The 111,730-nt window shown below is 62.8% G+C and carries 105 protein-coding genes (1 of these 105 cut by a window edge); 59 read left to right on the top strand and 46 right to left on the bottom strand.

Annotation, left to right across the window (positions count from 1 at the left end; all coding sequences use genetic code 11):
• Window positions 1-377, bottom strand: the start of a protein-coding gene (locus B8115_RS21885; RefSeq protein WP_010630008.1) for an MBL fold metallo-hydrolase. The gene continues 634 nt to the left of window position 1, outside the view; only the first 377 of its 1,011 coding nucleotides appear in the window; the start codon lies at window positions 375-377; the stop codon falls past the left edge of the window.
• A gap of 103 nt (window positions 378-480) precedes the next feature.
• On the opposite strand from B8115_RS21885, the gene B8115_RS21880 reads away from it, so the two are divergent.
• Both B8115_RS21880 and B8115_RS21875 read left to right on the top strand, forming a co-directional pair.
• Window positions 481-1,455 carry a LysR family transcriptional regulator gene (locus tag B8115_RS21880; RefSeq protein WP_026038309.1) on the top strand — a complete coding sequence of 325 codons (975 nt, stop codon included), beginning with the start codon at window positions 481-483 and terminating at the stop codon, window positions 1,453-1,455.
• A gap of 134 nt (window positions 1,456-1,589) precedes the next feature.
• On the top strand, window positions 1,590-2,003 hold the full coding sequence (locus tag B8115_RS21875) for a hypothetical protein (protein WP_010630006.1): 414 nt from the start codon (window positions 1,590-1,592) through the stop codon (window positions 2,001-2,003).
• Window positions 2,004-2,118: 115 nt separating this feature from the next.
• On the opposite strand, the gene B8115_RS21870 is transcribed toward B8115_RS21875, so the two are convergent.
• The 3 genes from B8115_RS21870 to B8115_RS21860 are packed head-to-tail and all read right to left on the bottom strand — an operon-like array spanning window position 2,119 to window position 6,342.
• A complete protein-coding gene (locus B8115_RS21870; protein WP_010630005.1) occupies window positions 2,119-3,663 on the bottom strand; it encodes an NTP transferase domain-containing protein in 1,545 nt (514 codons plus the stop codon).
• A 9-nt stretch (window positions 3,664-3,672) separates the two neighbouring features.
• Window positions 3,673-5,835: a molybdopterin cofactor-binding domain-containing protein gene (locus B8115_RS21865; protein WP_010630004.1), complete on the bottom strand. Its 2,163-nt coding sequence runs from the start codon at window positions 5,833-5,835 to the stop codon at window positions 3,673-3,675.
• A gap of 57 nt (window positions 5,836-5,892) precedes the next feature.
• Window positions 5,893-6,342 (bottom strand): (2Fe-2S)-binding protein, encoded by a 450-nt coding sequence (locus tag B8115_RS21860; protein ID WP_026038308.1) that lies wholly within the window; start codon window positions 6,340-6,342, stop codon window positions 5,893-5,895.
• 452 nt (window positions 6,343-6,794) lie between these two features.
• On the opposite strand from B8115_RS21860, the gene B8115_RS21855 reads away from it, so the two are divergent.
• On the top strand, window positions 6,795-7,514 hold the full coding sequence (locus B8115_RS21855) for a response regulator (RefSeq protein WP_010630002.1): 720 nt from the start codon (window positions 6,795-6,797) through the stop codon (window positions 7,512-7,514).
• On the top strand, window positions 7,511-9,019 hold the full coding sequence (locus B8115_RS21850) for an ATP-binding protein (RefSeq protein ID WP_010630001.1): 1,509 nt from the start codon (window positions 7,511-7,513) through the stop codon (window positions 9,017-9,019). The genes B8115_RS21855 and B8115_RS21850 overlap by 4 nt, the downstream gene beginning before the upstream one ends.
• Window positions 9,020-9,028: 9 nt before the next feature.
• On the opposite strand, the gene B8115_RS21845 is transcribed toward B8115_RS21850, so the two are convergent.
• Window positions 9,029-9,976, bottom strand: a complete 948-nt coding sequence (locus tag B8115_RS21845; RefSeq protein WP_010630000.1) for a zinc-binding alcohol dehydrogenase family protein — start codon at window positions 9,974-9,976, stop codon at window positions 9,029-9,031.
• Window positions 9,977-10,103: 127 nt separating this feature from the next.
• Between B8115_RS21845 and B8115_RS21840 the strand changes: the two genes are divergently transcribed.
• Complete coding sequence (locus B8115_RS21840) at window positions 10,104-10,997, top strand: AraC family transcriptional regulator (protein ID WP_010629999.1); 894 nt, start codon at window positions 10,104-10,106, stop codon at window positions 10,995-10,997.
• Between the two features lie 47 nt (window positions 10,998-11,044).
• Here the strand turns inward: B8115_RS21840 and B8115_RS21835 are convergent, their stop codons facing one another.
• Window positions 11,045-12,151, bottom strand: a complete 1,107-nt coding sequence (locus tag B8115_RS21835) for an MBL fold metallo-hydrolase (protein ID WP_010629998.1) — start codon at window positions 12,149-12,151, stop codon at window positions 11,045-11,047.
• Window positions 12,152-12,322: 171 nt separating this feature from the next.
• Between B8115_RS21835 and B8115_RS21830 the strand changes: the two genes are divergently transcribed.
• Window positions 12,323-12,904: a TetR family transcriptional regulator gene (locus B8115_RS21830; RefSeq protein ID WP_010629997.1), complete on the top strand. Its 582-nt coding sequence runs from the start codon at window positions 12,323-12,325 to the stop codon at window positions 12,902-12,904.
• 216 nt (window positions 12,905-13,120) lie between these two features.
• On the opposite strand, the gene B8115_RS21825 is transcribed toward B8115_RS21830, so the two are convergent.
• The 5 genes from B8115_RS21825 to B8115_RS21805 all read right to left on the bottom strand — a co-directional run bounded on the left by B8115_RS21825 (window position 13,121) and on the right by B8115_RS21805 (window position 16,398).
• The gene (locus B8115_RS21825; RefSeq protein WP_010629996.1) at window positions 13,121-13,954 is read right to left on the bottom strand and encodes a DUF6683 family protein; all 834 of its coding nucleotides are present in this window, start codon (window positions 13,952-13,954) and stop codon (window positions 13,121-13,123) included.
• Window positions 13,955-13,983: 29 nt separating this feature from the next.
• Window positions 13,984-14,742: a DUF6683 family protein gene (locus B8115_RS21820; protein WP_010629995.1), complete on the bottom strand. Its 759-nt coding sequence runs from the start codon at window positions 14,740-14,742 to the stop codon at window positions 13,984-13,986.
• 68 nt (window positions 14,743-14,810) lie between these two features.
• Window positions 14,811-15,383, bottom strand: a complete 573-nt coding sequence (locus B8115_RS21815; RefSeq protein WP_010629994.1) for a tetratricopeptide repeat protein — start codon at window positions 15,381-15,383, stop codon at window positions 14,811-14,813.
• Window positions 15,380-15,913 (bottom strand): hypothetical protein, encoded by a 534-nt coding sequence (locus B8115_RS21810; RefSeq protein WP_010629993.1) that lies wholly within the window; start codon window positions 15,911-15,913, stop codon window positions 15,380-15,382. Before B8115_RS21810 ends, B8115_RS21815 begins: the two co-directional genes overlap by 4 nt.
• Complete coding sequence (locus B8115_RS21805; protein WP_083861916.1) at window positions 15,910-16,398, bottom strand: PAAR domain-containing protein; 489 nt, start codon at window positions 16,396-16,398, stop codon at window positions 15,910-15,912. Before B8115_RS21805 ends, B8115_RS21810 begins: the two co-directional genes overlap by 4 nt.
• Window positions 16,399-16,605: 207 nt before the next feature.
• Here B8115_RS21805 and B8115_RS21800 point away from each other — a divergent pair, with 207 nt between their 5' ends.
• Window positions 16,606-17,382, top strand: a complete 777-nt coding sequence (locus B8115_RS21800) for a S9 family peptidase (RefSeq protein ID WP_035591920.1) — start codon at window positions 16,606-16,608, stop codon at window positions 17,380-17,382.
• 101 nt (window positions 17,383-17,483) lie between these two features.
• Here B8115_RS21800 and B8115_RS21795 read toward each other — a convergent pair whose 3' ends face one another.
• The gene (locus B8115_RS21795; RefSeq protein ID WP_010629990.1) at window positions 17,484-18,248 is read right to left on the bottom strand and encodes an SDR family NAD(P)-dependent oxidoreductase; all 765 of its coding nucleotides are present in this window, start codon (window positions 18,246-18,248) and stop codon (window positions 17,484-17,486) included.
• 155 nt (window positions 18,249-18,403) lie between these two features.
• On the opposite strand from B8115_RS21795, the gene B8115_RS21790 reads away from it, so the two are divergent.
• The 3 genes from B8115_RS21790 (at window position 18,404) to B8115_RS21780 (ending at window position 21,255) form a co-directional block, all read left to right on the top strand.
• The gene (locus tag B8115_RS21790; protein ID WP_010629989.1) at window positions 18,404-19,312 is read left to right on the top strand and encodes a helix-turn-helix domain-containing protein; all 909 of its coding nucleotides are present in this window, start codon (window positions 18,404-18,406) and stop codon (window positions 19,310-19,312) included.
• Window positions 19,313-19,424: 112 nt separating this feature from the next.
• The gene (locus B8115_RS21785; protein ID WP_010629988.1) at window positions 19,425-20,024 is read left to right on the top strand and encodes a TetR/AcrR family transcriptional regulator; all 600 of its coding nucleotides are present in this window, start codon (window positions 19,425-19,427) and stop codon (window positions 20,022-20,024) included.
• Window positions 20,025-20,028: 4 nt separating this feature from the next.
• Complete coding sequence (locus B8115_RS21780; protein WP_010629987.1) at window positions 20,029-21,255, top strand: MFS transporter; 1,227 nt, start codon at window positions 20,029-20,031, stop codon at window positions 21,253-21,255.
• 63 nt (window positions 21,256-21,318) lie between these two features.
• Here B8115_RS21780 and B8115_RS21775 read toward each other — a convergent pair whose 3' ends face one another.
• A complete protein-coding gene (locus B8115_RS21775) occupies window positions 21,319-22,275 on the bottom strand; it encodes an AraC family transcriptional regulator (protein WP_010629986.1) in 957 nt (318 codons plus the stop codon).
• Between the two features lie 166 nt (window positions 22,276-22,441).
• Here B8115_RS21775 and B8115_RS21770 point away from each other — a divergent pair, with 166 nt between their 5' ends.
• On the top strand, window positions 22,442-23,476 hold the full coding sequence (locus B8115_RS21770; protein WP_010629985.1) for an aldo/keto reductase: 1,035 nt from the start codon (window positions 22,442-22,444) through the stop codon (window positions 23,474-23,476).
• A 28-nt stretch (window positions 23,477-23,504) separates the two neighbouring features.
• Here the strand turns inward: B8115_RS21770 and B8115_RS21765 are convergent, their stop codons facing one another.
• Together B8115_RS21765 and B8115_RS21760 are read right to left on the bottom strand one after the other, a co-directional pair.
• Window positions 23,505-26,585, bottom strand: a complete 3,081-nt coding sequence (locus tag B8115_RS21765; protein WP_010629984.1) for an efflux RND transporter permease subunit — start codon at window positions 26,583-26,585, stop codon at window positions 23,505-23,507.
• On the bottom strand, window positions 26,582-27,676 hold the full coding sequence (locus B8115_RS21760; protein WP_274517429.1) for an efflux RND transporter periplasmic adaptor subunit: 1,095 nt from the start codon (window positions 27,674-27,676) through the stop codon (window positions 26,582-26,584). Before B8115_RS21760 ends, B8115_RS21765 begins: the two co-directional genes overlap by 4 nt.
• 329 nt (window positions 27,677-28,005) lie before the next feature.
• On the opposite strand from B8115_RS21760, the gene B8115_RS21755 reads away from it, so the two are divergent.
• From B8115_RS21755 to B8115_RS21735, 5 genes are all read left to right on the top strand, one after another.
• Complete coding sequence (locus tag B8115_RS21755; RefSeq protein WP_010629982.1) at window positions 28,006-28,827, top strand: MipA/OmpV family protein; 822 nt, start codon at window positions 28,006-28,008, stop codon at window positions 28,825-28,827.
• On the top strand, window positions 28,827-29,513 hold the full coding sequence (locus tag B8115_RS21750) for a response regulator transcription factor (RefSeq protein WP_010629981.1): 687 nt from the start codon (window positions 28,827-28,829) through the stop codon (window positions 29,511-29,513). Before B8115_RS21755 ends, B8115_RS21750 begins: the two co-directional genes overlap by 1 nt.
• A gap of 49 nt (window positions 29,514-29,562) precedes the next feature.
• Complete coding sequence (locus B8115_RS21745) at window positions 29,563-30,846, top strand: HAMP domain-containing sensor histidine kinase (RefSeq protein WP_238539249.1); 1,284 nt, start codon at window positions 29,563-29,565, stop codon at window positions 30,844-30,846.
• Window positions 30,847-30,916: 70 nt separating this feature from the next.
• Window positions 30,917-31,555, top strand: coding sequence for a LysE family translocator (locus tag B8115_RS21740; protein WP_010629979.1), 639 nt, complete (start codon window positions 30,917-30,919; stop codon window positions 31,553-31,555).
• A gap of 81 nt (window positions 31,556-31,636) precedes the next feature.
• Complete coding sequence (locus B8115_RS21735) at window positions 31,637-32,065, top strand: hypothetical protein (protein WP_010629978.1); 429 nt, start codon at window positions 31,637-31,639, stop codon at window positions 32,063-32,065.
• Here the strand turns inward: B8115_RS21735 and B8115_RS21730 are convergent.
• Window positions 32,062-32,433 (bottom strand): helix-turn-helix domain-containing protein, encoded by a 372-nt coding sequence (locus tag B8115_RS21730; protein ID WP_010629977.1) that lies wholly within the window; start codon window positions 32,431-32,433, stop codon window positions 32,062-32,064. The two genes, B8115_RS21735 and B8115_RS21730, sit on opposite strands and share 4 nt — an antisense overlap.
• Before the next feature lie 149 nt (window positions 32,434-32,582).
• Here B8115_RS21730 and B8115_RS21725 point away from each other — a divergent pair, with 149 nt between their 5' ends.
• Entirely contained in the window at window positions 32,583-33,194 is a 612-nt protein-coding gene (locus tag B8115_RS21725) for an NAD(P)-dependent oxidoreductase (RefSeq protein ID WP_010629976.1), read from the top strand.
• 72 nt (window positions 33,195-33,266) lie between these two features.
• Here the strand turns inward: B8115_RS21725 and fhuE are convergent, their stop codons facing one another.
• Together fhuE and B8115_RS21715 are read right to left on the bottom strand one after the other, a co-directional pair.
• Window positions 33,267-35,402: a ferric-rhodotorulic acid/ferric-coprogen receptor FhuE gene (gene fhuE / locus B8115_RS21720; protein ID WP_010629975.1), complete on the bottom strand. Its 2,136-nt coding sequence runs from the start codon at window positions 35,400-35,402 to the stop codon at window positions 33,267-33,269.
• Between the two features lie 279 nt (window positions 35,403-35,681).
• Entirely contained in the window at window positions 35,682-35,888 is a 207-nt protein-coding gene (locus tag B8115_RS21715; protein WP_010629974.1) for a cold-shock protein, read from the bottom strand.
• A gap of 285 nt (window positions 35,889-36,173) precedes the next feature.
• On the opposite strand from B8115_RS21715, the gene B8115_RS21710 reads away from it, so the two are divergent.
• The 4 genes from B8115_RS21710 (at window position 36,174) to B8115_RS21695 (ending at window position 41,246) form a co-directional block, all read left to right on the top strand.
• Window positions 36,174-37,268, top strand: a complete 1,095-nt coding sequence (locus B8115_RS21710; RefSeq protein WP_010629973.1) for a GTP-binding protein — start codon at window positions 36,174-36,176, stop codon at window positions 37,266-37,268.
• A 173-nt stretch (window positions 37,269-37,441) separates the two neighbouring features.
• A complete protein-coding gene (locus B8115_RS21705; protein ID WP_141638686.1) occupies window positions 37,442-37,891 on the top strand; it encodes an Rrf2 family transcriptional regulator in 450 nt (149 codons plus the stop codon).
• An 83-nt stretch (window positions 37,892-37,974) separates the two neighbouring features.
• Window positions 37,975-38,874, top strand: coding sequence for an NAD(P)/FAD-dependent oxidoreductase (locus B8115_RS21700; protein WP_010629971.1), 900 nt, complete (start codon window positions 37,975-37,977; stop codon window positions 38,872-38,874).
• 278 nt (window positions 38,875-39,152) lie between these two features.
• Window positions 39,153-41,246, top strand: coding sequence for a TonB-dependent siderophore receptor (locus B8115_RS21695; RefSeq protein WP_010629970.1), 2,094 nt, complete (start codon window positions 39,153-39,155; stop codon window positions 41,244-41,246).
• 66 nt (window positions 41,247-41,312) lie between these two features.
• On the opposite strand, the gene aztD is transcribed toward B8115_RS21695, so the two are convergent.
• Together aztD and B8115_RS21685 are read right to left on the bottom strand one after the other, a co-directional pair.
• Window positions 41,313-42,539 carry a zinc metallochaperone AztD gene (gene aztD / locus B8115_RS21690; protein WP_010629969.1) on the bottom strand — a complete coding sequence of 409 codons (1,227 nt, stop codon included), beginning with the start codon at window positions 42,537-42,539 and terminating at the stop codon, window positions 41,313-41,315.
• A 44-nt stretch (window positions 42,540-42,583) separates the two neighbouring features.
• A complete protein-coding gene (locus B8115_RS21685) occupies window positions 42,584-43,783 on the bottom strand; it encodes a nickel/cobalt transporter (RefSeq protein ID WP_010629968.1) in 1,200 nt (399 codons plus the stop codon).
• Window positions 43,784-43,862: 79 nt separating this feature from the next.
• Between B8115_RS21685 and folE2 the strand changes: the two genes are divergently transcribed.
• The 6 genes from folE2 (at window position 43,863) to B8115_RS21655 (ending at window position 51,617) form a co-directional block, all read left to right on the top strand.
• Window positions 43,863-44,762, top strand: a complete 900-nt coding sequence (gene folE2 / locus B8115_RS21680) for a GTP cyclohydrolase FolE2 (protein WP_010629967.1) — start codon at window positions 43,863-43,865, stop codon at window positions 44,760-44,762.
• Window positions 44,763-44,829: 67 nt separating this feature from the next.
• Window positions 44,830-46,017, top strand: coding sequence for an NAD(P)/FAD-dependent oxidoreductase (locus B8115_RS21675; protein ID WP_010629966.1), 1,188 nt, complete (start codon window positions 44,830-44,832; stop codon window positions 46,015-46,017).
• Window positions 46,011-47,015, top strand: coding sequence for an arsenic resistance protein (locus B8115_RS21670; protein WP_010629965.1), 1,005 nt, complete (start codon window positions 46,011-46,013; stop codon window positions 47,013-47,015). The genes B8115_RS21675 and B8115_RS21670 overlap by 7 nt, the downstream gene beginning before the upstream one ends.
• A 21-nt stretch (window positions 47,016-47,036) precedes the next feature.
• Entirely contained in the window at window positions 47,037-49,055 is a 2,019-nt protein-coding gene (gene thrS, locus B8115_RS21665; protein WP_010629964.1) for a threonine--tRNA ligase, read from the top strand.
• A 90-nt stretch (window positions 49,056-49,145) separates the two neighbouring features.
• On the top strand, window positions 49,146-49,670 hold the full coding sequence (gene luxS, locus B8115_RS21660) for an S-ribosylhomocysteine lyase (RefSeq protein WP_010629963.1): 525 nt from the start codon (window positions 49,146-49,148) through the stop codon (window positions 49,668-49,670).
• A gap of 162 nt (window positions 49,671-49,832) precedes the next feature.
• Entirely contained in the window at window positions 49,833-51,617 is a 1,785-nt protein-coding gene (locus tag B8115_RS21655; protein ID WP_010629962.1) for a mechanosensitive ion channel family protein, read from the top strand.
• 72 nt (window positions 51,618-51,689) lie between these two features.
• Here B8115_RS21655 and B8115_RS21650 read toward each other — a convergent pair whose 3' ends face one another.
• The 4 genes from B8115_RS21650 to B8115_RS21635 all read right to left on the bottom strand — a co-directional run bounded on the left by B8115_RS21650 (window position 51,690) and on the right by B8115_RS21635 (window position 54,865).
• Window positions 51,690-52,319 carry a hypothetical protein gene (locus B8115_RS21650; protein WP_010629961.1) on the bottom strand — a complete coding sequence of 210 codons (630 nt, stop codon included), beginning with the start codon at window positions 52,317-52,319 and terminating at the stop codon, window positions 51,690-51,692.
• A 32-nt stretch (window positions 52,320-52,351) separates the two neighbouring features.
• Window positions 52,352-53,572: a hypothetical protein gene (locus B8115_RS21645; RefSeq protein ID WP_010629960.1), complete on the bottom strand. Its 1,221-nt coding sequence runs from the start codon at window positions 53,570-53,572 to the stop codon at window positions 52,352-52,354.
• Between the two features lie 66 nt (window positions 53,573-53,638).
• Window positions 53,639-53,983, bottom strand: coding sequence for a diguanylate cyclase domain-containing protein (locus B8115_RS21640; protein ID WP_010629959.1), 345 nt, complete (start codon window positions 53,981-53,983; stop codon window positions 53,639-53,641).
• A gap of 219 nt (window positions 53,984-54,202) precedes the next feature.
• The gene (locus tag B8115_RS21635; RefSeq protein WP_010629958.1) at window positions 54,203-54,865 is read right to left on the bottom strand and encodes a GntR family transcriptional regulator; all 663 of its coding nucleotides are present in this window, start codon (window positions 54,863-54,865) and stop codon (window positions 54,203-54,205) included.
• A gap of 589 nt (window positions 54,866-55,454) precedes the next feature.
• Between B8115_RS21635 and B8115_RS21630 the strand changes: the two genes are divergently transcribed.
• The 6 genes from B8115_RS21630 (at window position 55,455) to otnC (ending at window position 61,895) form a co-directional block, all read left to right on the top strand.
• The gene (locus B8115_RS21630) at window positions 55,455-56,615 is read left to right on the top strand and encodes a hypothetical protein (RefSeq protein WP_010629957.1); all 1,161 of its coding nucleotides are present in this window, start codon (window positions 55,455-55,457) and stop codon (window positions 56,613-56,615) included.
• A gap of 54 nt (window positions 56,616-56,669) precedes the next feature.
• On the top strand, window positions 56,670-57,638 hold the full coding sequence (locus B8115_RS21625) for a tripartite tricarboxylate transporter substrate binding protein (protein WP_010629956.1): 969 nt from the start codon (window positions 56,670-56,672) through the stop codon (window positions 57,636-57,638).
• A gap of 248 nt (window positions 57,639-57,886) precedes the next feature.
• A complete protein-coding gene (locus tag B8115_RS21620; protein ID WP_010629955.1) occupies window positions 57,887-58,417 on the top strand; it encodes a tripartite tricarboxylate transporter TctB family protein in 531 nt (176 codons plus the stop codon).
• A 45-nt stretch (window positions 58,418-58,462) separates the two neighbouring features.
• A complete protein-coding gene (locus B8115_RS21615; protein ID WP_010629954.1) occupies window positions 58,463-59,977 on the top strand; it encodes a tripartite tricarboxylate transporter permease in 1,515 nt (504 codons plus the stop codon).
• The gene (otnK, locus tag B8115_RS21610; RefSeq protein ID WP_010629953.1) at window positions 59,974-61,254 is read left to right on the top strand and encodes a 3-oxo-tetronate kinase; all 1,281 of its coding nucleotides are present in this window, start codon (window positions 59,974-59,976) and stop codon (window positions 61,252-61,254) included. Before B8115_RS21615 ends, otnK begins: the two co-directional genes overlap by 4 nt.
• The gene (gene otnC, locus B8115_RS21605; RefSeq protein WP_010629952.1) at window positions 61,251-61,895 is read left to right on the top strand and encodes a 3-oxo-tetronate 4-phosphate decarboxylase; all 645 of its coding nucleotides are present in this window, start codon (window positions 61,251-61,253) and stop codon (window positions 61,893-61,895) included. The genes otnK and otnC overlap by 4 nt, the downstream gene beginning before the upstream one ends.
• Before the next feature lie 76 nt (window positions 61,896-61,971).
• On the opposite strand, the gene B8115_RS21600 is transcribed toward otnC, so the two are convergent.
• The 5 genes from B8115_RS21600 to B8115_RS21580 form a co-directional block, all read right to left on the bottom strand.
• Window positions 61,972-62,988: a proline racemase family protein gene (locus tag B8115_RS21600; RefSeq protein WP_010629951.1), complete on the bottom strand. Its 1,017-nt coding sequence runs from the start codon at window positions 62,986-62,988 to the stop codon at window positions 61,972-61,974.
• A 49-nt stretch (window positions 62,989-63,037) separates the two neighbouring features.
• Entirely contained in the window at window positions 63,038-64,318 is a 1,281-nt protein-coding gene (locus B8115_RS21595; RefSeq protein ID WP_010629950.1) for a TRAP transporter large permease, read from the bottom strand.
• Complete coding sequence (locus B8115_RS21590; protein WP_010629949.1) at window positions 64,318-64,812, bottom strand: TRAP transporter small permease; 495 nt, start codon at window positions 64,810-64,812, stop codon at window positions 64,318-64,320. Before B8115_RS21590 ends, B8115_RS21595 begins: the two co-directional genes overlap by 1 nt.
• Before the next feature lie 58 nt (window positions 64,813-64,870).
• Window positions 64,871-65,854, bottom strand: a complete 984-nt coding sequence (locus B8115_RS21585) for a TRAP transporter substrate-binding protein (protein WP_010629948.1) — start codon at window positions 65,852-65,854, stop codon at window positions 64,871-64,873.
• Between the two features lie 151 nt (window positions 65,855-66,005).
• Window positions 66,006-66,854, bottom strand: a complete 849-nt coding sequence (locus tag B8115_RS21580) for a GlxA family transcriptional regulator (protein WP_010629947.1) — start codon at window positions 66,852-66,854, stop codon at window positions 66,006-66,008.
• A gap of 313 nt (window positions 66,855-67,167) precedes the next feature.
• Here B8115_RS21580 and B8115_RS21575 point away from each other — a divergent pair, with 313 nt between their 5' ends.
• From B8115_RS21575 to B8115_RS21555, 5 genes are read left to right on the top strand one after another with little or no spacing between them, the layout of a single operon-like run.
• On the top strand, window positions 67,168-67,944 hold the full coding sequence (locus tag B8115_RS21575; RefSeq protein ID WP_010629946.1) for an RsiV family protein: 777 nt from the start codon (window positions 67,168-67,170) through the stop codon (window positions 67,942-67,944).
• 37 nt (window positions 67,945-67,981) lie between these two features.
• Entirely contained in the window at window positions 67,982-68,962 is a 981-nt protein-coding gene (locus tag B8115_RS21570; RefSeq protein ID WP_010629945.1) for a DUF2157 domain-containing protein, read from the top strand.
• Complete coding sequence (locus B8115_RS21565) at window positions 68,959-70,050, top strand: DUF4401 domain-containing protein (RefSeq protein WP_010629944.1); 1,092 nt, start codon at window positions 68,959-68,961, stop codon at window positions 70,048-70,050. Before B8115_RS21570 ends, B8115_RS21565 begins: the two co-directional genes overlap by 4 nt.
• Window positions 70,047-70,583 (top strand): GDYXXLXY domain-containing protein, encoded by a 537-nt coding sequence (locus tag B8115_RS21560; protein WP_010629943.1) that lies wholly within the window; start codon window positions 70,047-70,049, stop codon window positions 70,581-70,583. Before B8115_RS21565 ends, B8115_RS21560 begins: the two co-directional genes overlap by 4 nt.
• 54 nt (window positions 70,584-70,637) lie before the next feature.
• Window positions 70,638-71,282, top strand: a complete 645-nt coding sequence (locus tag B8115_RS21555; protein WP_010629942.1) for a Vat family streptogramin A O-acetyltransferase — start codon at window positions 70,638-70,640, stop codon at window positions 71,280-71,282.
• Between the two features lie 143 nt (window positions 71,283-71,425).
• Here B8115_RS21555 and B8115_RS21550 read toward each other — a convergent pair whose 3' ends face one another.
• On the bottom strand, window positions 71,426-73,222 hold the full coding sequence (locus B8115_RS21550; protein WP_010629941.1) for an NAD(P)/FAD-dependent oxidoreductase: 1,797 nt from the start codon (window positions 73,220-73,222) through the stop codon (window positions 71,426-71,428).
• 332 nt (window positions 73,223-73,554) lie between these two features.
• Here B8115_RS21550 and B8115_RS21545 point away from each other — a divergent pair, with 332 nt between their 5' ends.
• From B8115_RS21545 to B8115_RS21530, 4 genes are all read left to right on the top strand, one after another.
• Window positions 73,555-75,528 carry a sigma-54-dependent Fis family transcriptional regulator gene (locus tag B8115_RS21545; RefSeq protein WP_010629940.1) on the top strand — a complete coding sequence of 658 codons (1,974 nt, stop codon included), beginning with the start codon at window positions 73,555-73,557 and terminating at the stop codon, window positions 75,526-75,528.
• 62 nt (window positions 75,529-75,590) lie between these two features.
• Complete coding sequence (gene yghU, locus B8115_RS21540) at window positions 75,591-76,454, top strand: glutathione-dependent disulfide-bond oxidoreductase (protein WP_010629939.1); 864 nt, start codon at window positions 75,591-75,593, stop codon at window positions 76,452-76,454.
• A 27-nt stretch (window positions 76,455-76,481) separates the two neighbouring features.
• Complete coding sequence (locus tag B8115_RS21535; protein WP_010629938.1) at window positions 76,482-76,931, top strand: GNAT family N-acetyltransferase; 450 nt, start codon at window positions 76,482-76,484, stop codon at window positions 76,929-76,931.
• A gap of 142 nt (window positions 76,932-77,073) precedes the next feature.
• Window positions 77,074-77,412 carry a zinc ribbon domain-containing protein YjdM gene (locus B8115_RS21530; RefSeq protein ID WP_010629937.1) on the top strand — a complete coding sequence of 113 codons (339 nt, stop codon included), beginning with the start codon at window positions 77,074-77,076 and terminating at the stop codon, window positions 77,410-77,412.
• Window positions 77,413-77,528: 116 nt separating this feature from the next.
• Here B8115_RS21530 and B8115_RS21525 read toward each other — a convergent pair whose 3' ends face one another.
• From B8115_RS21525 to B8115_RS21515, 3 genes are all read right to left on the bottom strand, one after another.
• Window positions 77,529-77,768: a hypothetical protein gene (locus B8115_RS21525; protein WP_010629936.1), complete on the bottom strand. Its 240-nt coding sequence runs from the start codon at window positions 77,766-77,768 to the stop codon at window positions 77,529-77,531.
• 167 nt (window positions 77,769-77,935) lie between these two features.
• Window positions 77,936-78,316 (bottom strand): septal ring lytic transglycosylase RlpA family protein, encoded by a 381-nt coding sequence (locus B8115_RS21520; RefSeq protein WP_026038304.1) that lies wholly within the window; start codon window positions 78,314-78,316, stop codon window positions 77,936-77,938.
• Between the two features lie 198 nt (window positions 78,317-78,514).
• Complete coding sequence (locus B8115_RS21515; protein ID WP_158409670.1) at window positions 78,515-79,405, bottom strand: diguanylate cyclase; 891 nt, start codon at window positions 79,403-79,405, stop codon at window positions 78,515-78,517.
• Between the two features lie 638 nt (window positions 79,406-80,043).
• On the opposite strand from B8115_RS21515, the gene B8115_RS21510 reads away from it, so the two are divergent.
• Together B8115_RS21510 and B8115_RS21505 are read left to right on the top strand one after the other, a co-directional pair.
• Complete coding sequence (locus B8115_RS21510; RefSeq protein ID WP_010629933.1) at window positions 80,044-80,436, top strand: HIT family protein; 393 nt, start codon at window positions 80,044-80,046, stop codon at window positions 80,434-80,436.
• A gap of 166 nt (window positions 80,437-80,602) precedes the next feature.
• Window positions 80,603-80,986, top strand: a complete 384-nt coding sequence (locus B8115_RS21505) for a nuclear transport factor 2 family protein (RefSeq protein WP_158409669.1) — start codon at window positions 80,603-80,605, stop codon at window positions 80,984-80,986.
• A 53-nt stretch (window positions 80,987-81,039) separates the two neighbouring features.
• Here the strand turns inward: B8115_RS21505 and B8115_RS21500 are convergent, their stop codons facing one another.
• The 6 genes from B8115_RS21500 to B8115_RS21475 all read right to left on the bottom strand — a co-directional run bounded on the left by B8115_RS21500 (window position 81,040) and on the right by B8115_RS21475 (window position 87,189).
• Window positions 81,040-82,353: a glycerophosphodiester phosphodiesterase family protein gene (locus tag B8115_RS21500; protein ID WP_010629931.1), complete on the bottom strand. Its 1,314-nt coding sequence runs from the start codon at window positions 82,351-82,353 to the stop codon at window positions 81,040-81,042.
• Window positions 82,354-82,439: 86 nt separating this feature from the next.
• The gene (locus B8115_RS21495) at window positions 82,440-83,048 is read right to left on the bottom strand and encodes a LysE family translocator (protein WP_010629930.1); all 609 of its coding nucleotides are present in this window, start codon (window positions 83,046-83,048) and stop codon (window positions 82,440-82,442) included.
• Window positions 83,049-83,122: 74 nt separating this feature from the next.
• Window positions 83,123-83,914 carry an AraC family transcriptional regulator gene (locus B8115_RS21490; protein ID WP_026038303.1) on the bottom strand — a complete coding sequence of 264 codons (792 nt, stop codon included), beginning with the start codon at window positions 83,912-83,914 and terminating at the stop codon, window positions 83,123-83,125.
• Between the two features lie 98 nt (window positions 83,915-84,012).
• Window positions 84,013-85,704 carry a methyl-accepting chemotaxis protein gene (locus B8115_RS21485; RefSeq protein ID WP_010629928.1) on the bottom strand — a complete coding sequence of 564 codons (1,692 nt, stop codon included), beginning with the start codon at window positions 85,702-85,704 and terminating at the stop codon, window positions 84,013-84,015.
• A 534-nt stretch (window positions 85,705-86,238) separates the two neighbouring features.
• On the bottom strand, window positions 86,239-86,550 hold the full coding sequence (locus B8115_RS21480; RefSeq protein WP_010629927.1) for a hypothetical protein: 312 nt from the start codon (window positions 86,548-86,550) through the stop codon (window positions 86,239-86,241).
• 324 nt (window positions 86,551-86,874) lie between these two features.
• Window positions 86,875-87,189, bottom strand: a complete 315-nt coding sequence (locus tag B8115_RS21475) for a hypothetical protein (RefSeq protein WP_010629926.1) — start codon at window positions 87,187-87,189, stop codon at window positions 86,875-86,877.
• 232 nt (window positions 87,190-87,421) lie between these two features.
• Here B8115_RS21475 and B8115_RS21470 point away from each other — a divergent pair, with 232 nt between their 5' ends.
• Window positions 87,422-90,706 carry an AsmA family protein gene (locus B8115_RS21470; RefSeq protein ID WP_158409668.1) on the top strand — a complete coding sequence of 1,095 codons (3,285 nt, stop codon included), beginning with the start codon at window positions 87,422-87,424 and terminating at the stop codon, window positions 90,704-90,706.
• Between the two features lie 10 nt (window positions 90,707-90,716).
• Here the strand turns inward: B8115_RS21470 and B8115_RS21465 are convergent, their stop codons facing one another.
• The 3 genes from B8115_RS21465 to B8115_RS21455 all read right to left on the bottom strand — a co-directional run bounded on the left by B8115_RS21465 (window position 90,717) and on the right by B8115_RS21455 (window position 92,888).
• A complete protein-coding gene (locus B8115_RS21465; protein WP_010629924.1) occupies window positions 90,717-91,058 on the bottom strand; it encodes a hypothetical protein in 342 nt (113 codons plus the stop codon).
• A gap of 98 nt (window positions 91,059-91,156) precedes the next feature.
• Window positions 91,157-92,620, bottom strand: a complete 1,464-nt coding sequence (locus B8115_RS21460) for a dihydrolipoyl dehydrogenase (RefSeq protein WP_010629923.1) — start codon at window positions 92,618-92,620, stop codon at window positions 91,157-91,159.
• A 79-nt stretch (window positions 92,621-92,699) separates the two neighbouring features.
• Complete coding sequence (locus tag B8115_RS21455) at window positions 92,700-92,888, bottom strand: DUF3008 family protein (RefSeq protein WP_010629922.1); 189 nt, start codon at window positions 92,886-92,888, stop codon at window positions 92,700-92,702.
• A gap of 380 nt (window positions 92,889-93,268) precedes the next feature.
• On the opposite strand from B8115_RS21455, the gene B8115_RS21450 reads away from it, so the two are divergent.
• The 7 genes from B8115_RS21450 (at window position 93,269) to B8115_RS21420 (ending at window position 98,805) form a co-directional block, all read left to right on the top strand.
• Window positions 93,269-94,576, top strand: coding sequence for a bifunctional diguanylate cyclase/phosphodiesterase (locus B8115_RS21450; protein ID WP_010629921.1), 1,308 nt, complete (start codon window positions 93,269-93,271; stop codon window positions 94,574-94,576).
• Window positions 94,577-94,684: 108 nt separating this feature from the next.
• A complete protein-coding gene (locus tag B8115_RS21445; RefSeq protein ID WP_010629920.1) occupies window positions 94,685-94,882 on the top strand; it encodes a 4-oxalocrotonate tautomerase family protein in 198 nt (65 codons plus the stop codon).
• Window positions 94,883-94,898: 16 nt separating this feature from the next.
• Window positions 94,899-95,645: a creatininase family protein gene (locus tag B8115_RS21440; RefSeq protein WP_010629919.1), complete on the top strand. Its 747-nt coding sequence runs from the start codon at window positions 94,899-94,901 to the stop codon at window positions 95,643-95,645.
• 8 nt (window positions 95,646-95,653) lie between these two features.
• A complete protein-coding gene (locus B8115_RS21435; protein ID WP_010629918.1) occupies window positions 95,654-96,487 on the top strand; it encodes an alpha/beta hydrolase in 834 nt (277 codons plus the stop codon).
• 273 nt (window positions 96,488-96,760) lie between these two features.
• Window positions 96,761-97,234 (top strand): hypothetical protein, encoded by a 474-nt coding sequence (locus B8115_RS21430; RefSeq protein WP_010629917.1) that lies wholly within the window; start codon window positions 96,761-96,763, stop codon window positions 97,232-97,234.
• Between the two features lie 51 nt (window positions 97,235-97,285).
• Window positions 97,286-97,741, top strand: a complete 456-nt coding sequence (locus B8115_RS21425) for a phage holin family protein (RefSeq protein ID WP_010629916.1) — start codon at window positions 97,286-97,288, stop codon at window positions 97,739-97,741.
• Window positions 97,738-98,805, top strand: a complete 1,068-nt coding sequence (locus B8115_RS21420; RefSeq protein ID WP_010629915.1) for a DUF3618 domain-containing protein — start codon at window positions 97,738-97,740, stop codon at window positions 98,803-98,805. Before B8115_RS21425 ends, B8115_RS21420 begins: the two co-directional genes overlap by 4 nt.
• 86 nt (window positions 98,806-98,891) lie before the next feature.
• Here B8115_RS21420 and B8115_RS21415 read toward each other — a convergent pair whose 3' ends face one another.
• Entirely contained in the window at window positions 98,892-99,614 is a 723-nt protein-coding gene (locus tag B8115_RS21415; RefSeq protein WP_010629914.1) for a YebC/PmpR family DNA-binding transcriptional regulator, read from the bottom strand.
• 144 nt (window positions 99,615-99,758) lie between these two features.
• Here B8115_RS21415 and B8115_RS21410 point away from each other — a divergent pair, with 144 nt between their 5' ends.
• Together B8115_RS21410 and B8115_RS21405 are read left to right on the top strand one after the other, a co-directional pair.
• Complete coding sequence (locus B8115_RS21410) at window positions 99,759-100,949, top strand: Xaa-Pro peptidase family protein (protein WP_010629913.1); 1,191 nt, start codon at window positions 99,759-99,761, stop codon at window positions 100,947-100,949.
• A gap of 103 nt (window positions 100,950-101,052) precedes the next feature.
• The gene (locus B8115_RS21405) at window positions 101,053-101,274 is read left to right on the top strand and encodes a hypothetical protein (RefSeq protein ID WP_010629912.1); all 222 of its coding nucleotides are present in this window, start codon (window positions 101,053-101,055) and stop codon (window positions 101,272-101,274) included.
• A 52-nt stretch (window positions 101,275-101,326) separates the two neighbouring features.
• On the opposite strand, the gene B8115_RS21400 is transcribed toward B8115_RS21405, so the two are convergent.
• Window positions 101,327-101,950 carry a glutathione S-transferase family protein gene (locus tag B8115_RS21400; RefSeq protein ID WP_010629911.1) on the bottom strand — a complete coding sequence of 208 codons (624 nt, stop codon included), beginning with the start codon at window positions 101,948-101,950 and terminating at the stop codon, window positions 101,327-101,329.
• Window positions 101,951-102,024: 74 nt separating this feature from the next.
• Complete coding sequence (gene soxR / locus B8115_RS21395) at window positions 102,025-102,537, bottom strand: redox-sensitive transcriptional activator SoxR (RefSeq protein ID WP_010629910.1); 513 nt, start codon at window positions 102,535-102,537, stop codon at window positions 102,025-102,027.
• Between the two features lie 255 nt (window positions 102,538-102,792).
• Between soxR and B8115_RS21390 the strand changes: the two genes are divergently transcribed.
• Both B8115_RS21390 and B8115_RS21385 read left to right on the top strand, forming a co-directional pair.
• Window positions 102,793-104,676, top strand: coding sequence for an ABC transporter ATP-binding protein (locus tag B8115_RS21390; RefSeq protein ID WP_010629909.1), 1,884 nt, complete (start codon window positions 102,793-102,795; stop codon window positions 104,674-104,676).
• A gap of 37 nt (window positions 104,677-104,713) precedes the next feature.
• Window positions 104,714-105,130 (top strand): RidA family protein, encoded by a 417-nt coding sequence (locus tag B8115_RS21385; RefSeq protein ID WP_010629908.1) that lies wholly within the window; start codon window positions 104,714-104,716, stop codon window positions 105,128-105,130.
• Window positions 105,131-105,160: 30 nt separating this feature from the next.
• Here the strand turns inward: B8115_RS21385 and B8115_RS21380 are convergent, their stop codons facing one another.
• Entirely contained in the window at window positions 105,161-106,135 is a 975-nt protein-coding gene (locus B8115_RS21380; RefSeq protein WP_010629907.1) for a LysR family transcriptional regulator, read from the bottom strand.
• Window positions 106,136-106,463: 328 nt separating this feature from the next.
• On the opposite strand from B8115_RS21380, the gene B8115_RS21375 reads away from it, so the two are divergent.
• The 3 genes from B8115_RS21375 to B8115_RS21365 form a co-directional block, all read left to right on the top strand.
• Entirely contained in the window at window positions 106,464-107,672 is a 1,209-nt protein-coding gene (locus B8115_RS21375; RefSeq protein ID WP_010629906.1) for an efflux RND transporter periplasmic adaptor subunit, read from the top strand.
• Between the two features lie 90 nt (window positions 107,673-107,762).
• Window positions 107,763-110,936, top strand: a complete 3,174-nt coding sequence (locus tag B8115_RS21370; protein WP_010629905.1) for an efflux RND transporter permease subunit — start codon at window positions 107,763-107,765, stop codon at window positions 110,934-110,936.
• Window positions 110,929-111,730: TolC family protein (locus B8115_RS21365; protein WP_010629904.1), on the top strand; the 802-nt coding region annotated here is incomplete at its 3' end. The genes B8115_RS21370 and B8115_RS21365, both read left to right, overlap by 8 nt.

Genomic DNA, 111,730 nt, shown 5'->3' with positions numbered 1-111,730 from the left:
GTCTGTCCGGCTCCGGCTTCGAGGAGGATTCGTCGGCCATGCGTTTCGATAAGCAGGGTGTTGAGATTCAGGGTCATATGGTCGGTCGGCAAGAAGGCTTGTCTCAACACCTCCTCCAGTTCTGCCTCCGGCGCGTCGCTGGCGTAAATCCGCGGAGGGCCGCCTATCAGCCCGTCGCTCAGCACGGTGGCAGAAATGTCCCCGACACGAAGGTGGTAGTAGCCGACATTTGCACTCGCAGTGCCACCCTGGGCCGTGGACGTCGCGGCGGAAGCCGCCTGCGCAAGGGCCATGCCGCCGGGCGGCAAGATTAACCCAGCGGCTGCCGACGCCGCTGTCAGGATGATCTTCCTACGATTCAATGTAATTCCGCTCATATCTGCTGTCCTTCCGAATATCTGATGGCAGGGGCGTAATTTGTTATCAGCGTCGGAAAGGCTGCGATCATTCAAAACCGAAGCCTTACGACATTCTTTTAGGATGACCCAGATCAAGCGTGCGGATAAGCTAACGAAAACGGATCAGCTTATTAAGCAGGGCTTTGCAATGCGACCATTACGCCTGGACAGCTTGGAGATCTTTGAGGATGTCGTGCGCTGCGGTGGCTTTAGAGCCGCCGCGCTTGGTAGAGGCGTATCATCGTCAGCTATCAGTCAATCGATCAGCGCGCTCGAGGAAGCGTTGGGTATCCGGTTGCTGAATCGAACCACACGCAGCGTCGCGCCTACTGAAGCAGGCGAGCAGCTACTCGAGCGACTTGGGCCCGCCCTTCACGACATCAGAACGGCAATCGACGATCTCAACCAGCTTCGGGAGCGCCCGTCCGGTACCGTGCGTATCAATGCGCCAGCGCCGGCCGTCGACCACATGCTGTGCCCTCTGACCTTTGAATTCATGAAGATTTATCCCGCCGTCAACGTCGAGATCGTCAGTGATGCGGCGATCATCGATATCGTTGAGCAGGGCTTCGACGCTGGCGTGCGCTTCGGGAATCAACTCGCCCAAGACATGATCGCCATGCCCCTGGGTCCCGCCTTGCGATATGCCATCGTGGCTTCACCCGATTATCTTCACAAGCGCGGTCGGCCCGACTCGCCAGGCGATCTTCTGCAGCATGACTGCATTCGCCGCCGCTTCCCCGGCGGCACCATGGAGACATGGGCCTTCGAGAAGGATGGCGACGAACTGGAAATCACGCCGCAAGGACGGCTGACGCTGAGTTCAGCGCATCACGAGCTTCAGGCCGCCATTGCGGGGGCGGGCATCGCGCATCTTTTCGAGGATTACGTCCGCGATGATCTCGAAAAGGGCAGGGTGGTTGAAGTGCTCGTCGACTGGAAGAAGCAGTTGCCGAGTTGGTATCTGTACTATCCGAGCCGGCGTCATACCAGTGCGGCCATGCGGGCCTTTCTCGAGTACATCCGCCATCGTGAATGGCCACCAGTCAGCAACTAATTCATGCACCACAGAGTTGCGACACTCTAATACAAGGTCAATATATTGGTAAGACAAAGTCAGTGTAGATTTCGACTGGTTCGCATCGAACACATCGAAATTTTTACCAAAGACTTGCATCAAGGAGAGGCATCATGAAACGCGCAACCCCAGTTTGGGCAGCCCTCATGACAACAGTGCTGGCACTGGGCATGACCAGCCAGGCTTCTGCCATGTCGAACAATGGCCCCTTTAACTTGGAAGAAGGCAATACTCCGTCTCGGCTGTTCTCCGGTGTCGATCATTACCGACTTCAGGTGAGCGATACAGCCAATGTCACTATCAATAGCCGTGGCTGGAATACCGGAGGTGGAAGCCATGGCGGCCTGACGGCCGTGCTACGTGATGACAGCGGTAATGTCGTTACCCAGACCCGGAGAAACGGTGGGGACTTTACCATCAGCCGACAACTGAGCCCGGGAGACTATACGCTCGAAGTCCATGCCAATAGATTTGGAGGGCGGGCCGACACGACCGACTATTACACCCTGACGACACAGATTAATTGATTGTCGATTAATTGACTGTCGATTTAGTTCACTATCGCCAGCCTTAGGCTGGCGATAGCTGTTTTGATTGATTTTTTATAGGGGTGGGGCTTGGTGAAGTGAATAAATCATTAGCCTAGGGGGAATGCCAACATGTCGAATAATCTTTAAAGGATAGAGCCTGGGCAAGATCGTCACGCGTGTCGATGTCGAGCGCCCAATCGGCGGGAATTGGCACGGTTGCAGTACGCTCCAATGACTGAAATACCCGGCCGGCCCCTGCATCGCCGGCCAGTCCGAGCAATCTATCGAAGACAGCCCGATCGAAGATGGCGGGTGGTGAATGTGTCGTTTCTGACACCGACATGACCGCAGTGCGCTCGGGCGTCAGGGCATGACGAAGATCGATGAGGTGAGCATCCGGAACGTTCGGCATGTCGGCGAGCAGGACCAGGGCCGCTTCGACGTGCTGACACTGCTCTGCCTGTTGAATACCGGCGGCAAGGGAGGTCGACAGGCCCTGGGCCGCCTGCGCATTGACCACCACGGTCCAGCCAGCGGCGCGCAGCTCCACTGCTCTTGCGGCCTGGTCGGGGCCGATAACGGCGATACGGGCGGCAAGGTCATGCCCCTGGAGTGCTGTTGCGGCACGCTGGATGAGGCGCTGCCCCCGGAAACGGGCCAGGAGCTTGTCGCCCTCTTCGAAGCGGCTGGACTGCCCCGCGGCCAGCAGCACGAGCGCCGTCGAGCGAAAGGGGAATCGAACCTTGCGTTGATAGGCGTCGACGATCTCCGCGAGGGCGGACACGGCAAGCGCCGACGCTTCGCGCATCGAGGGAAGCAGGCCAACAGGACCGCGGATACGACTGATCTGTCTCTCGGCGATACCGACGGCACGAAGCCGTTCACAGCGCCGGGCATGGGTCGTCTTGCTGCCAACAGCGCCGATATAGAAGGCTGGGCCGGTGAGAGCCTGAGCAAGAAGCGACTCCTCCCAATCGACATCATGGAAAGCGAGGAGAAAGGCTGTATAGGGATCATCGTTCAGCGCTGGAAGCGTCGATGGAAGCGTAAGCTCCGTGATTGGCTCGATTCCCAGCCGACGGGCGGCCTGGACGTCGGCGCCATCGCGGAGCTGCAGCTCCGTTTGAATACCACCGGCCGCCGCTAGCCGGGCGAGCGCTAGACTGTCTGCCCCGCGTCCGGCGATGCGCAGGCGCAGCTTGGGCATATAACGGAAGGACAACGCGCTTGCCACTGTCGGGTGCCCCAACCGAAGCTCGCCCGATGCCGAGAGATTGAGCGTTACTGGCTGGCGTGCGGCGAGCCGATCATGGCACGCACGCAGGACACTGGCCTGGGGATCGGGGAGTACCCACACCTCGATCGCACCACCGCAGGGTAAGGGCAGATCGATGAACGGAGAGCCATTGCCATATCTCAGGCGTTCGATTCTACCCGAGCGAAGCGCCTCCAGTGCATGCATTGCCACATCCGCATCGATGCAGCCACCCGAGATATAGCCGCATCGTTCGCCCGTTACGGACACGGCCATCAGAGCGCCAGGCAGGCGCACAGCGCCGCCCTCCGTCGCCGTCACGATGACGAGTGCAACCCCGTCCGTCCTGCGCCAGGCAAGCCATTGGCCAAGGACATCCTGCGTATGTTCCAGATAGGTCATGGGCCTGCGCTAACTCGGAAAGTGATCGGAGAGCGGCAGGTGACGGACCCGTTGCTGCGTGGCGGCAAACAGCGCATTGGCCAGCGCCGGGGCGAGTGGGGGAATGCCCGGCTCACCGACGCCCCCCAGGGGAGAACCGATTTCGACGATGCCCACCGCCACCGATGGTTCCTCCCCCATGCGCAGCAGCGAATAGTCGTAGAAGTTGGACTGTTCAGCGCGGCCGTCGCGGATCGTGACCTTCTGCCTCAATGCCGCACCGAGCGCATCGACGACAGAGCCCTGCATTTGCGCCTCCACCTGGCCCGGGTTGATGGCGTGTCCGCAGTCGATAGCCACATAAACCTGGTCTACCTGGACACTCTCGCCGTTAGCCCGTGCCTCGACCACTTGTGCAACGTAGGAGCCATAGCTTTCGACCACGGCCAGGCCGCGTGAGAGGCCCTCTGGCGCCGGTTCGTTCCAGCGTGACATCTCGGCGACCCGGTCGAGCACGGCAAGCATTCTTGCCTGTCCGGTACAGTGGTTTCTGCGGTACTCCAGCGGGTCGAGGCCCGCTGCCGCAGCGCATTCGTCCATGAAGCTTTCGAAGAAGAAGCCGTTGAAGGTGTGGGCGATCGCCCGCCAGGGACAGAGCGGTATCGGCAGATCGACCACGGCGTGCTCGACGACGAAATTCGGAATGACGTAGCGCATGTCCGACAGCCCGCCGAGCGAGAAGGGATCGAAGTTGGCGAGGTTACCCGTCGCCTGCGCCATTTGCTCCGGATCGAAGCCGTATGCACGGCCCATCTGTGGCCCGGCGAGCCGGATGTGCATGCCGGTGATATTGCCGTCATCGTCCAGGACTGCGCGGAAGCGACACATCATCGTTTGACGATACTGCCCCTGCTGAACGTCGTCCTCGCGTGACCACAACACCTTGACCGGACGACCGCCGACGGCGCGGCTGGCGAGCGCGGCCTGAAGAGCGATCTCGCCATGCGTCTTGCGACCGAAGCCGCCGCCCAGATAGGTGGTATTGATGAAGAGCTGCTCAGCCTGCACCTGCATAGCGCTCTCGAGCGTCATGCGAATGACGTCCTGGCCCTGTGTGCCGATCCACAGTTCCGTGCGCTCCTCGGTAGACTCGGCCGTGCAGTTGATCGGTTCCATGCACATATGGGTGAGAAGTGGCACCGAGTATTCGGCCTCGACGACTTGACCGTCGGTCGATAGTGCCGCCTCGGCTTCGCCACGCAGCGTCGTGACCGGCACATCGGTTCGATCCAGTCCCTCGCGGAGCAACTCATTGATCTCATCGGTGGAAAGTGTGTCTGCCGGTGTCTGGGTGAAGGTGATGTCCAGCGCGTCGGCAGCCTGCTTGGCCTGCCACCAGGAATCGGCGACCACCACTGCGCCGCGCGGCACACGGACCACAGCGACCACGCCCGGCATACCGGAGACGCTGCTCTCGTCGAACGACTCGATGTCGGCGGAAAAGACAGGGGCGAGCCGGACGGCGCCATGCAGCATGCCTTCGCGCTCAACGTCCACCGCGTATACCGCCTTTCCCGTTACCTTCAGCGGTGTATCGAGGCGCGGCACCGAGCGCCCGGTCAGCGTTCGTTCCTGGTCGGGGCGCAGGGTAGGCTCCTCCGGCACAGGCAGTGCCGCAGCGTCTCCCACCAAATCACCGAAGGGAAGGCTACGCCCGGATGCGGCGTGTACGATGAAGCCATCCTCTGCTTGCAGCGTTGCGGGCTCCACACCGAGCCGTGTGGCAGCAGCCTGGGTCAGCATTTCCCGCGCCTGGGCGGCGGCGCGGCGCAACGGGTCATGCCATAAGCGGATGCCGAACGAGCCCACGGAGCGCATCTGGCCGGACGGAATGCGGTAGGCGGGCGCCGGCTGATTCGGCATCTCGACAGCGATGCTCGACCAGTCGGCCCCGAGCTCTTCGGCAAGTATCTGGGCCTGACCCGTGTGGATCCCCTGACCCATTTCGCTGGTGGGCAACACGAAAGTCACCTGGCCGTTCGTATCAATGCGGATGAAGGCCTGCGATATGCCCGTATCCTCGCTCTGCTGCGCCCACGCAGGCAGCCGAAGGGGAACGACGAGGGCGGCACCGGCCGCGACGGCACCGGCTAGAAAGGATCGACGGGTAAGATGGATGTTTTGCGGTTTCATCGTTCTACCTTCGCCTGGGTAAGCAAAATAGGAATGTATCGGGGGAGGCGGGCCTCATCAGGCCTCGGTGGCATGGTGAATGGCCTCCCGAATACGCAAATAGGTGCCGCAGCGGCATAAATTGCCGCGCATCGCCTCATCGATCTGCGCCTCGGTGGGGCTCGGATTGCGCGCCAGAAGCGCGGCCGCGCTCATGATTTGTCCACTCTGGCAGTAGCCGCACTGCGGTACTTCCAGCTCCATCCAGGCCTGCTGGACGGGATGCGAGCCGTCATCAGACAACCCCTCGATCGTCGTGACAGACCGACCTTCAGCGCCAGCCAACGAGAAGACACAGGCACGCACCGGCTCGCCATCGACATGCACCGTGCACGCACCGCATTGCGCTACGCCGCAACCGAATTTAGTACCGGTTAGTTTCAACTCATCCCGGATCACCCAGAGAAGTGGGGTATCCGGTGTGGCGGTGACCACTACCGCGCGTCCGTTGATTGTGAATGCTGTCATGGTGCTCTCCTCGGCTAGCCATAATTGCGTGACGGAATGCGCTTTGAGCATTTAATTTTTAACCATTCGTAGTGCGGGGGCTTGCCACTTGCTGTGAAAAACTTGCCCCATCCTGCCGGGCACAGGCGAGAGCGGAACCGAATGGGCTCGCCATCGCTTATCTTGGGCATATAGCGAATAGCGGCACCAGCTCTTTTGTCCCGTCTCATGCGAACTGGTCCAACCTTATTCCGAGTTTGTCTTATTGATGTGCCATGCCTGTATTAAATTGTCGCAACATTGTGTCGTGCTATGGATGGCTCAGGTTACAAGTATCTTGACGCCGGAGATCGCGAAGACCACTCTATTGGAAGCTCCCGCGGAGGCTTCGTGACTCTGCGATGAGATAGCCGCAAGGATGGGGCAGAGTATCGAATAGAGAGTGTTTTAGCTTTCCGGCGGAGGGTGGGGTAATGCAAGACGCTACACATGTAGTCGTCGTTGACGACCATGACGATATCCGGGATCTGGTTCGGGAGTATCTCGAGCACCATGGTTACAAGGTCAGCGTAGCGGAAAGTGGGGCGGCCCTACGGCAAATTCTTGAGCGAAAGACTGTCGACCTGATCATCCTCGATGTCATGATGCCCGGCGAAGACGGCATCTCGTTGTGCAAGGAGATTCGGGCTACCGAAGACACCCCCATTATATTTTTGACAGCGATGGCCGAAGATGCCGATCGTATCATCGGTCTTGAGCTCGGCGCAGATGATTATTTGGTGAAGCCATTCAACCCGCGTGAGCTTCTTGCCCGGATCAGAGCCGTGCTCCGTCGTGCCATCAACTCCACTCAAGCACGCACCATTCTCAATCGCAGGATAGTCCGCATCGATCATTGGAAGCTCGACTTGGGTCGTCAGGAAATCTTCGGTGATGATGGCGTTGGTATCCCGCTAAGCACAGCGGAATTTCGCCTGCTTAAGGTCTTCATCGAGCGGCCAGGTTTGATACTTAGTCGGGAACAGCTCCTTGATCTGACGGCTGGGAGGACAGCTGACATCTTCGACCGCAGCATTGACAACCAAGTCAGCCGTCTCCGGAAGAAAATCGAGGACAATCCTAAGAGCCCAACGATCATCAAAACTCATTGGGGCGGTGGCTACAGCCTGTGCGCCGAGGTCGCGCCCGAATGACTCGTCTTTGGCGGAGGAGCCTCGCTACACAAATCATCGGGCTTACGCTCGTGGCGTTAATCGTCTCGCAGGCACTCACTTTCCTCATCTCTTTGGATGAGTACACAAAGAAGTTCGATGCTGGTGCGAAAGCTGAGTTTGTCAGCCGAGTATCATCCACTACCCGTTTGATGGAATCGTTACCACCTGAATTTAGGGAGCAAGCTCTACACGCAAGTGAAGGCAGCTATTTGAGATACTGGTTGTCCGACAGTGAGCCTATGGATCCGAATGACTGGAGGTTGCAGGCCCTCGCCCGACTTTCCCAGCCACTGGACAGCTCCGTCGATCCAAGCGGAACATTAGGATGGGCTGGATCTACTTCCCCGAAGTTGCCGAGTGTCAATAAAGTGTCAACTGCAAACGTGGCTGACCCATGGATGACGCCAGCGTCTTATTTGTGGTTGATGCCGCAGCCAGCAAAGATGCTCAAGTTTTCAGGCAGCAAAGGGTATGGGCTCAGTACGCGTCTTGAAGACGGGCATTGGTTGAATGCGGCATTTTATCAGCACGAAAAAGGAGGCTTGTGGACCTCCAGGTCACTGATGTCACTTGGGCTTACCGCGCTCATGCTCGCCTTGATCAGCATTTTTATCGCGAGCCGCATCGCACGACCACTACGGAATCTGGCAACAGCCGCTGAAGCTTTAGGTCGAGGACAGAACCTGCCGCCGTTATTGGAAGACGGGCCAGAAGAGATCAAGCGGACGGCTCAATCCTTCAATGAAATGCAAAGCCGTCTACATCGTTTCGTAGAGGATCGGACGAGGATGCTAGCAGCGATTAGTCATGATTTGCGAACGCCAATAACCTCGCTTCGGCTAAGAGCAGAGCTCGTTCAAGATGAAGATGCCCAGCGAAAGATGATAGCGGCAATTGACGAATTGCAGTCGATGACAGAAGCCGCGATTTCGTTTGCACGTGGAGAATCGATTAAAGAGGAGACTCGTGCCATAGATCTGGAAGCGCTAGTTGGGAGTATTTGTGATGACCAATCTAACTTGGGACATCCGGTCACGCATGTCGAGGGCGTGAGGATGAAATATCACTGCCGCCCCGACAGCCTCCGCCGCGCGATCAGAAACCTGGTTGAGAACGCGGTGCGTTATGGGGGAGAGGCGAAGGTGTTTCTTCGGGACACCACCTCAAGTATTGATATCGTCGTCGAGGACCGTGGCCCTGGAATACCGAACGACATGGTAGAGAAGGTCTTCGCGCCCTTTGTCCGGCTTGAAACCTCCCGAAGCAGACAGACAGGAGGCAGCGGACTAGGTCTTTCGATAGTGCGAGCTGTCGTGCGGCAGCATGGGGGGGATATCTCGTTTTCCAACACCGAAACCGGTATGCAAGCCATCATCTCACTCCCAAGAGAAGGCTGTGTAAACGCAACGCCAGTGCCCAAAGAGCGCGCTTGGTGGCTCAAAAAGACTTCACTTTCGGCGCAACGCGCTCATTTACCGAAATAGCTGGTGTGCTTACCGAACCGGCGTGAGGATGTAGCGGACACCCCGATCACATATCCAGGCATCTGCCACGGAGGTCAGCGGCAGGCTGGTAAACGGCGCATCAAAGCTGGCCATAGGCGCAGCGGCGAGTAACTCGCGAGCACCTGTCAGGAGCTCCTTTACGGACACGCTACCAATGCCGCTTCCGATCAGTTCCAGTCCCGTGCTGCGCAGCATGTCGCCGCGAACAGCAATCTCGTCGCCGGCCACGGTGCCCAGTTGAACATAGCGCAAGCGTGGCTCGCCGGTCCTGGAGCCGCGATCTTGGGTTGCCGCCCGCAAGACCCGAGTAGCGGGCTCGCCCCACGCGAAATCGAGCACGACATCGACACCTTCATCGAACTGCGCACGCAGCGCTCCGTCTGCATCGTCATTCAGGGCGATCTTCACATCAGCCTCCAGGCGCTCGAGCTTTGCCGCATCGCGGCCGACAGCGATCACCCTGCTCGCCCCCAAGTGCCGCGCGGTTTGAAGCGCCATGCCGCCTGCCGAGCCAGTCGCACCGAGTACCATCACCGTCTCGCCGCGCTGCAGCTTGGCCCGTCGCGTAAGCGCGATCCACGACGCAAGTCCAGCCGTGGCGATGGCCGCCGCGCGCTCGTCAGACAGCCCCTCGGGCACCGGCACCATCATCTCGCTGGCGACCAATGATTTCTCTGCCATGGAGCCGAACGGCGTCTTGGGGAACAGAAAATAGACCCGCTGCCCCTCTGCGTCGATACCCACGCCATCGACACCCGGTATGAATCCGGCGGTCGTGCCGCTGGCATAGTGCCTACCTGACGCCAAGCCCTTAACGATGGGGCTGAGCGCAGTGGCATGCACTGTGACGACGGTTTCGCCGTCGCTGGCCACCGGCTCACGAAAATCCCGAAACGACGGCGGAACGCCGAATGTATTTACCACGGCTGCTTTCATGCTGCTCACTCCTGAAAGTGTTCCAATAACTCGGACGGATACTTAGCACGTCTGCAGAGTAGGCAGATCCATTCGAACGATCTATGCTTTAAAATCCGTTTTTTGTTCGTGTTCGTCCAGGTAGTGTATGGATCCCCTTTCAGAAGTGCTCTCGCTGCTGAAGCCTCGCAGCTATATCACTGCCGGCTTCGACGCAGGCGGGGCCTGGGCGCTCACGCTCGATGACCTAGCAGGCCGCATCAAGTGTTATGCCGTCATCAAGGGCACCTGCTGGCTGTCGATGCAAGGTAGCGAGCCAGTGCAGCTCCAGGCCGGCGACTGTTTCGTCCTGCCCAGCGGCCGAACCGTGCGCATCGGCAGCGACCTGGGCGTTGAGCCAAAACGGGCCAGCGAAGTGCTCGACCCCAACCGTAGCGGCGAAGTCGTCACCTACAACGGCGGAGGCGACGTCTTTCTGGTTGGCAGCCGTTTCGAAGTGAATGGCCACCACGCCGAGGTACTGTTGCAGACCCTGCCACCTCTCATGCAGGTCGAGACCTCAGGCGACCGCGCCAGACTGAGAGGATCGATCGAGTTGATGATGGAGGAGTTGCGCGAAGCCCGGCCCGGCTCATCGCTAGTGGCGCAGCAGCTCGCGCATATGATGCTGGTGCAAGCACTGCGCCTATACTTGGCGGAGCAAGCCCACAGCGACATCGGCTGGTTCGCCGCCCTCGCCGACCCTCAGTTGAGTGGTCCCCTCAACGCGATACATGCCAATCCGGCGCATCCCTGGACAGTGCAGAAGCTAGCCACGCTGGCCGGTATGTCACGTTCGACCTTTGCCGAGCGCTTTCGCCAAAGGACCGGGGAGACACCGATCGCCTACCTGACGCGTTGGAGAATGATGCTTGCGTGCGAAAAGCTCATGAATGGTCGTGACACGCTGGCACGTATCGCGACGTCGGTCGGCTATGAATCCGAGCATGCGTTCAATACGGCTTTCAAGCGAGTCATGGGCGTATCGCCAAGGCGATATTAGCCATCGAGAGCGCGCTGGACGCAACCACGCTGCTTCGCTTCCAGCATTTACCGGAAAAGCATGCTCTGACCTAGCGAACCTCCGAGGTGATCAACGGGCACCTCCCAGGCATCGCCGGGCAGCAACGCGCGAAACCGCTCTTGCGATATCGCTGCTCGAGAAAGGGCAGCATGCAGATCCTGGCGGGGTTGCTCGACGGCTTCATCCGTCAATTGAAAACTGCCCCAATGGTGCCCGATAGCGTTACGCGCGCCGCACAGCATCATGCCCTGAACGGCTTCTTCCGGATTTTGATGCTGGGACTGCATGAACCAGCGCGGCTCGTAGGCGCCGATGGGGAGATTGGCGAGGCGGAAGCCGCCATGCTTTTCGCGCGCGGCGCGGTAGTTGATGCCCGAATGAAAGCCTGTGTCGCCGACATGGTAGATGTTGCCAGCCGGTGTCTCGACCACAAATGAGGCCCATAGCGCCATCCGACGATCCCATAAGCTGCGGGCCGACCAGTGATGTGCCGGCTCGCAATGGATCGCAACTGGACCCCATTCAGTTACGTCGCCCCAATCCTGCGCATGGACACGCATTGCCGGGATGGCATTCAGGATAATTGTGTCATTGCCGAGCGGCGTAATGACGAGAGGATCGTGAATTGCGTGCAAACGCTCCAGCGTCGCCAGATCGAGATGGTCATAATGACTGTGGGTGACGAGAACGAGGTCGATCGGTGGCAAGTCCTCGAACCGGATGCCTGGCTCATTGACGCGCTGTGGCCCGGCAAAGGAAACAGGTGAGGTGCGACGAGAGTAAACGGGGTCGGTGAGGATGTTCACCCCTGCAACCTGAATGAGAATGGTCGCGTGACCAACCATTGTCGCGCGGAGATCGTCGCCGGATACGCGTTCGATGGGAAGGGTGCTCGTGGTTTTCTGCGGCCAGGCCTCCGGCCATGGACTAGCGCTACTGGTAACCTGCCAGCGCGCAAGGTCAAGCACCCCAGGTGGCTCGGCACCGCCTGGGTTGAAGAAGCGCAGCCCGTCGAAGTGATCGCTCACAGGCCCCTGGTAATAAGGGTTGCTCCTCATCGCGTAAGCGGTTCCGAATCCACCGGCCGCGACGGATGTAACGCCCATCGCCTTGAGAAAGCTGCGTCTGTTCATGAGCCCTCTGCCTTCAAGCGCATAGGAACGTCGGGAGAGGTTGCTTCCGCCCACCCTGAGACCTTGCGAGCCACGCTCAATATCATCAGTCCAATCTCCAACTGCAACGTTGGAGTTGATGGTAGGTCGAATTTCGTGCTATCACAACCCCTTTATAGATGGTATGCGATCATGGCGTGGGATGTAGAAGGGACGAAGAGGAAGATTCTAGAGGCGGCCGTCGCCGAATTTGCGCAGTTCGGCCCTGACGCGGCAACGGTAGAGCGCATCGCAAAATCCGCAGGCGTCAACAAGGAGCGCATCTATAACTACTTCGGCGACAAGCGCAACCTGTTTGCTGCGGTCCTGCGGAGCGAACTCGCTAAGGTCGCGTTGGCTGCACAGTCATCCGCCGACGAAGACATTGGAGACTATGCCGGTCGAGCCTTCGACTACCACTGTGAACATCCCGAGCTCAGCCGCTTGTTGCGTTGGGAAGGGCTGGTCTTCACGAGTGATGTCCCCGACGAAGAGCTACGACGCGAATACTACGGCTCTAAGACGAAGTTCGTCGAAGACGGACAGCGACGTGGTGCTGTCACGACGGTGTTCGGCGCCGATCATCTGACATTCCTCGTGCTGGCACTTGCCGGTTGTTGGTCCAACATGCCACAGATCGCGCGCATGCTGACCGGAGATGACGATGACCAGGATCGGGCACGGCGCCGTGCATCCGTAGTCGAGGCCGCACGTCGCTTGGCCAAGGCCCCCTGACGCTGCTCAACACCGGTGCGTGCCCTTTGGCCTGCAAGCACTACAACGGCGGGGTGGCGAAGCGTTCTGCCTCGGCTTGCCTCACACCGCTCTCGGCCACCTCCCCACCGATGGGGCCACCCGAACGTACGCGCCTTCATCGATGCCGCCAGGCAGCATTTGCAGGAGGTGTCGCTGTAATGATTTTCAGGGTAATCGGGGCAGCTCAGCCCTTGCCTATGGGCGCGGCTCGAAGCCTTGGTGGGTCAAGTCGAGCGCGGTGAGGTCCCAGCCGACGTGCTGCATGCTCTCCTGCACGGCGGACTGCAGTTGGGTCTTGGCGGCGCGGTCGCCCTCCTGGTCGAACTTCGTGTAGGCCGCGATGGCGTACAGGCTCAACGCGGCGATACGCTCGTACTCGACCGCACGCTGCTCGGGGCTCAGAGCCTGCAGCTCAGGAGTGGAGCGAAACATCGGTCCGATCTGGTCGGATACCGCCCTGAGCCTTGCCGGGTCGGACTGTCCGTCGAGCTGGTCGTTGGCGACCAGCCACATGACCACCGTGTAGGCCGTCAGCCCATCGGCGAGGTCGGTCGGGTCCATCTGGTTGTAACGCAGCAGCTCATCGAACTCCGCGGCCACCACACCTGAACGCAGCCCCTGGAGGATCTGTACGCGTGTGGCCTCGTCGGCGGCCATCGTCGCTGCCAGCTCTTCTTGGATCGATTCGAGCGGGCCGGATGGGGTGCGCCGTATCGTGAGGGGAGCGCTGCTTTGCGCCGAGAAGCTCGCAGAATGATCTTCAGCAGAATGGTCTTCAGCAGAGCGGTCACTAGAGGCCTGCTCATCGAGCACTCCCGTCATCAACGCCTGGTTCATCGGCGGGATGTGAGTGCCCAGCATCATATTGTTGATCGCGGTATCGGCCATGTTGCCGAAGGCGTGAGCGGTTGATGGCAGTGCGACTAGGCAGGCAAGCAGGCCGGCACCGCAGGCGAGGGCGCGTATGGCGCTCCATGGCCGTCGGCCTGTCTTGGTCAGTGTCGGAGCCTGATAGGCGATGTTGCTCATTCGATATCCTCTGTTCTCGTCTTACGCCGTCAGCCTCTCGGTCGCAGGCCGGTGGATGTCAGTTCCAGCGTGCGCAGGTCGAGTCCGCCACTGCTGCGCATCCCTTCGTTGATGGCGTCCTGCAGTTGGCGCAGTGATTCCCGGTCGTTCTCGTTGCGCTGATGCATGTAGGCGGCGATGCCGAGTACGCTGAACGAGGCCAAGCGCTCGAATTCCGCCGCGCGCTGGCCTGGGTCGAGCTGCTGCAATGCCGGGTCGGCGCGGAACAAGGGGCTGAACTGGTCACGCGCCGCGTGAATGGCCGTGGGGTCGGTGGGACCGTCGAGTTGTTCGTTGACGATCAACCACATGACCACCGTGTAGGCGGTCAGCGCATTGGCAAGATCGGTCGGGTCCATCTGGTTGTAACGCAGTATCTCATCGAACTGCGCGGCCATTTCTCCGGAGCGCAGTGCCTGAAGGAGCGGTGCACGTGTCGACTCGTCAGGAGCCATCGCCGTTGCCAGCTCCAGATGCAACGATTCGAGCGAGCTGGATTCGAGGCGGCGGATCGTCAGCGGCGCCGTCGACTCGCTTGGCGCTTGTGGCTCGCTCCACCCTTGGGCGCTGGGTGCGTCTTCATCGTCATCGTCCGAACTTGGATAGCGGCCGCCAGAGTGGGAGAGAGCGATGTCGCCGAAGAAGCTCGGTTGCACGAAGCCGAACTGCTGGGCTGTCGCCAGCGGTGCGGTCAGCAGCGCTGCAAGGGCGAGCAGCGTGACGGATAAGCGGAGGTTGTTGTTCTTCATTGAGCGTTATCCTCGCCATGCATCCCGTGGATGCTTTATACAATCGCCGCGGTCCTGAGGTGTGTCGCTCAGGGCAGTAGTTGCCGAACCAGCTGCTCCCGCTCCATCTCCAGCATCTCCGCCAGCATCGGTTCCTGCGCGGCGTTGCCGCTGGACTGCCACTCCAGCAAGAGCACCTCGAACTCGGGTGAGTCGGCCAGGCGGGCTGCCAGCATGTGGTTGGCGTCCGGCTGTGGGTCGGGCTCGCCGGCCGTGACGTAGGCGGCTTCCACCTCCGCATAACAGGCCATGGTATCGTCCGTGACTCCTGCCAAGCGCTCGAGCAACATACAGCGCAGCAGCAGCCCTTCCTTGTGCAAGCCCTTTTCGTGCAGCACGTCCAGGTCGCGCTTGGCTTCTTCGTAGCGGCCCATGCCGGCGAGCAGGTTGGCTCGGCTGTTGCGAAGCTCGGTGTCTTCGGGGTGTCGTTCCAGCCCCTCGTCGTAGATCGCCAGCGCGGCTTCGAGCTGCTCCGCATCCCCTTGGGCTTCCATGACCGCTGCGCCGGCACGCTCCTGGTAGTACGCCGGTGGCTCGCCGCTGGCCGGCGAGCAGGCGGCAAGCAGCAAGGCGGTGAGCAAGGCGAGTGCAATTTTGATCACTTGGGTTCTACCTCGATATCGAAGGTGACTTCCGTGGTGCCGGGTGCCAGCTGTCCCGAGCCGCTCGAGTAGAAGTAACCGGCGGTAAGTACCAGCCTGAGTGGCCTGGGGGGCATGGGCAAGGTGAGAGTGGTGTGGCCGATGGGGTCGAAGTGATCCTTGGGCCAGAGGGAGTCACCTTCATTACCCAGGTTTTGCGCGGCGATATCGAGAATGCCGTCATACAGCCGGGCAGTCGCGAACCAGCTCACGGTGCCAAGGCGGCTGGCGGCGGTGGCGCCCATGGCGCTCACGATCAGGCTGTTACCGCGCAGCACGACATGGCCGCGCAACTGGTAGGTGGCGTGTATGCCGACGCCTTCCGCCAGCAGGTAAGCGGGGCGGGGCTGATTGAAGGGCTCCGAGAACTCGCGATACTTCAGCTCGGGAACCACGAGGTCCTTTGGCACGGTGTCGGTATTCAGCGTGGAGAGAAAGTCGCCTAACAGGGTGAAGCCATCGATTTCCGGACGCGTGGGTGCTTCGCTCATGCCGGCTGCCCTCCCTTGATGTAGACCTTCAGCGTTTCGGGATTGTCGTGCTCGGGCACCAGGCGGGTGAGGCCCTGGGGGTCGCTCACGCCACGAATCTGTTCGCCGCTAGGTCGCACGATGAGGTATTCCATGCCGGCCACGGGCTCGCCGGCGGCGGTGACGAGCCGAAAGCGCTCGTTGTAGCGCTTGGGCAGCTCGGTGAGCAGGCTGGCAGCGGATGCGCGCGGTGAGCCAACCTCGGTGCTGCAGCCGGTAATGACCTGTCCGCCGCAGGAGGTGGCGCTGCCATGTATGGCCGCGGGAGAGCCATCGACGTGGTACCAGGACACCCCCGCTGTGATGGTGGCGCCGCAGGAACTCTTGTCGCCGACCCGGGCGATGGGAATGCCGTCCACCCTGGAGGTGGGGGCTCCCGAAACGATGTGATGCGGCCCGCCCCGGCAGGAGCAGGATACCTTGTCGCCTATTTTCGCAAGATCCATGGTCTATCCCTTTCCCCATGCCCATGGTGCGAAAGATGATTATTACCCGCTTTGCGGCGCTGGCTACGGGTGGGTGAAAGGTTGAGATATGGCTTACATGAGTTTCAGCCAAGGCTTACAAGGTGGGAGGAGGGCGAGCGCCATGCCATGACTCGTTTCGTGCAAAGTAGAAGCGACATCACGAGAGGCTGAGGAAAAGGAGAGCCTATGCCATTGCAGATTGTCCGCCGCTTGCTGCCAGAGTGGGGTACTACCTACGGTCCACCCGGGGCGGGGCCTTTCCCCGCCGTCATGGTGTTGCATGGTTCGGAAGGAGCTTTGTCGGGCTGGAGTCATCGCAACGCCGCGATTCTGGCGGCCCACGGTTTCCTGGCCTTTCCGTTCGGTTACTCCAGCGGCGGCAATGCTTGGAACGCAGGACATATCGTCGACTGCCCGCTGGATCGCACCGCCCAGGCGCTGGCCGCACTGCGCGACTTTCCCTTCGTCGGGCCGCGAGTGGGTCTCTACGGTGTCTCACGCGGCGCCGAGCATGCCTTGTTGCTCACTTCTTTGATGGTCAGGGACGAGATGCCCGGTATTCCCGAGGCCGTGGCGGCGCACAGCCCGCCGGACGTGGTGTGCGGTGGCTTCGATGCGCGCAGCTTTCGCGATTCCGGCGACCCCGGCTGGCAGTCATGGGACGTGGGCAAGCGCGCCTGGACGTGGAAGGGCAGTGCAGAAGGGCTGCTGCCCACGACGCCTATCGAGGTCGAGCGCTACGCCGGGCCGCTGTTCCTGTCCCACGGGGTGCAGGACAGGTTGTGGTCGGTGGAGATGACGAAGCGACTCGAACAGCGGCTTGGTCGGCATGGGCGACAGCCGGAAGTCCATTACTACGAGGGCGAGGATCACCTGCCGGGAAGTGAGGGAGAGAATCGTCACCATGAGCTATTGATCGATTTCTTTAAGCGTCACCTTGGGCCAAGCGATACGACAAGCTGATATTCCGCCGGTGGGCGAGCAAGGAACGAGCCGGCCGCCACCGAGCCTTCGCTCGGTGGCGGCGAGGTTTCTTTGGTGTTGATGATGGGCAATTCCCTGGCTCAGCCTGCAGCGACGGTCATGCCGCCGTCGGCCATGACGACGGAGCCGACCATGAAGCTCGCCCGTTCCGAGGCCAGGAAGGCGACCACCTCAGCGATCTCTTCCGGTTGCGCCGCGCGACCAATGGGTGCGCCCTCACCGTGCTGGGCTAGAAAGCCAGGGCCATCTTCCATGACATCGTTAAGGATATTGGTCACGACATCACCTACCCCGACGGCGTTTACGCGGATCCCATGCTCGATGACCTCGAGCGCCAGCGTGCGGGTCAACTGGGCCAGGGCGCCCTTCGATGCGGTGTATGCCGCAATGGTCGGGAAGGCAAAGTAGGAGGCATATGAGGCGATATTGACGATCGCGCCGGATCTGTTCGGCTTCATCGCTTTTACGGCCTCGCGGCAATGCAGGAATGCCGCCGTTGCGTTCACGGCCTGAATGCGCTCCCAGTCCTCACGCGACATGTCCTCGACCAGCTTGTTGATGATGATGCCGGCATTGTTCACCAGGATATCGAGTCGGCCGAACTCCTCGACCGCCCGGGCAACCGCATGTTCGGCGGCGCCGTCCTGGGTGATGTCGGCCACTAGAGGCACCAGGCCCGGCCGGGCCAGTTCCTCGACGGCGGGATTGCGGTCTTCTGCGACGACCTTTGCACCCCGGGCGTGCAGCAGTAGCGCAATGGCTTTACCGATGCCGCTGGCAGCGCCCGTGACCAGCGCGATCTTGCCTTCAACTTCGTGAGAAGCAGTGGCTATGATGTCAGTCATGTCTACCTCCAGAGTCGGGGCCAGGCGAGGCATTCGCCGGCCGGCACCCAGCGGGTGCGGTGGTTGATGACGGTTTCACTATCGTGCAGGAAGGCGGGAGCGGCTTTTGCAGGCTTGCGCTGGCTATCGCGATTTTGCGCTGAGGAGTAGCGCTGATGGACAACTTGCGAGTCCCAGCCGAGTCCATGTTGCGGAGCATGCCGAGCGAGCACCTGGCGCTGCCGCAATGCGCTGGGCTGCAAGATGTGGTACTGCAGCTATACACGCATCGCAGCATCGCGGAACCCATACGGGTTCCGGCCGTGGCCGAACCGCTGCTGGTCATGGTGCTGGCCGGATCGGCTAGGGTCGAGGAGCGCGCGCTGGGCGGCGAGTGGAAATCAGCGCAGGTGCAGGAGGGGGACTTCTTTCTGACCAGCGCTGAGCTGCCCTACGAGATGCGCTGGCAGACCCAAGGGGGCGATACCTTCGAGGTGATGCACCTCTACCTCACTCATGCGCTGGTCGATCGAGCAGTCCACGACCTGCTGGGCAGCCAGGCCGGCCCGATCCGCTTCCTCGACGTTTCCGGCGAACGGGACGACCTGGTGCGGATGCTGCTCGAGCAGATTCGGCTGGAGCTGATCAAGCGGCACGAGCCCAGCTCGCTGTTCGTCCATGGTCTGGCCCAGGCACTGGCCATTCATCTCGTTCGGACTTACCGCGACCCGGAGGCCGCAGGCAGGCGCAGCAATGCGCTGCAAGCCTACAAGCTGCGGCGAGTCATCGACTTGATGGAACAGCGCCTTGCCGAATCCTTCTCCCTCGCGGACTTGGCTGAAGCGGCGCAATTGAGCGAGTACCACTTCAGCCGGCTGTTCAAGCGGGCGACGGGGCTTTCACCATCGCAATACTTCATCCGTCTGCGCATGGACCGCGCCCGTCAGCTATTGCTGGATACCGACCGCAGCATCATCGATATTGGGATGGAGGTTGGCTATTCGAGCCCGAGCCACTTCTCGCAGGTGTTCCGCCGCCAAGTCGGCATCACCCCAAGCGCCTATCGCAACCCAGCGCACGGCTAGAGGTCTGCGGCTTGGGCTTTCTCCGATCCCGGCACGCGCCCGGCAAGTCCCCTTGACGTATCGGAGGCTGGTGTCCATCGTATAGACAGACTTGTCTGTTCGGTGCTTTGTCATGATGACTACATCGCCGGTTTCCCGGCCTCGTGAACGTATTATCGAGACAGCCAGCCGGCTGTTTTTCCGCCAGGGCTATTGTTCGACGGGCATCAACCAGATCATCAGCGAGTCCGGCGTCGCCAAGGCCAGTTTTTATGCCCATTTCCCGAGCAAGGAGGATCTCGCCATTGCTTGGCTGAGGCAGCGCGAAGAGAACTGGATGCAGCAGCTGAGTGAGTGTGTGGGCCAGCACCAATCGGCCGATAAACGTATCGCGGCCATGTACACCATGTGGTACGACCAGATCCGCGAGGAAGGCTACCGTGGTTGCGGATTCATCAATATGGCCGGGGAGTTCAGCAGTGAGGAGAGCCCAGTCAGGGCCTGCGTGCGCGACCATAAGAATCGTGTAAGGCAATTCGTTGCCGACCATGTTCTGGATCAGTACCGGGATACGATGACACCTGACGGATTCGATGAGCTGGTCGATGTGGTCTACTCGCTTTTCGATGGCGCCATCGTTCAAGCGCAGAACTTCATGCAGGAATGGCCTGTCGAGGTTGCCTTGAAGGCTTCGATCCACATGCTCCCTCAAGAACGTGGCGAAGCTTCATAGGCCTATGAATAGGTGCCTACCCGTCCTGCTGCAGCGCAACTCACCTTTCAATGTGGTCGGCGCCGGCCTCTTGATAGTGGCTGCTACTTATGGGCTGTCGCGCTATACCTATGGCTTGTTCGTTCCTGCCATCAGGCAGGACTTCACCTTGGATCAGGCGACAGTGGGTGCCATTGGTAGCGCTTCCTATCTGGGGTATCTGCTGGCAACGCTTGTCAGTCCCTTTCTGGTGCGCCGCTTCGGTGCCCGCCTGCCGATCTTATTGGGTGGGGCGACGGCAACGCTGGGTATGTCATTGATCGGACTGGCCAATAACCCGATATGGCTGGCACTGGGAGTTACGCTTGCCGGTTGTAGCCCGGGGCTGGCTTATCCACCGCTTTCCGATGCCATCAAGCAGCTGTGCAGCGCGGAAAAGCAGAGTCGCTACTATGCCATCATCAATTCGGGCACCAGTTTTGGTGTCATGGTATCTGGCCCCCTGGCGCTGTTTGCGGGGCCCCGTTGGCAATTGGCTTGGCTGTGCTTTGCATTTATCGCGTTGATTGCCACGCTTTGGAATCTTTTCATCATGCCGGGCCATGCGAGCGAAGCCGATGATCAGGAACGTGCTGGCAAAGAGCGTACGGATGATACTCGCACTGGTCATGAGCCCATGCGGGTATTGCTGAGGCGCAAGTTGAAAGACAGGGCGGTGTGCCGTTTACTGCTGGGCGCGTTGTTGTTCGGGCTGGTGACGTCCGTTTACTGGACGTTTTCCGTTGATTTGATAGCGGGAGAGGATGACCTGCCTGATGCAGGGCGCGTGATGTTCTGGATGGTGGTCGGCATCGCTGGTGTGGCGGGTGGATTGGCCGGCGAGCTGGTGACTCGCTTCGGGCTGGCCAAGGTATTGCAGTGGGCGTCGCTGGCCATTGCGGCCGCGATCGCCATACTTACCATAGCGAGTGGAGATATGTTGGTGCTCGCCCTGTCGGCAGTGGTATTCGGCGCCATGTTCATTCTCATCACCGCGTTATACGGTATATGGAGTGTCACTTGTTTCCCTGAGGCACCTTCTGCAGGTTTCGGTCTGACCTTCTTTCTCATTTCCGCTGGACAACTGATATCGCCCACCCTCGCTGGGGTTGGGGCGAAGCTCTGGGACATGGCCGGCGTTTTCCAGGTAACCGCCGTACTCTGTCTGGGGCTCCTGCTGTTGTTGCCTGCCCAGGATATTCGGAGCATGTGAGAAACCCCGGGCAGCCATACTTGGTTGCACGGCTATTCTAATGGCTTACCTAAGAGCATCGGCTCAAGCGGTGGCCCCGGCCTCCGCTAACGGGTTGGCTTCGGCCGGTAGCGCTCCGTCGTACTCAGTGTCCCGGGCATAGCGGGCGGGTGGCACACCCACATGGCGGGCGAAGGCGACACTGAACGTGCTTGCGGAGCTGTAGCCAACTCGCTCTGCGACGTCAGCGATACTGGCTTTCTCTCTGCGCAGCAAATCCTTGGCTAATGCCATGCGCCAGGCAAGCAGGTATTCCATTGGTGCCATGCCCACAGCGCGACCAAAACGCTCATAAAACGCGGAGCGGGAGAGTGTCGCTTCATTGGCTAGCTGCGCCACCGTCCAAGGTCGGTTGGGGCTCTCATGCATCCGGCGGATTGCTGTCGCGAGGCGCTCGTCGGCAAGGCCGCGAAGCAGCCCGGGCGAGGTGTCCGTTATTCCGCCAGAACGGAGGGCTTCGATGAGCAGGACTTCCAGCAGGCGTTCCAGCACGACATCGCGCGCCGGCCGCTGTGCACGCGATTCATCGCTTACCAGCTGCATCAGAGTGGCCAGCCGGTTGACCCCCCGAACGTGTACCAGTTTTGGCAGCAGCGACGCGAGCAGAGTCGCATCCGGGGAGCGAAAAATACAGTAACCCAGCAGCAGGCGAACGTCGGGAGGGTCGTCCACGCTGCCAAGCCTGTGTTCGCCATTGGGCAGCAACACGGGAGTCGAAACGATGTCCTTGGCGCTCGCTGGCAGAAGGCTGGTCATCGTGAAGTTCTGCGCCGAGGGGATCAACAAAAAATCTCCCTCCATGAGAACGATTTCGTCATGCCCTTCTGCTTCGAGACGGCATCCCCCCTCGAGAATCGCGCAATAGAAAGGCCCCCCGACTTGCGAACGGCGGACGATCCAACGGCCTGCGCCGCTGCCCCGTTTCGAGAACGGGGCGGCGGGCTGAAGTAGCGTAACGACTTGGGCGAACGGATCCAGCAATTCAGGACACCTGCAAATAAAATACGGACGTTTTACTGTAGATCATCCGGCATTGGCTCACCATACTCGATTTCAATACCTGAGAGGCCACTGCCGCGGTGATTGCCCCGCGGTCTTTGGAAGTGTGACTCACTTGGCATCGTTGCCACCATCCGAGGGAATCACCATGCAATATCGTCATCTTGGCCGTACCGGCATTCAGGTCAGCCCCTACTGCCTGGGCACCATGATGTTCGGTGCAATTGCCAATGCCGATCACGATGAGTGCGTCGGCATGATCCACAAGGCGCTGGATTTCGGTATCAACTTCATCGATACCGCCGACGCTTATAGCCAGGGCGAGTCCGAAGAGATCGTCGGTAAGGCGCTGAAGGGGCGACGGGACGATGTCGTGCTTGCCAGCAAGGCGGCCATGCCGATGGGAGAAGATATCAACAGACGTGGTGGATCGCGGCGCTGGCTGACCCGTGCCATCGAGGACTCACTGCGTCGCCTTCAGACCGACTATATCGACCTCTATCAGATTCATCGGCTGGACCCGGAGACTGACATCGAGGAAACGCTCTCCGTTCTCACTGACTTGATGCGTGAAGGCAAGGTGCGCGCCATCGGCGCGTCGACCGTTCCCGCTTCCGACATCGTGGAAGCGCAGTGGGTCGCCGAGCGGCGCGGGCTGGCACGCTTTCGTACGGAGCAGCCGCCCTATTCCATTCTCAACCGCTCGATCGAGCGGGAAGTGCTGCCCGCTTGCCAGCGTTATGGCATGGGCGTGATGACGTGGAGCCCGCTGGCCAAAGGGATGTTGAGCGGCAAGTACCGCAAGAGGGGAGAGCTGCCGGACTCGCTGCGCGTGAAATATTTCCCCAAGGCGATGACCGACGAGGGTAGCCTTGACGCGGTCGAACGGCTCATCCCTCTGGCTGAGGATTCCGGCTTGTCGTTGGTTCACATGGCATTGGCCTTTGTGATGGCGCATCCGGCCATTACCTCCGCCATTATCGGGCCCCGCACCCCCGAGCAACTCGACCATCTGCTCGCCGGCGCTGAGGTGAAGTTGAGCGACGAGATTCTCGACCGAATCGACGACATCGTCCCGCCGGGCGTCGATGTGGCACCGCTGGAGAGGGCAGCCTATATACCGCCGGCGATCGCGCAGTCGGCCCTGCGGCGACGTACGCCCACGCAGCGGGCGGCCGTGTAGCCTTGGTGGGTAGGGACGAACAGAAGGCTCAAGGGGCATCGTGGCTGGCCGCCGGGCGTTCGCCTCTGAGACGCCTGGCGGTCCACTGCGCTAGCCATTGCACGGCGTCGTCCACGCAGCTGTACACGACTGGAATGACCAGCAGGCTCAGCAGCGTCGAGGTGATCAAACCGCCAATCACGACGAAGGCCATGGGGGCCCGAAAGCTGGGATCGCCCGCCCACCCGAGGGCGATCGGCATCATGCCGGCCCCCATGGCCAGGGTGGTCATGACGATCGGTCGAACACGCTTGCGGCAGGCGTCGAGGATAGCTGTCCGGCGTTCGAGCTCATGCTCCTGGAGGGCAATGATGATGTAGTCCACCAGCAGGATCGAGTTTTTCGTGGCGATGCCCATCAGCATGATCAAGCCGATCATGGCGGGAAGCGACAGCGCTGACTGGGTGATGAACAGCGCAAGGAAAGCCCCGGGAACGGAGAGCACCAGCGCCACGAGAATCGTGACCGGCTGCATGAAACTCCCGAACAGCAGCACCAGCACCATGTAGATGCACAGCACGCCGGTCAGCATGGCGATACCGAAATCCACTGCCATCTCGGCCATTTCCTCTGCATCGCCTGCCGCCGCCTGGTGAACGCCGGGTGGCAGCTGGCGCACGCTGGGCAGCGCCTGAACGATCTGCTCGATCTCCCCCAGGGGACGCCCCTGCAGCACTACCTCGAAATTGACGTTGCGCAGACGGTCGTACCGAGTGATCTCCGCTGGCCCGCTGCTCCATTCGAGAGTTGCCACGTTTTCGAGCGGTACCATCCCCCTCGCACTGGGGACGGGCAGGCGCCTGAGGGTCGTAATGTCCTGTCGAGCAGCATCCGACAGGCGCACCATGATCGGCACCTGACGCTCGCTGAGGTTCAGCTTCGGCAAGTCTTCGTCGTTGTCGCCCACCGTGGCGATGCGCAGCGTGTCGGCGATGGCCGAGGCCGATACGCCAAGGTCGGCGGCGCTTGCAAAGTCGGGGCGTACGATGAGTTCGGGTCTGACCAGGCTGGTCGTCGAGCTCACGGCGCCGAGACCGGACACGGCACGCAGCTCCCGCTCTACCTCGCGGGCATGCTGCTCGAGCACCCGACTGTCCTCGCCGACCAGCGCCAGCTCATAGATGTCTCCTGAATCGCCGCTTCCCACCTGGGTACGCACCCCGGGAAGCGTGGCGAGCGCATCACGTAGTTGCTGCTCGATCGCTTGCAGCTTGATGCCCGCACGGCTGGTGCGATCCGCCAGGCCCACGGTGAGCACCAGGCGGGTCACTTCGGCATCGCCACCGCTCGAAGCGTCCCCGACGGCGGCGAAAACGCGCATGACATAAGGGTTCTCCTCCAGGCGTGCGCGCGCCTGCTCGGCAAGCAGCATCGCTTCCGGCAGGGTGCTTCCGGGTGGCAAGGTCAGTGTCGCCTGGGTCTGGGAGGTGTCGTCGGGCGGTATGAAGGCGCCCGGCAGGGTCGATGCCAACCATAGGCCACCGGCGAAGCAGGCTGCCGCCGCGAAGAGGGTCGTCTTGCGGTGGCGCAGGCACCAGTTGGCGACGACTAGATAGTAGGCAATCCACTTTGGCTCGTGCTGGCCTCGGCTGGGTTTGCGCAGCAGGTAGGCGGCCATCATCGGTGTGAGAAGGCGTGCCACTATCAATGAGAACAGTACTGCCACCGAGGCCGTCCAGCCGAACTGGAAGAAGAATCGTCCCACCGTGCCGCTCATGAAGGCCGTGGGCAGGAAAACGGCAATCAGCGTGAAGGTGGTGGCGACCACCGCCAGGCCGATTTCCGCCGCGGCATCCATCGCGGCGCGACGCGGGGGCTTGCCCATCAGCAGATGGCGTTCGATGTTTTCGATCTCGACGATGGCATCGTCCACCAGCACTCCGATCACCAGCGAGATCGCCAGCAGCGTCACGACGTTGAGCGAGAAGCCCATCAGGTGCATGAGGCCGAAGGTGGGAATGATCGACAGCGGCAGTGTCACGGCGGCGATCAGCGTCGCCCGCCAGTCGCGCAGGAAGAGGAATACCACCAGCACGGCCAGCAGCATGCCTTCGAACAGCAGGCGCATGGAGCCCTGGTAGTTCTCCCTTACCGGCTCGACGAAGTCGAAGGCTTGGTGGATCTCGATATGGGGATATTGCGCCTGCAAGGCGGCGAGAGCGGACTTCACGCCTTCGGCCACGTCTACCTCGCCGTATCCTCGGGCTCGCGTCATCTCGAAGCCGACGACGGGCACCCCATCGAGAAGTGCCGCCGTACGCCGCTCGGCCACGCTATCGGTGACGCTTGCGACCTGGTCGAGGCGGATGCGACGGCCATCGACGAGCGCCAGCTCCATCGCCGCCAATTCCGCCGCCGAGGCGACGTTGGCGACGATGCGCACGGCCTGTTCGGCGCCGCCGAGGTTCGTGCGCCCACCGGGTGCTTCCAGTTGTGCCTGGCGCAACTGGCGTGAGATGTCGAGTGCCGTCGTGTTCAGTGCCAGCAGGAGATCCGGGTGCAGCTCCACGCGGACTTCGCGATCGGCGCCGCCGATTCGCCGTACCTCGCCCACACCGGGCACGGTCAACACCGCCTTGGTGATCCTGTCATCGACGAGCCAGGACAGCGCCTCCTCGTCCAACTGGGCGGAGGTCACCGCGTAGAGCAGGAGCGGGTCGTCGGAGAACCCCCGTTTCTGGATCACCGGGTCACGCAGCTCGGCAGGCAGGTCCGAGCGGATGCGCGAGACGGCGTCGCGCACGTCGTCGAGCGCTTCCTGCATGGATTTTTCCAGCCGGAATATGACGCCGATTTCGGCGTGGCCATCGGTCAGCGTGGTGATGATGTGCTTGACGCCGGACACCCCGCCAATGGCGTTCTCGATCTTGCGGGCGACTTCGTTCTCCATCAAGGCGGGGCTAGCCCCCGGCAACGAGGCGGAGACGACCACCCGGGGTATGTCCACATCCGGCAAGTCCTGGATGGGCATGCCCCTGAATGACATCAGCCCCAATGAGGTCAACAGCACGAAGAGCAGCACGACCGGGATGGGGTTTCGAATCGCCCAGGAGGAGGTATTGAGTGTCATGGCTGCCCCCTCGTTAGCGATGTCGTCAGCCCTGGCGCGCCCTCGGCGATGATTCCCTCGCCAAGTCCCTCGATCTCCACTACCCGATCGCCGTGGCCCAGGAAGGCGCCACCCGACGCAACGACGCGGGCATCAGGCTCGAGCCCGGAGAGAATTTCGACCCTATCCCCCATGTGCTGACCCAGGCCGACCTTCGACTCCGTCACCCGGCCGTCTTCATCGACACGGTGCACGTAGCCGAAGCCGTCGCGGAGCTGCACCGCCGATCGCGGTAGGGTCAGAGCCTGGCGTGTTCCCAGCTCGAACTCGCCGCGCGCAAACATGCCCGCCCGAGCGACGTCGCTCATCGGTAGATCGACGTAGACCAGGCCGTTGCGGGTGGACACGTCTACCAGTGGGGCAATCGTGCGCACGCGTCCTTCCAATTCGTGGCCTCCCGGAAGGGTGACCCTGGCACTCTGGCCGGGCTGCAGCCGCTCCAGCTCGGAAGCGGCAACCTCGGCCCGCCACTCCAGCCGACCGAGACGGATCAGGCGGAACAGCTCCTGACCCGCAGGAAGCACCGCACCGACCGTGGCACTGCGCGCCGAGATCACGCCATCGTCGGGGGCGAGCACCTGGGCTTGGGCCAAGCGAAGCTGCTGCGTGTTCTCGATGGCTCGCGCCGCCTCCAGCCGAGCCCGCGCGGTACGCTCCGTGGTGATGTGCTGGAAAATCAGTTGAGCCGACATCGCCCCCGACGCCTCTAGCTGGCGGGCGCGCTGGGCGTTGCCCTCGGCTTCGGCGAGTGCCGCCTCGGCCTCGGCGACGGCGGCGCGGCTCTGCGCCAGTTCAGCGCTCACCGTATCGGAGGCGAACGTGGCGAGTGTCTGGCCACGTTGCACGACATCGCCCACGTTGGCCTCGACGCTGGCCAGACGCAGGCCGTTCGCCTCGGTACCGATGCTGGCTTCCTGCCATGGCATGACGTTCCCGTTTGCAGCTATTCGGATAGGCAGCATGGCGGGGCGCGGCGAGGTCACGGTGACGGTCAGAGCGGCTTGCTCGACCGCTATGGCTGCTACGGGCGGAGCGTTACTGGAGGCATGCATGAGCCATACGACCGTCACGCCGAGGGTCAGTGCACCGGTTGCGGCGGCTGTGAATGAGCGCGTATTTAGCATCATGCCTCTCCGCAAGACAGCGACGGCTTATGGCCAGCCGTACGGTGGCGGAACAGGAAGGAAATGAGAATGACATCGATGAGTGGGAGCATTCTGTGTCCTCGTCTCTGCTGAGACGAGACTCTCCACTTCTACGCCTTTCAGAACACTTACCGAAGTAGCGGAACGAAGAGAGTCTCCCGGTAAGTTTTCAGTAAGGGAACGGCGGCGAGAGTTAAAGTAACTGGCGTTCCTTCCACATTGCGTGAGAAACCCACATGCCTTCATCGAATCCGCTTGTCTCGATCATTCATGGTTCTGCCGTGCGGGTGGCGGCCGTTGCGTTGCTTGCCGTTGGCCTGGGGGTTCCGGTAGCGGCGCTGGCCCAAGCGCCGGGTGATGCCGAGTCGTCAACGACCTGGGCGCTGGGGCTCGGCGTCATGAGCGCGCAGGAGCCTTATGCCGGTATCGGACGAGACAATACGGCGCTACCGCTGCTCCAGTTCGAGAACCAGTACGTGAATCTGTTCGGCCCCCGGATCGAGTTCAAGCTGCCGAGTCTCGATATCGGCGATTCCCAACAGCTCAACTTCGGTATCGTCGGCGAGTACGACGGAAGCGGTTACGAAGAGGGCGACGCCCCGATCCTCAATGGCATGGAAAAGCGCAGAGGCGGCTTCTGGGCGGGGGGCGTAGTGGAGTGGAGCAGCAGTTTCGTCGATGTCAGTGCCGAATGGCTGGCCGACGTTTCAGGTAACAGCAACGGCCAGATCGTCAGTCTCGGCCTGGCGAGAACCTGGCGGGTGGGCAATCGTGTACTGCTCACCCCGCACGTTGGGGCAAGCTGGCAGGGCGAGAAAACGGTCGACTACTATTTTGGGGTGCGTGAAAGCGAAGCCCGTCCCGACCGCCCTGCCTATGCGGGGGAGTCGGCTATCAACATCGAGGCGGGGGTGCGCGGTGTATACATGTTCGACAAGCACCACTCCGTGCTCTTAGGGGCCGGGGTGATGAGCCTGGCGGATGAGATCAAGGACAGTCCGCTGGTGGATCGCTCGACTACCAACAGCGTTTACCTAGGCTACATGTACCGCTTCTGATGAGCCGCATACTCCTGGTCGAGGACCACGACCGCCTGGCCCGGCTGATGTGCCAGGGGCTGGAGGCCGCTGGCATTGCCGTGGACGTGGCCGGCCGCATCGACAGCGCCTGGACGGCGATTCAGCAGATCTCCTACCAGGCCCTGGTTCTCGATCGGGGGTTGCCGGATGGCGATGGCCTCAGCTTGCTGCATAGGCTGCGCAAGGCCGGCCTCGGCGTGCCTTGCCTCGTATTGACGGCACGCGATGCCCTGCATGACCGAGTACAGGGGCTCGATGCCGGGGCCGACGACTACCTGCCCAAACCGTTCGCCATGGACGAGATGGTGGCTCGCGTCCGGGCACTGCTGCGTCGGCCCGTGGCGTTCCACTCGCTCGACCCCAGCCATGGCGATCTGACCCTGCGGCCCGAGGCCTGCATGCTGTGCTGTGGCGACGCAAGTGTCACCCTCTCCTCGACGGAGCTGCACATCATGCAGCTGTTGTTGCACAAGCCCAGGGAGGTGGTGCGCCGCAGCGCGCTGGAAGCGGCGGCTTGGGGGCTGAGCGAGGCGGTGACGCCGAACGCCCTGGACGTGGCCCTGCATCGTTTGCGCCGCAAGCTGCTCGCCATCGGTTCGCGTCAGCGCATCGTCAACGTCAGGGGGCTGGGCTATGCGCTTCGTGAAGACGCCGTCGCTGAATAGCCTGAGCCTCAAGATCCTGCTGGCTTACGTAGCTGGCATGGCGCTCAGTATGGTGCTGCTGGTGGTCGCAGCAGTGGTGGTGACCCAGACCAACCTCCTGGCCCGGATGGATCTGGTCAATGCCGTGGAGGCGCTGAAGGACAACGTCGTCTTCGACCGCGATGGCAGGCCCATCGGCTTCGACTCGCGGCTGGACGACCGTGCCTGGCTGTATGAGGGACCGCAGCGCGAAACGGCCTATCGGATCCTGGACGACGCCGGCAACGTGGCGGCTTTCTCGAGCGCCGGCGAGGCGTTCTGGCCACCCGGCGATGATCTTCTCCGTATGACGAGCAGACACTTTACCTTCGAGCATGAGGGCAACATCTTCTACGGCGCCACGCAGCCCCTGCAGCATGAGGGGCGCCAGTGGTTTCTGCAGTTCGCCGCCAGTGCACGGTTCATGAGCATCCTCGACAAGGTTGCCTTGCCGCGAATGATCGTTGGCATCACGGTATTTGGCATCGTCCTTTTCATGGCCTTCGGCCTGTGTGCCTTCATCACCTTGCGCTACACCCTCAAGCCGCTGCGCGACGTTTCGGAATCCGCTGCCGCCATTTCCCCGCGCTCCCTCAACTCCAGGTTGAAGACCGAGGCGGTGCCGGCGGAGATTGCGCCTCTCGTGGATAGCTTCAACCGAGCTCTGGAACGTCTCGAGCGGGGCTATCGCGTGCAGCAGGAGTTTCTGGGCAATGCGGCACACGAGCTCAAGACGCCACTGGCCCTGATCCGCGCTCAAATAGAGTTGAGAGAGGATGGCAAGAACGACAGCGACTCGCTATTGAGCGACGTCGAGTACATGACGCGCCAAGTGCAGCAACTTCTGCTCTTGGCGGAAGCCAGCGAGGCGCACAATTACCACTTCACCACCGTCCGGCCTCAGGAGATCGCCCATGAAGTCGCCTCCTACTTGCAGCGCATGTCGGAAGCAGCCGACGTGCACGTGACAATACTCGCAGGGGAAGACAATGTGGCATGGCAGGCCGATCGTGCCGCCTTCTTCACCCTGCTGAAGAACTTGTTGGAAAACGCCATTCAGCATTCACCTGCCAAGGCGACCGTCTGTGTGGAGATCAATGGTGATACGCTGAGCGTGCGCGACACAGGGCTCGGCGTTGAGCTAGAGCACCTGCCGCTGCTGTTCGAACGCTTCTGGCGCGCTGCGCATCGGCGCGACCATGGAGCAGGCTTAGGCCTGGCCATTTGTCAGGAGATCGCCATGACGCATGGCTGGCAACTCACGGCGGAGCCGGCCGAGCCGGGGCTGCGATTTCGTCTTTTGAATCGTCCTTGAGCCAATCGATAGGATAAGCTGATATCCCGCCGGCACGGCGATCAATGAATGAGCCAAGGAGGCTTTCGTGATGGAGTGGTGGACCTGGATAACCTACGTGGGCGTGATCACGGCCCTGATCATCTTTCCAGGACCGGTGGCGCTGTTGTGCACCACCCATGGCCTCCGCTTCGGCCGCCACCGAGCCTTTGCCACCGTGCTCGGTGGCGGCGTGGCTTCGCTGGTGTTGATGACGCTCTCCGCGCTGGGCCTCGGGGCGGTGCTGGCCACCTCAGAAACGGCCTTCTTCGTGCTGAAGCTGCTAGGCGGGGCTTACCTCATCTATCTGGGACTTCAGGCCTGGCTGAGCGCGCCCAGCTCACCGGTTGCCACGGCCAGCGAGCCGGCGCTGGCCAGCGTGCGCTCTACCAGTGGCTTGTTCCGTCAGGGGTTTCTGGTGGGTATCGGCAACCCAAAGGACTTGCTGTTCTTTGCGGCGCTGTTTCCCAACTTCATCACCGTTGGCGAGCCGCAGATGCTGCAGTTCGCCATTCTGGCGCTGACCTGGCTGGTCATCGATACCACGCTGATGACACTCTATGCCACCGCCGGTGCGGGGCTGGGGCGCTGGTTCGACAGCCCCGGCAGGCTGCGGGCGTTTCATCGCACCACAGGTGGGCTCTTTCTGGGCGCCGGAGGCACGCTGATTGCTACCAGTGCGAGCAAGTGAAGCAGTGCGAGCAAATGAGACGGTGGTGCCGAGCTCGGGGCCAGCACGCAGCGTCTTGCTGAGCTGTCGGTTGGAGGCTTTATGAACCGGGACCGCCTGCAGCGTGGCCTCGTGGTGGCCGAGATGCTCCTGCTGGCGCTACCGGTCAGTGCGTTCTGCCTCGTGTTCGGCCTGGGTCTGCTGCTCACGGTGGGCTTTCCCTGGGGCATGCAGGAGGTGGCGATCATCCTCTTCGTGTTCGTCGGTACCCTGGGCATCGCTGGCTTGTGGTGCGTGGCGGTCGCATTCCTGCTTAGGCGCGAGCGCTCCCTGTGGTGGTGGCGGGCGGCCTGCGCCGGAGCGGGGTTGACGCTCGTCTCGCTGGTGCTGGTCGGGCTGCTGACGCTGGGCTGGGAGCCGGCGGAGTGGGTGATCATTGTTGCCTTGGGCATCTTCGCCAGCCCGCTGCTCATCCCCTTTCTTCACCTTCGCTATCTGTGCCATCCGCAGCGCGCGGCGCCGCTTACTTAATTCCCACCCCGATAGCGCTCTCTCGCCTCGGCGATGGTGCGGTGGTTCTGGTCGGCCCAGGCGACCAGCGCGCGCATCGGCTCGAGGAAGGAGTGGCCGAGTTCGGTGAGGCTGTACTCCACCCGCGGGGGCACTTCGGGGTAGACGGTGCGGGTGATGAAGCCGTCCTGCTCCAGACGCTTGAGGGTACGCGAGAGCATTTGCTTGGAGATGTCGCCGATCTCGCGCATCAGCTCGTTGAAGCGGTGGGTACCGGGCCGCAGGGTAAGCAGCACGAGCACGCTCCATTGATCGCCGATGCGGTCGAGCACGTCGCGAATGGGGCAGGGGGCCTCGAGCTCGAAATTTTTCAGCTTTTGGAGTGGCATGGAAGCTCCTGTCAGTGCTCAAGGGTCATCACGGTGTGACCGGGTCGCACGGCGGTGACTTCTTGCGGATGGTTGAGAAGTACCATAGCTTGCCGCTTAGGTCTACTAGGTAGACCAGGTGCATAAAGCAAACCAAAGGAATCTTAGCTATGGCCAACGTCGCTCTCATCGGTGCTTCCGGCAACGCCGGCTCCCGTATCCTCAAGGAACTCTCCGATCGCAACCATCTGGTGACGGCCATCGCCCGCCACCCCGAACGCATCGAGCGCCTTCCGGGCGTCATGGCTCACCCGGGAGACGTGCATGACCGAGCCGGGCTGGCCGATACGCTGCGCGGGCACGATGCCGTGATCAGCTCGGTGCATTTCGCCACCAGCGATGTCGAGACCCTGGTCGGTGCGGTGCGTGACGCCGGCGTGAAGCGCTATCTGGTGGTGGGCGGGGCCGGCAGCCTGGAGGTCGCGCCGGGTCAGCGCTTGATCGATCAGCCCAGCTTTCCGGCCGAGTACTTCGAGGAGGCAAGCGCCGGCGTGGCTTTCCTGGAGTATCTGAAAGGCGTCGAGGATCTCGACTGGACCTTCATTTCACCTTCGGCACTGTTCGTGCCGGGGGAGCGTACCGGCGAATTCCGCCTGGGCAAGGATGCGCTGCTGGCCAATGAAAACGGCTCCAGCATCTCGTTCGAGGATTACGCCATTGCCCTGGTCGATGAGCTCGAGCGCCCCGCCCATGTGTGCCAGCGCTTCACGGTGGGCTACTGAGCGACTAAGTACGACAAGGCCCGTCGAGGCGGGCCTTGTCGTTCGAACCGTGACGTTCTGCTGTGAGTGCACTCAGAAGGAGTAGGACAAGGTGGCGGTTACGCTACGCGGCTCGCCATACACACCGTAGCCGTCGAAGTAGCTGAAATAGGTGTCGTCGAACAGGTTGTCGACGTTGACCTGCAGGGCCAGTTCCGGTGTGAACTGGTAGCGACCGAACAGGCTGGCCAAGGTATAGCTACCCTGTTCGAATCGCTGGGGGCCGATCGGGCCGGCGGCGCCTTCAACGAAGGTGCGGCTCTGCCAGTTGAGGCCGCCGCCCAGCGTCAAAGGTTGCCACTGCGGAACACGGTAGCTGGTGAACAGCTTTATCTGGGTTCGCGGCTGATCGGTGCTGTAGGGGCCATCGGTATCGGTTGCCGTGTAGTGCGTTGCGCCGAAAGCCAGGTCGAGATTTTCGCTCATGGCACCACTCAGCTCGACATCCACGCCTCTGCTGACCACGCCTCGCGCTGCGTGGTAGGTGGTCTGCGTGGCGCCTGGTACGAGCGGATCGGCCTGGGCGACGTTGTCTTGCTCGATGCGAAATACCGAGAAGGAGGCGTTGAGCATGCCGTCGAACCAGACCGCCTTCAGACCCGTCTCGTAGTTCTTGCCGATGACGGGGTCGAGGAAGCGGCCCTCGGCATCGCGATAGTCCTGCGGCTGAAAGATCTCGGTATAGCTGGCGAAGGCCGACCAGGTGTCGTCGATGTCGTAGACCAGTCCGCCATAGGGGGTGATCTCGGTTTGCCCCTGGGAGTCATTGCCTCCCGCAGCGGTCCAACTGCTACCACTCCAGTCGCTGTAACGTGCTCCTAGGATCAGTGTCAGCGGGTCGGCCAGCGAGAAGCGCACGGCACTGTAGAGAGCTTTCTGGCGAACGCTGGTGCCTTCCGACGGGGCGAAGTCCGGCCACGCTTGGTCGGGCGCGGTGCCGTTCCAGTCGTTGAAGTTACCTGCGTCGAAGCCCGCCGTGAAGGTGTTTTCGTAGTCGTTGGTCTGCTCGCTGTAGCTACTGCCGATCACCAATTCGTGCTGACGACCCATGAGGGCGAAAGGTCCGCTGGCGTAGGCATCGACGGCATCCACCTTGCGCTCGCCGCGATTCCAGCCGGTGAAGAAATAGACGCCCTCGCCGGTGGTCCGATCAGGGAAGCCGTAGGGGTAGGCGAGCCGGGAATCCAGGTTCGTCACGGCGTGGGTTGCCAAGCCGCGAAGCTGCCAGCCGCTGTCGAAGCGGTGCTCGACATCGGCAAAGAGCTTTTCCGACTCCCTATCGTTATAGGCCCAATCGGGTGCCACGCTGAAGGAACGACGATAATTCGCTTCACCACCGTCGCTGTACCACAGCGGCAGGCCGCCCCAGGTCGGTGACGAGTGGCGCCCTTGGTGATAGTCGTAGCCGACCGAGAGCGTGGTGTTTTCTGTCACGTCGGCATCGATCACGGCATAGCCGAACCGATTGCGCTCGCTGAAGCGGTCGAGGAACGCATCGCCTTCCTCGTAGCCGCCGATAAAGCGTGCACGCACGTTGCCGGATGGCGTGATCGGCACGGTGACATCGGCTACCGTACCGCGCTCGTTCCAGCGACCCAGCGAGCCCGATAGCGAACCGGTGAGCTCGCGACTATCGGCACGCTTGCGCACGAAATTCACTGAGGCCCCGGGGTTGCCGGTACCGGTCATCAGGCCGTTGGCGCCGCGCACGATCTCCACACGGTCGTAGATAGCCGTGTTCAGCCCACCTTCGCCGAAGTCCCAGCGGTTATCGGCGTTGAGGGTGGGCAGGCCATCATACTGGTAGCTGTTGATACGAAAACCACGCGAGAAAAAGCTGACTCGGCTGCTGTCGATCTGGCGTACGGAAATGCCGGGAGTGTTGGTGAGTACGTCTTCTATGGTGCGCAGGTTCTGATCCTGAATGCGCTGTTCGGTGATGATGCTGAGCGCCTGTGGAATTTCTTTCAGGCTCAGATCGAACCGGGTGCCTGCGTCGGTACTGCGCCGCGTATAGCCAATATTCTCGTAGAGGTTCTCACCGGTGACAGTGAGGGTGTCGAGCGACTCGGATTCGCTAGCGTGGGGCTGTGCCAGAGCGCTGCCCGAAGCGAGCAGGGCGGCGGCCGTGAGAATGGCAGCGATAGAGGCTTCCCGCGGCCGGAGCATGCTCGATGCTTGACGCGATGACGTATTCATTGGACCCCTTGAGCCGCGCCTAGGTGGGCGCTTATTCGATTTGGTAGTTAATAATGAGAAGCAAAATGATCTGCAAGTTTAGGCCATCTGTCAATGAGGATGATAATATTTATCGATTGTGGCGTGAGATCGGTCCTGAAGGTGGGCTCTGCGGTATGTTGCGATATGAAAGGGGAGGGGCGAAAACGACAAGGCCCGCTTTCGCGGGCCTCGATGTTCGAACCTTGCGGCTCTCTCGCGTGAGCTTACTCAGGCGAGCTGTTTGATGTTGGAGGCCTGAAGGCCCTTCTTGCCTTGGGTCACCTCGAATTCGACGGTTTGACCCTCCTGCAGGGATTTGAAACCTTCAGCCTGAATCTCGGAGAAGTGGGCGAAAACGTCGTCTCCACCGTCGCTCGGCGAAATGAAGCCAAAGCCTTTGGAGTCGTTAAACCACTTCACTGTACCTGTCGTCATAATCTCGAACCTTCCGCGCCATCGCGCTTTGCCATATTTCCGGTGTTACCCAGATGTGTCAGCAGCCTTGCGGTCAGGTGTCGGTTGGTCGATGCCTGCCGCTTGTCATCTGCTGGTCTTACCGTGGCATGCCTGAGGGGTGGGGTCAAAGCGCAGCCCTATTGTATTTCCCTATCGAAGCAAACCGCCTGTTTTCGCTGCAAATCCTCGAGCGCTCGCAAGTGGGCTGGGCACTGCCGAAATATGTTATGATGTAACAAAATGGTGTGCGCTATGGGGCCTTACATGAACTTCGAGAACCAGGATCCGATACCGGTTACCGTGCTGACCGGCTTTCTCGGCAGTGGCAAGACGACGCTACTCAATCATCTGGTGCGCCAGCCGGCGATGAGCAATGCGCTGGTGGTGATCAACGAGTTCGGCGATATCGGCCTGGACCATCGCCTGGTCACCCAGAGCGACGAGAACAGCGTGGTGGAGATGAGCAGCGGTTGTTTGTGCTGCACCATCCGCGGCGACTTGAGCCGCACCATACAGAAGACCTTCGATGCCATCGAGCGGGCGGGCGGCGAGCCCTTCTCGCGGGTGATCATCGAGACGACCGGGCTTGCCGACCCTGCGCCCATTCTGCACACCCTGATGACCGACTACTGGCTGGCCCATCGCCTCGCGCTGGATGGTGTGATCTGCCTGGTGGATGCCGCCAGCGGTGTGTCGACGCTGAACGCCCACCGAGAGTCGCAGCGTCAGGCCGCCGTCGCCGACCGCCTGCTGATCACCAAGGGGGATCTGGTCGACGAGGAGCGGCTGGCCCGGCTTGGTGAGCATCTCGCCCGGATCAACCCCGCCGCCGAGCAACTGCAGGTACGCCATGGTGAGGTAGCGGCCGAGCAGCTCACGGGGGGCAGCCTGTCCGCTCGCCAACGTGGGGCGGAGCAGTGGCTGAGCGCCGCTTCCTATGCGCAGGTAATGCCTGCCGGTGGCGCGGCGCCGATGAATGCCGGCAGCCTGGTCTCGATGGTAGCGTCAGCATCCAATCCCTCGCTGACCCGCCACGGCGAGCAGATCCGCTCCTTCTGCTTCACCGTCGAGCAGCCCATCGCCGCGGAACGGCTGGAAGACTGGCTCGATCTGCTGATGTCGCTGCTGGGCGAGAAGATCCTGCGGGTGAAGGCCATCGTAAACGTGGCCGGGCGCGAGCAGCCGCTGGCACTGCATGGTGTGCAGCACATCTTTCACCCGCCTGAGCCGCTGCCGGTAGAAGCCTGCCAAGATGGTATCTCGCGCTTCGTGTTCATCACCAATGGCGTCGAGCCCGAAGCCGTCACCCGGCTGTTCGACTACTTCCATTCTGACAGGCGATTTGAGGTCGATGCCTAAAATGCAGTGATGTAAAGCAAGCCGTAGATCGCCAGGCATGATGTGACGCGGTTTTCATTGGAATCCCTTGTTACGCTTCGTGGGCGCTTGTTTACAGTCCCGCTCGGTCTCTTATGTGTCGAGCTTGGCATGCTAGTCTACTCCTCCCATTGATCCTCAAAGGCAAGCCCACCTTGCGAACCGATAGTCGCCTTTCCCGAATGCTTCATGTACTGCTGCATATGGCGCGTCAGGATAGGCCACTCACCTCCGAACAGATCGGGGCGATGCTCGGCACCAACTCCGCGGTGGTGCGACGCACCATGGCGGGCTTGCGCAAGGCGGGCTACGTGTGCGCCGAGAAAGGCCGCAACGGTGGCTGGCGGATTGGCTGCGACCTCAACCGCGTGACCCTGCTGGACGTGCACCATGCTGTCGGCGGGCCGCGCATCTTTGCCATTGGCACCGACCGCGAGAACCCCGATTGTGTGGTCGAGCAGGTCGTCAACGAGGCGATCTTCGACGCCATGCGTGAAGCGGAAGCGTTGCTGATCGAGCGCCTGGGATCGGTAACACTGGCCGAGCTGGCGAGCCAGTTCGACGAGATCGCCACTCGGCAAGGCTATCGCTTCCCCGCGCACTGAGGAATCCTTGTCATAGGCCTATTGACGCCTGTGTCTTTAAATGTATCAATTAAAGATACATTAAATTTGGCGAGGAATGGGGTATGACATTCGATGCGGTGATTGTCGGTGGTAGCTATGCGGGGATGGCGGCGGGGCTGCAGCTGGCACGGGCGAGGCGGCAGGTGCTGGTAGTGGATGCAGGCGAGCCGCGCAATCGGTTTGCCTCACACTCACACGGTTTCTTGTCCCAGGATGGCACGCCTCCCGCTGAGATCGCGGCCGACGCTCGCGGGCAACTGATGGAGTACCTGACGGTGGAGTGGCGCTCGGGCAGGGTAACGTCGATTGGCGGCGAGGCGGAGCGCTTCACGGTCGGCCTGGCCGATGGAGACACCTTCCAGGCGCGTCGCATCATTCTGGCAGCGGGTGTGAGCGATGAGCTGCCGGCGATTCCCGGGTTGGCCGAACAGTGGGGGAAGCGTGTCTTTCACTGCCCCTACTGCCACGGCTATGAGCTCGGTCAGACGGCTATCGGTGTGCTGGCATCCTCCGAGCTGGCGATGCATCACGCCTTGATGCTGCCGGACTGGGGCACCACGACGCTGTTCTTGAACGCTGCCTTCGAGCCAACGGCGGAGCAGTTGGCCCAGTTGGATGCGCGCGGTACCCGCATCGAGCGCGGTCTGGTGACGCACCTTCAGGCTGGCCGAGACGAGAGGGTGGAGGTGGTGCTGAACGATGCACGCCGGATCCCCCTTGCTGGCTTGTTCGTGGCGCCGCGGCTGCATCTGAGCCCGCTGGTGGAGGACGTGGGCTGCGAGCTGGAAGAGACTCCGATGGGTAGTGTCATCAAGACCGATGCGATGCAGGCAACCTCGATCCCCGGCATCTTCGCCTGCGGTGATATCGCCCGCGCGGCAGGCTCGGTGACCTTCGCCGTCGCCGATGGCGCCATGGCAGGGCTTGCTACGCATCGCTCGCTGATGTTTGGCCTGTCATAGCGAACCTCAGCGGCTTGTGGCATTCCGGTTATTCTCCGCCTACTGCGCACACGGTGGGATGGACCAGACAGGAAGTGGCGTGGCGAGAGGCTTGATTCCTCTAGTACATAATGTAATGTTATTACGTTGCAAAATTATAAAGCATGTTGAGAGTCCATTGGCTGTGGCATGGCGCCTCACTTCCTTCGCAAGGATCTCCGGTGAACAAGAACATCCTTACTCTTCGTTCCAGGGCCGTTGCCGCGGGCATTGCCCCATGGTGCCTGCGTGCATCGCTCATGCTCGCTGTCGGTTTCGCTGCGGCGAGCTTCGCCCAGGAGCCGGCGGGCAGCTCCAACTATGAGCTGGATGACATTACCGTGATGGGTACGCGCGAGCGCGCCTATCGCAACGTGGTGGCGCCCACGGCCAACAAGAGCGATACCCTGGTCAAGGAAACGCCTTTCTCCATCCAGACGGTGACCCGGGAGCTGATCGAGGATCGTGGCGTCACCACTTTCGGTGAGGCAGTGCGTACCGTACCCGGTGTGACGCCACAGGTCGGCTGGGGTGGCAGTAACGATCGCTTCCGCCTGCGCGGTTTCGCCACTACGGCGAACCTGAAGAACGGTTTTCGTCGCAGTGTGTTTGCGCCGGTGGATGAACTGGTCAATATCGAGCAGATCGAGGTGCTCAAGGGACCGGCCTCGGCCCTGTACGGCCGCTTCGAGCCGGGTGGAGTCGTCAACCTGGTCACCAGGAAGCCCCTGGACGAAGCACAGACGCGCTTCGACCTTACCGGCGGGCGTTATGACTTCTACCGCGGCACCTTCGATACCACGGGTCCGTTGAGCGATACCGTCAGCTATCGGGTCACCGGAGCGTGGCAGGATAACGGCAGCTTCCGTGACTTCGTAGAAGCCGAAAGCCAGTTCATCTCGCCGGTGGTGCAGTGGCGGCCTTCGCCGCAGACCACGCTCACCGCCGAGCTGGAGCTGGGGCGTCGCGACTCGGCGTTCGACCGCGGCTTCGGCAACAGCCCACTGTTCCTCGAAGTGCCGATTCACAACAACTATGCCGAGCCCGATACTCGTCTGGAGAACGAGAGCGTGCTGGCTTCCGTGGTGCTGGAGCATGGCTTCGAGAGCGGCTGGGAGCTGCGCAGCGGCGCTCAGGCGTCGTGGGCGCGTACCGATGCGTTGTGGTATCCCTACGGTTTCAATCCGATCAGCGGGGCCGATACCGACAACCCTCAAGTCAACCGCCGCCGGCAGCGCAGCGTCGACAAGCAGACCGACGCTTCTGTGATGGCGGAGGTGTCGCGCCGCTTCGATACGGGGGCGGTGGGGCACCGCGTGCTGCTGGGTGCCGACTACAACTACGACGAATGGGACTTCGAGGCCTACGCCTTTCTCGGCCCGGGAGGCTTTCCGGTCAACCTACCAATCGACCTGTACGACCCGGTGCATGGCCAGGCCCCCAGTGGCCCGCTGGAGCCCTACGACGCCTCGCACTTCGACAGCCACAACATAGGGTTGTACCTGCAGGACGAGCTGCAGCTCGGCAGTCAGTGGCGGTTGTTGCTGGGTGGACGCTTCGACCGTTCGCGTAGCGGTGCCCGGGCCGAATACCTGCCGGCGGATGGGCGTCTGACGCGCACCGACGAGGCGTTCTCGCCACGCGCCGGCCTGACCTGGACGCCCAACGAGGAGGTTTCGCTTTATGCCAGTTGGGCGCAATCCTTCCTTACCGAGCCCTTCAACGGCATGTTGCGTGATGGGAACTTGCCTTCTCCTTCGCGGGGTCGGCAAGCCGAGGTGGGCGCCAAGTTCAGCTTGTTGGACGGACGTCTGGAGCCCACGCTGGCGCTGTTCGACATCCGACGGCGCAATGGCGTGGTATCGGACCCGGACGACTTCAACTATGTGATCCAGGTCGGCGAGCAGCGCAGCCGCGGCTGGGAAGTGGACGTGCCCTACGCGGTGACGCCGCAGTGGCGGCTGCTGGCCAGCTATACGGAGCTCAAGGCCGAGATCAGCGAGGACAGCGACCCCGAGCTGGTCGGCAATCTGGTGGCCAATGCACCGCGCAGCTCCGCCAGCTTCTGGTCTACCTACGATTTTGCCGGCCAGGCTTCGGGGCTAAGCGTCGGCCTCGGGGCCATCTACGTGGGGGCGCGCCAGGCCAATACTGCCAACAGCTTTGAGTTGCCCTCCTACACGCGCTGGGATGCCAATGCGAGCTATCGCTTCGGCGAGCAGCAGCGCTACCGAGTGCAGCTGATGGTTCAGAACCTGGGCGACAAGCGTTACTACGACTCCGGCGGCTCCTTCGTGCCTACCTTCCCCGGTGCGCCGCGCAGTGTGTTCGCCACCTTCGGCATGACGTTCTGATCTCGACGAAGTCAGAAAAGGGCAAGCCGACGCGTGTCGGCTTGCCCAGAGCAACCATCAATGGCGTTAGTCGTGGCTGTGTACCATACCGGTGCCGCCCACGGCGACGATGCCGAAGGGCGTGCCTTCTACCACCACTTCACCGCTTTTCTCGAAGCTTGCTGCTGCTACCTGGTGCAGCTTGCCCTCGAGCGGATCGGTCACGAAAACGTATTCTCCGGCCACCGTTACACGAGGGCGCGGATCGCGCCAGTGGCCATCCATGGAGTAGGGGTCGGTGAGCCGCAGCGAGCGGGTGATCTCGCCTGCGAGCACGTCGAGCTGGTGGAGCTGGCCATCCTCGGTGAACACGTAGGCGTAGCGTGCGCGAATCGGGTCCACGGCGAAGTGCACGCGACGAGTAGGCAATTCGACCAGGCGGAATGCCTCCTCTTCGCTCGGGTCGATCAGCACCACGGCGCTGTGGCCCTGGTCGTTGAGAAAGTTACCCATGAAGTATTGCAATCCGCGGCCGCCGAGCAGTGTGGTGGCCTTGCCCTCGGGAAGGGTGTCGGCATAGGGCAGGTGCTCGATAGAAGGCCCACCCACCTCCGAGCGTACGATCAGCAGGCCCGTGGCGCAGGCGAAGGCCATCAGGTTGCCCGTGGCGGCCTCGCCGTGCAGGTCGGGGCATTCGGCCAGCTCGCCTATCTGGTTGCCGTCACGATCCTGCACTCGAATACCGATGGGCAGGTTGGAAGGGCCCTCGGGGTGCGGCTCGGAAACCAGGTCGTAGTTGCCGTAGGGAACGACCACGCCGTGATGGGGGGCGCCGGCGTTCACTTCGCGAAGCTCGACGCTGCCCATCAGGGCGTCGCGCTCGCGGAAGATTCGGGCGACGCCTTCCTTGTCGAAGAACGCCGCCCAGTGGCCCTGATGCTCCACGAAGTGAACCGGGTACTCGCCTTCGATCTCTGTTCCGCTCAGGCTCGGGGCCTCGACCTCGATATCGGCGTGGTCGCCGTGGTCGTGAAAAGCGATGCCCGTGTTGATGGTGGTGACGACATCTGCCGAGCCCTGCACCGCATAGACGGTTTCGCCGCTGTGGCTGCGATAGAGCGACGCCGGCCCGTGGATGGCGAACGACTCCAGCGATTCACCGTTCAGTGCGTCGATGGCATGTACCACCGGCTCGCTATGGTCGGCAATGAACAGACGCCAGGCGGTGACCTCGTCATCGTGGGCGTGAGCACTGCCGGCCGCGAGTCCGGCGGCAAGCAGTGAAATGGACAGACTTGAGGTTGATCTTTTCATCTGTGTTTTGCCTGCCTTTGAGTGGTGAGCCTTTGAGGGGTGAGTCATGAGAACAGGCTCGGGCCGGCGGCTGGCATCGTGGTGGCGTACCAGGCCAGCGACAGACCCAGCCATACCAGAGCGAAGCCACCGGCCATGGCCAGCCAACCGCCAAGGCGGCTCACCTGTGCCAGACGGCTAGTGCCGTGCTTGAGTTCGGACTTGAGATAGAGCCGCGTCATCCAGTCCCGTGCCAATACGCTGGCCAGCGCCAGAGCGGAAACGGTAATGGCGGTACCCAGCGCCATGGTCATGACGGCGGCCGCACCCAGCGCCATATGGCCGAGCAGGCTTGCCGCCCCCATGATCAATACGGCGCCGCTGCAGGGGCGCATGCCGATGGTCGCCACGGTGGCCAGCGCCGTGCGCCAGTCGCCGGCTTCATCCGGGGCCACGTGATGGCGCGCGCCGCAGCTGCAGCCATGACCGGCCGGGTCGTGGCCGTGATGCTGCACATTGTCGTGGGCGGGGGCGACGTAAAACGCGTGGAATGGCTGGCCTGTGTGAGCCGTTGCCGCAGGGCTGAAGGTGGGGGCCATCAATGGAGAGGCGGGATTGGCATGCTCGATGGAATGGTCGTGAGGGGCGTTGATGGCGGGTAAGCCGGAATCGCCACCAGCCGTCTGCTTCAGCAAGCGCCTGGCACGTAGGCATAGCCAGACTCCCAGAATGGCAACCATCAGAAAGCTGGCCAGCTCCAGCCCGGCCACGCTGCCCATGGCCTGGCGGGTCAACCACCCCAGCCCCTTGACCAGCACCAGCACCAGGGCGATGGCTGTCAGGCCTTGCAGCATGGCGGCGCTGAACGAAAGACCGAGGGCACGCTTCACTCCACCGCCCTGGGAGAGCAGGTAGGTGGAGAGCACTGCCTTGCCGTGGCCGGGTCCGGCGGCATGAAAGATGCCGTAGCCGAAGCTGAGCGCCATCAGCCACCAGCCGCTTGCCCAGGAGGGGGCGGCCGACCATTCGGTGATCGCCAGGGTCAGGGCGCGATGGAGATCGCGTTGCCAGGCCAGCAACTGCAGGGTCAGGTCTTGCCATAGGTACTGTTGAACGAGCAGCAGGATGCCGCCGGTGGCGAGCAGCGCCACTGCCACTGCCCAGCGGCGTCGATGCAGAGCCTGGCGTGGCTTCGCTGCCGATTCGGGTGTGCCAGAGGCTGAAGTGTCAAACGAAGGTTGCGGCGTGTTGAAGTGCTGTGTCATGCCGGCTCCTGCGGGTCGGAAAGCTCAAAATGTTATGTTATAACATATTCGCACTGACAAGCGTAAAGGTCTCGACTCGATGAACAGGTTACCGCTGGAAGATATCGCCGCTGCCCCCGCCACCCGCCTGGGCACCCTGAGCTGGGTAGGCATGGAGGGTATCGCCCTGCCGTTTCAGGTCGCCGGCCAAGGGGTGACTGGCCAGGCCTCGGCCGGTGTCAGCCTGGATGACCCCACGGCACGCGGCATTCACATGTCGCGCCTCTACCTGGCGCTGGCCGAGCTCGAGGAGCGTGAGCTTTCGCTGGCGCGCGTGGCGGCGGTGCTTGAGGGCTTTCTCGACACTCACCAAGGCCTCTCGCATAGCGCCTTTCTCGATCTCGGCGGCGAGGCGATGCTCAAGCGCCCGGCGCTGATCAGCCCGCTAGCGGGATGGAAGCGCTATCCCTTTACCCTGCGCTGCCGGCGCGACAGCCAGGGCTTTCACGCCACCCTGGAGCTCACCGTGGGTTACTCCTCCACCTGCCCGTGTTCGGCGGCGCTGTCTCGCCAGCTGATCCAGCAGGCCTTCGACGAGGACTTCACCGACATGCCGGTCAGCCGCGAGGCGGTGCGGGCCTGGCTCGGCAGCGAGCAGGGCATTCTGGCCACGCCCCACAGCCAGCGCAGCCAGGCGCATCTCACGGTGCGTCTGGCCGGCGCACCGGACGAGCTGCCGCTGGTCAGCCTGGTGAATCGCGCCGAACGTGCCCTGGGCACGGCGCTGCAAACGGCGGTGAAGCGGATCGACGAGCAGGCCTTCGCCCTGGCCAACGGCCAGAATCTGATGTTCTGCGAGGATGCCGCGCGCCGCCTGCACCATGCCTTGCGCGAGCAGCCCGGCATCAGCGGTTTTCAGCTGCGTGTAGTGCATGCAGAAAGCCTGCACGCCCACGATGCCGTGGCGCGCAGCGAGTGGAACTGGACTCCCACTTCGTGATGTTCGGAGTGCCCCACCGCGACACGCCACAAGGAACCGACTGGCAGGTGGCCAAGGAGGCCTAGCAATGCACGATCTTGAGCAAGAGACCAAGGCGGATGTGCCATGGGTGGATGCGGTCATCGTCGGTGCCGGACCGGCGGGAATCGGTATGGCGCTGGCGCTGGAGAAGCTCGTCGACATCGAATACGTGGTGCTCGAGGCCGAGGAAATCGGCGCTTCCTTCCGCCGCTGGCCGGTACAGACGCGCTTCATCACGCCCTCCTTCCACAGCAACCCCTTCGGCCTGGCGGATCTGAACGCGATCAACGAGATCAGCTCGCCGGCGATTCTGGCGGGGGCCGAACACCTCAGCGGCGAGCAGTATGCCCACTACCTGAACTTCATTGCCCAGGCCCATGAGCTGCCCATTTCGGAAGGCTGCAAGGTGTATCGAGCCGAGGCCCTGGAGCAAGGCGGCTTTTGGCTGGATACCGGCCAGGGTGAGCTACGGACACGCTATCTGATCTGGGCCACCGGGGAGTACCAATTCCCCGACCTGACGCCGTTTCCCGGCGCCCAGTGGTGCGTTCACTACGCACGGGTAAGCGACTGGGCCGAGCTCAGCGACCGGCAGGAGTGCACAGCCTCGGTCGATCCCTCTTGCCCTTTTACCGTCATCGGCGGTTATGAAAGCGGCGTAGACGCCGCCATCAACCTGGTGCGCCTGGGGCATCACGTGCGACTACTGGCGCGCAAGTCCAGCTGGCTGCGAGAAGGACCCTATGATCCCAGCCTGTCGCTGTCGCCCTACAGCCGCGAGCGACTGGTCGAGGCCCTCAAGAGTGAGCGGCTGGATATCGTCTTCGGTATCGACGTGGTGGAAGTCGCGCGTGACGACAAGGGTGGCTTTCGTATCCATGCAGCGGATGGCAGCCACTGGGATACGGCACAGCCGCCGGTGCTGGGTACCGGCTTCCACAAGGGCGGCGGTGCGCGACAAGTCGCCGAGCTGTGGCACTGGACCGAGGAAGGGCACGTGGCCCTGACGGAAGGCGATGAGTCCACCCGCACCCCAGGTCTTTTCCTGGTCGGGCCGCAGGTGCGCCATGACCAGCGCATCTACTGCTTCATCTACAAGTTTCGCCAGCGCTTCGGGCTGGTGGCCGAGCAGATTGCCGAACGCATGGAACTGGACGCCAGTGCCCTGCAGAGCGGCGCCGGCGCGTGGGGGCCCTTCGGCAACAGCGACTGCTGCGAGGACTGCGAATGTTGAGGGCAGTGCAGTATCTTGCCGCCTGCGGCACCACTGGGTTGCTGCTGGGGGGCATGGCATCGGGCGCTGCCCTCGGCCACTTCTTCCCGGCGGGCGGCCAGCGGCTGGGCGAGTGGCTGGACGCCACGCTGCTGCTGCTGATCGTCCTGCTGCTGGTCGGGGTGCGTTTCGGCTCCTTGCTCAATGCGCTGCGGCACGTGCGCTTCATCGGCGTGGTGCTGCTGGTCAACTTCGTGCTGATTCCCGCGATCGGCTATGTCATCGCCTCGCTCTTTCTCGGTGCCCACCCGTTGCTCATGGTGGGGCTGGCGATCTACTTCATGTCGCCCTGTACCGACTGGTTCCTCGGCTTTACCCGCCTGGCCGAAGGCAACGTGGCTTTGGGCACGGCGCTGATACCCATCAACCTGGTGGTGCAATTGCTGCTCTACCCGCTCTATCTTTTTCTCTTCACCCGCAATGCGGTGGAGGTCGACGGCATGCTGATCGGCACCACACTGCTGCAGTGGTTCCTGTTGCCGCTGGCGGTGGCGGTCGTGGCACAGTACGGGCTTCGCCTCGTGGTGGGCGGTGAGCGCTGTGGCAACCTGCTGGCATGGGTCGATCGCGGCACGCCGCTGGTGGTGGCCCTGCTGGTGGCGCAGATCTTCGCCGACAACATTGCCGTCATCCTCGAACATGGCCAGGTGTTCGGCTGGCTGCTGCTGGCCGCCTTTACGTTCTTCCTGGTGACCTATCTGCTGGGAGAGGCGGCTAGCCGCCTGGCAAGGCTCTCCTATCCCGAGCATGCCCTGCTGACCATCACCACTGCCGCGCGCAATGCGCCGCTGATGCTGGCGGTGACCATGGTGGCTCTGCCCGGCCAGCCGCTGATCTATGCTGCCATCGTCATCGGCATGTTGCTCGAATTTCCCCATCTGACGCTGCTGCGACACTTGCTTCTACGCTCCAGGCGAGCTTCGAGCAGGGTGGTATCGGCGTCAGGCGGCATTACTTGACCCCCCTGTACGAGTCCAAGCATGACAAACGCAAACCAGACCCCCAAGACCCTCACCATCACGCTTCCGGATGAGCGCGAGCTCACGCTGGCGTCCCCCACCAACGTGGCCGAGGTCGCCGAGGCCATCGGCCCCGGCCTGGCCCGCCAGGCATTGGCCGGCAGGGTCGATGGCAAGCTGGTGGACGCCTGTGATCCCATCGAGCGCGATGCCCGCGTACAGGTCATCACTCCCGCTGACCCTGAAGGGCTCGAGATCATTCGCCACTCCTGCGCGCACCTGCTGGGTCATGCGGTCAAGCAGCTCTTTCCGAGCGCTGAGATGGTCATCGGTCCGGTCATCGAGGATGGCTTTTACTACGATATCGCCTTCGAACGCCCCTTCACGCCGGAAGACATGGCCGCCATCGAGGCACGCATGCAGGCGCTGATCGCTCAGGACTACGATGTCATCAAGCGCCGGGTGCCGCGCGACGAAGCGATTCGCGTGTTCCGCGAGCGGGGCGAGAGCTACAAGCTTCGCCTGATCGAAGAGATGCCCGACGAGGCCACACTGGGGCTCTATTTCCATCAGGAATACGTGGACATGTGTCGCGGCCCCCACGTGCCCAATACCCGTTTTCTCAAGCACTTCCGCCTGACCAAGCTGTCCGGCGCCTATTGGCGCGGTGATGCCCGCAACGCTCAGCTGCAGCGTGTCTACGGTACGGCCTGGGCCGACCGCAAGGCGCTCAAGGCCTATCTGCAGCGCCTGGAGGAAGCCGAGAAGCGCGACCATCGTCGCCTGGGTCGGCAGCTCGGACTCTTTCACTTCCAGGAGGAGGCGCCCGGCGCGGTGTTCTGGCACCCCCGTGGCTGGACGGTGCTGCAGACCCTGATCGCTTACATGCGTCGTCGCCAGGAGGCTGGCGGCTACGTGGAGGTGAATACGCCGGACATGATGGACCGTGGCCTATGGGAAACCTCCGGCCACTGGCAGAACTACCAGGAACATATGTTCACCACCCAGACCGAGGACGGCCGCTCTCTGGCGCTCAAGCCGATGAACTGCCCCGGCAGCGTGCTGCTTTATCGTCATGGCCTGAAGAGTTACCGCGACCTGCCCATTCGCATGGGCGAATTCGGCAAGGTGCACCGCTACGAGCCCTCCGGCGCGCTGCATGGCCTGCTGCGGGTGCGCCACTTCACTCAGGACGACGCGCATATCTATTGCACCCCGGAACAGATGAATGAAGAGTGTCGGCGGGTCGTTGAGCTGGTGCTGGATATCTACCGCCAGTTCGGTTTCGAGAATGTGCGCCTGAAACTCTCCACTCGGCCGGAGAACCGCATGGGCAGCGAGGCCGTATGGGACCGCCTCGAGGGGGCTTTGACCACCGCCCTGGAATCGATGGGGCTGGACTACGAACTCAATCCCGGCGAGGGCGCCTTCTATGGGCCCAAACTCGAGTTCGTGCTACGTGACGCCATCGGACGCGACTGGCAGTGCGGTACGCTGCAGGTGGACATGAACCTGCCCGAGCGTTTCGGGCTCGAGTACGTCGGCGAGCAGGGCCTGCGCCAACGTCCGGTGCTGCTGCATCGTGCGCTGTTCGGCTCGCTGGAGCGCTTCCTCGGTATCCTGATCGAGCACCACGCCGGCAAGCTGCCCGCCTGGCTGGCGCCACAGCAGGTGGTGGTGATGTCCATCACCGAGGCCCAGGCCGACTACGCCCGCGCCTTGAGCGAAGTACTCTGCGGTGCCGGGCTGCGTGCCGAGGCCGATGTGCGTAACGAGAAGATCGGCTACAAGATCCGCGAGCAGACCCTGCAGCGCATTCCTTATTTGCTGATCGTCGGCGCCCGGGAGGCGGCCGAGGGCAAGGTCACCCTGCGCCACCGCGACGGCAACGATCTCGGCACGCTCAGCGTGGACGAAGCCTTGGCCTTGCTCGAAGAGCAAAGCCGCGCCCCCGATATCGATGCCTGCCTGCGCGAGCAGGCGGACCGCTTGCAGCGCCTGCGCGAGGGGGCGGCTGCCGCAGAGGCAGGGTATGCATGACGGCAGGCGGTCAACGTCGGTTCCGGGCCGGCGGGAATCCCATGCTACTATGGGGGTTTCGGCGAACCTGACCGGCAAGAAGGATTGAGCATGCCTTTACTCGATAGCTTTACCGTTGACCACACGATCATGGCCGCCCCGGCCGTGCGCGTCGCCAAGACCATGCAGTCGCCTTCCGGCGATACCATTACGGTGTTCGATCTGCGCTTCAACAAGCCGAACGAAGACATGATGGGTGAGAAGGGCATCCACACCCTGGAGCACCTGTTTGCCGGCTTCATGCGCAATCACCTGAACGGCAAGGACGTCGAGATCATCGACATCTCCCCGATGGGCTGTCGCACCGGCTTCTACATGAGCCTGCTCGGCAGCCCCAGCGAGGAACGCGTCAGTGAGGCTTGGCTGGCGGCGATGCAGGACGTTATCGACGTCAAGCGGATGGAAGATATCCCGGAGCTGAACGAGTACCAGTGCGGTACCTTCGTGATGCATTCCCTGGAAGAGGCCCAGGAGATCGCGCGGAGCATCATCGAGCGCGGCGTTGGGGTCAACAAGAACGCCGATCTCGCGTTGAGCGCCGAGCGACTGAAAGCGCTGGGCAACCCCGACGCCTGATCGGGCCGATGGAGTCGGCCCATCGCCTGGACGAAGCGGCGACCGGTGAGCTGTACTGCAAGCAGCCATCGGTCCGGTGGGCCTCCTGCCTCAGGCTGGACCGATTCGAACAGCGCTGTCTGAAGGAGGGACAGCGGATCCGCTTCGATCAGGAACACGCGTATGAAAGGAATCGACGCATGGCGGCTGCCGGCCCTGGTGGCCTTGTTGACCCTGGCGTTTTTCGTTGCCGCACCCAGTGCGGCGCAGCTGCCCGAGGGTGTGGGTGAGAACGGCAACGAGAGCGAGGATGACGAGAGCGAGGAGCGGGAGTGGTTTCCCCTCGACTCGCTGAACGCCGGCCTCGGCGAGCCGCCCGACGAAGTCGAGCGGCTGACCCCTCAAGGTGCGCTCCGCAGTTTCGTGGAACTCACCGAGAATGATGAGTACGCCGCCGCGGCACATCTGCTCAACCTTTCCGAGCTGGACGAGGCGGAACAGCAGCAACAGGGGCCCGAGCTGGCCCGACAGCTGGCCTCGGTGCTCAGGCGCGGTGAATGGTTCAACGTTTCCAACCTGCCCAGCCGCCAGGATGCCGCCATCGAAGACCCTTCCGGCCAACACCCGCTGGTAGGCGAGCCGCGCCGAAGCCTCGAGCTGGCCACTATGACGGTGGATGGCGAAGACTACGAGGTACGCCTGGACCGCTACCGCGTGGACGACGAGCAGCCGGTATGGCTGATCTCTGCGGAAAGCGTTTCCGTCATTCCGCGGCTCTACGAAGAGTTTGGGCCGTCGCTGATCGAGGCCTACATACCGGAGCGCTTCAAGACGAGCTTCGGGATGCTCCAGGTCTGGGAATGGATCGCCATTCCGCTTTTCCTGCTGCTGACCGGCCTGGTGGGGTGGGGCGTCTACGCCCTGGTCGGCCTGCTGGCGCACTGGTTTCCCCATGGTGTGCCTAGCATCTTCGCCGGCCGGATCGGTGTGCCAATGGCGCTGCTGGTCATGGCCTTCGTCGCGCAGATGCTGCTCGACTATGTGGTCTCCTTCACTGCCGTGGCCACCACCTTCATCCGTACCCTGCTGATCATCCTGATTGCCTGGGGCGTAGGCACGATAGCGCTGCGCCTGGTGGATACCGTTCTGCTCAAGGTGACGCGGCGCTTCGTGGGGGAGATCGACGACACCAAGCCCAAGGACGAGCGCCAACTGCTGACGACGCTCTATGCGCTGCGCCGGGTCATCATCCTGGTTGCGGTCATCGCCGTATCCGTCTACGTGCTGAGCCAGATCGAACTGTTCGAGACGCTGGGCCTGTCGCTGCTGGCCTCGGCCAGCGTGCTGGCAGTGCTGGTGGGCATTGCCGGTCAGGCGGTGCTGGGCAATATTCTCTCTTCGTTCCAGGTCTCGCTGGCCAAGCCCATCCGCATCGGTGACCTGGTGATGTTCGAAGGGCAGTGGTGCTATGTGGAAGGCATCTTCTACACCTTCATCCGTTTGCGGGTGTGGGACGAGCGACGCTTGATCGTGCCGGTGACCTACTTCGTCTCCCAGCCGTTCGAGAACCTCTCGATCAAGAACGCCAAGATGTATCGCAAGCTGGAGCTGATATTGCACCTGAGTGCCGATGTCGAGCTCATCCGTCATAAATTTTTCGAGTTCGCCGAAGAGGAGGAGAACGTCGTCGAGCATCACAAGCTGTGCTGCTATGTGACAGGGCAAACCGAGAAGTCGCAGACCATTACCTGCTACCTGATGGCGACCGATCCCTTCGCCGGCTGGGTGGCGGAGATGCAGATCCGCGAGCGGCTGATGAACTTCATCCGCACTTATCATCCCGAATGGTGGCCGCGGGATATCGTGGTGCTCAGTCAGCACGATATCGCAACGGAAGAAAAGCATGAGAAGCCACGCGTCCGGGTGTCGGCCGAGGGTGAGAGTGGGGGTGAAAAGGCTGCGGAGTAAAGCGGCTGAGCAAAGGAGTAGGGGAAGAGATAAGAGATGCGTGACGGCGCGTCGCCGTCACGCTGTATCGCCTTACCTCGGTCGGCGTACGATCCTCAGCTTACCGCTGGCGCCACCGCCGCAGAAGAAGCGATCCGCGCCATCCGATTCGAGCCCCGAAACGCCCGTTCCCTGAGGCATCTCTAGCAGCTGCAGCACCTCACCCGTGCCAGGATCGATTTGCCTCAGGTCGCTGCCGTCATCCTCCCAGGTGCCATGCCACAGTTCGCCGTCGACCCAGGTGACACCGGTGACGAAGCGGTTGGATTCGATGGTGCGCAGGATCACCCCGCTGTCGGGATCGAGCTGGTGGATCTTGCGGTCCCGGTACTGCCCTAGCCACAGCGAGCCCTCTGCCCAGGCCAGCCCTGAGTTGCTTCCGGGCGGAGCGGGGATGGTGGCAAGAATATTGCCGCTGGCGGGCTCGATCTTGTGGATTCGGTCCTCGGCGAGCTGGAACAGGTGTTGGCCGTCGAAGGCCGTGCCGGCATCGGCCTCGGTTTCTATCGAGCGCTGCGGTTCGCCGGTTTCGGGGTCGAAGGCACCGAGCGTTCTGCCGGTGGCGAGCCAGACATGGCGGCCGTCATAAGTGACGCCGTGCACGTGCTCCACGCCGGGGAAGGGGCCGAATTCGTTGAGTACTTCTGCTGCTGAACGGTTCATGTTGCTGACCTCGTTTTGGGTACATGCTCAGCCTATCCACTGGGCAGTGGGCCCGGGAGTAACAAGGTTGTCGTGAAACCTGGGACCGAAGGGGCAATCCAGCGTCGTGCTCTCCCGCGTCCGAAGGATTGCACCCTGTTCGTGCTGGAAAGGGTTTCGAGCGCTCGCTGTATGCTTCGCTGGCTGGCGCCGAGGGCCATGGCCAGGGCCGAACTCGACCACGGCTCGCCGTCGCTGAGCAGGGCCAGCACATCGGCATGTTTGCCTTCGATGGGGCGGGCCAGCACTGCAATTTCCGAGCTGGAGCGTGGCTCCAGCACGTAGCCTCGAGGTGTCGCGTGCACTCGCACCAGGGTGCCGAGCGCGGTGCGCAGCCGGCCGAGCTCGACGCGCAGCCGGATGCGGTGCGTGTCATCGGCGAAGCGCGTGCGAAACGCTGCGGCAATGAGCGCATCCCGAGGCACGTCTGCTGGCCAGGCTTCGCCCAGCAGGCGGACCAAGGTGAACAGCAGTGGGCGAGTAGCGAGCGAGACCACGACGTTACCGTCGCGAACGACGTGACGACAGGCATCGACGACGATCGTTGCTGATTTCAGCAGCGCTTCGACCTCATACAGCTGCAGCAGGCGCTCCCGGCCATGGGCCACCAGGCGAGCGGCGGGGGCGCTCAGGGCAAGATGAGCGTTCTCGACTTCCGCCAGCAGCGCGGCAATGCCGGAGCGGTGTGCGTTCTGTTCGGCGCGCTCGAGTGCGGTGCGCGCTGCCGCGGTGTGAAGCCGGCGCAGGGCGATGCCTGCCGCAATCAGTGCGTGGACGGCCCCCAGGGCAGGTGGAAGGGTGGCGGGGTCGAGCTGGGTCAGGGTACGCTCGGCCTCGTCCAGGCGCCCGAGCAACAGCAGGCGGCGGGCCTCGAGACAGCGAGCGTGGGCGGCATTCGTCAGGTCGCCGTGGGCCTCGAGCGTGGCCCGTGCCGAGTCGAGCCGCTTGGTGGGCCACGCCAGGTCGCGCGACGCCAGGGCAACTTCTGCCTCGGCAACCACGCATCTGGCACGGGCCATGACCTCCTTGCTGGTGAAGGCCCGCGCCGCGCTCTGCAACAGCTGCCTGGCGCGTGCGAAATCGCCAAGCTGAGCCATCGCGATCCCGCGCAAGGCGAGAGCCGGTGCATCGTCACGCAGGGTGACCCGTTTCAGGGCTCCGAGAGGATCCCCCGCCGAGAGTGCACGGCCCGCAGCCGTGATCTGCGCATCCATCATAATCCCGTTACGCCTGTTGCCTGGCGACGATGACGAGCCGGAAGTGGCGACGAAATGTCTACGTCAGGAGTATTGCAGGCCGGGAGGCTTCACGCGACGGGCCAACTCCACCAGCACCCTGTCACCTATGGCGTGCCCTAGGGTGTCGTTGATGGGCTTGAAGCCGTTGAGGTTTACCACCGCCATGGCGAAATGACCACCGTGGCGGTCCTCTCGGGCGCGAGCCTCCTGCAGTCGCTGGTTGAGCAGCTTGCGGTTAGCCAGTCCGGTGAGCACGTCATGGTTGGCTTGGTGCTCGAGCTGTTCGTGGCTTTGCTGCAGCAGCCGGTTGGCTTCCTCGAGACGCTGGGTGCGTTCGGCAATTCGGGCCTCGAGCATCTGCTCGTTCTGTCGCCCCATCTCCAGCATGTGTTGCCGGGTCTTCAGGGCTTCTGCCTGCGCTACACCTGTAGACTGCTGGTCGTTCTGTCATAGGCATTTGGTCGCCAGAGCGTGAGAGGCACCGTGAGAGTGCCTTCAGAGCGGACTCGCATCATCAGGATGTAGCGCGTTTCGGTGCCAGATCCAGGGCGGGATGATGAGGCCGTCGAGTGAAGGGTTATCAGCCCTTTCGCTACAGGCTGTCTTTCACACCACGGGCTCGCCGTTGGCATATTTCACCCAGGTCTTGCCTAGATGATTGCGCAGCTCACGCCCGGCCTGCTCCGGGTCTCTCGATTCCAGCGCCGACATGATGGCTTCGTGCTCCGCCATGGCGGTCGCCCACTTCTCGTTCTTCTGGTTCGAGAGATAGCGAACGCGATATAGCTGCCGACTCAGATTGGCGTGCATGTCGATCAGTGCGGAGTTGCCCGACAGGGCGACGATGCGGTTGTGAATCTCCTGGTTCAGGCGGAAGTAGCTCTGGCGATCGCGGCGCAGAAAGCAGGCCTTCATCTCGTAATGGAGCGCTTGCAGCTCGGCGATATCGTCATCGCTGGCGTTGATGCAGGTGAGCTCTGCAGCGGCTTGCTCCAGCACGCTCAGTACGTAGGCCTTTTCCTTGATGTCGGCTGGGCTCACTTCCGCTACCACCGCCCCCCGATGGGGAGAAATGACCACGAGTCCTTCGGTGGCCAGGATCTTGAGCGCTTCCCGCAAGGGGGTACGCGAGACCTGAAGCTCCACGGCCAGGGTGCGCTCGGGAAGGCGCTGACCGGGCTGGAAGTGATCCATCACGATGTGTTCACGCAGGTAGTTGGCCACTTTCTCGACCAGACCTGCATGGCTTGACTGAACGGCTTCTTCCATAGGATTGCTTACTCCGGAGTCGAGTGCCAAGAATGGCATACCATTTTGGTCCTTTCAAATCGTAACGCGCCTAGGGCTCTCCATTTATCACCCATATTTTTCAGATGGTTAGTGGCATAACAAGACGGCCATTGACTAAAGTCGTATCTACGCGTTGTTGACCCTCAAAATGGCATACCATTACATTTTGATCAGATCCGGCGCTGCCTGAGCAGTGTCCACTGCCAGGCAATGTGATTTCAGGCAGAGGAGGAAGCCGGACCCGCACCGCCAAGGCGAAGCCCCTCAACGATGACCGGAACGGGAAAACAAATCGCTCATGAACTATCTGCAACATTTTGAAATAAAAAAAGTTGTTGAGGCTTGCGTGGCTGGCGCCGGCGACTTTGGAAGGGGTGTCTTGCGGCAGGCTCGCGGCATGGAAGGGCTCGCAGCGAGGGTTGCCATTGATGTCACACCGGAGAGAGCCGCCGAAGCCTTGCGCTTTTCCGGGGTGCCCGATGCTGAAATAATGGTATGCCATTCTTCCGAGGAGGCAGCAAAGGCTTGGCAATCAGGCGGGTACGTCGCTGCGGGCAGCTTCGAGCACGTGCAGGCGCTGCCTTTCGACATTCTGGTGGAATCGACGGGCATTCCCGAAGTGGGGGGGCGCTATGCCGAAGCCGCGCTGTTGGCGGGCAAGCATGTGGGCATCGCCACGAAGGAGACCGAGTCCGTTGTGGGGCCTTACCTGACTCGCCTGGCGCAACGCCATGATCGCCTCTTCACACCGATGGATGGGGACCAGCCAAGCCTGCTGATCGGGCTCGTCACCTGGGCCCGTACGCTGGGCTTCGAGATCATTGCCGCGGGCAAGAGCAGCGAATACGACTTCGTCTGGGACGAGGCGGCCGGCAGCGTGCTTTGCAATGGCGTTTCCTACCCGGCGCCCGGTCTGGCCGAGCTGTGGGAGCTGCCCGAGGGCGCGGAGCGTGAGGCTGTCGAGGCCCGTGGCAAGGCCCTGGCCGCCATCCCGCAGATATCCGTGCCCGACCTGTGCGAGATGGTCAACGTGGCCAATGCCACCGGGCTCGGCCCCGACCTCCCGGAGTTCCATGCCATGGTGCTGAGAACCGGCGAGGTGCCGACCCTGCTCGACCTCGAGACGCACGGTGGGGTGTTACGTGGCAACGAGCGCCTCGAGGTATTCAACTGCCTGCGCCGCCCGGACGAGATCAGCTTCGCCGGCGGTGTGTTCATCGTCGTGCGCTGCGAGGATCCTCACGTGTGGTCGCTGTTGCGTGACAAGGGGCACATTCTCAGCCGCAGCGGCAACTGCGCGATGATCTACCTGCCGCGCCATTTGCTTGGCCTGGAAGCGCCGATCTCGCTGCTCGATGCGGTGCTGAACGGCAGGACCTCCGGCGGTGGCCAGGCGACCACGCCAAAGTTCGATCTGACCGCCCGTGCCACCCAGGCGATCCCTGCCGGCCAGCGGTTGGAGATGCGCGGTCATCACCGTCATATCGAGGGCCTGCGGCCCGAGATTCATCCGGCCGCGGCGCTCTCGCCCGAGGCCAAGGTGCCTTTCTATCTGCTTCCCGGGGCGGAAGTCGTTCGCGACATCGCCCCCAACCAGCCGATCACGCTGGCGGACGTCGCCTTGCCCGATTCGCGACTCCACCAACTGCGTCAGGAGCAGGATCGGTTGTTCCATGGGCAGGATGCCACCTCAACGCTGCGTGAAAGCGTCGACAGCACGCTTGACTGAACTCGCTCATCCGACCGGAACCGCACGCATAACAATTATGTAAAGGAGAACGACATGCTCACCAAGAAAACACTGAAAACCGCTACTCTGGGCCTGGCCCTGGTTGGCGTAGCCATGGGCGCCAGCGCCAATGAAGTGGCCGACTATCCCAGCAAACCGATCCAGTTCCTGGTGGCGGCCGGCGCCGGCGGTGGCGTCGACAACTTCGCACGCGTGGTACGGCCGATGTTCGAGGAGGCGGTAGGCGGGGCGCGCATCACCGTCGTCAACCTGCCCTCGGCCTCGGGAGCCCTGGCTCACCAGCGGACTGCCAACGGGGCACCGGATGGTCACACCCTGGACTTCGCTTCCACCACCTACGTGACCTCCCTGGCCGCAGGGCAGAATCCGATCGGCCTGGATCAGCTCACGCCCGTCGCACGCATGCAGTCGGATGTCATGGCGCTGTTCGTCAATCCGGAGCGCTATCCCGATTTCGAGTCGTTCCTGGAGTACGCCCAAGAGAACCCGGGCAAGGTGACGGTAGGTGGCACGCACACGGCCAGCCCGGATCATGTGGCTTTCCTGTCGCTGCGTGACGCATCCGGCCTGGACATGAACTTCATTCCCTATGACAGCACCGGCAACGCCACGGCCAATGTGCTGGGCGGCAACATCGACGCCACCACCACCTCGCTCAGCCCGCTGCTGAGTTATATCGAGGCGGGCCAGATGATGCCGATCCTGATCTTCAGCGAGGAGCGCCTGGACCACTACCCTGACGTGCCCACCACCGTGGAACACGGCTGGGACCTGACCGATGGCAACGACCGGGCGGTTTTCGTCCATGCAGACACCCCGGCTGAGCTCGTCCAGCACCTCGAAGGTGTGTTCCAGCAGATCTTCGCTTCAGAGGAATACCAGGCTTATGCCGAGCGTGTGAACCTCGATTATCGCGAGGGTTGGATGGGCGGCGAAGAGTACCGCCAGCGGCTCGAGAACAACTACGAGCTCTATTCGCGCCTGCTGCAGAACGGCAACTGATACGTCCCGAACAGGCACCGGTGGGGGCGTGACCCGCTCCCACTTTCATTCACCGCTTGAGCCAGTCTTAGGCTCCATACGAAAACTGTCTGCGCTCGCCCATACAGCGTTAAAAATCGGCTCAAAGTACTCATTTACACCCCCGTAAACTCCGTCTTTTCGCCGATTTTTGCCTTGTCTGGCCATCGCTCGCCGACTTTTCGTACAAAGCCTAGGCCGGTCACGCGACGTTCCCTGCGGGGGCCATTATGCAAGCCAGGATCTATATTTTCGCGGTGGCGGTCATTCTGCTCGCCCTGGCCAGCCTGCCGCTCACGCTTCAGTTCCCCAGCTCGGCGCAGGTTTCCACCTTCATCGGGCCGCGGGTCTGGCCGCTTCTTCTTACCGTCCTGTTGCTGCTCTTTGGTGGCGCCTTGTTGGTGATGACCTGGCGGGATGGGCGCCGTCGAGCACAGCAGCCTTTACAGGACGGCATCGTACAGCACGCCATTTCACCAGATGACCTCCCGACCGGGGCAAGTGAGAGCGATACGGGGGAAGCCCCGGCGCGGACGCTCTCGCTCGCGGCCACGCGGCACTGGTGGCTGATGGCGGCCACCGTGGGTTACACCCTGCTGATGTCAATCATCGGCTTCGTCGCCGCCAGTGCGATCTTCACCTTGTTGTGCACGCTGCTGCTGGGCGCGCGCTCGTGGCTGGTCATCGTCATCACTGTCGTGGTGGCGGTGGTGCTCATGCAGGGAGTCTTCGTGACCCTGCTCGGCATCCCCCTGCCGTGAGCCCGCCCTGATGACACCTCTATCGACTTGCTCCGGGAGTTGACGATGGAACATTTTCTCGGCGGGTTGGCCGTGGTGCTGCAGCCACTCAACCTGCTATTGCTGACCTCTGCGGTATTCATCGGCTTCATCGGCGGTGCGCTGCCGGGTATCAGTGGCGTGATCCTGGTGGTTATCCTGCTGCCGGTTACCTATGGCATGGAGCCCACCACGGCGTTCATGCTGCTGACCGCAATCTATGGCGCGACGGTGTTCTCGGGTCTGATCACGGCGATCCTGTACCGTGCGCCCGGTACGCCGGAATCGGTGATGACCGCCTTCGACGGCTATCCGATGACCCAGCAGGGGCAGGCCGGCAAGGCGCTGGGTATCGGCGTGCTGAGCTCTGCCATCGGCGGTCTCGTCGGTACCGTGGCATTGATCGTGTTCACGCCGATTCTGGCCACCATGGCGCTGCGCTTCTCGTCACCTGAGTATTTTGCCCTCGCCATCCTCGGCCTGACGGTGGTGGCCTCACTGGGCGGCCGGCTGATCTACGGACTCATCGGGGCGACTCTCGGCCTATTGATCGCCACGGTAGGCACCGATCCGCTCACCGGTACCAGCCGCTATACCTTCGGCAATCTCAATCTTGCCGAGGGTGTCGGCCTGATCCCGATGATCGTGGGGCTGTTCGCCATCTCCGAGGTAATGAAGCGTGCCCTCGACCAGGACAGCCATCAGCCGCTGAAGAAGGTCAAGGTGAAGATCTTCGATCTGCCCATTCTGCGCCAGATCGGCGGTACGCTGACGCGCTCCTCGTTCATCGGCGTGATCACCGGCATTCTGCCTGGTATCGGGGCCAGCACCGCGGCCATGGTCAGTTACAGCGAGGCGGTGCGCTGGTCCAAGCACCCGGAGAAATTCGGCAAGGGGGCGCCTGAAGGGGTGGCCGCGCCGGAGTCGGCCAACAATGCCGCTGCCATGGGAGCGCTGGTGCCATTGTTCGCCCTCGGCATTCCGGGCAGCGGCACCACGGCGGTGATCCTCGGCGCCTTCATCATGCATGGGTTGCAACCCGGCCCGATGTTCATGATCACCAGCAGCGATCTGATCTATGCCGTATTTGCCGGGCTGTTCATCGTCAACTTCATGATCCTGCTGTTCTCCAAGCCGTTCATCGCGCTGTTCACCAAGCTGCTCAACGTGCCCTATTCGGCGCTGGGCCCGCTGATCGTCATGTGCTGCATCGTGGGGACCTACTCAGTGCGCACCTCGATGTTCGACGTGTGGCTCATGCTCGGTTTCGGTGTGCTCGGCTATCTATTGGAAAAACTCCGCTTTCCGCTGGTGTCGATCATTCTGGGCCTGGTGCTCGGCCCGATTGCCGAGAGCGAACTGCGCCGCACGCTCTCCATGTCCCAGGGCGACCTGTCGATTCTCTTTACGCGGCCTATCAGCGCCACTCTGTTGGCCATCGCCTTCCTGCTGCTTGCCATGGCCATCGTCGCCCCCCTGATGAAGCGCCTGCGCAACCGGGCCGCTTCCAACTCGTCACCTGAACAGCGGAGTCATTCATGACCATCGTACTGGGCGCCATCGCCGACGACTTCACCGGTGCCACGGACCTTGCCAACAATCTGGTGCGCAGCGGCATGCGCTGCCTGCAAGTGATCGGTGTACCCGGCACCGATCTCGATGTGAGCGAGGTCGACGCCGTGGTGGTGGCGCTCAAATCGCGCTCCTGCCCGGCCGACGAGGCCGTGGCCGATTCGCTGGCGGCGCTGGCGTGGCTGCAGGCACAAGGTGCCCAGCAGTTTTTCTTCAAGTACTGCTCCACCTTCGACTCCACCGCGCGTGGCAATATCGGCCCGGTGGCCGATGCGCTGATGGAGCGGCTGGGTGTGACGCAGACGGTCATGGTGCCGGCATTCCCGGTGAATGGCCGTACCGTCTATCAGGGGCATCTGTTCGTCGGCGATCGACTGCTCAACGACAGCGGCATGCAGCACCATCCGCTCACGCCCATGACGGATGCCGACCTGGTGCGGGTACTCGCTTCCCAGACCCCCCATCCGGTTGGGCTGGTGCCGCGCCCGGTTCTCGATCAAGGGGCCGAGACGACCCGGCAGCACCTGGCGGCATTGGCTGAGCAGGGCGTGCGCCACGTGATCTGTGACACCCTCGATGAGCATGACCTGGACGTGCTGGCAGAGGCCTGCGAGGCGATGCCGCTGGTGACCGGCGGCTCGGGCCTGGGCCAGGCACTGCCTGACCGTTATCGCCGCTTGGGCTGGCTGGACGAGATCGCCGAGCCGGGCCGGTTGCAGCCGGCCAGCGGCAGTGCCTTGGTGCTCTCCGGCAGCTGTTCCAGAGCGACGCTCGCTCAGGTGGCGCACTTTCTGAAGCGCCACCCCGGTTTCTCTCTCGACCCGCTGGCCTTGGCCGAGAGCGATGCGCAGTTGCAAGCGGCACTCGATTTCGCTCGCGAGGCCCTGAAGAGCGGCGGGCCGGTCCTGGTCTACGCCTCTGCCGATCCGGAGAAGGTGAAAGCCGCCCAGGCCAGGCTTGGCGTAGAGCGTGCGGGCCAGCTCGTCGAGCGTGCGCTGGGCCAACTGGCAGCGACCCTGGTGAGCGAGGGAGTAGGCCGGCTCGTAGTGGCCGGAGGCGAGACCTCGGGGGCGGTGGTGTCGGCGCTGGGCATCGAGACCCTGCGCATCGGTGAGCAGATCGACCCCGGTGTGCCCTGGACCCAGGCGCCGCTGGCAGGGCGCGAGGCGCCGCTGTCGCTGGCGCTGAAATCGGGCAACTTTGGGGGTGTCGACTTCTTCACGCGGGCCTTCGAGGTGCTGCCATGAGCGTTCATGAGGAAAACGCACTGCGCGAGCAGATATCCATCCTGGGCAAGTCGCTGTTCGACCGTGGCCTGACCATGGGCTCCAGCGGCAACATCAGTGTGCGCCTGGACGATGGCGGCTGGTTGATGACACCGACCAACGCCTGTTTGGGGCGCCTCGACCCTGCGCGTATCTCGCGGCTCGATGGTCAGGGCCAGTGGCTGGACGGCGACAAACCCACCAAGGAGCAGTTCCTGCACATGGCAATGTATGCCGAGCGCCCCCAGTCTGGCGCCATCGTGCATCTGCACTCGACCCATTCGGTGGCGGTGTCGTGCCTGCCGGGGATCGACCACTGCGACTGCATTCCGCCGCTCACCGCCTACTACGTGATGCGGGTCGGCAAGCTGCCGCTGGTGCCCTATCACGTACCGGGTGACCCCAAGCTGGGCGATGCCGTGCGTGGCTTGGCAGGCAAACACAGTGCCGTGCTGCTGGCCAATCATGGCCCGGTGGTGGCGGGCAAGAACCTGGAAGCGGCGGTGTACGCCACCGAGGAGCTGGAGGAGACCGCCAAGCTCTTCCTGCTGCTGCGCGGGGAAAACCCTCGCGCCCTCAGCGAGGAGCAGGTGGCCGAACTGCAGCGACGTTTTCCTGCCTGAGTCCGAGCTCGCCTTGTCATGTCAACGCCGCCCTGGCTAGCCAGGGCGGCGTTCATCGTCGCGATGAATCGTTCGCTCAGCGAATTACGAAACCGCGGCCGACCGGGTCACGTGCGTCGATCAGCCACTTGGCGTAGCCGATCAGCTCGGCGGTGCCCTGTACGCTGGGGCGGATGGCCCGGTAGCCGCCAATTTCCGTCTCGCCAAGAATCTCCCCGGTGAAGCGGCCGCTGCCGAGCAGGCCCTCGGAGTGGATGGGGCGACCCACTTCCAGCTCGTTGCGGGCATGGAACATGGCCATCATCGCACTGGTGCCGGTGCCGCCGGGCGAGCGGTCTAGCTTGCCGTCGGAGAACACGTGCACGTTGCGGTAGAGCGAATCCGACTGTGAGCCCTCGTGCCAGAAGGTGACGAAATTCAAGCCGTTTATGTGCGGGTGAGTCGGGTGACGAATCTCCATGCGGGCGTTGAGCTCGGCCTTCACGGCCTGGCCGGCATGGGAGAAGTAGCTGCCGTTTTCCGGGCAGATGGGCTGCTTGTCGGAAGGTACCCGAATGATGGCGAAGAAGTTGCCGCCGAACACCAGGTCGGCCTTGAGCGTGCCGAGGCCGGGCACTTCGACGGGGATATCCTGCTGCATGACGAAGGCGGGCACGTTCTCGAAACGTGTCCAGTGCACCTTGTCGGCGTCGGCCTTCACTTCGGAGACCACGGTGCCGGCGGTGGTCTCGAAGCGGATGCGGGTGAGGCCGTCTTCCCGGGGCGGTGGCGCCAGGCGGTGGGCGACCATGGCCATGGAAAGCGCAATGGTGCCGTGGCCGCACATGTCGACGAACTGCTCGCCGTCGATCCACAGCATGCCGGCGTCGTGATCGGCATCGGAGGGTGGAGTGAGAAACACGCCGAACATGTGCTGGTGGCCGCGCGGTTCGCGCATCAAGCTGGTTCGCACGTGGTCGTGATGCTGCTGGAGATAATGGCGCTTGTCGAGGATGTCGCCGCCGAAGGGATAGGGAATACCGCCATGCACGATACAGGTCGGCTCGCCTTCGGTATGGGTATAGATCACGTCGAGGAACTGCTGATTGTTCATTGGGATTTCCTGTGGCTCTGGCGTTGGGGGTTGGTTACGCAGGGCGCGGCTAGAGGCCGAGCCAGCGGGGTACGCTCATGACGATGCCTTCCGGCCAGACGATCACGGCTAGCAGCACGAACAGCATCACGGCGATGAAAGGCAAGTTGGCGTAGGTGATGCGAATCACATCGACTTTGGAGATCACGCTGGTGATGAATAGCGCGGCGCCCACAGGGGGTGTCTGCTGGCCGATGCCCCAGCACAGGATCACCACCATGGCGAACTGCAGAGGGTCGATGCCGAGCAGTTGCACACTGGGCAGAAACAGCGGCACCACGATGAACATCATGGCGATCCCATCGAGAAAGGTGCCAGCAAGGATCAGCACCAGGCTCAGAATGAGTAGGAACCCGATCGGACCCATGTCGAGGGCTGCGATAGGACCGAGGATCAACTCACCAAGGCTCTGATAGGTGAAGGTGTAGCCCAGGGTGTGCGCCGCGGCTGTCACGAACATCACTGCCCCGGTGAGCACGGCACTTTCCACCAGCGCGAGATAGAGGGCGCGTAGCGAAAGCGAGCGGTAGAACAGTGTGCCGGCCAGCACGCCGTAGGCGACCGCTATTGCAGAGGCTTCAGTGGGCGTAAAGATGCCGCCCAGGATGCCGCCCAGAATGATGATCGGCATCATCAGGGCCGGCAGGGCGCCGACGAAGGCACGGCTCAGTTCGCTCAGCGAGAAAGCGGACTCGATGGGATACTCGCGCTTCACCGAGATCCACCAGGCCATCAGGATCAGGCCGAGGGCGGTGAGTGCCCCAGCGACCAGGCCGGCAGCGAACAGTGCGCCGGTTGAAAGACCCATGTAGGCGCTCAGCAGGACCATGGGCACGCTGGGTGGGATGATGATCCCGATGGTGGAGGACGAGGCCGTGACCGCAGCGGTAAAGGAGGCCGAATAGCCACGCTTGATCATCTGCGGAATCATGACGCCGCCTACGGCTGCGGTATCGGACATCGAGGTGCCGCTCATGCCGGCAAAGAACATCGAGGTCAGGATGTTTACCGCGGCTAGACCGCCGCGAATGGCACCGACCAGGGCACGGGCGAGATCGATCAGGCGTGCAGAGATGCCGCTGTGATTCATGATCTGGCCGGCCAGAATGAACAGCGGGACCGCCAGCAGCGGGAATGACTCGGTCCCACGGTAGAGCCGCTGCACCAGAACCAGCATGTCGACACCGGAGAAAGCCAGCACGGCGATCGAGACAAGGGTCAGCGCAAAGGCAATCGGCATGGCCAGTCCGATCAGGATGAGCAGGGCGAGAAGGATCGCAAGCAGGATCATCAGATACTCTCCTCCAGTGCGGCTTGCCGAGAGGCTTCATAGGGCGGCACCTTGGCCTTGACGGCGGCAATGCACTGGCGAATCAGCTCCAGTAGCATGCCCACGCCCGAGATGGGCACGGCGATATAGAACAGCCACTGGGGGGCACCCAGCATCAGAGTGGTGCGGTGGGAGAAGGTGAGGGTCTGTTCAAGGCCCCACACCACCATGACCACGCAGACCACACCGATGAGCGCCTGATTGAGGAAGAACAGAACCCATTGGCCGCGGGCGGGCAGGCATGCGGCCACCACGTCGATGCGCAGATGGGCACCCTTGCGCAGTGCCAGGTAACCGCAGAAGAAGGTCACGTAGACCAGCAGGCCCACCAGTACTTCAGCACTCCAGGACAGCGAGGCATTGAGTACGTAGCGCGCAATCACGGCAGCCAGGGCGAGCAGGGTGATGGCAGACAACAGCAGTGCCGCGACCGCTTCGAAAAAACGATCAAGCATGGGAGGCTCCTGCAGGGAAGAGGCGGGCCAGGGCAGCCCGCCGGGCTGACGGTGAGGCTCAGGGATGCTCGGCGATGCGCTGTACCAGCTCGCGCGCTTCGTCCGACATGCCCTGGGTGAAGCGCTCCCACAGTGGCTGGGACGCTTCGATGAAGGCATCGAGATCGACTTCGTTGACCTGCATGCCATTCTGCTCGACCAGTTCGATGACGCTCTGGTCGGCGCGCTCGCCGAAGTCGACGGTGGCGTCGAAGGCCTTTTGCCCCCCTTCCAGCAGCGCCTGCTGTACCTCGTCGGAAAGGTCCTGGAAACGCGCTTCGTTCATCAGCAGGAAGCCCACGGTATAGACGTGACCCGACAGCGAGAGATAATCCTGCACTTCATAGAAGCGGCTGGCTTCGACCTCGACCAACGGGTTCTCCTGGCCGTCGAAAACGCGTGTCTGGAGCGCAGAATAGAGCTCCGGATAGGGCAATGGTGAGGCGTTGGCACCATAGGCGTTGAACATTTCCACCCGCTGGCGGCTTTCCGGGGTGCGAATACGTAAGCCACTCAAGTCTTCAGGTGTGGCGATGGGACGGCGATTGTTGGTGATATGACGAAACCCACCCTCGTAGAAGCCAATGACTCGATAATTCTGTCCCTGGAGCTGTTCCTTGATGGTGTCGCCTATCTCGCCCAGGAACACGTTTCTCACATGCTCTCTATCGCGAAACAGGTAGGGCAGCGAGAGGATACCCAGGTCTTCGTCGATGGTGGTGATCGGCGTTTCGATGGTGGCGATGTCGATCGTGCGAGTATCGAGGGACTCGATGTTGCTGATCTGATCGCCCAGGGAGCCTGAGTGGAAGAGTCGCACCTCGACGCTGTCACCCGTGGCTTCGGCTACGTGGCTGGCGAGTGCATTGAGGCCGGTCATCTGAATGCCCTGCTGGCTGCCTATCGTGGCGGCACGCAGTTCGAGCTCGGCGGCCGTTGCGGAACCGGCAGTACCGAAACTCACTGCCATGACTGTCAAGAGGTAGGGAAGTTTGCGTTTCATGGTGACGCTCCAGAAGTTGTTGTGTAAGGGAGTCGTGTCACTGACGTGAACGAACACGTGCCTCTAGAGTAGGGCCGCGGGGTGCCCGCTTATAGAAGAAAACGGACAAGAAAGAGAATGTTTCAGACGTGCTTTGTGGGTTGAATTGTGCTCAGGAAGCCTGAGCACTGGCCTGGCTGCTCAGTCCCTTGAGGCGAGACTGCTTGGGGCTGCAGGTGTAATGGGCCTGGAAGTCCCGCGCCAGGTGGGATGCATCGGAAAAGCCGCACTCGGCAGCGATCTCGGCGATCGAACTGTCGGTATGTTGCAGCAGCCACTCGGCGTAGCGCAGGCGCATGGTCTTGAAGTAGCGCATGGGAGTGGTGCCCATTTCCTGCTGGAACAGCCTGTCGAGTTGGCGTGGGCTGAGATTGATGCGCTTGGCCAGGGCCTGGCTGTCCAGGCGTGTGTTGAGCGATTGCTCCATGGTCAACACAGCGACCCTTACCCGCTCGTCGCGTATATCCTGAATGGCCTCGAAGAAGTGAGTCTGTGGCGAGTTTGAGGTGCGCATCCCATTCAGCATCATATGGCGAATTGCCTGCTGAGCCTTGTCTGGCCCACACTCACGGCGAATGAGATGTAGCGCCATGTCGGTCGCCCCCGAGGAGCCGGCGCAGGTGATGACACGCACCGATTCGAGGAATAGTCGATCGGGAGTGGCATCGATATGGGGAAATTGCTGACGGAAGTCGTTGATGACGTTCCAATGAACGCATACCCGCTGGCCCTTTAACAGGCCAGCCCGGGCGATGGCAAAGGTGCCGGTGCAAACTCCTACCAGCTTGACTCCTTGACGATAGGCATCTTTGAGATAGTGGCTGAGAGCTTTGTCTTCATGAGGGTCGAGATAGTTGTTGCCACCGCAGACAGCAATGTGAGTGAAAAGGTTCGGGTCGCGATAGGTCGTTTGCGGATGGACTTCCAGCCCACAGCTCGAGATGACAGGCCCTGGTCCCATGATATTCCAACTACAGTGAATCTGTCGGCTGCGGCCCCCTTTGTCAGCCGCTAGCCGCAAGGAGTCGATGAAACCGGCAAAGGCGTTTAACGTGAACAGGGGCAATAGAATAAAGCCGACGCGCAGCGGGGGATCCTGTGACGGTAACATGGCGATGTCTTATGTAGAGGCGGGTAGCGTTACCGAGCAGTATGCGCTGGCAATGAAAGATCTTCGAGTCCGACTAGTCGCAGCAACAGGACCGCACCCAACGAGGAAAGGCGATGCGTGGCTATCATCGCTCTGCCCTTGATGGCAGAAAGGAGGGAACATAATGTCGTATCGCAAGATTTTAGTGATGGCTGCGGGCCTGTCGCTCCTGGCCGGTTGCCAGGCACAGCAGGAGCCGGACGATAGGACCGCGGTGACGCATGAGCCCGTCGAGGCGCACTTCGTGGAGTCCGACTGCCCGGAGGAGCAGTGCGCCGAGGTGGAGGTGAGGGCACTGCACTTCCCCGGCTCGCCAGAGCTGAGTGAAACGCTGCGCGCAAGGCTGCTGGCGATGGGGCAGGGCATAACCGATGGCGAGACCGAGTGGCCGCGGGACTCATGGGAAGCCTATGCCGAGGCTTTCTTCGCGCTGGCCAGAGAGGATCGGCAGTATGCCCCGCCACATGCCGCCAGCCAGGCCTCGCTCGAAGCGAAGGTGCTGGCCCGCCATCACGATCTGCTGGTCATCGAACTCGGCAGCTATGTCTACCATGCCGGGCAAGCCCACGGCATGCCGCTGACCGAGTTCATGGTCATCGATGAACGTTTGGGCAGCGAGGTTACGCTCGACGACATGCTGCTCGACGGCCAGGCTCCGGCCTTCCAGGAGGCTCTGGCCCGGGCCCATGAGCGTTGGCTGAGAGATCAGGAACTGGACGAGGCGTTCGCCGCCAGTTGGCCATTTCATCCAAGCCAGAACGTGGCGCCACTCGAAACCGACTGGGTGGTGAAGTACAACGTCTATGAGATCACCCCCTACGCCCTTGGTCAGCCGGAACTGAGTATTCCGCTGGCTGAGCTGGAAGGTATCGCCAAGCCGCGCTATCTGGGGCAAGAATAGGCCTCGGTAGGACACGAAAACATCGCAGGGAAACGACATGGCCTCCATTCGCCGTGAGCTGGTGGCGTTGATCGAGCGCGGCGCGATCCCGCGTGAGCAGGTGGCGCGGGCGGTTGCGCTTTCCGGGCTGCACCCTTCGGGGCGGGCCTGGGGGGTGTTCCTGGACCGACTGCTGCTGTGGCTGGGTGCGCTGGCGCTGGTCTTCGGCGTACTGTTCCTGGTGGCGTACAACTGGGCCGAGATGGGTCGGTTGATGCGCTTTGGGTTGGTGCAGGCGGCGCTGTTGGTGGCCATCGCGGTGTACGTTTGGGCCGAGGTGCGCGGTGCCGCCAGCGATCTCGTACCGCGGGTCGCGCTGATGGCGGCTGCGCTGCTGCTTGGGGTGCTGCTGGCGCTGGTCGGCCAGGTGTACCAGACCGGCGCCGACCCATGGCAGCTGTTCTTCGTCTGGGCCGTACTGATGCTGCCCTGGGCGCTGGTGGCGCGCTTCGATGCGCTGTGGCTCCTGTGGCTGGGGCTGCTCAACCTCTCACTTGCGCTCTATTTCCGCACCTGGGGCGGGCTCTTCGGCCTGTTCAGCGGCGATACGGGCGCCTTGTGGGGACTCTTCATTCTCAACACGCTGGCGCTCGCGGTATGGGAGCTGGGCGCACGACGCTGGCGTTGGCTGTCGCGGGGATGGCCCGTGCAGCTGTTGGCGCTGGGCGGCGGCGTACCGCTCACGTTGCTGATGATGAGCTGGGTCGTCGCTGAGCGTTTGGCATTTTCCCCAGTGCTGCCGGTTTATCTGCTGTGGCTGGTGGCGCTCTACGTCGTCTATCGCCACTGGCGGCCTGATTTGTTCATGCTGGCGGGCGGCTGCCTGTCGATCATCGTCGTGGTCACGCTGCTGCTGGGTCGGCATCTGCTGTGGCAGGGCGGCGCGGAGAGCTTTCTGGTGCTCTCCATGGCGGTACTGGCGATGGGAGCCGCGGCAGTGTTCTGGCTCAAGCGGCTGCACCGGGAGATGTCGTCATGAGCCGTTCGCTGGAGAATAAGCTCATCGAAAGTGGGATTGCCGTATCCCAGCCCGGCGTCGCAGCGCCAATCGAAACGCCCTGGTTCGTGCGTGCCATTCAGGCGTTCTCGGGTTGGCTGGCAGCGCTGTTCCTGCTCGGCTTCATCGGCATGGGCGCGGTGTTCCTGCTCGACAGCAGCGTCGCCTCGGCCATCTTGGGCCTGATGCTGATTGGCGGATCTTATGTGCTGCTGCGACAAGCGCAAAGCGACTTTCTGGAGCATCTGGCCCTGGCCGCGAGCCTGGCGGGGCAGATGTTGGTGGCCTGGGCGCTGGCCTCAGTGCTGGGCACTACGCTGGGGTGGGATAGTGCTGGGCTGTGGTGGGCGCTGCTAGCACTTCAGGTCGTGCTGGCCCTGATCATGCCGAGCCTGACTCACCGTACCTTTTCCGCCTTCGCCGCGTGCCTGGCGTTCTATCTGGCCATGGTCGAAACCGCTTCCGCCCCTACGATGGCCGGCGGGCTGGTGCTGCTGGGGCTGACCGCCTTGTGGCTGAACGAGTTTCGTTGGCCGGCCCATGTCCGCCAGTTGGAGGCGCTGGGCTATGGCCTGCTGTTGGGATTATTGGCGATACAGTCGGTCGGCTACTTCGGTCAGTCCTTGCTGTTGGGGCGCTACTTCGTGGGCAGCGGGCTCGACTGGCTGGAGCCCTGGGCCGGGGATGCCCTGGGCCTGCTGGCGCTATTGCTGCTGCTTCGGCTTCTCTTTCGGCGCCATGCCCATGGGGCCGAACCGGGCATGCGGGTTGCCGCTTATACCGCCGTGCTGCTGCTGGCGCTGCTCTCGCTGCAGGCGCATGGCCTAAGTCATGGCGCAGTGGTGGTCGCGCTGGGCTTTGCCATCGGCCATCGCGGGGTCATGGGGTTCGGCGGGTTGTTGCTGTTGCTCTCCATCACCAGCTATTACTACTGGCTTGATGTCACCCTGCTGGCCAAGGCCATGACGCTGTTCACGCTCGGCCTGCTGTTGCTGGCGATACGCTGGGCGCTGCAACGCCGCTGGCGCACCGGGGCAAGCGTCGCGGTAGAGGAGAGGGCGGACGCATGAAGTCGGCTATCAGATGGAACCTGGTCGTGGTGGTTGCCGCCACGGCGCTGAGCCTGACCGTAGTCAACCTGGCCATATTGGGCAAGGAGCGTCATCTGGCGCAGGGCGAGGCGGTATTTCTCGAACTGGCACCGGTGGATCCGCGCTCGCTGATGCAGGGCGACTACATGGCGCTGAACTTCGATATCGCCAATCGTATTCGCGACACGCTGTACCAACGGCGCCTCGCGGATGACGAGCCGCATGCTGCCGACGGCTACGTCATCGTGCGTCTCGACGACCGTGGTGTGGCCCACTTCCAGCGTTTGGGGGCTGCGGAGGAGTCGCTGGAGGCCGACGAGCGGCGCCTGCGCTATCGGCTACGCAACGGCCAGGTACGCTTCGCCACCGATGCCTTCTTCTTTCAGGAAGGCCATGCCGAACGCTACGAGCCCGCCCGCTACGGCCAGTTCCGCGTGAACGAGCGCGGCGAGCCCCTGCTGGTTTCACTGCACGGCGACGAGCTGGAGCTGTTGGGGGATATGGAGAGATAGAAGCACTTGGAGAGATATCGACCCGAATCAAGAACCAAGCGAAGGAAGGTAAGTATGCACGGCCCGAACCCCGCGAACCCGCACCCCATGGAAGGGTTCCCTCAGGTGTGCTTCATCAAGAGCGTGGTCAAGAATCCGAATATCATCGTCGGCGACTACACCTATTACGACGACCCGGAAGATTCGGAGAACTTCGAACGCAACGTGCTTTACCACTATCCGTTCATCGGCGACAAACTCATCATCGGCAAGTTCTGCGCCATCGCCCGAGGCGTCAAGTTCATCATGAATGGGGCAAACCACAAGCTCTCCGGTGTCTCCACCTATCCGTTCCAGATCTTCGGCAACGGCTGGGAGAAGGTGATGCCGGCGGCGAGCGAGCTTCCCTACAAGGGCGATACGGTCATCGGCCATGACGTGTGGATCGGCTATGACGCGCTCATCATGCCCGGCGTGCAGATCGGCAACGGTGCCATCGTCTCTTCTCGTTCGGTGGTGGTGAGCGACGTGCCGCCCTATACGATTGTAGGAGGCAACCCTGCCCGCCCGATCAGACAGCGCTTTTCGCCGGAAGAGGTCGAAACCTTGCAGGCCATTGCCTGGTGGGACTGGCCGGTGGAAGAGATCACACGGCATCTGACTCTGATCGTGGCGGGGGATGTGGAGGCCTTGCGATCTTCACTTGGGACTCGTCGTTGAGCAGCGTTTCGAAGCCTTTCTCGAGGATGCCATCCGGGGGGCTCGCGGTGCGTGTCGTCGTTCATGGGATGACCTCGATGTGCTTGTCATGTGGGCCGGCAAGTGCCGGCCCGTGATGTCAGGTGGTGTCAGGCCAAGTGGTGTCAGGCCAGGTGATGCACTTCCTGCTGGCCATACACCGGCGTCGGGATGCCTTCCATGCGCGCCTTGAGCTGCAGCGCCAGGTAGTGGGAGTAGTGGCGCGACTGGTGCAGGTTGCCGCCGTGGAACCACAGCGCCTGCTGCTGGGTGGGCTTCCACATGTTGCGCAGCTCACCCTCCCAGGGGCCGGGGTCCTTGGTCGTGTCGGAGCCGAGCCCCCAGCACTTGCCGACCCTGTCGGCCACCTCCTGGGAGATGATGCGCGCCGCCCAGCCGTTCATGGAGCCGTAGCCGGTGGCGTAGACGATCAGGTCGGCGGGCAGTTCGGAGCCGTCGCTGAGCGTCACCGAGCGCGGGTTGATGCGTTCGATGCCCACGCCGCTGCGCAGCTTGATGTCGCCGTTGGCCACCAGATCGCAGGCACCGACGTCGATGTAGTAGCCGGAGCCGCGGCGTAGGTACTTGAGGAACAGCCCGGAGTCGTCGTCGCCGAAGTCGAGCATGAAGCCGGCGTCCTCCAGCTTCTTGTAGAACTCGGCATCGCGTTCGCGGATCCGATTGAAGGCGGGGCGCTGGAAGTCGGGCAGCAGCTTGTAGGGGATCGAGGCGAAGATCAGGTCGGCCTTGTCGTGGGTGATGCCATTCTTTACCGCTTCCTCGGAGTAGAGCGGGCCGAGGGCGTGTTCCATCAGCGAGTCGGACTTGACGATGTGGGTCGAGGAGCGCTGGATCATGGTCACGTCGGCGTCGTTCTCCCATAGCGCCGCACAGATGTCGTGGGCCGAGTTGTTGGAGCCCACCACGACCACTTTCTTGCCGCGATAGGCATCCGGCCCGGGGTGCTGGCTGGAGTGCTGCTGCTCGCCTTCGAAGGTTTCGGCGCCGGGAAAGTGGGGCACGTTGGGCACGCCCGACATGCCGGTGGCCAGGATCAGCTGCTTGGGCTTGAGTGTGACCTGCTCGCCGTCGCGGTTGACCCGCACCGTCCACTCGCCGCTGGCCTCGTCGTAGCTGGCGCCCTCGCACTCGGTGGAACTCCAGTAGTTGAGCTCCATCACCTTGGTGTACATCTCCAGCCAGTCGCCGATCTTGTCCTTGGGCGCGAACACCGGCCAGTTCTCGGGGAAGGGGATGTAGGGCAGGTGGTCGTACCATACCGGGTCGTGCAGGCACAGCGACTTGTAGCGGTTGCGCCAGGCGTCGCCGGGGCGAGGGTGCTTGTCGAGCACGATGGTGGGGACGTCGAGCTGGCGCAGCCGCGCGGCGAGCCCGATGCCGCCCTGTCCGCCGCCGATGATCACGCAGTAGGGTTGGCGTGTGTAGCCGAGCTCCTGTGCTTCTCGCTGGCGCGATTCGAGCCAGGTCTCGCGGGTCTTGCTGGCGCCGTGTTCGGCCCCCAGAGGCCGCCTGGCACCGCGTGGCTCGGGGTGGTCCTTGAGCTCCTGCATGGTGGTCAGCAGGGTCCAGCATTTGCCGTTCTTCAGACGCAGGTAGCCCTTGCCAAGGGCGACGCCGGTCTCGAAGGTCAGCCAGGCTTCGGTCACGCCGTTGGCCTCGGTGGCCTCGCCATCGAGCTGCCAGTTCGTGGGACGTGCCTCGCTCAGGGTGGCGTTGAGCATCGACTGGATGGCGTCCTTGCCTTCCAGCGTCTTGAGATTCCAGGTGAAGGCGACCAGGTCGCGCCAGTAGCACTCGTCATTGAACAGGGCCATGACCCGTTGGATGTCGCGTTGCTCCAGTGCGCTCTCGAAGTCGCGCAGCCATTGCTGGGCGTGTTGAGTCGGCGTGGGTGTCGTCATCGTTGTTCTCCGCTTGTTGTTAGGGGACGCCCTGTGTCCTGGCAGAAACCGTGCCAGCCGCGGAGTGTGTGCGAGAAACGCTTCCAGACGATTGAAAAGCTTGGTGTTACGAGCGGGTGTTAAGCGAGGGGTAGCGTTAAGTGACCTGTAACGCATGTGACAGCTGTCACGTGACGGAAGCGGCCCGGGCGTTACACCTGTAACCCCCGACCAAGGGCGCAGGTGAAGCCGATTGACTCCTGCCCGGTACGGCATAGGCTGGAAGCAGGCCTGCCACACAACAACAAGGCCCGCCGTCGCCGGAGAGCGGCAAGGCGGCACCGGAGGCAGCGATGCCATTGCGTAACGAGCAACGCCAGCACATCGAGACCCTGATCCGGCTCAGCGAAGGCCAGCCGGCCGACCTGGGCGGCTGCCGGGAAGTGATCCGGCGCTCCTGGGAGCGCTGCGTCGGCGAGTACCGACTCGACCCCGGTCGCCCCCGCCCCGTACGGGTGCTGACTCAACAGGCGCTCAAGGAGCACCGCGAGCCGGTCGACGAACTGCTGCATGTCGCGCGGGCTGGCGTCGATCAGCTCTTCACCCAGATCGCCCCGCTGGGCTATGTGCTGCTGCTCACCGACCGGCAGGGTATCACCGTCGATTTCCGCGGCCAGCGCGAGCGGGAGCCGGCGCTGCGCCGGGCGGGTCTCTACCTCGGTGCCGATTGGGACGAGCGGTATGCGGGCACCTGTGCGGTCGGCACCTGCGTGCACGACGCCCAAGCCATTACCTGCCACCAGAGCGAGCACTTCGATGCCACTCACATCAGCCTGACCTGCACGGCGGCGCCGATCACCGACCCACAGGGGCAGGTCATCGCGGTGCTGGACATCTCCGCGCTGCAGTCGCCGCGCGCCCAGGAGAGCCAGAACTTCGGTCTGCCGCTGGTCACGCTCTATGCGCGGATGATCGAGGACGCCTATTTCCTGCACCGCTATCGCCACTGCCTGATGCTGCGCTTCGACACCGCCCGCGAGTTCGTGCATCTCAATGGCCGCGGGCTGATCGCCATCGAAGAGGACGGCAGCGTGATCGCGGCCAATGGTGCCGGCCGAGCGCTGATCGACGCCCATCTGCGCCGCTGGCCGCCTTGGTCGCCAGGCTGGCAGCCGTCGGTCACCCAGTTGTTCGACGGCGAACTCGGTGAATTGCTAGGCATCCCGAGCGCCAATGACGACGGCATTCGCGCCTTTCGGGCACGCGCCAACGACACCACCTGCTTCGTCACCCTGCTCGAGCCGCGCGGTCGACGCCCGGCCCCACGTGCCTTGCCGCCTTCGCCTGCGCCGGTGCCGGCGCTGGACCGGCTCGCCTCGGACGATCCCGCCATGCATCGCGTACTCAAGCTGGCGCGGCGGCTGCGCAACGAAGAGGTCAGCGTGTTGATCACCGGCGAGACCGGTACCGGCAAGGAGGTGCTGGCTCGGGCGCTGCACGATAGCGGCACGCGTGCCAAGGGGCCCTTCGTGGCGGTGAACTGCGCCGCGATTCCCGAATCGCTGATCGAAAGCGAACTGTTCGGCTACCTGCCCGGCGCCTTTACCGGAGGGCGCAGCAAGGGCATGCGCGGGCTGATCCAGCAGGCCGACGGCGGCACCCTGTTCCTGGATGAGATCGGCGACATGCCGCTGACGCTGCAGACCCGGCTGCTGCGCGTACTGGCTGAGCGTGAAGTGATGCCGCTGGGGGCCGAAAAGGCGCTGCGCATCGATATTCGCGTGATCACCGCCACCCATCGTGACATGAGCGAGCTGATCGCTCGGGGTGGCTTCCGTGAAGACCTCTACTACCGCCTGAACGGCGCCCAACTGCGGCTGCCGGCGCTGCGCGAGCGGGCCGACAAGCACTATGTGATTCGCAGCGTCTACCAGGCGCTTGTTGCCGAGCGCGAGCGAGAGGTGCGTCTGCGCGCCGATGCCATGAGCGCACTGCTGGCCCACGCCTGGCCGGGCAATATCCGCCAGCTCAAGAACGCCCTGGCCTTTGCCCTGGCCACGGCCGAGGGCGACGAGATCACGCTCCACGACCTGCCGGAAGAGTGCCAGGGCCACCTCGGCGCCGCACCGCAGACGTTCGCCGTGCTGCAGGCAGAAGAGCAGGACGGGGGCGAAGCGCTGCATGAACTGCTGCGTTCAACAGGCTGGAACGTCAGTCTCGCCGCGCGGCGACTCGGTGTTTCACGTCCCACCATTTACCGGCGCATGCGCCGCCATGGCCTGGTACCGCCCAACTGGCGCGAGTCCGACTCGAAGCTCGAACGTTAACACGCTATCTTTGTGGCTATTGCGTGCCTTTGCTGCCCAGAACCTAGCGTATTGGAGCTTCCATGAGCCAACAAAACGAGTACCTGCCGCCCAAGGTGTGGAAATGGGAAAAGGCCAGCGGCGGCGAGTTCGCCAACATCAATCGGCCCATCGCCGGCCCCACCCACGACAAGGCATTGCCGGTGGGTAAGCATCCGCTACAGCTCTACTCGCTGGCCACGCCCAACGGGGTGAAGGCCACGGTCATGCTCGAGGAGCTGCTGGCGCTGGGCCACGCAGGCGCCGAGTACGACGCCTGGCCGATCCGCATCGGCGAGGGGGAGCAGTTCGGCAGCGGCTTCGTCGAGGTCAACCCCAACTCCAAGATCCCGGCGCTGATGGACCACAGCACCACACCACCCACCCGGGTGTTCGAGTCGGGTTCGATCCTGCTTTACCTGGCCGAGAAATTTGGCGAGTTGTTGCCCCGCGATCATGCCGGGCGCAGCGAGACGCTGAACTGGCTGTTCTGGCAGATGGGCAGCGCGCCCTACCTGGGGGGCGGCTTCGGTCACTTCTACGCCTACGCGCCGACCAAGATCGAGTACGCCATCGATCGTTTTGCCATGGAGGCCAAACGCCAGCTCGACGTGCTGGATCGTCGCCTGGCCGAGAGCCGTTATCTCGGCGGCGATGACTACACCATCGCCGATATCGCCAACTGGGCCTGGTACGGCCAGCTGGCGTTGAATCGTGTTTACGATGCCGGCGAGTTCCTGCAGGTGCAGGAGTACGAGCACGTGCAGCGCTGGGCCAGGGAGATCGATACTCGGCCGGCGGTGAAGCGCGGGCGCATGGTCAATCGCACCTTCGGCCCGCTTGAGCAGCAGCTGCACGAGCGTCATGACGCCAGCGACTTCGAGACCAATACTCAGGACAAGCGTTAGCCCCGATCCTTTTCTTTCGAGAAAACCATGCAATCAAGACGCCTGGAACGGTGTGATCTGGAAGCCTGCGCGGCGCTCTTCGCGCAGGTGTTCTCCACCGCCCCCTGGAACGAGCCCTGGCATGCAGATGGCGCACTGGCGCGGCTCGAACACTTCTTCGAGTCGCCAGGTGCCGTGGGCGTAGTGGGGTTGGGTGAGAGTGAGGAGCTCGAGGGGTTTCTGCTGGGCAACCTCGAACCGTATCTGGATGGCAAGCTGTTCTACCTGCGGGAGATGTGCGTGGCCACGCATCGCCAGGGGCAAGGTATCGGCTCGCAGCTCTATGGGGTGCTCGAGGAAGCGTTGGCCACCAGAGATGTGCGTGCGGTGTACCTGGCCACGGGGCGGGACATCCCCGCGGCCCGCTTCTATCAGCAGCTCGGCTTTCGCTGCAGCGAAGGGATGGCCTTCTATGCCAAGGGTTTCAGGGGAGACTGAGCGCCTCGTCATCACGCCGCGCGAGACGGTTTTGACATGAGGGCGCGATTGGACTCCCCCGGGGAGCTCTGGCAAGCTGCATGCCCTTTTCAATTCGACAGCTTTTGAACCCGACGGTTTTAGACCCTACAGAGAGATCGCCATGAGCGCCTTGCCGAACTGCCCCGCCTGTCAATCCGAATACACCTACGAAGTGGCCGGCATGTACGCCTGCCCCGAGTGCGGCCACGAATGGTCCGTTCAGGTGGAGAGCGAGGCTGGCGACGGCAAGGTGGTGCGCGACGCCAACGGCAATGAGCTGCAGGACGGCGACAGTGTCACCGTGATCAAGGACCTCAAGGTCAAGGGCACTTCCTCGGTGGTCAAGGTGGGCACCAAGGTGAAGGGCATTCGCCTGGTAGAGGGCGATCACGACATCGACTGCAAGATCGACGGCTTCGGGCCGATGAAGCTGAAGTCGGAGTTCGTCAAGAAGGTGTGAGTATCGAAAGCATTACCGGTCATCTGATGGCACCAAGCCACACTGGCAACGGCCAGACAACCGAAAACAGGCCGAAGCGGGGCCGGGGCTCGGCTCCGCTTTTTTATCGTGGCCGATCAGGTGTGGCTGGGGGCGTCCGAAGCTTCCTGAGCGATCAGTGCATCGGCCAGTGCCCGTGAGGCGAGAGCGAACTCCACGCGTGCTGCGCTGAGTGCACTCAGGTCTTTGCAGGTGCCGTCTTGCTCGAGTCGGTCGAGCTGAATCTTGGCCAGGACCAGACGCTTGCAGAGAACCGCATTGCTTGATGCCTCTCCCCGCTCTTCCGACAGCTCGATCTGTGCATTGAGACTGTTCATGTTTTTCCCTACGTCATGCGATAGCAAAAAGCGCTTCGGCTCTTACGGTCGATCGTCGCTTGTTATGAATATCGTCCAAAACTGGGAAAACTGTAATTTTCGGTACATTCACACGAAATGGCTACCGGCCCGACAGGCGCGGTAGAGGTAAGAAGCTGCTGGCAGGATTACTGAATGGTGGTGACCATGACCGGCGCCACGCCCCGGTTCAGCATGCCGAGTTCGCGTGCCGCGCGCTTGGAGAGATCGATGATCCGCCCTTCGACGAAGGGGCCGCGATCGTTGATCAGGACCTCTACCTCTTGCCCGGTATCGGCCCGGGTGACGATCACCTTGGTACCGAGGGGAAGGCTGGGGTGGGCTGCGGTCAGTGCCTGCTGATCGAAGGGTTCACCGCTGGCCGTGGTGGCGCCCTGGAAGCGGTCGCTGTAGAAGGAGGCGATGCCTTCCTCCTGGACCTCAGGCTCGTGGGCAGAAGCGTGGGCTGCGAATACCGCCAACATCCCTGCCAGGCCACAAGCGAGCAACTTCTTTGGTAGAGCTCCCATGGTTTTACCTCGGGTTGATCGTGTTGGCGGTTATCGCTTCCATCGATGAGGTGCTGGTGAGCGTTATGGATAGTACCCGGCGTGGCACCATGAGGCAACCCACCAATTTCGCACTATTGCATGTTTGCAGAAGAAGGCTGCTTGATGGGCGGTGTTTGGCGATGTTGGCTGAAAGAGACAATTGCAGCACTGTGGCGCTCAGGCTCTCTGCTCCTGGCTGGCCCAGGTTGCGCTGCCGTCCGCCGCATGCAGAAGGCGCAGGTGGGGAACGCTGGCAGTTCGGTTGCGACCTGCTTCCTTGGCCATGTAAAGCCCCTCGTCGGCCTGCTGTACGAGGGTGGCGCGGTTGGCATCACGCACGGGCAGCAGTGAAGCGACGCCGATGCTGACGGTGACATGGGCTGCTACGGGAGAGTCGGGGAAAGGCAGGGCGCGCTCCGTCAGCATGGTATGGATGCGTTCGGCCATGAGGTTGGCGCCTTCGAGTGAGGTATGCGGCATCAGAACGACCATCTCCTCGCCACCATAGCGGGCCACCAGATCGCCAGGCCGAGCGGCGGCGGCCTTCAGTACGCTAGCCACTGCGCGCAGGCAGGTGTCGCCATGCTGATGGCCGTAACTGTCGTTGAAGCGCTTGAAGCAGTCGATGTCGATCATCAGCAGGCCGAGCGGCTGGCGTTCGCGTGCCGCCCGGCGCCACTCCAGCTTGAGTACCCGCTCGAATTCACGACGATTGGCAATGCCCAACAGACCGTCGCTGGCGGCTCGATGGGCGAGCTTGGCGTTGTGGGCCTCGAGGCGTTCGCGCTCGCGCAGCAGTCGAGCTTCTCGGGCACGATAGACCCGCTGCATGGGGATCAGGATCAGCGATACCGCCAGCACCATGCCGCTGGTGAAGGCAATGAGTGCCGTACCGGCGTGGAGTCTCTCGGCGATCTGGGTGTCGAGGAAGTGGGCAAGTGCGGGGAAGAGGCTGGCTTGGTCCGGCACCAGGCCTTGGATGGAGAGTGCGGCATCGAACAGCAGAGCAACCGCCAAGGCCAGGCCGGCTAGGCTGGGGGTATTGATCAGCGGAGACTGTGGCTTCATGCGCATGTTCGTCTCATCCCTGACTGCTGATGAAGGTATCTGTGAACAGGGCTCCGTTACTGCTTCGCTGCGAAAAAAAAAAGGGCCGCAGAGCGGCCCAAGTACGCAGGGAACTAAAGGATAGTGCTAACTCAATCGCAAAGCGTGCCTTCGACCGGTGGAAACCATAAGAGACTCGGCGGATTCCTTCCCGCATCCTGCCATGCCTTGGCAAGGAGCCTCCGGATACGTGGCCTGGATTGCCATTCGGGCCGCAGTATCGCTCTGTCGGTATACTAGCGAAAATAGTGCCATAATTCTTATTATTCATCTATAAACAATGGGTTATGGTTTTTTCTGGAAGGCGGAATACGGGAAGGTTCGGCTTTATGAGTCGACTTTTGCGCCGAAGTGTAGGTATATGGCGACACAAACTGAGCGATGTCATGAAAAAGCAATAAAAACAGCTATTTAAATGTCTCTTTTTGGAGACGGTTGGGCCGGTGTAGCTGGATCGTCAAGCGTCACCTGAGGGTTGACGGCTCGTGGGGGCGAGGGCGGTCGCTGGAAGCGCAATGCAAAGAGATATCGGCTCCATACGCAGGAGACGGGATCTCAAGGTTATGGCATCTTGAGGTTTTCGAACAGGGAGTAGCGAAATGGCGAGTGTCTTTTCCCGCATCATTCAAGGTGAATTGCCGGCTGAGTTCGTCTGGTCCGATGAGCGCTGTGTAGCGATCATGACCCTCAACCCCATGAAGCCAGGTCATCTGCTGGTCATTCCGCGCGAGGAGATCGACCACTGGGATGACATGCCGATAGACTTGAGCGCCCATCTCATGACGGTTTCGCAGAAGCTGGCCAAGGCGCTGAAACGAGCCTTTCCCTGCGAGCGGGTGGGCATGATGATCGTCGGCCTCGAAGTGCCCCATGTGCACCTGCATTTGGTGCCTATCGATGCCATGCAGGATATCCGGGTCGAAGGACTGCCCCAGGCAAGCTCCGAAGAGCTGGCCGAGAATGCCGATCGGATTCGTGGGGCCCTGGTTTGAAATGCGCACCGGGCTTTGTCGAGCGTGTAAGCATTGGCTTACACGCTGCTGCGTCAATGTCTGATACCGCTCCCTGGCCACTGCACTATCATGAATCCTTTGTCTAAGTCCGCCGTGCTTGCGGCGGGCCTTTGCCGGTCCAAGAGGCTGGCTCATGGAGGACAGGGTGCAAGAGATACAGCTGCTGGAGACCCGTCGCCAGTGGTACGCCGCTTACATTGATGGCAACGTCGGTCTGCTGGATCATATCGAGAGCGACGATTTCGTGCTGATCAATGAGGTGGGGCTGCTGGGTAAGCTGGATCAGCTCGGCAGCATTGCCGAGGCGGTGGCGGGTGGCAAGTGGTTCGCCCGCGGTAGTCGGGCCGAGGATGACATCGTCAAGTTGATGCCGTTCGGCGAACTGGTGTCCATCTACGGACAAGGGCGAGTCGTGGGAGATGCGCGAGCTCGCCCGAACCTCTTTTTCAGCGAGCTGTGGCAGAAGCTGGACGGTCAGTGGCGCGTGCTGTCACTGCATTTCACGCGTGCTGCCACGCAGCCGCTTTGAGGCCCGCCCGGCATGACAACGCCGACGGCTCTGCCGCCGGCGTTTCCACTCGTTCAATCTCGCTGAATGCAATTGGCATAGAAGCTCACGGTGGCGGGCCAGTCGGTGAAGATGCCGATAATACCGACGTCCTGCACCAAGGTGTCGAGGGTGATCAGTTTGTCGCCTTCGCGCCGGATGACCTCGTCCGTGGTCTGGTGATACCACTGCCCATCTTCCGCCAGCGGACCGGAGCGTTCCAGCGTCCAGGTGATCAGCTGCAGCCCCGCCTCCTGGGCTCGCTCGGCATACGTTGAGGGCACGATTCTGCTCTCGTTCTCGGTGAACTCCGGGTTGGCCGCCAATAGCATCCAGGTCGGCGGCGCCAGAATGCGCACGCCCCGTTCGGCCAGCTCCTCCATGCTCGGCGACCAGGTCTCGGGATCGGTATGGTCGAAGCCTTCATCGCCATAGCGACCGTCGAGGTAGACCGCCTGCTCGCCGAACTCGGGTTCGTGCTCGATCCAGTAGAGCACGTCATCCAGATTGAAGGACTGGGCGAAGACGTCGCTTGGCGGTACGTCCGCCGTCTTGTATTCGTCGATCAGCTTCTGGGCGTAGTCTTCCTGGCTCATGCCGTTGAAGGGCATCTCCACCTCGGGCTCCTTGAGTTCCGGGGTCATCTTCACTCCCAGATCCTTGAACAGCGCGACGGTGTCGGCGTGGCTCATCAGGGTGCCACGCGTGGCGTAGAGATCGGTACGCCAGGCGGGCGTGCCAGCCAGATACTCCTCGATACTACGCGCTTCCCGATTGGCGCCTTCCATGGTGCCACGCAGCGTGCGGAACTCGGCCAGGGTAATGTCGCTGGTACAGCAGCGAATCTCGGCGGCATTGGTCAGTTCGCCGCTGTCGCGGTCGATCTCAGGCGGAACGCTGCACTTCTCGGCCAGCTTCGTCTCGACGATGTTGGTGGTGTAGTGCAGGTCGCATTGGGCATGGCGGCATACGAGTTCGTTGTCGCCGGTAAAGGTCACGTCGCACTCCACGATACCGGCACCGCCCTGAACGCCGGCCAGGTAGGATTCGAGCGTGTGCTCGGGAAACTGCAGCGGTGCGCCGCGATGGGAAATGACCAGGTCGTCCGGCTGCCAGTCGGTGTGCTGTGCGGCGCACTCCAGCAGTTCGGCCTTGAGCTCGCGCTCGCGTTCGGTCTCCTCGCTCATGTCGTTGACCAGGAACAGCGGCCGTGGGCCGAGCGTCACCTGACTGGCGGCTTCCAGTAGTGCATCGCTCCATGCGGGAACGTTCTCGTCAGTGTTCTGGGCCAACGCCGGGGCGGCGGCCAGCAGGCCCAGGCAGGCCAGGGTGGGGAGTGTCTTGTGCATGACGTATCTCGCTATCTTCCTTGTTGGCGTGGGCCACGGCTGTTGCCGCGACCAGACTTGAGCGTAGCCAGCTGCAACGGCATCTTCTAGCGCTCGGTGAGGGCCAGGCGCACCGCCAGCGCGAGAAAGCCTGCGGCGAAGCCCCGCCGTAGCCAGATGAGCACGCTCGGCCGTGCGATGACCTGCCGGCGTGCGGCGGCGGCACTGGCGCCATACAGCGTAAAGACGGCAAATGTCATCAGCATGAACAGTACGCTGAGTTCGAGCATCTGGGTCAGAGCCGCCTCGTCGGCAACGACGAACTGGGGCAGGAAGGCAAGAAAGAACAGCGTGAGCTTGGGATTGAGCAGGTTGAGCAGCACGCCGGTGCCGATCAATTTTCTGGCCGGCAAGGTGGGCAGAGCTGTCACTGGAAGCGGCTCATCCTCGGCTCTCAGTACGCTCCAGGCGATATATAACAGGTAGGCGATGCCCAGCAGCTTGAGCGCTTGGAAGGCTGTCGCGCTGGTGTGCAGCAGCGAGGCCAGCCCCGTAATGGCGGCGGCGATATGCGGCACTATCCCGAGCGTGCAGCCGAAGGCGGCGATGGTGCCGGCACGTGCGCCGTGGGTCAGACCCGTGGAGAGAGTGTAGAGCACGCCGGTGCCGGGAGAGGCGACGACGACGAGCGAGGTCAGGAGAAATTCCGGGTTCATGGGGCAGGCTCCGATGACGAATCCTCGTCATCGTGACGCTGAAAGACCCTGGCAATCTTGAACGAAATTGCAGCTCAGGACGGCTGCATGGCGCGTCGGTAACGGCCCGGGGGGAGACCGAGCTGGCGATTGAAGGCTCGGCTCATGTGACTCTGGTCAGCAAAGCCCGCAGCTAGGGCTGCCTGGCTCAGGGAGTGGCCGCCAGCGATCAGGTACCTGGCGATCTGCACGCGGCGTTGCACCAGGTAGGCATGCGGGGTGATGCCCAGAGCGCGAGAGAAACTGCGCAGCAACTGGTAACGGCTCAGGCCGGCCATATCGGCCAGTTCACCAAGACTGACAGACAGCTGTGGGGCATCGTCGAGGCGCTGGCGCACCTTGGCGATAGCGCCGGGAATGCGCGACTCGTGGCTGAGGGTACGAGAGCCATGGCGGGAAAAGGCGGCGCCAAGCAGTTTGCAGCTTTGCTCCTCCAAGGCCAGCGTCTCTTCTGGAGTGACTGTGAGCTGATCGAACAGCTCATTCATGAGCCGTCGCAGCATGGGGTCATTGAGTGCAGGTTGCGTCAGCTCCGTACCTGTGGCGGCGTCCCCCATCGCTTGGTGAACCAGAGCCGGATCGAAGTAGAGCATGTGCCAGCCCCGGCATGTGCCGTCGATGGGCGCGCCGTCATGCATTTCGCCCGGATTCACCGTGATGACGTCGCCAGCCAGCGCATCGACCCGGCCGATACCGCTCCAGGAGCGATGACCGCCAGAGACGATGAGTCCGATACCGTACTGATCATGAGAATGACGCGGAAAAGCGCGGCACGAGGCAAGGCTCATGGCTACTAGCCCGGCAAGCCCCGTGACGTACGTGGTCACGTGATGTTGCCTTTCGAGCATATTTCCTCCCGAACCGGAAAGCCGGGGCGAAGCCGCCCCGGCGCTTGTGAAGTTTCTTTTAACTCCAGTCGATTAACCTACCAGGCAACTGCCCTGGCTTGGTTATCGGCCCTCTGCTCCCGGGATGTAGGATCCACCGTTAGCCGCTGATGCGCGACTTGGTTGCGCGTACCGGCACTCGATGTCTGCGAATGGAAGGTCGCCTCCTGTCCGACATCGAAAAATGCCACGGCGTGCTTCAACTCGTTCGCTTGCTGCTCCAAGGAGGCCGAGGCGTTCGCAGTCTGCTCCACCAAGGCAGCATTCTGCTGTGTGACTTCGTCCATCTGGCTGACGGCGATGCTCACCTGGCTCACCGCTGCATTCTGCTGTTCCGAGCCGAGGGCAACATCTTCCATCAGTACCGAGACCTTCTGTACCCGCTCGAGGATCTCTTGCATTGCCGCGCCGGCTTCATCGACATAGCGGCTACCTTCCTGAACGATACCAGCATTCAAGCCAATCAGTTGCTGGATCTCCTTGGCGGCATCGGCGGAGCGCTGGGCCAGCTTGCGCACCTCCTGGGCAACGACGGCGAAGCCCCGTCCCTGCTCACCGGCACGGGCAGCTTCCACCGAGGCGTTCAATGCTAGGATATTGGTCTGGAATGAGATGCTGTCAATGACCGAGATGATGCCGGTGATCTTCTCGGAACTTGCGCTGAGTTCCCGCATCTTGCCGACTGCCAGGCGTGTCTTTTCGCCGCCCGTGGTGGCGGCAGTGCTGGTGGATTGGGTCAATTCGTTGGCCTTGGCAGTGTGAGAGGTGTTGTCCTTCACGGAATTGGCGACCTGCTCCATGCTGGTGGCGGTCTCCTGCAAGCTGGAGGCCTGTTCTTCGGTGCGCTGCGACAGGTCGGTGTTACCTGCAGCGATCTGGCTTGCCCCCGTTGCGATGCTGTCAGCCGATAGCTGTATCGAAAGGATGAGTTGACGGAGTTGGTTCTGCATCTTTTCCAGCATTTGCAGCGTTTGGCCGATTTCGTCATGTGAATCGACGCTTATCACGTTGTCGAGTTTGCCCTCTGCCATGCGTGCGAAGTAGCCCATCATTCTCTTCAGGGGGCGGTCGATCGAACGCGTGATCCACCAGCCCAAGCCACCCGCCAAGAACAGAGCGACGAGAATGGCAGCGACGCTGATGGCTCTCTTCCGTGTCGTCTCTGCCTGAACGGCGGTGAAAAGCTCATCAGCTACCTGGTCCTGATGAGCGACCAAGGCGCGCAGTGGCTCGATTGCGGCATCGAACTGTGGTCGAGCGGTGCGGTACATGACGATATTGGCCCGTTCGAACTGCCCACGTTCGTAAAGTGCCAACGCTTGGCTCAAGCCCTCTTCGACGAAGCGGCCATGCAAGTTGGAAAATTCTTCGGCTAGGTTTACCTCCTCTGCTGTCAGGTAGCTGGCCATGTAGCTTTTCCAGAGAGCCTCTATCTCATCGGAATTTCTGCTGATTTGAGCAGTATAAAGAGTTGCTTCCGTATTGAATTGGACGCTTTCTTCCAGGCGGGGATCGTGACTGGCCAGCATACGGAGCTGCATGTAGTTATCCCGCATCAACGCATTGATGCGCCCAAGCTGCCTGGTCGGTATGAGACGATCTTCATAGAGAGTCGCCACGGATCGTTCCATGGATGAGGTCGCCAGAATGCCTAGAGCGCCGACACCTGCCACCAGGGATAGCAGGGTTACGCATAGAAGCAGCAATCTTGCTTTGATGGTAAAGCTCATTTCTTTTCCTTTTTCTTCATATGTGTGAAGTCATTATGACAAAGGGCCGAGGGTCGAATTTTTAGCCCGACCCTCTATCGGCAGGGGGTGAAGAAAATATAGGAAAAAGTCTTTCTAAGTAGCGTTTGTGCATAGAAAAACATGAGACGCTAGTTTTTAACGTCTCATGAGAAATTGGGGCGGTTTTTAAGAAATTATTTAGTCAGAGTCTCTTTCATACTCACTCGTCGGTCCTTCACAAAGGCGGCCTTCTAAATAGCATGAGATGGCTTCGCAGGCGAGTTTCCAATTGATGGCCTGCTCGGCCCAGGCACGCAGGACTTCGGCGTCGTAAGTGGCGGGGGAGTGGGTGGTGTGCTGCATGAGGCGGTCCTCCCTATGGCTTCCCACCCTCACAGCATAGACGCTTTTTGCTGCATTGCAGCATTAATATTGTAACCGAATCTGTTCCGTGCCGAAAACAAGCGCTACTCCATAAAGCAAAGCACCCCATCCGGACTAGCCGAATGGGGTGAGTTGGCTGCTTCGCGGGGGTCAGCGCTGGACGTTTTCCTCGAACAGCTCGGCTTTGGCCTCACGCATGACGTTCTCGCATGCGGCCTGGTGGGCGAGCTGAGTGAGCAGGCTCTGGGTCACTGCGAACCCCTTGCCCAGGCAGGTATCCACGTCTTCGCGGCTTACTGCGGGAGTGACTTCATATTCGATCTTGATCGTTCTACCGTTACCATCCAGCTTGTCTGCCATGTGGCGAATGAGCCAGGCAAGGCGCTCACGCCAGCCCGTTGTTTCCTCTGCTCCTTCATTGACGCTGAACGTGCACTGCCATTCAGGTTTGTAGACTCGCATGAGTACCTCCTGTGCTGGCTTGATTAGGAATGATCGATCGTGATGTTCGCTCCGCTTCTTTGACCAAAACTACGCTACGAGCATAACAAACTTGTACTCGTCTTTCACGAGCTGTGCCGATTCGCTACGCTTGCATGCTATACGAATCGCACCCCGTCTTCATAGCGAATCAGCTGCTCGGCACGCTAAGCAGCTATCGGCGGGACGTGCGAAAACTTGAGTGAGCGCTCGAAGTGGCCGGGTCAAGGTGAGCCGGAAGGATCACGAGAGACAGGAGCGATCCCGTGCTCCTGGTTATCGAGGCCGGTTAATGCGCTGGGCGTCTCAGCGTTGCTGTCGCGCTCCATCGAACAGCTCGGCCTTGGCATCGCGCATGATGTTCTCGCAGGCTGCCTGCTGGGCCAGCTGATTGAGCAGAGAGTGTGTGACTTCGAAGCCCTTGACCAGGCAGGTGTCGATCTCCTCGGCCGTCACCTCAGGTTCGATATGGCATTCGATCGTCACCGTACGGCCCTTGCCGTCGAACCTGTCGGCCCAGCGCCGTAGGCGCCAAGCGAGTCGCTCGCGCCAGCTCGAGGCCGCGCCAGGGGCTTCGTTCACGGTGAAGTTGCAGTGCCACTCCGGCTTGTAGATTTTCATGAGAACCTCCCGTTCCGGCTGGGAACATCCCGCTGTTTCTCCCTGTTTCCGTCCGTGACGGTCGGGACGCCCGTACCTTCAGCATAGAAGCTATGTGCGATTGGGACAGGTAAGCGAGTGTGTAAGCCGGAAAGGCCTCGTGTCATTCCAGGCTGAGATGCGCATTGGACCAATTGCCTCTCTCTGTCCATGGTTAGGGTATCGGCCAATTTCACACTTCATGGATGGAAACGTGAACAAGTTAGCTCGGCGTGTCGTCATCACGACGGGGGCTGTGCTGCTGGTGCTGGTGGGGGCAGTCCTATATCTCGAATCCGCCTGGTTTCGTGGCTGGCTGGAGAGTCAGGCCAGTGAACAGCTGGGGCGCGATGTGGAAATCGGTGGCCATGGCATCGACTGGGGGCTACCGCTGACCCTGCGGCTCGATGACGTGCGCGTTGCCAATGCGCCTTGGGCCGAGGGGCCAATGGCAAGCCTCGATGAGCTGTCGGTAACCCTCGACGTGGGTGCCCTGCTGGGCGGTGAAATCGTACTGGAGCGAGTCGCCGTGGTGCGGCCCGAGGTACGGCTGTTACGTCGCGAAGACGGCACCACCAACATCGACGACCTGATGGAAGAGGAGCCGACCGAGGAGCAGGAGATCGCGCTCTGGCCCGAGGCGTTCAGCATCGACCAGGGCCGCTTGGTCTATCGCGATCAGGGCCAGCGGATCGCTCTCGATGTTGCGTTCGATACGCCCGGTGAGAGCTTCGAGGAATTGAGCGTGGACGTTCGCGGTGAAGGCCATGTTCAGGGTGAGATGGCCATTTTCCAGGGCTTGCTGCATCTCGAGCTGGAAGAGCGCCGCGGCAGCCTCGAAGCCTTCCAGGGCCGCCTCGGCGACAGCCGTCTGCGCGGTGCCCTAGCGCTGGATCTGGGACGTGACGTGCCGCGTCTGATGGCCGATCTGGAAGCCGACACGCTCGATCTGAACCGCTGGACCGAGGCATTGACGGATGGCGCAGCGCCCCTCGAGCGTGAAACGGCAGAGCAGGACCCTCCGCTTGCCCAGCGACTGGAGATACTGCACACCTTCGAGGCCGAGGCCGACTTGACCATCGGCCGACTGCAGATCGGCGAACGGGCTTTTCATGATGTCGCTTTCGAGGCTGCGCTGCGGGATGGTCGGCTCGCCATCGAGCGGATGCAGGCGAGAGAGCCGCTGGATGATGGCAACGAACGACGGCTGGCACTGCAAGGCCGGGTGCAGGCGCAAGACGATGCCCAGGCCGCGCTGCTGGAGCGAGGGCGTCTCTATTACCGGGACACGGCTCAGCAGATCGATCTGGAAGCGATCTTCGAGGCGCCCGACGAGCCCGGCGAGGGGCAGCGCCTCAGGATGCGTGGCGAAGGCCGGCTGCAGGAGGACCCTCTGGACTTCGAGGGTCTGCTGTATCTCGACGTAGAGGCGTTGCGCGGCGGGGTCGAAGGCCTGGAAGCGAACATCGCCGAGAGTCGTTTGGAGGGGAGCTTGGCATTCGACCTGGGGCGCGAGACGCCATGGCTGATGGTCGATCTGGAAGGCGATGCGCTCGATCTGGATCGCTGGGGTCTGTTCGAGCAGCCTCCTCCAGAGGAGGCGCCTCGAGAGGCAGCGCCGCCAGCAGAGGGAGAGTGGGATCAAGGCCTCGCTCGCGCGCTGGCGGGGCTGGACGAATTCGACGCCGAACTCGATTTGGCTCTCGGGCAGCTTCACTACGCCGGCCAGACCCTGCACGATCTGGCCGCCGAGGCGGCGTTGGAAGACGGGCGGCTTACCATTACCCGGCTGCAGGCACTGCAGCAGCTAGGCGACGAACAGCCGCGCTCGCTCAACGTGCAGGGTTGGCTCGAGGTCGAGGAGCAGCGTCTGGTCGCGGATCTAAAGGCTCAGTTGGAGCAAATCGATCTGACCGCGGCGCTTGCGCCGTTCGGTATCGGCGAGGTGGGCATGCTCGAGGGTGATCTCAACACCCGAATTGTCGATGGCGGGCTGCTGCTTGAGAACACCGCGCTGGATTACCATGCTCCGCAGTGGGGGCTGGTGCTCTCATTCCGCGCCGATACCCGCACGGAAGGGGTCGAGGGGCATCGGGTGCATCTGGTCGGCGAAGGCAGCTACGAAGAGGAGCCGTTCGCCTTCGACCTGCTGATCGGGCCGCTGCTGGATCTCACCGACCCCGGTACGCCCTATCCCGTCTCCGGTGAGCTGGCCAGCGGCGACACCCGGCTGTGGATCGATGGCAGTGCGGTACAGCCCTTCGCACTGGAGTCGATAGAGGGTAGGGCCCGGCTGGAAGGGCCAAGCCCGGCAGAGCTCACCGACCTCACGGGGATCAACCTGCCGGAGCTGCCGCCTTATCGGGTGTCCGGCTACGTGCGTTATCAGGACGATCTGCTCAATATCGATGGGCTCGAGGGCGGCTTCGGCGACAGCGACGTGAGCGGTGACGTACGCTTGCGCTTCGGTGAGCGCCCTCAACTGTGGGCCACGCTGGTTTCCCAGCGGCTGGAGGCGGACGATCTGCTGCCGATGCTGGGTATCTCGCCGGAAACGGGGCCGGGGGAAACCGCCTCACCCGAGCAGGAACAGTGGGCGGCACAAGAAGAGCGCGCCGAGATGGTGTTTCCCGACCGCGAGTGGGATCTCGAAGCGCTGCGCAACACCGATATCGTGCTCGCCTACGAAGCGGTCGACGTTCAGGCGGAGCACATACCGTTCGAGCAACTGGCGCTATCCCTGGAGCTGGAGCAGGGCGTGATGACTGTGGAGCCGCTGCAAGTCGGCCTCGGTGGCGGTCAGGTCAGAGCATCCTGGGTGATGGATGCGCGCCAGGCCGCCATCGAGGGGAATCTGCAGCTGGCGATGGATGGGGTCAACCTCAGTGTCCTGCTGGACGAGGCGGGCTTGCCCGAGGTGGCCCGCGACACCCTGGGCGTGATCGGCGGACGCGGCGATTTCCGCTATCGTGGACGCTCCATGCACGAGGCCATGGCCGGGCTCGACGGCGAACTCGAGCTGGCCATGGCCCAGGGCTGGCTCGACATCATTGCCGCCGAGCTGCTGCCGCTCAACGTGGCCAACGCGCTGGTGGCGGCGCTAACGGGTGAAGATCAGGTGCAGCTCGAATGCACCTACGTGCGCTTCGTCGCCGAGCACGGCCTGGCCGACCTGGACGAATTCTTCATGGCCACCGAGATCGCTCACTTCGAGGGGGCGGGCGCCATCAACCTGGAGACGGAGCGCATGGATCTGGCCTTTCAGGGGCACAACATCGACCCGACTCTGTTCACCGGAAACTCACCGGTAGAGCTGCAGGGGTCGTTGCGCGACCCCGAAGTGAACGTGATCACCCAGGAGCTGATTGCCCGTGGTGCGCTCTCACTGCTGGGCGCCATCGTCGCGCCGCCCCTGGCGATCCTGCCATGGGTCGACCCCGGCGGTGGCGAGCAGGTCGGAATGGGCTGTGAACGGGCGCTGGCGGAGTTCCAGGAGTGAAGCCGTTGGCTCACTGCGCCTCGTGCCAGGCCTCGTGACCGCAGCTGAGGCAGTGGAAGAGCGCTTCGAAGCCGCTGCGAGTATCCGCCGAGTGGCGCAGCGTGCCTTTCTGGTAGGTAAAGGAGCGCAGCGAGCAGACCGGGCAGCGGATCTCCTCGTACCGCAGGCGGCGGGGCAGGTCATCCGGTGCCTGTTCCGCTGACGGAGCGCCCGCATCGCGCAAGCCGTCGAGCTCCGCGTACAGGGTTTGCGCCAGGCGCTGAGCCTCTTCCGCCTGCGCGGGAGCGGCCAGCTCGGCCAAGCGTTCGATGCCTCTCTTCAAGGCGGTCAGGCGTGGTGCGATGTCGGCCATTGGGCTCTCCTGCGTCGTAACCCAGTTCTTTTATCAGCATAACCCGGACTTGCGGATATGACAGGTCGTGCCGACGAACTCGCCCGTGCAGCCATTTGTTAGCCACCTGGTCCGTACTCCAGACACCGCTCCCCCATCTCCGGCCCCTGCAACAGCGCTCTGTTGAGATCACGTAGCGCACTGCGCAATCCCTCCTCCAGCACCGGATGGTAATACGGCATTTCGAGCATGCGCTCTACCCCCATCTTCTGCTCCAGCGCCCAGGCAAGCAGATGGGCGAGATGTTCCACGCGTGGGCCGAACAGCTCGGCGCCGAGGAACTGCCCCGAGCCGTGCTCGGCGTACAGGCGCATCATGCCGCGGTTCTGGCGCATCACCACGGCTCGCCCCTGGTCCTCGAAGGAGGCGCCGCCCTCGGCGATGCCGTCACAGCCGAAGCGCTGCCGTGCCTCGTCGCGACTCAGGCCCACCGTGGCCATCTGGGGATCGGTGAAGGCGATCGACAGTGCAGTGCTGCGCCGGCCTGCGCGACGCTCGGGATAACGTCCGGCATTGTGGCCGGCAATGCGCCCCTGCTGATTGGCCTCGTGCAGCAGCGGTAGTTCCTGGCTGGCGTCGCCGGCAATGAACACATGGCTGGCCTCGCCGTCGGCGCGCTGGCACTGCATGGTGAAGCGGTTGTAGAGGGGAACGCCTTCGCCGTTCAACGCCAGACCGGCGTTTTCCAGCGCCAGGTTGTCGAGGTTGGGGCGTCGCCCGGTGGCTGCCAGCAGATAGTCGAAGCGTTCGGTCAGGTATCGGTCGTTGCCGCGCTCGCGAAAGGTAACTACCACCTGCTCACCGTCGCGCTCGATGGTGTCGACGTCGGCCGCCGGGTCGAGATAGAACTCCTCATTGAAGATTCGCTCGGCGTAGTCGCGGATTGCCGGATCCTGGAACGGTCCGAGTGAGCCGCTCTTGCCGAATAAGCGCAGGCGCACGCCCAGGCGGCTCAGCGCCTGACCCAGCTCCAGGCCGACGATGCCGGCGCCGAACACGGCGAGCGACTCAGGCAGCGTTTGCCATTCGAATACTGCATCGCTATCGATCAGGCGGTCGCCGGCTGGTTCGAAGACGCCAGGGGCATGGGGGCGCGAGCCGGTCGCGATGACGATGGTGCGTGCCCGCACGCGCAGGTCATTGCCCACACGCAGCGTGTTGGCATCCTCGAAGCGGGCGTTCCCCACGAGCAGGTTGGCGGGTTCGATCCGACGCATGGAGTCGAGCACGCTGTCGACGAAGGCGTCGCGCTCGTCTCTGACTCGTGCCATGACGGCCCGGTCGTCGATGTCGACGCTGCCGACCCGGATGCCGAAGCCAGCGGCATTCCCAGCTTGATGCGCGCTCTCCGCCGCCGCGATGAGCAGCTTCGAAGGCATGCAGCCCACTCGGGCACAGGTGGTGCCGGGCTCACCGCCTTCGATCAGCACCACCTCGTCGTGATACTGCCGGGCCGCTTGCCACGCGCTCAGGCCAGCGGTGCCGGCCCCGATGATGGCGATCTCGACGTTGCGTTCCTGCATGACCTTTCTCTCTGGCAGTGGCTTTCTAAAGAGCCTAGTCGCTGCGTGCCGGTACGGGTCAATGCAGGCGCTTCTCTACTCAGGACTTGCGGTTGTGGCTGGGCTTGTTCTTCTGGCTGGTAGAAGCCATTTTCTCGAGTTCCGCCTCGTCCATGGACTCGTACATCTGTTTCGATGCGCCTTCGAGTTCACTCACTTTCTTCTCTCCGCGCTTGGCGGCAAGTGCTGCACCGGCAGCCATCTGCTGCGCCTGTGATTTGGCTGGCATGGGCTTGCTCCTTTTCGCCGACCGTAACGTCAATCCAAGCGGTCCGATCCAATGGCACGCTTATCACAGAATTTAGTCGGTGTTTGAGAATCCTTCCGTTTCAACCTGTTACATGTTTCTGCCGTCAGTATTCGAATACGGCGTTCGCTAATCTCGCCACTTGTCCGGTAAATCGTGTCAGCAACTAGGATTGAAGCGTTAATAACTAAAATACGGATACTTGAAGTTGCAAAACTCCTTTGACTGGTCGTGGCGGGCATGATATCTGAACCCTCAAGAAGAATAAGATAGCGACCTGGCGTGAGTGAAGTCGGTAGGTAAGGGACCACCATTGGAAACGTGGCGGGTAACCCCGTCGTATGCTGCAAGGAAGGAGTTGCATGCGCCAGCTCGTTTTTCATGGCCGGTCCCAGGGGGCGGCCAGTCAGGTTTGTCACGACGACGTCACCGGCCTGGTCACTCGCCGCTGCGCCGAGCGCCAACTCGCCGCGGCGCTGGTTCAGGCCGCCGAGCGGGAAGCCTGCGTAGCCGTATTGCATGTCGATGTCGATCACCTGAAGGAGATCAACCACTCGCTGGGGCGTCCCGTGGGCGATGCCTGCCTGCGACTCATGGCGCAGCGCATCGTCGAGACCGTCGACAGCCGCGGCAGCGTGAGCCGGATGGACAGCGATGAGCTGATGATCGAGCTGCCGGGGATCGCGAGTCTGGATGACGTGATACCGCTGGTGGAGAGGCTGCTGGAACATATCCGTCGGCCGCTCGAGGTTTCCGGCCAGGTGCTTTTCTCGAGCTGTTGCATCGGCCTTGCCCTCTATCCCGACCACGGCGTTACCGTCACCGAGCTGATGCGCCACGCCAACCTGGCCAGGCGCAAGGCGCAGACCCGGGGCGCTTCGCAGTACTGTGTCTTCTCGCCGAGTCTGCTCGAAGACGACACTGACCGTGTACAACTGCGCTGTGACCTTCGCCATGCCCTGGAGCGGGGAGAAATGGCGTTGGTCTACCGACCCTTGATCTGTGCGCGTAGCGGCCAGGTCGTGGCGATCTCGGCCCAGCCGCGATGGAATTCACCGCGTTTCGGCGTGTTGGAGCTGTCCAAATGGACACCGGCAGCCCGCGACAATGGCCAACTGACCGACATCTGTCATTGGGTGCTGAAGCACGCCTGCCTGCATGCCCGCTCCTGGTACGAAGCCGGCTCTGGCCTCCGGGTATTGGTTGGCGTGCCGGCCGAAGGCATGACGGACGAAGGGCTGATCGAGCGTGTCGAACAGGCTTTGGCCGAGAGCTGCCTGCCCCCAGGGCTGCTCGAGATCGAGCTGACCGAGGGCGGTTTGATGCGCGACCCCCACCACGCCAGCAGGGTGCTCGGAAAGCTTCAGACCATGGGCGTCCGCCTTGCCATCGACGGCTTCGGCAGCGGTCATTCCATTCTCGGTCATCTCGGCCTGTTTCCCCTCGATACGCTCAAACTAGATTCACTGTTCATCAACGACTGCCTCGACAATCCGCGCCATCAGGCGATCATTCGCTCGGTCATCGGTATGGCCCACGAGCTGGGGATCCGCGTGGCGGCGAGCGGGGTCAGCTCGCGCCAGCAGGTGGATTTCCTGCGTGAGCAGGGCTGCGACCTGCTGCAGGGAAGTCTGTGGTCACGCATGGAGTACAGCGACCCGATGGCGTAAGCGTCCTGGGCTAGCCGGGCAGCGGCGAGGCAAAGGCGAGTTGCGGTAAAGCCGCTTTCGACCGACGATGACATCTCGTTTCCCGAGCCAGCCTTGAAAGGAGCCGCCATGCCTATCGTCACCATTCAGCAATTTCCCCGCGACCTGACCCAGAAACGCGAACTGGCCGAGCGCATCACCCAGGCGTTCGTCGAGGTCTATGGCGTTGCGGAGGAGAGCGTTCAGGTCTTCTACAACGAAGTGGATGGCGAGAACTGGGCCAAGGCGGGCAAGATGGGCTGCGATCGTCAACAGGGACAAGGCTGAGGCCAAGGAGGCATACATGCGACTTCAGCACGCTACCTGGCAGGAGGTCGAGGCCTACCTGGCACGCGAAACCGGCATCATCGTGCCGATCGGCTCCACCGAACAGCATGGCCCCAACGGTCTGGTGGGGACCGACGCCATCTGCCCGGAAACTGTCGCCTGGGAGGTCGGCGAACGTCACGGCGTACTGGTGGCACCGACCCAGAATCTGGGCATGGCCCAGCATCATCTGGCCTTTCCCGGCACCATCAGCCTGCGTCCCAGCACGCTGATCGCCGTGCTGCGCGACACCGTGCTGTCCTTGTCGCGCCATGGCTTCACCCATGTCTTCTTCCTCAATGGCCACGGCGGCAACATTGCCACCATGAGTGCGGCCTTTGCCGAGGTTTATGCCGAGCGGAGCCTGCATCAGGCACCTGGCAGCGAGCTGCATCTCACCACCAACAACTGGTTCATCGGACCGCGCGTGCGGGAACTGGCCGAGGCGCTCTACGGCGATGCGGAGGGCACCCATGCCACTGCTTCGGAGGTTGCGCTCTCCTGGTTCGCCCGGCCCGAGGCCGTGAAGCAGGTCGAGATGTCGCCACGTATCGCCCCTCGCGGCAGCGCCCAGTGCGACGCTGACGAATTCCGCCGCCGCTTTCCCGACGGCCGCATGGGCTCGGACCCGAGCCTGGCCAGCGTCGAACACGGCAAGCGTTTCTTCGAAGCCAGCGTGGACGATGTGTGGGAGGCCTACCAGACGTTCAGCGGCCGGGAGTGAGGGTCGATATGCTGCGCGTGGCCTCTACCCTGGTTGGCATCTATGGCCTCGTGGTGCTGTTGGCCTGGTTCTTTCAGGAGCGCCTGCTCTACCTGCCACACGTGGGGCGCGAGCATGTCGCCACGCCGGCCGAGCGCGGGCTGGGGTGGGAGCAGGTCGAGCTGCAGACCGCCGATGGCCTGCTGCTGGATGCCTGGTGGATACCCGTCGAAGATGCTCGCGGCAAGCTGCTGTTCTTCCACGGCAACGCCGGTAACATCTCGCATCGTCTCGACTCGATCCAGCAGTTCCACCGCCTGGGTCTGTCGGTGCTGATTCTCGACTATCGCGGCTACGGCCGTAGCGAAGGACGCCCATCCGAAGAGGGCACGGCGCAGGATGCCAGGGCCGGCTGGCGCTGGCTGACCGAGCAGCAGGGGGCAACTGCCGACGAGATCGTGCTGTTCGGCCGCTCGCTGGGAGCGGCGGTGGCGGCCGAACTGGCGGCCTCGCTGGCGCCACAGGAGCAGCCGGCAGCGGTGATCCTCGAATCGCCGTTTCGCTCGGTGCCGGCACTGGGCCAACAGCTCTATCCCTTCCTGCCGGTGCGCTGGCTGGCAACGCTGGATTATCCCACCGAGCGTTATGTCACCCGTATCGAGTCGCCGCTGCTGGTCATCCACAGCCGCGACGACGAAATCATCCCCTTCTCCGAAGGTGAAGCGGTATACCGGGCGGCCAATGAGCCCAAGGAGCTGCTCACCATTCGCGGCGGCCACAACACCGGTTTTATCGACAGTGAGCCGGATTATTCCACAGGTATCGACGCTTTTCTCGAGCGTTATGCCGGGCTTCCTCACTGACTCGTCATTCTGGCGTAAAGTGAATTAAAACAGCAGGATAGACGATCCTGTGTGGCTGTGGTGACATTAAGGCAGCGTCATGAAAAGTAACGCTTCATGTCGGCCGATTGCCGCTGGGTAAGTGGTATTTCGCTGCGCCTGGCGGAGCGAATTGACAGGCTTTCCACGGGTACTATTTTTCGAGTGTCAGCCAAGCAATGAGTCTGCACCGGATTGTTGACTCAAAGCCCGATTCGCGGGCTGGTCATATCTGACAAAACAGGGAGGTGGCGAATGAGCGATACCCATAGCCGTGCGAGTTCGGACGGCCGCGCAAGCTCGGAGGCAAGCGTGGGCAACGGAAGCGGTCAGCCGGGCATTGACCGTGAGGAAATTCGTCAGCAGGCAGCGGAAGTAGGCGATGAGCTGCGCGACGCCGCCCAGCAGCAGGCGGAGAGTCTGCTCGATCGCCAGAAGGCCGCGGCAGTCGATCAGGCGGAGAGATTCACGACCGTACTGCACAAGATGGCCGACGAGTTCGAGCGCCAGGAGCAACCCTATTTCTCGGGCTGTGTCAGCGAGCTGGCCAAGCGCTCCGACGCCTTTACCCGCAACCTGCGCGAGCGCGACCTGACGACCCTGCTGGAGCAGACCCGCGATTACGGCCGTCAACACCCCGCCCTGTTTCTGGGCGGTGCGGTCGCAGCCGGCTTCATGCTTTCCCGCTTTCTGCGTAGCTCCAGCCAGGACGACATGCGCAACCACTAGCCCTCGGGACAGCCCTCACTTCAGCCGAGTGAACAAGGGAGGCGACACCTCATGGATGTGGAAAACCCCATTGGTGCAAAAAACAGGGTACGGACGGAGGAATCCTCGATCGGCGTTCTCTTCTCCAGCCTGGCGCGGGAAGTGACTGCGCTCGTGCGCAAGGAATCCGAGCTGGCCAAGGTGGAGATGAGCGAGAAGACCCATCAGGCCATGGGTGCCATCGCATCCATCGCCATTGCCGGGGCGGTACTGCTATGCGGCTTTCTGGTCCTGCTGGCCGCCGCGGTGTTCGGGCTCAATACCGTGCTCCCCCCTGAAACCACCCCGTGGCTCTCTGCGCTCATCGTGGGCGGGGTCGTGGTGGTGATCGGACTCATCATGCTGCAGGCGGGGCGCAAGAAGCTCCAGCGCGAAAGCCTGATGCCGACCCGCACGCTGGCCAGTCTGCGGCGCGACAAGGCGCTGGCGCAGCAGCATGAAGAGACGGTGAAGGAGGAGCTGAAATGAGCCAGGAGGGTCGGCGCCGTGCCGACGAGATAGAGAGCGAGATCCACCAGGCGCGGGCGCGTCTGGATGAGACCCTTCATCAACTCGAAGCGAGACTTTCTCCCGAGCAGCTTATGAACATGACCTACGATTATCTCCGTCGTGGCGGAGCCGAGCGGATCATCACGAGCCTGGGGCACCGCCTCAAGGAGACCCCTCTGCCGGTGATGGTGACCGGTATCGGCCTTGGCTGGCTGGTGCTGGCCCAGCGCAAGTCCCACGCGCATCACCACGAGGCGTTGCCGCGGCAGGGCGGCTATCCGGGTGCCACCTTGCCCAGTGCCTCGATGGCGTCAGACGACGGCCGCGAAACCGTTAGCGGGGCCGGCACCACCACCTTGGGGCACGATCCGGCGGCGCTAGGAGCTACGCCTCAGCATGGCACCGAGGCCCATGACAACGGCATCGGCATGACACGCAAGGCACAGCATATGGCCGAGAGCATGCGTGAGCGGGCCGAGCACGCTGGCGGCCGGGTCAAGGAGCGTATGCATCATATGAACGACCAGATGCGTGAACGTGCCGCTCATCTCGACGAGCAGCGCCACGCGGCCATGGACGCTGCCTCGTACCGTGCGCGCGAGGCCGGCAGCCAGACCATCCACTTCGTGCAGGAGCATCCGCTGGTGGCGGGAGCGCTGGGCGTTGCCGTCGGGGCGGTGCTGGGTAGCCTGTTCGCACCGACACGGGCCGAGAACCGCCACCTGGGCGAGATGCGCGACCGGGCGGTGCAGCGTGCCGAAGAGGCCGGTCAGGAGCAGGCCGAGCGGGCCCAGGAGAAGCTGCACGAAGGCGTGGACCGGGTGAAGGAGGAGCTCCGCGAACACGCGCAGGATGCGTCCCAGAGCCGGGAAAGCCACTCCTCGAACGCAGCCAGCTACTCCTCTAACGCAGCCAGCTATGTAGAGAACCCTTCCAGCGAAGAGCGTTTCGCCAAGGCGGGCTCGACGGCGAAAGGCAGCTCGGCCAGCCGTCAGGGCGAAGCGCAGAAGGGCGGAAGTACCCCGCCCGCCAAGGAGAGCTGAAGCTCCACCCTTTTACGCAGCAGAGCAGTCAGGCAGACAGTGCCTTGCCGCGCTACACCCCAGGGGTGGCGCGGCTTTTTTCATGCCTAGGCGTCGATCTCGGCGTTGTGGAACACGTTCTGTACGTCGTCCAGGTCGTTGAGCGCGTCGAGCAGCTTCTCGAACATGGCCACGTCGTCGCCTGCGATGGCGGTGGTGGTCTGCGGCACGAACTGGATCTCGTCGGTCTCGAACTCCAGCTCACCGAAGGCATCGATCAGCGCCTGCTTGGCCTTGGCGTACTCGGTATGCGGGGCGAAGACGGTGATGTGGCCTTCCTCGTTCTCGATGTCGGTGACGTCGACATCGGCTTCCATCAGGGCCTCCAGCGCCGCTTCCTCGTCGTCGCCGGCGTAGGCGAGGATGGCGCAGTGATCGAACATGTGGCTGACGCTGCCCGGCGTGCCGAGCTTGCTCTTGGCCTTGTTGAAGCAGGCGCGCACGTCGCCGAAGGTGCGGTTGGGATTGTCGGTCAGACAATCGACGATGACCATGCAGTTGCCCGGGCCGAAGCCCTCGTAGCGCGCCGGCGAGTAATCTTCGCCGCCCACGCCGCTGGCCTTGTCCAGCGCCTTCTCGATCACGTGGCTGGGTACCTGGTCCTTCTTGGCGCGTTCCATCAGGCCGCGCAGCGTCAGGTTACCGTTGGGGTCGGTGCCGCCCTGCTTGGCGCAGACGTAGATCTCGCGTCCGTACTTGCTGTACACCTTGGTCTTGGCGGCGGCCGTCTTGGCCATGGATTCCTTGCGGTTCTGAAAGGCCCTGCCCATAGCGTTATCCTGTCGAATCGGGTACGAGGCTGGATTTTACGAAACCGGCCCGGCAGGGAACAGCCCTATTTGGTCTTCGTGGCTCGGGTGTGATGCGGATCATGTCTACACTGTCGGCATTGCACCCTTGGAGGAGGCGTCTCCATGGACCACCTTCAGTACCGTCATGCCCTGGCCGCACAGCGCGAGGCCAGCGAACTGGCCTTTGCCGACAGCGAGTTCGAGGCCCGGCAGACCCGCGTGCGCAACGCCATGGACGAGGCCGGTCTGGATGCGCTGCTGCTGACGGACCCGGCCGACATCTACTACCTGACCGGCTACAACACCTTCGAGGTATCGGTGCACGCTTGCCTGGTCTGCTCACCCGAGCGGCTGACGCTGCAGGTGCCTTCCATCGAGACCGGGCCGGCGGTGGTCACCGCGCGGGTAGACGAACTGCTGGGCTACCGCTGGGAGGGAATCGGCGAGGTAATCGAGCCGCTGGCCGACACCTTGGCGCCGTTTCGCGCCATCGGCCTGGACCTGTACGGGGCAGGGCTGCGACACGGCGTGCTGCGCGAACTCCAGGCGCGGCTGGGCGCCGAGCGTTTTCGCGACGACGGCGGCGAGCTGCTCGACCGCATTCGTATCGTCAAGAGCGAAGCGGAGCTCGGCTGCCTGCGCGAAAGCGCCCGTATCACCTCGCTGGGGCTGAAGGCGGCTGCCCGGGTTGCCGCCATCGGCATGCTGGATGGCGACGTGGCCGCCGAGGGCGCACGCGCCATGCTGGCCGCTGGCAGCGAGTTCATGAGCATGCAGCCCATTGTCACCGTCGGGCCTCGCAGCAGTGTGATTCACCTGAACCACCAGCGCCATCGCATCGCCCCCGGCGAGCCGGTCTTCATGGAGTTCGGCGCCGCCTACCGGCGCTATACCGCACCGATGATGAAGACACTCGTCGCGGGCACGCCCAGTCAGGAGATGCTGATGACGGCGGAACTCTGTCGTGACCTGTTCGAGGCGCTCAGGGTGAAGATGCGCCCCGGCAATACGTTCGACGATGCCGCGCGGGCCGCCGCGGCGGTGCTTGCGCCTCACACCGAACGGGTCTTCTTCTCGGGGGTCTTCGGTTACGCCGTGGGGGCGCAGTTTCCACCCAGCTGGGTGGAGGGGAGCGGTTATATCGCGTGCGGCCAGCAGCGCGAGTTCGAGGCCGACATGGTCTTCCATCTGCCGCTGTGCCTGCGCATACCCGGCCAGTGGGGCATCGGTCTCAGCGACACCGTACGCGTTACGCCGCAGGGGGCCGAGCCCCTGACCGATAACGACTGGCAGCTCGAGAGCGGTGTGCTCTGAACGGGAGAGGCGCCGTACGAGCGCTATACTCAAGGAGGCACACGGCGCGCCAGTCGTTTGGTGTTTCGCCGATGAATGCCTCAACCGAGTGAAGGAGGACGCCATGACTCAGACCGTAACGGCGACCTATCAGGACCTGATGAAGGCAGCGAATGCCTACGACGAGCTGGTTTCGGAGGGCTTCCCGCGGGAGAAGCTCTATTTCGACAAGGAGGCCAGCCAGATCAAGGTGATCGTGCCGGACGACTCCAAGCCTGAAGCGGAAAAGATTCTCAGCCGCCATCAGCCGGACGACCTCTGGGCACGTCCCTACGAAGCCCATTGAGCGCTGAGCTGGATGCGCCGGGCCGGCCAGGCGACTCTCGGCGAGATGATTCTCAGCGGTGGGCTTGGTCCTTGGCCTGGTCATCCAGCTCGCTGGCCCGGCGATACGCGGGGCGGCTGCTGACCCGCGCCCAGTAGTCGGCAAAGGCAGGGCAGGGGCCCAGGCCACCGTATTTCAGCCCCCAGCCGATATGCGCGCCGAGATAGACATCCGCGGCGGTGAACTGGGGGCCGGCAATGTACTCGTGTTCGCTGACGGCGATCTCCAGCGTATCCAGCACGGCTTCGATACTGCCGTAGCCGACCCGGCCCTGCTGATCGACGTTGGGCTCCATGCCCAGGTCGCGATCCGTCATGGCGGCCTCTAGCGGCCCGGCGGCAAAGAACAGCCAGCGGTAGTAGGGGCCGCGCTCGGTCAGCGGCGGCGCCAGGCCCGCTTCCGGGAAAGCATCGGCCAGGTAGGCGCAGATGGCGGCGCACTCGGTCACGACCGTTTCGCCGTGACGTATGGCCGGGACCTTGCCCATGGGATTGATGGCCAGAAAGGCGGGCGACTTCATGGCGGAGCCGAACTCGATCACTTCCGTACGATAAGGCGCACCGATCTCCTCCAGCATCCAGCGGGCAATGCGCCCCCGCGAGACGGGGTTGGTATAGAGGATAAGGGAATCCGACATGGCAGTGTTCTCCTTGGGCTCTCCCCAAGATAGCAGTTAGCCGAGTTAATGTAAGCGGACGGTTAAACGCAAGCTCAGACGGGGTCGAGCAGGCGCGGCCCGGCACCCTCCTCGGCCAGCTCGTCCTCGGGATTGCGCAGCGGACACTCCACCATCGACAGGCAGCCGCAGCCAATGCAGTGGTCGAGCTGGTCGCGCAGTTGGGTGAGCCGCACGATCCTGTCGTCGAGCGCCTGGCGCCAGCTCGCCGATAGCTTTTGCCAGTCGGCGGCGGTCGGCGCGCGGGATTCCGGCAGTGCCTCGAAGGCAGCGCGAATCTCGCCCAGGGTGATGCCGGTGCGCTGAGCGACCTTGATGATTGCCACGCGGCGCAATACGTCGCGCGAGAAGCGTCGCTGGTTGCCTGCGTTGCGTCGGCTTCTGATCAACCCCTTGGCTTCGTAGAAATGAATGGCGGAAACGGCCAGCCCGCTGCGCTGGGCGACCTCTCCGACGCTGAGTTCGCGATGCAGCAGCGCGGGACCCTTGCGTTTGCCCGAGGTCTTTCGGGGTGTGCTCGAAACATCGCAGGGGGTGGAGTCGCTCATCGTCGCAGTGCCTCGTCAGTTATTTCTTTTAAATAATTTATCAGCTTCATTGATATAAACGATCAGGAAGTTTGATTGTGCATTCTTCCGCGATGCTCGTATGGTTTTCGCTTCCTTTTTTCGTCGTGTCGACCATCAAGACTTCACGAAACTCTTGACCTCAATCTAAGTTTAGGTTTTAGCCTGCTTCCTGTCATTCGATCGAACCCTGCTTGATACAAATTTTTCTTAAGTATTCTTGACGATGGAGTTGTCATGTTCCGTTACTTCGAGAGATTGGTGAACCCCTACCCTTCAGGGCAGGCCGGTACTCCACCCAAGGGACTATTCAAGTTCATCCTGCACTTCTCGCGTCCAGTGCTGCCGCTGCTGCTGGCCATGTCGCTGGTCACCGCCATGGTCTCGGCGGCCGAGGTGGTGTTCTTCGGCTACATGGGCGAACTGGTGGACTGGCTGGCCAATGCCGAACGCGAAGGCTTCTTCGCCGAGTACGGCTGGCGCCTGGCGGGCATGGCGGCGCTGGTGGTGGTGGGCCTGCCGCTGCTGGTTCTGCTGCAGTCGCTGCTCTCGCACCAGGGCATCTTCGGCAACTACCCGATGCTTGGGCGCTGGCTGGCGCACCGTCACATGCTGAGCCAGAGCCTGGCCTTCTATCAGGACGAATTCGCCGGTCGCGTATCGCAGAAGGTGATGCAGACGGCGCTGGCGATTCGCGAGACGGTCACCAAACTGCTGGGCCTGATGGTCTACGTGATGGTCTACTTCATCGGTGCCATGTGGCTGATGGGCGGTGCCGAACCCTGGCTGATGCTGCCGCTGGTGGCGTGGCTGGTGGGCTACGGCACGATCATGTGGGTCTTCGTGCCGCGGCTGCGCCGGGTCTCCATGGAGCAGGCTGACGCCCGCGCACGCATGACCGGACGTATCGTCGACAGCTACAGCAACATCCAGACCATCAAGCTGTTCGCCGATACCCAGCGCGAGCAGGCCTACGCCCGCGACGCCATGGAGAAGTTTATGGTCACGGTGCATCGGCAGATGCGCCTGGCCACGCTGCTCTCCGTGTCCCTGACGGTACTCAACTCCCTGCTGCTGGCCAGCGTGGCTGCCATTGCCATCGGTGCCTGGTATTTCCAGGCCATGTCACTCGGCGCCATTGCCGTGGCCATCGCCCTGGTCATGCGCATTCGCTTCATGTCCGACTGGATCATGTGGGAGGTGGCGGGGCTGTTCGAGAACATCGGTACGGTGCAGGACGGTATCAATACCATCGCCCGTGAGCCTACGGTGAAGGATCTGCCCGGCGCGGCGGTGCTCAGCGTGCCCCGCGGCGAGATCCGCTTCGAAGCGCTGCGCTTCGGCTACGACCGGCCCGACGGCGCGCAGGCCCGCGTTTTCGACGGCATGAGCCTGACCGTGGCGCCGGGCGAGAAGGTCGGGCTGATCGGCCGCTCCGGCGCCGGCAAGTCGACCCTGGCCAACCTGCTGCTGCGCTTCTACGACCTGGAAAGTGGACGCATCCTGATCGATGGGCAGGACATCGCCGAGGTCAGCCAGGAGTCGCTGCGGCGCAAGATCGGCATGGTGACCCAGGACACCTCGCTGCTGCACCGCTCGGTGCGCGATAACATCCGCTACGGCAGTCCCGAGGCCACCGACGAGCAGGTGCTAGAAGCCGTACGCCGGGCCCATGCAGAGTTCATCTTCGAGCTGGTCGACCACAAGGGGCGGCGCGGCCTGGATGCCCACGTCGGCGAGCGCGGCGTCAAGCTTTCCGGCGGCCAGCGTCAGCGCATCGCCATCGCCCGGGTGCTGCTCAAGAATGCGCCGATCCTAGTGCTCGACGAGGCCACTTCAGCGCTCGATTCCGAAGTCGAAGCGGCCATTCAGGAGCAACTCGACACCCTGATGGTGGGCAAGACGGTCATCGCCATCGCGCACCGGCTGTCGACCATCGCCATGCTCGATCGACTCATCGTCATCGACGAGGGACGCATCGTCGAGAGCGGTACCCATCGGGAGCTGCTGGCGCTCGATGGCCTCTACGCCTCGCTGTGGCGGCGCCAGTCCGGCGGTTTCCTGGGGCTGGACACCGAAGAGAGCGAGCGGCAGGAAAGCCCGTTGAACGCGGAGTCGTGAGCCGGGCACAACCATAGGCAATGAAGGAGGGGTGAACATGCAAGGCGTGGAACGAGAAGCCATCAACCCGCGGGGCGTGCCCAATACCCTGCAGTACGGCTTCAGCCAGGCGGTGATGGTCAAGGGTGGCTACCGTGTGCATCTCTCGGGGCAGGTGGGGGTCGACGCCCACGAGTGCCTGGTCGGCCCCGATCTGGAGGGGCAGACCTTTGCCGCACTGGACAACATTGAGGCGATTCTCGGCACGTTGGGCGGTGACCTGTCCCACGTGGTGATGCTGCGCATCTATATCGCCGAGCCCGCTCGCTACGACCAGGAAGGAGTGGTACAGGCACTGCGCTCGCGCTTTCCCAAGTCGCCACCGGCCTCTTCCTGGGTGATCGTCAGCGGTCTTTCCGAACCGGAATGGCTGATCGAGATAGAGGCCGAGGCGGTGCTGCCGGAACTGCCCTGAAGCGATACCGGAAGCTGCCTGAGCCAGACGCTATGCCAGCGCCTGCTCCTCTTTCGCCGGTGCGGTGTGGGCAGGCGGCTGCCAGGCATCCCCGGCTGGCTCCATGGTGATGCGCATGCGTTCGACCACGAAGTCGACGAAGGTGCGCACCTTGGGCGAGACCAGGCTGCCGCCGGGGAAGACGGCGTTGAGCTCGACCTCGGGGCCCTCCCAGCCTTCGAGAATACGCCGCGGGCGGCGCGACTCGGGGCTCATGCAGGTGACGAACTCGTTGGCCAGCATGATGCCCTGGCCGTCCTCGAGCATGCCGCGCAGGGCGAAGGGGTCGTTGGCGATGGCGATGGGGTCGACCTCCACCTCCACGGCTTGCTGGCTCTCGCTGTGGTGCAGCTGCCAGACGTAGCGTTGGCCGCGCTGCTCCATGGCCTTGGCCAGCACGGGGTGGGCGGCCAGCTCCGCCGGCTCGCGGGGTTCGCCATGTCGCGCGAGGTAGGCCTCGCTGGCATAGACGTAGGAGTGAAAGCGGGCCAGGCGGCGCGCCACCAGGCTGGAGTCGGGCAGAGAACCGACCCGTAGCGCGACATCGATCTGGTTGGCGACCAGATCCAGGCGCTCATTGGAGAGCACCAGCTCGATGCGCACCTGGGGATAGAGCTGCCGGAAGTCCCGCACCAGGATCGAGGTGAACTCGGTGCACATGGTGAAGGGCGCGGTGACCCTGAGCCAGCCGCGGGGGCTCTCTTCGAGATGGTGCACCGCTTTTTCCGCCTCGCCCAGGTCGCGGGCGATGCGGTTGCAGTAATCGAAGTAGATGGCACCCGCCTCGGTCAGGCTCAGATTGCGGGTGGTGCGGTGCAGCAGCCGAGCGCCGAGGCGCCGCTCCAGGTCCTGCACCTTGCGGCTCACCGTGGTCTTGCCAAGACGAAGCTGTTTGGCGGCGGAGCTGAAGCTGCCCTGTTCCACGACCTTGGCAAAGATCAGGGCGTCGTTGAGGTCTTGCAGCATGGTCGTATTCCTGTGCCGTGCGCAGTGCCTGAAGAACCCCGTTTCAGGGTAAGCACCGTGTCAGGGGAAATACTGCAGAAGGGCAAGAACGGTTGCACGGAGACTGTCCCGCCAAAGGGACAGTATTTCCCTGCTGGCCCGACTAATCAAGTGCCCGGTAACACTATAAGGTGGCGGTTTGCGAAGTTTGCCGTCGATTAATCACGCCACCGAACGACATTAATAAGTCAGAAAAGACAGAGGCAAAGAACTAGCGGCAAAGAATAGAGGCCAGGCTGAGTAAATGGCGTGGCGAACTTCGCGTTGGTCAATGGGAGAGGGAGTATCAATGAACGTCCACAAGATGTTCGAGAGTCGAGGGGGCCGGCGCCTGCTCATGGCTACCGCCATGCTTGCCGGTATTGTCGTGCTGACAGGATGCGAGAGCCAGGCCGATACCCAGGCCGGCGCCGAACAAGGGCCGCCACCGCCGCAGGTCAGCGTGGCTCAGGTACTGATCGAAGACGTGGAGTTGTGGGACGCCTTCACCGGCCGTATCGAGGCGGTGGAGACGGTGGACCTGCGACCGCGCGTGTCCGGCTACATTGAGAGCGTCAACTATACCGAGGGTGAGAAGGTCGAGAAGGGCGACGTGCTGTTCGTCATCGACCCGCGTCCCTACCGAGCTGAGCTGGAGCGGGCCGAGGCCGAGCTGCAGCGAGCCCGAGCCCGTGCCGAACTGGCGCGCAGCGAAGCCGCCCGGGCCGAGGCGCTGTCACAGAGCCGCTCGATCTCCCGTGAGGAACTGGACCAGCGGCGTTCAGCGGCGGCCACCGCCGAGGCCGACATTCTCGCCGCCCAGGCCATTGCCCAGACGGCCCGACTCAACATGGAGTTCACCGAAGTGCGTGCGCCCATTTCCGGGCGTGCCGGCAGGGCGCTGGTCACCTCGGGCAATTTGGTTTCCGAAGCCACGCCGCTGACCAGCATCGTCGCCCTGGATCGGGTCCACGTGCACTTCCACAGCGACGAGCGGGCCTACCTGCACTACGACGCCCTGGCGCGCAACGGCGGGCAGTTCAGCCTGCGCGACGGCGGCGTTCCGGTGCGTGTGGGTCTGGCCAGCGACGAGGACTACCCCTACCGCGGCGAGGTCGACTTCATCGACAACCGTCTCGATGCCGACACCGGCACCATCCTGACCCGTGCCGTGCTCGACAACGGCGAGGGGCGCTTTGCTCCCGGCATGTATGCCCGCGTTCAGCTACTGGCGGGCAGCGCTGAGGGAACTCTGCTGATCGACGACAAGGCAGTGCTCACCGACCAGGACCGCAAGTACGTCTATGTGGTCGACGAGGGCCGCGCCATGCGTCGCGATGTGCAGCTCGGGCGCATAGTCGACGGCTTGCGGGTGGTGACGGCGGGTCTCGAGCCCAGCGACCAAGTGGTGGTGAACGGTGCCCAGCGTATCTTCTTCCCGGGCATGCCGGTGGCGGCGGAGAGTGTCGACATGCGCGGCTCGGGCGCGGCTTCCGGCGAGTATGCTGCCGTGCGCTGAGCCGACCACTGCCCAGCACGACTCCAGATAACCATAACCCCTGACTTGTACGGGGCGGACCACGCGTCCGTCCCGTAAGGGAGTCTTGTCATGAATTTTGCCAAGTTCTTCGTCGACCGGCCTATCTTCGCCGCGGTGCTGTCGATTCTGATCTTCATCGCCGGGGCGATCACCATCCCGCTGCTGCCGGTCAGCGAATACCCCGACGTAGTGCCGCCCACCGTACAGGTGCGTGCCGTCTATCCCGGCGCCAACCCCAGCGAGATCGCCGACACGGTGGCCACGCCGCTGGAGGAGGCCATCACCGGGGTCGAGAACCTGATGTACATGAAGTCGGTGGCCGGCTCCGACGGGGTACTGGCGCTGACGCTGACCTTCCGTCCCGGGACCGACCCGGACGAGGCCCAGGTGCAGGTGCAGAACCGGGTCAGCCAGGCCCTGGCGCGGCTGCCCGAGGCGGTGCGCCGCCAGGGCGTGACCACCGACAAGCAGTCGCCCGATCTGACTATGGTGCCGCAGCTGATCTCGCCGGACGGCCGCTACGACAGCACCTATCTGCGCAACTACGCAGCGCTGCACGTGCGCGACGAGCTGGCGCGGCTCGAGGGGGTGGGGCAGGCGATGCTGTTCGGTGCCGGCGACTACGCCATGCGCGTGTGGATCGACCCCGACCGCGCCGCCGCGCGCGGGCTCACCGCCGGCGACATCATCGCCGCGATCCGCGAGCAGAACGTGCAGGTCTCGGCCGGTCAGCTCGGCGCGCCGCCGACGCCGCAGTCGTCCGACTTCCTGGTTTCGATCAACGCCCAGGGGCGTCTGACCACCGAGGAGGAGTTCGGCAACATCGTGGTCAGGGCCGGCAGCGGTGGCCAGATCACCTACCTCTCCGACGTCGCCCGCGTCGAACTCGGCGCCGCCGAGTATTCGCTGCGGGCACTGCTCGACAACCAGCAGGCGGTGGCCATCGGTATCTTCCAGGCGCCCGGCTCCAATGCCATCGCGCTCTCCGATGCGGTGCGCGACAAGATGGAGGAGCTGTCCCAGCACTTCCCCGAAGGCGTGGAGTACACCATCGTCTACGACCCCACGGTATTCGTGCGCGACTCGATAAAATCGGTAATCAAGACCCTGCTCGAAGCGGTGCTGCTGGTGGTGCTGGTGGTCACGCTGTTCCTGCAGACCTGGCGCGCTTCGGTGATCCCCCTGCTGGCGGTGCCGGTGTCGATCGTCGGTACCTTCGCCGTGCTCTATCTGCTCGGCTTCTCGATCAATACCCTGACTCTGTTCGGCCTGGTGCTGGCCATCGGCATCGTGGTCGACGACGCCATCGTGGTGGTGGAGAACGTCGAGCGCAACATTGAGGAGGGGCTCGCCCCGCTGGCGGCGGCGCATCAGGCCATGCGCGAGGTAAGCGGGCCGATCATCGCCATCTCGGTGGTGCTGTGCGCGGTATTCATCCCGATGGCTTTCCTCGAGGGCGTCACCGGGCAGTTCTATCGCCAGTTCGCGGTGACCATCGCCATCTCCACGGTGATCTCGGCGATCAATTCGCTGACCCTGTCGCCGGCGCTGGCGGCGCTGCTGCTCAAGCCCCACGACGCGCCCAAGGACCGCCTGTCGCGGCTGATCGATTTCCTGTTCGGCTGGCTGTTCCGCCCCTTCAACCGCTTCTTCAACACCAGCTCCAAGGGCTACCAGGGCGGCGTGGCGCGCAGCCTGCGTCGACGCGGCGCGGTATTCGCCGTCTACGCGCTGCTGCTGGCGGGTACCGGGGTGATGTTCCAGACGGTGCCGGGCGGCTTCATTCCGACCCAGGACAAGATGTACTTGATCGGCGGGGCCAGGCTGCCCGAGGGCGCTTCCCTCGACCGCACCGAGGCGGTGATCCGGCGTATGACCGAGATCGCTCTGGAGACGGAGGGGGTCGAGGCAGCGGTGGCTTTCCCCGGGCTCAATCCGCTGCAGTTCACCAATACACCCAACTCCGGCACGGTGTTCTTCGGTCTCAAGCCTTTCGAGTCGCGCAAGCGCAGCGCCGAGGAGATCACTGCCGAGCTCAACGGCAAGTTCGCGGCGCTGCAGGAGGCCTTCACCTTTGCCTTCATGCCGCCGGCGATCCTCGGGCTCGGCTCCGGCTCGGGTTTCTCGTTGTTCATTCAGGATCGCGCCAATCTGGGCTACGGTGAGCTGCAGCAGGCGGTGGACGGCTTCAGCGGTGCGCTGATGCAGGCGCCGGGCATGGGCTATCCGATCACTTCCTACCAGTCCAACGTGCCGCAGCTCGACCTGCACGTCGACCGGGTCAAGGCCAAGACCCAGGGCGTGGCGCTGACCGACCTGTTCGAGACCCTGCAGGTTTACCTCGGCTCGGTCTACGTCAACGACTTCAACCGCTTCGGACGTACCTGGCAGGTGATGGCCCAGGCCGACGGCGACTTCCGCATGGACGTGGCCAACATCGAGCGCCTGCGCACCCGCAACGAGCATGGCGAGATGGTGCCCATCGGTAGCATGATCCGCGTCGACCGCACCTTCGGCCCCGACCCGGTGATCCGCTACAACGGCTACCCGGCGGCAGACCTGATGGGCGAGGCCGACCCACGGGTGCTGTCGTCGAGCCAGGCCATCCAGGTGGTGGAGCAACTGGCCGCGGGAGTGCTGCCGGCCGGCATGTCGTTCGAGTGGACCGACCTGAGCTATCAGCAGGTCAACCAGGGCGGGGCGGCGCTGGTGGTGTTCCCGCTGGCCATCCTGCTGGTGTTCCTGGCGCTGGCCGCGCTCTACGAGAGCTGGACGCTGCCGCTAGCGGTGATCCTGATCGTGCCGATGTGCATGCTCTCGGCGCTGATCGGCGTGAAGCTCACCGGTGGCGACAACAACATCTTCGTCCAGGTGGGGCTGGTGGTGTTGATCGGCCTGGCGTGCAAGAACGCCATCCTGATCGTCGAGTTCGCCCGCGAGCTGGAAATGCAGGGCCGCGGCATCGTCGAGGCAGCGCTGGAGGCGTGCCGCCTGCGCCTGCGTCCGATCATCATGACCTCGATCACCTTCACCGCGGCGGTGGTGCCGCTGATGCTGGCCGGCGGTGCCGGCGCCGAGGTGCGCCAGGCGCTGGGTACGGCGGTGTTCGCCGGCATGCTCGGCGTGACCCTGTTCGGCCTGTTCCTGACCCCGGTGTTCTACGTCGCCCTGCGCAAGCTGGTCTCGCGCGGGCAGGCCGAACCCCGTGACGCGCAGCCTGTGGAGGGCGCCTACCATGCCTGATCTGGCCAACCCCATGAGAGTCATGCGTAACCTGATGCCGTTGCCGCTCGCCCTGGTGCTGGCCGCCTGTGCGGTGGGGCCCGACTACCGCGCGCCGGCGCTGGTCGAGCCCGCCGCCCTTGTGCGCGCCGAGGCCGAGCTGGTGACGTCCGAGGCGGTCGAGCGCGACTTCTGGCACGGCTTCGACGACCCGCTGCTGAGCGAGCTGGTCGAGGAGGCCTTCGACGCCAACCACGACCTGCGCATCGCCCTGGCCCGCCATGACCGCAGCCTGGCGCTGCTGCGCCAGTCGCGCCGCGACCTGGCACCCAGCGTCACCGCCCAGGGCGGCGCTGCGCACCAGCGTGCCAGCGCCGATCAGATGCCCCAGGCGACGCGCTCCCAGCGCGACTTCGAAAGCTACGACGCCAGTGTCGCCGCGCTGTGGGAGCTCGACTTCTTCGGCCGCGTGCGGCGCGCCGTGGAGGCCCAGCAGGCCGAAGCAGAGGCCTCGGGCGCCGATGTGCGCGCCATGCAGGTGGTGGTGGTCGGCGAGCTGGTCGATCAGTACATGCGCCTGCGCGGATTGCAGGAGCAGCTGCGCGTGGCCGAGGCCAACGCCGACTACCAGCGGGAATCGCTGGCCTTGGTCGACGCGCGGCTGGAGGCGGGGCGCGGCACCGAGTTCGACAGTGTGCGCGCTCGGGCGCAGCTCGAAAGCACGCTGTCGCGGATTCCGGCCATTGAAGGCGAGATCGCCGCCATCACTCATCGCTTGGCGGTGCTGACCGGGCGCGAGCCCGGCGCGCTGATCG

The organism is Halomonas sp. KM-1 (assembly GCF_000246875.1).
GTDB classification, from domain to species: Bacteria; Pseudomonadota; Gammaproteobacteria; order Pseudomonadales; family Halomonadaceae; genus Halomonas; species Halomonas aerodenitrificans.
Note: the sequence above shows the minus strand (reverse complement) of the source record. Positions and strands in the feature narration are given on the sequence as shown.

Excerpts from the sequence above, each read along its gene's own strand:
- B8115_RS21880 (WP_026038309.1), top strand. The coding sequence starts at position 481 with ATGACCCAGATCAAGCGTGCGGATAAGCTAACGAAAACGGATCAGCTT.
- B8115_RS21875 (WP_010630006.1), top strand. The coding sequence starts at position 1,590 with ATGAAACGCGCAACCCCAGTTTGGGCAGCCCTCATGACAACAGTGCTG.
- B8115_RS21870 (WP_010630005.1), bottom strand. The coding sequence starts at position 3,663 with ATGACCTATCTGGAACATACGCAGGATGTCCTTGGCCAATGGCTTGCC.
- B8115_RS21865 (WP_010630004.1), bottom strand. The coding sequence starts at position 5,835 with ATGAAACCGCAAAACATCCATCTTACCCGTCGATCCTTTCTAGCCGGT.
- B8115_RS21860 (WP_026038308.1), bottom strand. The coding sequence starts at position 6,342 with ATGACAGCATTCACAATCAACGGACGCGCGGTAGTGGTCACCGCCACA.
- B8115_RS21855 (WP_010630002.1), top strand. The coding sequence starts at position 6,795 with ATGCAAGACGCTACACATGTAGTCGTCGTTGACGACCATGACGATATC.
- B8115_RS21850 (WP_010630001.1), top strand. The coding sequence starts at position 7,511 with ATGACTCGTCTTTGGCGGAGGAGCCTCGCTACACAAATCATCGGGCTT.
- B8115_RS21845 (WP_010630000.1), bottom strand. The coding sequence starts at position 9,976 with ATGAAAGCAGCCGTGGTAAATACATTCGGCGTTCCGCCGTCGTTTCGG.
- B8115_RS21840 (WP_010629999.1), top strand. The coding sequence starts at position 10,104 with ATGGATCCCCTTTCAGAAGTGCTCTCGCTGCTGAAGCCTCGCAGCTAT.
- B8115_RS21835 (WP_010629998.1), bottom strand. The coding sequence starts at position 12,151 with ATGAACAGACGCAGCTTTCTCAAGGCGATGGGCGTTACATCCGTCGCG.
- B8115_RS21830 (WP_010629997.1), top strand. The coding sequence starts at position 12,323 with ATGGCGTGGGATGTAGAAGGGACGAAGAGGAAGATTCTAGAGGCGGCC.
- B8115_RS21825 (WP_010629996.1), bottom strand. The coding sequence starts at position 13,954 with ATGAGCAACATCGCCTATCAGGCTCCGACACTGACCAAGACAGGCCGA.
- B8115_RS21820 (WP_010629995.1), bottom strand. The coding sequence starts at position 14,742 with ATGAAGAACAACAACCTCCGCTTATCCGTCACGCTGCTCGCCCTTGCA.
- B8115_RS21810 (WP_010629993.1), bottom strand. The coding sequence starts at position 15,913 with ATGAGCGAAGCACCCACGCGTCCGGAAATCGATGGCTTCACCCTGTTA.
- B8115_RS21805 (WP_083861916.1), bottom strand. The coding sequence starts at position 16,398 with ATGGATCTTGCGAAAATAGGCGACAAGGTATCCTGCTCCTGCCGGGGC.
- B8115_RS21800 (WP_035591920.1), top strand. The coding sequence starts at position 16,606 with ATGCCATTGCAGATTGTCCGCCGCTTGCTGCCAGAGTGGGGTACTACC.
- B8115_RS21795 (WP_010629990.1), bottom strand. The coding sequence starts at position 18,248 with ATGACTGACATCATAGCCACTGCTTCTCACGAAGTTGAAGGCAAGATC.
- B8115_RS21790 (WP_010629989.1), top strand. The coding sequence starts at position 18,404 with ATGGACAACTTGCGAGTCCCAGCCGAGTCCATGTTGCGGAGCATGCCG.
- B8115_RS21785 (WP_010629988.1), top strand. The coding sequence starts at position 19,425 with ATGATGACTACATCGCCGGTTTCCCGGCCTCGTGAACGTATTATCGAG.
- B8115_RS21780 (WP_010629987.1), top strand. The coding sequence starts at position 20,029 with ATGAATAGGTGCCTACCCGTCCTGCTGCAGCGCAACTCACCTTTCAAT.
- B8115_RS21770 (WP_010629985.1), top strand. The coding sequence starts at position 22,442 with ATGCAATATCGTCATCTTGGCCGTACCGGCATTCAGGTCAGCCCCTAC.
- B8115_RS21765 (WP_010629984.1), bottom strand. The coding sequence starts at position 26,585 with ATGACACTCAATACCTCCTCCTGGGCGATTCGAAACCCCATCCCGGTC.
- B8115_RS21760 (WP_274517429.1), bottom strand. The coding sequence starts at position 27,676 with ATGCATGCCTCCAGTAACGCTCCGCCCGTAGCAGCCATAGCGGTCGAG.
- B8115_RS21755 (WP_010629982.1), top strand. The coding sequence starts at position 28,006 with ATGCCTTCATCGAATCCGCTTGTCTCGATCATTCATGGTTCTGCCGTG.
- B8115_RS21750 (WP_010629981.1), top strand. The coding sequence starts at position 28,827 with ATGAGCCGCATACTCCTGGTCGAGGACCACGACCGCCTGGCCCGGCTG.
- B8115_RS21745 (WP_238539249.1), top strand. The coding sequence starts at position 29,563 with ATGGTGCTGCTGGTGGTCGCAGCAGTGGTGGTGACCCAGACCAACCTC.
- B8115_RS21740 (WP_010629979.1), top strand. The coding sequence starts at position 30,917 with ATGGAGTGGTGGACCTGGATAACCTACGTGGGCGTGATCACGGCCCTG.
- B8115_RS21735 (WP_010629978.1), top strand. The coding sequence starts at position 31,637 with ATGAACCGGGACCGCCTGCAGCGTGGCCTCGTGGTGGCCGAGATGCTC.
- B8115_RS21730 (WP_010629977.1), bottom strand. The coding sequence starts at position 32,433 with ATGCCACTCCAAAAGCTGAAAAATTTCGAGCTCGAGGCCCCCTGCCCC.
- B8115_RS21725 (WP_010629976.1), top strand. The coding sequence starts at position 32,583 with ATGGCCAACGTCGCTCTCATCGGTGCTTCCGGCAACGCCGGCTCCCGT.
- fhuE (WP_010629975.1), bottom strand. The coding sequence starts at position 35,402 with ATGCTCCGGCCGCGGGAAGCCTCTATCGCTGCCATTCTCACGGCCGCC.
- B8115_RS21715 (WP_010629974.1), bottom strand. The coding sequence starts at position 35,888 with ATGACGACAGGTACAGTGAAGTGGTTTAACGACTCCAAAGGCTTTGGC.
- B8115_RS21710 (WP_010629973.1), top strand. The coding sequence starts at position 36,174 with ATGAACTTCGAGAACCAGGATCCGATACCGGTTACCGTGCTGACCGGC.
- B8115_RS21700 (WP_010629971.1), top strand. The coding sequence starts at position 37,975 with ATGACATTCGATGCGGTGATTGTCGGTGGTAGCTATGCGGGGATGGCG.
- B8115_RS21695 (WP_010629970.1), top strand. The coding sequence starts at position 39,153 with ATGCTCGCTGTCGGTTTCGCTGCGGCGAGCTTCGCCCAGGAGCCGGCG.
- aztD (WP_010629969.1), bottom strand. The coding sequence starts at position 42,539 with ATGAAAAGATCAACCTCAAGTCTGTCCATTTCACTGCTTGCCGCCGGA.
- B8115_RS21685 (WP_010629968.1), bottom strand. The coding sequence starts at position 43,783 with ATGACACAGCACTTCAACACGCCGCAACCTTCGTTTGACACTTCAGCC.
- folE2 (WP_010629967.1), top strand. The coding sequence starts at position 43,863 with ATGAACAGGTTACCGCTGGAAGATATCGCCGCTGCCCCCGCCACCCGC.
- B8115_RS21675 (WP_010629966.1), top strand. The coding sequence starts at position 44,830 with ATGCACGATCTTGAGCAAGAGACCAAGGCGGATGTGCCATGGGTGGAT.
- B8115_RS21670 (WP_010629965.1), top strand. The coding sequence starts at position 46,011 with ATGTTGAGGGCAGTGCAGTATCTTGCCGCCTGCGGCACCACTGGGTTG.
- thrS (WP_010629964.1), top strand. The coding sequence starts at position 47,037 with ATGACAAACGCAAACCAGACCCCCAAGACCCTCACCATCACGCTTCCG.
- luxS (WP_010629963.1), top strand. The coding sequence starts at position 49,146 with ATGCCTTTACTCGATAGCTTTACCGTTGACCACACGATCATGGCCGCC.
- B8115_RS21655 (WP_010629962.1), top strand. The coding sequence starts at position 49,833 with ATGAAAGGAATCGACGCATGGCGGCTGCCGGCCCTGGTGGCCTTGTTG.
- B8115_RS21650 (WP_010629961.1), bottom strand. The coding sequence starts at position 52,319 with ATGAACCGTTCAGCAGCAGAAGTACTCAACGAATTCGGCCCCTTCCCC.
- B8115_RS21645 (WP_010629960.1), bottom strand. The coding sequence starts at position 53,572 with ATGGATGCGCAGATCACGGCTGCGGGCCGTGCACTCTCGGCGGGGGAT.
- B8115_RS21640 (WP_010629959.1), bottom strand. The coding sequence starts at position 53,983 with ATGCTGGAGATGGGGCGACAGAACGAGCAGATGCTCGAGGCCCGAATT.
- B8115_RS21635 (WP_010629958.1), bottom strand. The coding sequence starts at position 54,865 with ATGGAAGAAGCCGTTCAGTCAAGCCATGCAGGTCTGGTCGAGAAAGTG.
- B8115_RS21625 (WP_010629956.1), top strand. The coding sequence starts at position 56,670 with ATGCTCACCAAGAAAACACTGAAAACCGCTACTCTGGGCCTGGCCCTG.
- B8115_RS21620 (WP_010629955.1), top strand. The coding sequence starts at position 57,887 with ATGCAAGCCAGGATCTATATTTTCGCGGTGGCGGTCATTCTGCTCGCC.
- B8115_RS21615 (WP_010629954.1), top strand. The coding sequence starts at position 58,463 with ATGGAACATTTTCTCGGCGGGTTGGCCGTGGTGCTGCAGCCACTCAAC.
- otnK (WP_010629953.1), top strand. The coding sequence starts at position 59,974 with ATGACCATCGTACTGGGCGCCATCGCCGACGACTTCACCGGTGCCACG.
- otnC (WP_010629952.1), top strand. The coding sequence starts at position 61,251 with ATGAGCGTTCATGAGGAAAACGCACTGCGCGAGCAGATATCCATCCTG.
- B8115_RS21600 (WP_010629951.1), bottom strand. The coding sequence starts at position 62,988 with ATGAACAATCAGCAGTTCCTCGACGTGATCTATACCCATACCGAAGGC.
- B8115_RS21595 (WP_010629950.1), bottom strand. The coding sequence starts at position 64,318 with ATGATCCTGCTTGCGATCCTTCTCGCCCTGCTCATCCTGATCGGACTG.
- B8115_RS21590 (WP_010629949.1), bottom strand. The coding sequence starts at position 64,812 with ATGCTTGATCGTTTTTTCGAAGCGGTCGCGGCACTGCTGTTGTCTGCC.
- B8115_RS21585 (WP_010629948.1), bottom strand. The coding sequence starts at position 65,854 with ATGAAACGCAAACTTCCCTACCTCTTGACAGTCATGGCAGTGAGTTTC.
- B8115_RS21580 (WP_010629947.1), bottom strand. The coding sequence starts at position 66,854 with ATGGGACCAGGGCCTGTCATCTCGAGCTGTGGGCTGGAAGTCCATCCG.
- B8115_RS21575 (WP_010629946.1), top strand. The coding sequence starts at position 67,168 with ATGTCGTATCGCAAGATTTTAGTGATGGCTGCGGGCCTGTCGCTCCTG.
- B8115_RS21570 (WP_010629945.1), top strand. The coding sequence starts at position 67,982 with ATGGCCTCCATTCGCCGTGAGCTGGTGGCGTTGATCGAGCGCGGCGCG.
- B8115_RS21565 (WP_010629944.1), top strand. The coding sequence starts at position 68,959 with ATGAGCCGTTCGCTGGAGAATAAGCTCATCGAAAGTGGGATTGCCGTA.
- B8115_RS21560 (WP_010629943.1), top strand. The coding sequence starts at position 70,047 with ATGAAGTCGGCTATCAGATGGAACCTGGTCGTGGTGGTTGCCGCCACG.
- B8115_RS21555 (WP_010629942.1), top strand. The coding sequence starts at position 70,638 with ATGCACGGCCCGAACCCCGCGAACCCGCACCCCATGGAAGGGTTCCCT.
- B8115_RS21550 (WP_010629941.1), bottom strand. The coding sequence starts at position 73,222 with ATGACGACACCCACGCCGACTCAACACGCCCAGCAATGGCTGCGCGAC.
- B8115_RS21545 (WP_010629940.1), top strand. The coding sequence starts at position 73,555 with ATGCCATTGCGTAACGAGCAACGCCAGCACATCGAGACCCTGATCCGG.
- yghU (WP_010629939.1), top strand. The coding sequence starts at position 75,591 with ATGAGCCAACAAAACGAGTACCTGCCGCCCAAGGTGTGGAAATGGGAA.
- B8115_RS21535 (WP_010629938.1), top strand. The coding sequence starts at position 76,482 with ATGCAATCAAGACGCCTGGAACGGTGTGATCTGGAAGCCTGCGCGGCG.
- B8115_RS21530 (WP_010629937.1), top strand. The coding sequence starts at position 77,074 with ATGAGCGCCTTGCCGAACTGCCCCGCCTGTCAATCCGAATACACCTAC.
- B8115_RS21525 (WP_010629936.1), bottom strand. The coding sequence starts at position 77,768 with ATGAACAGTCTCAATGCACAGATCGAGCTGTCGGAAGAGCGGGGAGAG.
- B8115_RS21520 (WP_026038304.1), bottom strand. The coding sequence starts at position 78,316 with ATGGGAGCTCTACCAAAGAAGTTGCTCGCTTGTGGCCTGGCAGGGATG.
- B8115_RS21515 (WP_158409670.1), bottom strand. The coding sequence starts at position 79,405 with ATGAAGCCACAGTCTCCGCTGATCAATACCCCCAGCCTAGCCGGCCTG.
- B8115_RS21510 (WP_010629933.1), top strand. The coding sequence starts at position 80,044 with ATGGCGAGTGTCTTTTCCCGCATCATTCAAGGTGAATTGCCGGCTGAG.
- B8115_RS21500 (WP_010629931.1), bottom strand. The coding sequence starts at position 82,353 with ATGCACAAGACACTCCCCACCCTGGCCTGCCTGGGCCTGCTGGCCGCC.
- B8115_RS21495 (WP_010629930.1), bottom strand. The coding sequence starts at position 83,048 with ATGAACCCGGAATTTCTCCTGACCTCGCTCGTCGTCGTCGCCTCTCCC.
- B8115_RS21485 (WP_010629928.1), bottom strand. The coding sequence starts at position 85,704 with ATGAGCTTTACCATCAAAGCAAGATTGCTGCTTCTATGCGTAACCCTG.
- B8115_RS21480 (WP_010629927.1), bottom strand. The coding sequence starts at position 86,550 with ATGCGAGTCTACAAACCTGAATGGCAGTGCACGTTCAGCGTCAATGAA.
- B8115_RS21475 (WP_010629926.1), bottom strand. The coding sequence starts at position 87,189 with ATGAAAATCTACAAGCCGGAGTGGCACTGCAACTTCACCGTGAACGAA.
- B8115_RS21465 (WP_010629924.1), bottom strand. The coding sequence starts at position 91,058 with ATGGCCGACATCGCACCACGCCTGACCGCCTTGAAGAGAGGCATCGAA.
- B8115_RS21460 (WP_010629923.1), bottom strand. The coding sequence starts at position 92,620 with ATGCAGGAACGCAACGTCGAGATCGCCATCATCGGGGCCGGCACCGCT.
- B8115_RS21455 (WP_010629922.1), bottom strand. The coding sequence starts at position 92,888 with ATGCCAGCCAAATCACAGGCGCAGCAGATGGCTGCCGGTGCAGCACTT.
- B8115_RS21450 (WP_010629921.1), top strand. The coding sequence starts at position 93,269 with ATGCGCCAGCTCGTTTTTCATGGCCGGTCCCAGGGGGCGGCCAGTCAG.
- B8115_RS21445 (WP_010629920.1), top strand. The coding sequence starts at position 94,685 with ATGCCTATCGTCACCATTCAGCAATTTCCCCGCGACCTGACCCAGAAA.
- B8115_RS21440 (WP_010629919.1), top strand. The coding sequence starts at position 94,899 with ATGCGACTTCAGCACGCTACCTGGCAGGAGGTCGAGGCCTACCTGGCA.
- B8115_RS21435 (WP_010629918.1), top strand. The coding sequence starts at position 95,654 with ATGCTGCGCGTGGCCTCTACCCTGGTTGGCATCTATGGCCTCGTGGTG.
- B8115_RS21430 (WP_010629917.1), top strand. The coding sequence starts at position 96,761 with ATGAGCGATACCCATAGCCGTGCGAGTTCGGACGGCCGCGCAAGCTCG.
- B8115_RS21425 (WP_010629916.1), top strand. The coding sequence starts at position 97,286 with ATGGATGTGGAAAACCCCATTGGTGCAAAAAACAGGGTACGGACGGAG.
- B8115_RS21420 (WP_010629915.1), top strand. The coding sequence starts at position 97,738 with ATGAGCCAGGAGGGTCGGCGCCGTGCCGACGAGATAGAGAGCGAGATC.
- B8115_RS21415 (WP_010629914.1), bottom strand. The coding sequence starts at position 99,614 with ATGGGCAGGGCCTTTCAGAACCGCAAGGAATCCATGGCCAAGACGGCC.
- B8115_RS21410 (WP_010629913.1), top strand. The coding sequence starts at position 99,759 with ATGGACCACCTTCAGTACCGTCATGCCCTGGCCGCACAGCGCGAGGCC.
- B8115_RS21405 (WP_010629912.1), top strand. The coding sequence starts at position 101,053 with ATGACTCAGACCGTAACGGCGACCTATCAGGACCTGATGAAGGCAGCG.
- B8115_RS21400 (WP_010629911.1), bottom strand. The coding sequence starts at position 101,950 with ATGTCGGATTCCCTTATCCTCTATACCAACCCCGTCTCGCGGGGGCGC.
- soxR (WP_010629910.1), bottom strand. The coding sequence starts at position 102,537 with ATGAGCGACTCCACCCCCTGCGATGTTTCGAGCACACCCCGAAAGACC.
- B8115_RS21390 (WP_010629909.1), top strand. The coding sequence starts at position 102,793 with ATGTTCCGTTACTTCGAGAGATTGGTGAACCCCTACCCTTCAGGGCAG.
- B8115_RS21385 (WP_010629908.1), top strand. The coding sequence starts at position 104,714 with ATGCAAGGCGTGGAACGAGAAGCCATCAACCCGCGGGGCGTGCCCAAT.
- B8115_RS21380 (WP_010629907.1), bottom strand. The coding sequence starts at position 106,135 with ATGCTGCAAGACCTCAACGACGCCCTGATCTTTGCCAAGGTCGTGGAA.
- B8115_RS21375 (WP_010629906.1), top strand. The coding sequence starts at position 106,464 with ATGAACGTCCACAAGATGTTCGAGAGTCGAGGGGGCCGGCGCCTGCTC.
- B8115_RS21370 (WP_010629905.1), top strand. The coding sequence starts at position 107,763 with ATGAATTTTGCCAAGTTCTTCGTCGACCGGCCTATCTTCGCCGCGGTG.